Here is a 114,779-nt window from a genome sequence, read left to right as displayed (position 1 = left end):
AATGGCATCGTGATCTGCAAAGCCGACAAGGAGCAGGACAACCCGGTGATCTATGCCAACCGGGCTTTCACCGATATGACAGGATACTCCCATAATGAGGTGATGGGGCTGAGCCCGCGTTTCCTGCTGGCAGCCGACCGGAATCAACCGGAGCTGGACCGGCTGCGGCACTGTATGCGCTCCGGCGGATCGGGCAGAGTTATCCTGAGAAACTATCGCAAGGATGGCAGCATGTTCTGGAACGAGGTGGCGGTGGCGGCAGTTCATGATGAACAAGGAAAAATTGCTCACTTCATAAGCGTATTCAACGATGTAACCGACAGAAAGCGGTATGAAGCGGCGCTCGAGCATCAGGCAAACCACGATTCGCTGACAGGGCTGCCCAACCGGAATCTTTTACAGGACCGGTTAAGCCACGCCATTCACCAGGCCCACCGGGAGGGGGATAAACTTGCCGTGCTAATGCTGGACCTGGACCAGTTCAAGCGCGTGAACGATGGCCTAGGTCATAACGTCGGGGATATTCTGATTCAGAAAGTCGCCGCCCGCATGAGGGACTGTGTCCGGGAGAGCGACACTGTTGCCAGGCTGGGTGGAGATGAATTCATGATCCTCACCGCCGGAGTGAAGGACGAACGGTCCGTAGCCAGTCTGGCGCAAAAAATACTGAAACAGTTCGAGCGAAAAATTGACATAAACGGCCATGAGATCATTGCTTCCGCCAGTGTCGGCATAGCAATTTATCCCAGGGACGGCGAGAACGGCGATGAACTGTTCCGTAACGCCGATACCGCCATGTACCGTGCCAAGGAACTCGGTCGAAACGGTTTCCAGTTCTACTCATCGGAGATGAACAACCGTGTGCGGGAACGGCTCAATATCGAGCAATCACTCCGTGAGGCCCTCCCCCGCGGCGAACTGAGCTTATGGTACCAACCCAAGCTGGACCTCGCCTCCGGGCAGGTCCGGAGTGCCGAGGCGCTGATCCGCTGGCAGCACCCCCACAACGGGATGATCTCCCCGGGAGACTTCATTCCAGTCGCGGAAGAAACGGGCCTGATACTGCCGATAGGGGCCTGGGTCATCGAGGAAGCCACGCGGCAGATAGGCCAGTGGCGAGGTCAGGAACAACGGGAGGTGCGTATTGCCATCAATATTTCTGCCCACCAGTTCAGTCACGGCAAGCTTGCCGAACAGATAACCCAGACCCTCGACAGCCTTTCTCTGAGACCTGAATTGCTAACCATTGAAGTCACGGAAACCGCCATTATGACCCAAATGGAGGTCACAGTACGTCAGTTACAGGCACTCCGGGACAAGGGCGTTCTCGTGGCTCTGGATGACTTTGGTACCGGCTACTCAAGCCTGACCTACCTGAAGCACTTTCCGATCGACATACTGAAGATCGACCGCAGCTTTGTCGTGGACATCACCAAGGATGCCCAAAGCGGTGCCATTGTGGAAACAATCATCAATCTCGCCCACAACCTCAACATGCGGGTCGTTGCGGAGGGCGTGGAAACTCAGGAGCAACTGGCGTTCCTGCAGGCCCATGGATGCGATGATATACAGGGTTACCTGTTCAGCAGGCCCCTGCCAGCGAAGGAATTCTTAACATTCCTCCGTCAGCATTGAACTCGGGCCGGAAGCCCCTCAGGGCCCCGGCATTGTCTCAGTGCAGGGCGCGCATTTGCCTCGGGTAGAGGGCCGCGCTCACTTCCGGCTCTTCCAGCAGGTCGGCCAGCTCGCGGTCCACCTCAGTCTCTTCACCCTCATCCGGCAACGGTTCGAACAGAGTGCTCAACCAGGCTGTCACGGACGGCGCTTCATCCCGCTTGTAGTCCGTAGACAGGGCCTTGATACGGCGAAACCCGATGATGCGCTGATGTTTGGGATCACGGATTTGCTCAAACCCCCGCCAGTAGACGTGGTCCCGGGTGTGTAGCTGCACGAACAGCGTATCGATGGGGTCTGACGGCTCGGCCTCCTCACCGTTATCTTCCGTCATTGCCTCGGCCGCGTCCGCAGTCTCGTTCTCAGGCTTTTTGTGGCGAATGGTGGTCCAGGCGGGATAGAGCACCGCCACGGCATCCGCTTCCACATGCTCGCGGGCAGCGCGGAGGATTAACCCCCAGCGGGCCTTGTCGGCATCGGTTTCAAGGGAATTGATGGGCAAGTCGTAGCTTTGTTCGCTGGACAGAACGATGGCCATCATCGGGGCGTCTAACTCCCCCATGGCCTCGGCCTGTGCTACAGATACCAGTTCGTCGATTGCCATCGGTTGGTTCATAATACGCTCGCCTCCTCGATGCCATCAGGGTCTGTCAGGAAGACTGAGGCCTTCCTGACATACAGCATAGCCTGTTCCGGCTATAAAGATAAACGTGGAGTTGGCTATGTCGGATCACAAAGCGGAATTTCAACCCTGCCCGGCAACGCCGGGGTTCAGTTGACCCCTTCTTCCAGGCGCTCGTATTGGGAGAACCAGGGATTGGCTTCCTCCAGCTGCGCAGCCAGTTGCAGCAGCAAACCTTCACTGCCATGGGCTCCTCCGAACTGCACGCCGACCGGCAGGCCCGCCGACGTCCAGTGCAGGGGCACGGACATTGCCGGGGTTCCTGTCAGATTAGCCAGTTGGGTGAACGGCGTGCGTGCGAGGCTTTCCAGGGCCATCTGATCAACCTGGCCACTCTTGTGCACCAGTTTGCCAGCCTTCAACGCCAGCATCAGTTTCGCCGCCAGTTGCAGATGAGACGGTGTATCCAGTTCTCCGATTTTTGCCGGTAGCTGGCCGGTGGTCGGGCACAGGTACAGATCAAACCGGCCAAAATACGCTCCCAGCGCGCGGGAAAAATCGTTCCATTGCTGGCGGCGGCTGACGTATTCCGGCAACGGCAACGTACGCCCCAGCATGCCGATCAAACGAGTATCCAGCTCAAAATCATCATCGCTGGCACCGAATTCAGTTTTAGCCTTGTTCATCAGCACCGACACTTCGCCGAAATAAAGACCCAGGTAACAACGCGCCAGCGCCATGCCATCGAACTCCGGACGAGCATACTCCACCTGGTGGCCGAGGTTTTCCAGCAAACGCGCGGTTTCCTCAACCGCGGCCACACATTCAGGCGCCACCTCGGTCTGGTAGGGTGACGACGTGAACACCCCAATGCGGAGTTTTTCCGGCGTCCGGTGCATCAGATCCGCATAGGGTTCGGGAGGCGGTGGAATCACGAACGGATCACCAGCCGCCGGTCCAGCCAGGACATCCAGCATCGCCGCACTGTCCCGGACCGTACGGGTGACCACGTGGTCTGTGGACGCGCCGGTCCAGGCTTCTCCCACGAAAGGCCCCGAAGAAATACGACCACGGGAAGGTTTGAGCCCGAACAACCCGTTGTAGGCCGCCGGGATGCGAATGGAACCGCCGCCGTCATTGGCACCGGCCATGGGCACAATGCCGGCCGCAGCCGCCGCTCCGGAACCGCCACTGGAGCCACCTGGCGTCAGCCGGGTATCCCAGGGATTACGGGAAGGCCCCCAGAGCCTGGATTCGGTCACCCCTTTCAGGCCAAACTCCGGGGTGGCGGTACGTCCCAGGAACACCAGCCCCCCTTCCCGGGCGCGGCGAACGAACTCCGAATCCCTGGGAGCAATGTTATTCTTCAACCCGCGGCTGCCATAGGTACACGGCTGCCCCTCCTGTTCCTGAGCCAGATCCTTCAGCAACAGGGGAACGCCCGCGAAAGTGCCTGTCCCGTCATGGGACTGATCCAGGGCGTCGGAAAACTGGGGATGGCAGATGGCATTCAGACTGCCATTGACCTGTGTCGCACGCTCTATTGCGGCCTCGCAGACTTCCCGGGGGGACACTTCCCCGTGCCGGATCAGGTCGGCAAGGGCGACGGCATCGTATCGGAGGTATTCGGATTGCTTCATTGTCACGTCCATTTGTTATTCTGATAGCTTGGGAATCACGGGTATAACGTTTATGAAGACAAGACTCAATAGTCTGTATCGGGTTGTCCCGGTTATCCCGCTGCTGTTTCTGGCGATCATGGCCAAAGGCGCAGAACCGGTTGACGACTGGACGGACGTTGTTCGCAGCTCGCCCTACTGGGTCAGTCAGGGAGTCTACGAAAACATCATCACCATCCGGCGCTGGGTATTGAAGGAGTCCGGCTACTGCTCCGAGAGCGAACGTCATATCCTTTACGATATGCGTGGCCAGTTCCTTGGCTACATCAACGACGGTGACAGCCGTAAGGAGACCCAGAAGCAACTCAACGCTACCCGTGCACGGCTGGCTTCCAGTGGTCGCGCCGATGCCTGGGCTAAAGGCAGCAAAGGCACCACGGGCTATCCTTTTGCACTGGCCTGCGACCAGCCGCACGTTGACCTGGATGAAGCCAGGGCCCGTTATCTCGGCACCATACCCGCCAATCTGGTCTGGGGCGCCTGGGATGACCTGAGCTTTGCCTCGGCCGAATCCCCTCAGTCCCTCCACAACGCGCTGCTGTACGTGTACAACGAGCGTCTGCAACAGCAGCGACTTAATCTGCCACCGGAGCTGATTCGCTACCTTGGGGGCCAGGTGCTCATCGAAAGTGGTGGCCGGCAACGGGCCCACTCCACCGCCAACGCCCGGGGCATCCTGCAGCTGTCGCCGGCAGCCCTTGAGGATTGCCGAATCAAACCAACCCACTACTGGCACCGACTGGCCCAGATTGATTGCGCCCTGCGTCTGATGGACCAGAACGCCCAGAACCTGAAGCCCGCCTTTCACGAACGTTTTGGCCACCTGCCCCCGGCCAAGCAGAACCGGCTCTTCACGCTGCTGCTGGTGCAGGCCTACCATGGTGGCGCCGCGCGGGTGAAGACTTTGCTCGAGGACGAGGACCTGTCGAAACCTGCCGCCTACTTTGCCAGTCACCATGAGACCTACACGGCGGGAGACATCGCCTTTGGCATGATTTTCCACAATCTGGGAAGAGATCGGTTTGGTCTGGCCTCGCTTTACTATGTCGCTGATGTGCAACTGGCCACCGAGGCTCTGTGCAACAGCCCGAAACTCAAGGACACCGACTTTTGCGACTGACTGCCAGGCACAACACGTGGAACTGACCCTGATTCCGGAGACCCTGCCACCTTACATCGCGGTGTTTCTGTTATTGGCCTCAGCCATCACATCCATGATCACTGCCAGTCTGGGGGCCGGCGGAGGCGTGTTGTTACTGGTACTGATGGCCATGTGGGTGCCTCCGGCGGCGATCATCCCGGTCCATGGCATGATCCAGCTCGGCTCCAACGGCGGGCGGGCGGTTCTCGCCCGTCGCCACACCGACTGGAAAACCATCGCCGCGTTCGCACCCGGCGTATTTGTCGGGGCGGGTCTCGGCGCCTGGCTTCTGGTGGACCTGCCCGCCCACCTCTGGCAACTGACCATCGCACTGTTCGTGCTGTATCTGTGCTGGGGCCCGGATCTACCCAAGGGCGCCTTTGGGCCTTTCGGTGTGTTCCTGGCCTCCGCGGTGACCAGCTTTGTCAGCCTGTTCGTGGGGGCCACCGGACCTCTGGTCGCGGCATTCATCAAGCAAATGCATACCGACCGGTTCACCACCGTTGCCACCTTTGCCACGGCGATGTGTCTGCAACATGCCCCCAAGGCCCTGGTGTTTGGCGTCGCCGGTTTCATTTTCAGGGAATGGCTGATGTTTATTCTGGGCATGATCGCTTTCGGCTTCGCCGGCACCTGGATAGGTCTGCACATGCTCAGAACCATGAGCAACCGGCTGTTCAGCCTGGCTTTCAATATTCTACTGACGGTACTGGCCCTCAGGCTGCTGTGGCAGGCTGCCAGTGCCATGATGGTTTAGATCCGCGGAAGTTCAGGATTCAGGAACCGGCACCACCACAACCTTGTTACGCCCCTGGGCCTTGGCGATGTAACACCCCTCATCGGCACGGGCCACCACTTCTCGCGGCCCGGCGTCCCTGGGTGACAGTCCGGTCAGGCCGATACAGGTGGTGACCCCGAATGAGCGTCCGTCCTGTTCGATACGCAGGGCCTCGACACCGGCCCGGATTTTCTCTGCCAACACCTCGGCACGCTCCAGTCCACAGGCCGGCAGGATAATCCCGAACTCATCGCCACCCAGACGCGCCACCGTATCCGACTGGCGCACGGAGTCCTTGAGCAGGTCGGCCAGGCGTTTCAGCAGGTCATCCCCAAGCAGATGCCCGCCTTCGTCATTGACCGGCTTGAAGTGGTCCAGATCAATCAGCATCAACACACTGGCCGAGGCCTGCTCATCAACCTGACTCAGGCATTTCACCAGTGAGGCGTTGAACGCCCGCCGATTCAGCAACTGGGTCAGGCTATCGTGGGTGGCTTCCCAGGACAGCCGCTCTTCCTGGCGCCGGCGTTCGCTGTCATCCCGCAGAACAAACACCAGCCGTTCATTCTCGTGCCCCTTGCGCAGGTGCAACATCGTGAGATCGATATCAAAGAGCTGCCCCCTGGCATTACGGAGGGTGACGTACAGACTCTCAAAGGCTTCGCCCGTGAGAAAGTCCGAGGCTTGCCACTGACGCGTCTCATCCTCGATCACCACGCGCTCGAAGAAGTTATGGCTCTCGCAGTTTTCCCCGTTTCCCATAAAGCCACAGGCGGCCCTGTTGGCGTAGCGGATAAGACCACCGGTATCAACCATCAGAACCCCTTCCTGCAGCACGGCAAGAATACTGTCGGCCCGCTGCTGCTCTTCTCGCAACGCCTCTTCCACCTCCAGTTCCCGGGTGATATCCCTCACCACTGTAATGGTACCCAGGGACTTCTCGGGCGTGTCTATCGAGGCGGTCATCACATCCGCCCACACCGACTCTCCGGAGGAAGTATGTTTCAGGCGGAAGCGGCCACGAAACACTTCGTGGTTAAGCAAAGCCGAATACCATTCGCGCAGCGCCTCTTCCCGGTCGTCCTCATGGACAGCCGCGATCAGGTATTTGTGGAGCAGGCCGTTGTCCACACTCCCGGTGATCTTTTCAAACGTCGGGTTCACGAACTCAATTCGCCCAAGAACATCGGTCTGGACGATGCCGATCGGGGCGCTCTGGGTCAGCGAACGGAAAAACGCTTCCCGCTCGGCCAGTGATGACAGCACCTCGTCCCGCTCTTCCATTACCGTATTGAACGTTTCCGCCACCTGCCGGATTTCTCGCACCCCGGACACATCCACCGGCGTAGTGCGAACCCCCAAGTGTCTTTCGGTAATCTGGTACCCCAGCACTTTCATCGGTGCCATCAACCGGCGGAACACCACAAAGGCAAACGGCGCAAGGATCACGATCACCGTTATCAGCACCCACAGCAGGTTATCCACCAGGCGCCCGGCAGCGGCATAGGCTTCCTTGGCCGGCCAGACCGCCGCCACAAACCACGGCACTTCGGTCATCTGGCGCACTGCCATAATGGTCTGGTCACCCGCGCCATTGTTCGACTCCAGCACGCCTTCCACGCCAGACATTGCCTGCTGGACAGCCTGGTTATCGGCCGGTACCGGCTCCATCACCGCCCCGGTCCGACCGTGGGCAAGGGTAATGCCTCCTCGTGTGGCGACAGCAATATAACCGGACTTGCCAATACGCACCTGGCTGACATCCCCCATGAAGTTGTCCGCTTCCAGCAGAATGGCACCACCGATCATGCCGATAAACCGGCCGTTGTGATCAAAGATCGGAGCGGTAATCATCACCGCCGGGGCATTCTGATAAAAGGAGCGGTAGGGATGACTGATCACCGGCGTCAGCTGTTCGAATGTTCTTCTGAAATACTCCCGGCCACTGACATCCAGGCCCTTTTGGGCATAGGACTCCGGATATTCCGCGAGAACCTTCCCACCAGCATCAATGAGGTAGAACGCATCGAACAGGTGACGTAAGGCGATTTCCCTGCGAATCAGGATGCTCGCCCGAACTTCAAGGACATCCCCGCTCATGGTCATATCCCCCGCGATTTCCGCCAGGATTTCGCGGCGGTTGGACAGCTTGTCATCCAGATCCTGTGCCACCAGGTCGGCAAATGTGACTACCTCGGCCTTGGCCTGTGCTTCCAGCTCGTCACGGCTCATCAGGGTGCCGGCAATGGTGACCACGATCGCCGATAACAGGATCACCAGAATTACGAAGGCAACGGCACGATTTACCAGACTGCCAAACCAACGTTTGATCAACACAGCAGCGTGACTCCGGACATACAGAAACAAGACAGCCTGATCTGAAATAGGCAGTTAGGCACAGGTTAGTACAAGAATGTTTAGGTCAACGATATAACCACCGAATTTTAGCAGACCCCACGCCGCATCTCAGGTTACGGAACTTGAAATTTTAGTGATAATCGTTATTATTTAGATCTAATTTTTAGTACTGAGGCAAAACCATGTCTGAACTTCCACTCGCCAACGCCCCCGATACCCTGGCAACGCCGCTCAGTCAGCTGATCGACATGGGTGGGCCGGTGATGATGGTTTTGCTTGCGCTGGCCGTTGCCGGGGTCGTCACTTTCGTCTATCTGATGCTATTCGGTACTTTTTATACCCCCCGGCTGACCGGGAAACTTAAAAATGCGATTACCATTTGGCAACAAAATCCGTCTGATCGGGCCCCGGCACGGCTTCGTGAACAGTCCACCCTGTGGTCACGACTGAACCCCCTGCACCACCTGCTGGCCAATACCATGGAAAGTCAGCTGGCCGGCGCCAATCCCCAGCAGATCCGGGAAACCACGGCCAGGGACGCCCAACAGGCTCTGGAACCTTTTGAAGCCCCGCTGAAAGTCATTGAAGTCATTGCGGCACTCGCACCGTTGCTGGGCCTTCTGGGTACAGTCCTTGGCATGATGGAGGCCTTCAGCGCCATGGCCGCCACCGAAGGCCGCGCCAACGCCAGTCAACTCAGCGGCGGCATCTACGAAGCACTGACCACCACCGCTGCCGGCCTGGTAGTCGCCATCCCCTTCGCCGCCCTGGCAGCCTGGATCGAGTTCCGCCTGCGTCGGATCCACAAAACGGTCAACGGCGCCCTGGTCAGCGTGCTGGCTGTCGATCTGGAAAGCCAGCAGGACGCCATGCTTTCTCCCGTGAAGCCGGCGCCGGAATCCGCGGCTCACAAACCTGCACAATCCGCCCGCGAAGTCACCACCGAGTCCCAGAGCCATCTTGCCCATGCAACTGGTTGATCCGAGGCCAAGCCGCCCCCTCCCGATCCGGATTACCCCGCTGATCGATGTGGTGTTCATCCTGCTGGTGTTTTTCATGCTCACCAGCAGGCTGTTGCCTGTGGACTACCTGGAATTGTCCAACCAGACCGGCAATACCAGCCCGACCACCGGCGATCCGATCCCGGAAGTACACGTGCTGGCCGATGGGCGCCTGGAGTGGAAAGAACAAACCCTGCCGCTATCAGAGCTGTTACCCGAACTGACATCCGGGGGTATCGGAGAGGTGAATGTCAGTACTGCGCCTGACACCGGACTGAGGCACTTCACCCAGACCCTGAGCAGCCTTGAGAATCAGGGCATTACTGCGCACTGGAAACGGACCCCGGCGTCCGGGAGTCGTCCGTGACCCATCTGGTTCCACCGCCGTCAACTTCCGGCAAATCCCTTATGGAGCGTGTGGAAGACGCCCTGCTGCCGCTGATCAACCTGGTGTTCCTGCTGCTGATGTTCTTTATCGTGGCCGGGCAACTGGCGGACACCCCCTTGCCAGACTTGCCAGCAACAGCTCAGGCGCAAGGTCAACAGCCACCTCACGCAGATCTTATGGTCTCGACAGACAAAGGCTGGCACATCGATGGCGAGCCCCTCTCCAGGGAAACTTTGCCCGGCAGACTGCCCGCACCGGACGAGTCCAGCCCGCTGAAAATTGCGGCCGGTGAAAATGTTTCCATGTCGGATCTCGAAGAACTGTTCCAGTTGCTGGAAGACAACGGCTATACCGACGTTATCCTGCTGACGGAGCCCGCATCGTAATGATCGCAAGCAGCAAGATAAGGGCGCTGTTTCTGGTCATGGCGGTCCTGATCACGGTCATCGCGGTGGTTATTGCCGCGCCCCGGAACGTGCCCACCCTGAAGCCTCTCGGGGAATCCGCCGTCAATACGGCTCCGGCCATGAAAATCAGCCTCGCCGGTGCGCCCCGCAACGAAGCCCCCGAGGTAGAGCCGGTGGAACAGCCAGCCGAACCTGAACCAGAGCCAGAGCCAGAGCCAGAGCCAGAGCCAGAGCCAGAGCCAGAGCCAGAAATCGTGCCGGAACCTGAACCGGAGCCGCAACCCGAACCGGAGCCCGAGCCCGCGAAAAAGCCGGTCACAGAGAAAGTGGAGGAGGTTGACCTCCCCGAAGCGGAAGAACGCTCCGAAGAGACCACAGAAGAAACCGCCAGTGACACCAGCGATGCCCAGCAGGTTGAACTCAGCGCCGGTGATTCCTCCGACGTGGACGACTACCTGACAAAGCTGAGCCGGCACCTGAGCCGATACTATGACTATCCGCGCAGGGCCCGCCGCCTGGGGCAGGAGGGCTCCCCCGTAGTGGTGTTCGAGTTCAGCCGCGATGGCACACTGGTACGGCATTCCCTGAGCAAGTCTTCAGACCACTCCCTGCTGGACGACGCCGCTCTGGATATGCTCAAGGATGCCGAACCATTGCCGAAGGTACCGGATTCCATGAAAGGCAAGAGCTTTACCTATGCCTTGCCGGTGCGGTTCAGCCTGCGCTAACGGCTTCCCCGCGCAGGCTCTGCTTGAGGCTCTGTTCGCACTGTAACAGCCGCTCCTCAGCTTCAGCCCGTTTCTGGCGCCCCTCTTCGGCAATATCAATGCTCTCCTGAATGACATCAATTAAAGTCTGGTTCGAACGCTCAATTGAATCAATATCGAAGACACCGCGCTCCATCTCATTGCGTATGGCAGCGTTAGACTCCTGAAGGTTTTTGGCGTTAGCTTCCAGAAGCTGGTTGTTCATGTCGGATACGTCTTTCTGGAAATCCGCCGAATTTTTGGCATTGGTCAGGGCAATGGACTGTGCCATCTGAACACGCCACAGGTTCAGGGTATTCACCAAAGAGCTGTTCATCTTGTTGATCAGCGCCTTGTCGTTTTCCTGGGTGATTCGCATCGTCGGGAGAAACTGCATCACCGTCTGGCGCGTGAGCTTGAGGTCGTGAACCTTTCGCTCCAGATCGTCACGTGCTGCCTTGAGATCCCGCAATTGCTGAGCCTCGAGTAGGTCCCCGGACTTGTCGGCCGCAGTCTGGGCTGCAGGGATGTCTTCGCTGTCCAGTTTGGCGAGCTTCATGTCACCGGCGACAATGTAATATTCCAGCTCCCGATAAAATTCCAGAGTGGAATTATAGAGTTTATCGAGCATTTCCACGTCGCGACTGAGCTTGAGGATGTGAGTTTCGAGCTCCCGCTCGACAACCTGCACCTGGGACTCCACAGATTCGTACTGCTGCACAAAGCGAGCAATCGGCTCTACAGCACCCAGCAATCTGGAGAAAAAGCCCGGCTTCTTTCCGTTCCTGACCGTACTGGTATCCAGCTTCCGGATGTTGACCATCATATTATTCAACAGGCTTCCGGCTTCACCCGAATCCTTATTCTTGACGCCGCCCATCATGGTCTGGGAAATTTTGCCCATCTCTGCCTGGGCGGACGAACCAAAGTGGATGATGGATTGGGAATCCGTTACATCCACGGATTCCATCAGCTTGAGTACCTTTTCACAGGTATCCTCGTCCATTTCCTCAGTTGCCGTCGCGGGTTCGTCCCCGGCCAGTATGCCGGCGCCCATCTCTGCCTCTAACTCGTTAAGCTGTACGTTTTGCTGTTTCATAAACAATCCCTTGCCGTCATCGTGTCATTTGAAGTCCGCTTCTCTTGATGGACTGCTCCAGCACATCAAGATCCACGTCCAGCTCAAGAAAATCATCCTCAAGGTTCTGCTCGAACTGCTTTTCAAAGCCGCTGATCATTGCCCTGAGAACCTGCTCGAACTTGGCTTCTATATCCTGCATCGCTTCGAGTTGAGCGCCCTGTTTTCGAGCTTGCAATGCATGTACTTTTTCCACAACTTCCGTGGAAGCCTGCAGATGCACCTCGAACTTTGTCATGCCGGAGAGGTCATCCGGGTCTTCAATGACCTCTCCGATAATCCGGTCAATCCATTCTACGGCTTGCTCCAATAATGCCTGGTACGGCTCGCCCATGTTCCGGGCCATGTCTCTGAGCTGTTGCTGTCTGGCGCGATTCTGCTGAACAAAGCGCGCCAGCCGCTGAGACTGGACATTACTCAGGCCATTGTTCTCACGAAGCCGCTCCCGGAGACTTTTACGCTGTGGGAGGATCATCACGGTGCCTGCATAGGTGCCGAACGCCAGCATCAGGGAGTACAGCAACCCGGGCGCCGGCATGGTCAGCGCCTGCTCGCTGACCACCAGCACGACAGAGCCGCAGACACCACCCACCAGCGAGCGCGAGCCCACACCGAGGCCGGACTTGTCCGCGAACATCGTCACCGCTTTACTGCCCACTGATCCAGTAATTCACACGTTCAGGATTCTTCTTGATCCACTGATAAATCGCCTCCCGATGCGAGGTGTCTTCGGCCGCTGCCATCAGGGCTTCAACTTCGGCCACCTCAAGATCCATGCGCTTGAAAAAGGCCGCCAACTCCGGCTTCCTGTCAACGAAGCTCTGGTTGACGACGGCATGAACTGACTCTTCAGCACCAAACACACCTTTCGGGTCGTCCAGGTATCTGAGATCGAACTTCGCAAACTTCCAGTGCGGTCGCCAACCGGTCGCAACAATCCAGCGATCATTCCGGAAAGCCTTACCAACTTCCATTGCCATCTTCGGACCAGTGCCCGGCAGCAAATCGTAATCCACGCCGTAGTGCTTCATGGCCTTGCGGGCCATACCAGTAATGCCGGCATTTTCATCGATGCCCTGAATTTGCCCGCCAAACTTTTCACGCACCGACGGCTTGGCCAGATCCGCAATGCTGGCGACTTCCGATTCCGGCACATAGGCCGGGACCGCCAGCCCGAGGTTAGCTCCCTTGTAGATGGCTCCAAGATCCACCAGATCATCGCCATACTTTTGCATGTACGCTTTGTGGGTCAGGGGCTGCCATGACATCAGCATGGCATCAAGGTTGCCTTCAGCCACGCCACGGTACTGCACTGAAATGTCTGCCAGTGTCAGCTCAACGTCCTGACTCATACCCCGCCGGAGAATCACAGCAGCAAGCTTGGTAACCACCTCTGCGTCTTCCCAGGTCGTCCATCCGATAATGACATCTGGCCTCTGGGCCTTTACAGGCGACGAATACACGGTCGCGGTGAAGGTGGCGACTGCCACTGCCATGGAAAAAAAACACGCCTTGAACAATTTCATGCGAACAACGTCCCTATTGGTATCAGCCGTCAAAATCTTCAATGTTTTCAAAACTGGCGGATTCTGCCAGTACACGATTCAGCCCGTCCCTGAGTTCTTCGGGATTTTCTGCGCTCTGATACACGGTCAGCCCAGGCTGGTTCAGTGCCGAATCATCAATGCAAAAACCAACGGTGTGGACCTGGGTCGGATCCGACGGGTTACTGAATATGCGGTTCAGCGGGACTGCGGGGTCTTCCCCGTTGGAGTGCTCGCCGTCGGTAATGACCATGATACGGTAGTCGCCATAGCCCTGCTGATGGGCGGAGCGATACTCAAGCTGCTCCAGCGCAAGCTCAATGGCCGACCGCAGAGGAGTTCCGCCAATGGGTCTGGATTGGTTGATCTTATCGATAAAGTGCTCCCGGTTGTGTTGCCCCAGCGGGGTACGCACGGTGACACCATCGGCGTCAAAGACCACTAGTCCCAGGTTGGCTTCTGGATCCACCTCATTGACCCAATCACCAAGAACCGCTCTGGCGGCCTCTGCCTTGTTTCTATAGGTTCCGGAACACGTCTTTGAAGCCATGGAACCACTCATGTCCAGCACCACCATGATGTTCTCCCGGGTGGGAACGGAATCGAGCTGGTCCACTGGCTCCGCATTGGCGGGCCAGCTTGAGCCCAGAGCATCTGCAACCGTGTGCCGATACCTGTCTGCCGGTTGTTCGCTGCCCGCGCTGCCATCATGGGCCTGTGTGCCGTGACTGTTGTCGCCACAGCCTGCCAGCCCAGCGACCAACAGCAGTACAGCCGTTACCGCTACTTTTGAGTTTACAGCTCCCATTGCGGTCTCCTTACCACGAATTCACAGGCGTGAACGTGCTTGCCTCGGCTTCAACATTCACAAGTTTGAACGTTACCCGCATGTTGGATTTCCACTCGGCCTCAGTCTGCGGTGGGCAGGGGTCACCTTCGCACAGCCCCGTCTTGGGCTCGGTAATGCCATGCCCCAGGGTGACAAACTGACTCTCATCCATGGTCCTGCGGTTATCCTCGGCAAACTCGATAACGCTGTCCCGTACCTCGATCGCGCGGTTCATGGACAGGTTTTTTGCCGCCTGGCGAATGGAGCGCAGCTGGTGATTACTTTCCCCATTGTGCTTTTTACGGAGGTAATTCATCGGATCGGAGTGGCCTTCAACAGTAATAACAGCACCGCCATAGGTTTCAGCGAGCTCAGCCACCCGGTCGAATTCATCACGATACTCAGCCTGGCTGAAGGTTCTCTGATTCGGCTGGAAGTGTATCTCGAACTCCATCAGCGAGTTCTCTTCGAGTTCGCCGGATTCCTTCATATTCTTGACGGCAGAGGCCGTGGCATTGCTGTCAAAGCTGGGCAACTCAGCCCGGCGCTTGTCGAAAACATCACCGGAAACGTCGCTGTAATCCCAGTCTGCAACCGTCAGATCGTATGCGCTGGACAGCAGTCCACTTGCGACCATGACACTCTGGATGCGATTGTTCATGGTTTTCCATGAGCGGGAACCGTCTGCCTGCGACCAACGGTCGTTACCGTCCACGCCAACGGTTTCAACGTTGCGCCACAAGTCTTTTGCCTCGGAATCGGCTCCAGGGTCCCCCAGCAAGAGCTCACCGGCGGCATTCCAGTCTACAACCTGCTTAACCACATCCTCCCGAAACACTTCCTCCGCAGAAAACATGGCCCGGACAAAATTCCGGACCTGCTCACGGTTCTTCTCCAGATAATCCGCTCGCACTACGTACACCTCTGAAATAATGCGGTTAGCGGACCGGGTAGACAGCATGATGGTGGCGCCCTTTACCGACCCCTCGGCGCCGGTACCGGTGTTGCCTCCGCTAGTCAGGGTCTGGGCGTCGGCGGAAGTAACCAACACTGCGTCGTTCTCCGGGTCATCCAGAAATGCCGCGCCAGGTGTATCTCCCTGAAACCCCATCAACGAACTGGTATAGCGAATGGTAGGCGATTCCCAGGTGCCGCCGTTTCGCTCTACGGCGCTCTGGCCATCAGCCAGGATGCGGGAGAGGTAGGCAAGGTGTGGGCCGTATGCCTGAGTAACGATCGTTGCACCAGAAAGATCCGCCGCACTGCTGAGCTCACCTCTCGCAACAATCGCATCCGCACCATTGGAATATCCGTGCTGATAGATGGCCACCTGTTTGGTGCGAGGATCGTTTTCGGTCAGATCAGCAACTGCATTCAGCATGCCCTGAGTGCCTCGCATAATAGGCGACTCGCAACTCAGGTACTTTTTTACCTGCTCGGTGATGTCGTTTTCCAGGAACAGGGACACTGTTATGTCGTTGTCACTGAAAATACTGTCGGCGCTGCTTTCTGTCTGATATCCGTTGGCAAACAGGGGAATGATATCAACCCCCGACGTACGCATGGGCACACTGAGGGAATCAGTTCCGGCGCGACAGCTTTTTACGGTTGCAGACAGGGTGTCAGCAAGGGGCGCCTGATCGGAGTACTCGATCGCCTGTCCGCCTGTGGCGAATATCGAGGCACCTAACAACATCAGAGCCTGTAAGTGTTTCATGCGAATTCCTTTTACGTTTTCATATTCAGGGATTGGTAATGACAACGTCGACACGAGGCAGACGCCGCTGGTAACTCCTGTCAGATTCACCTTCCTGGCGCTGCAATGGCTCAGTGCCACCAACGCCGACGGCCAGAATGGCGTCTTTTGACACCCCCTCTTCGACGAGCATTTCCGCGATCAGCTCCGCCCTCTCTTCCGATAACCGCAGATTGGCCTCGTCATCGCCCCGGGTTCCCGTATGCCCGGTGACAACCAGCCGTGCATCGCCACGCAAGTGTTCATCACTGAGTATTCTGGGAAGAAGGGTGTCGAAAGATGTGTCCGGCGTCAGCCCGTGGGTAAACGGAACGCTATGGATGGCCGGCTGTTCCAACTGGCCTTTATGGTTCAGAAAGGCCATAAAGACGGCCGTTATCCCTATCAGGACAAGGCCGGAGAGTCGCTTCAATGTGTCGTTTCTGACCATGGATCACCCAGTTATTGAACAAACCAACCTGAACGAAAAGATGGATGCACAAAACCTGGCCGAAACGACGCAAAACCGCATGCCCCCTGCTTGAGAGGCGATGGATTCGGGGATAGCAGTGTTCGGGGCGCCCGAGATTAGCTCCTTGCTGTTCGGGGGTGCAATTCCTTTGCTCAAGAGGATAAGACTACTTTTTTGATAGTACCTGAGTTTCCACGGCTCCGGCAACCAGCCGCCAATTCACCACCAGCCAGGCAAGTTTTTGCTTTGCCAGCAAGTTCTTGCCCCGAATCCAGCAAAAGACTGCCCGCCAGGCCCGAACTAGCACGTTAGATAATCATTATTCGTTGTTTTATATTGGTTTTTCTATTCTGGCACGGCCTTTGTTTATGACTAAGCGTCCAGGGAAGACCCCGGGGACATTTATTCATTCACACGTCATGGAGCAGACTATGCCAACTCCTTGTTATATCAGCATCGAAGGCCAGACTCAGGGCAACATCACCGCCGGCGCATTCACTTCCGACTCCGTAGGCAACATCTACGTTGAAGGTCACGAAGACGAAGTGCTGGTTCAGGAATTCAGCCACGTTGTAACCGTTCCGACTGATCCCCAGTCCGGTCAGCCTTCCGGTCAGCGCGTTCACAAGCCGTTCAAGTTCACCTCCGCTCTGAACAAGGCCACCCCGCTGATGTACAACGCCCTGGCTTCCGGCGAAATGCTGCCAAAGGTAGAGCTGAAGTGGTACCGCACCTCCGTTGAGGGCAAACAGGAGCACTTCTTCTCCACCATCCTGGAAGATGCCACCATCATCGACATCGATTGCAACATGCCTCACTGCCAGGATGCCGACAACGCTGACTTCACCCAGCTTGTTCAGGTATCCCTGTCCTACCGCAAGGTAACCTGGGAGCACGCCGTTGCAGGCACTTCCGGTGCGGACGACTGGCGTTCGCCGATCGAAGGCTGATCCTCCGATCAGAATCCGCACAGTAGCGATGAGGGCGCACGGCACAATGCCGTGCGCCCTTTTTATCAAGCGCCGCTAATATGACAGCGGTGAACCCCGGCTTTCCTTGCTCTTCATGGTAAACTTCTACATCAACTATGTAGAGTATAATGAACAATTACCACTCTAAACATTGAGATTAAAACGGGAGCTATATTGTGGAAAGGAAGCCATACATACATCGACTCTATGCAGTAATTTCTATCTTAGCTCTATTATCTTCCTCTCTCGTTTCCGCTGCTGAAGATAAGGCGCTCGAAAGCAAAGTATTGGTTGAATACAATAAAACCACTGAGCAGAATGACGCATTAAAATTCGGGACTGGTGGTGTTCACGAGTTGAGAATATCTGCAGACCGGCTCTCAGGCGCAAGGATTATTTCTGCAGGATCCTTGATATTCATGCTACCGGGCGACTCGTATTTCTCAATGGAAACCGTTTCAGAGAGTGACTACGACTTTAAAGACATTGACATGTCATCTTATCCGGAATTAATTCTCGGACTGCAAGGCCTTACTGACGAAGCATCTGACTTTCACAAGGAACTAAGGAAGTCCTATGTGCACGTCATAAAACCTGACGTGTCACCAAAAGAGATACGGATATTCAATACAGCCAACGGAAAGGGTTACTGGGCAGTAGGTAATAAAAAATCAATAATCATACTATCCTCGAAAGAGGTAGATAATCAATTTTCCTACTTCTATATACGCAACCTTTCAGAATCTGACATAGAAGAAATAATAATAAATGGACTTTTATAACTAACAACCAATCAAGCTTTAGGAGAGGGAACCCATGAAGCTTTCAAAACGGGAACAAGATGACCTTTTGGCGATAATACAGGTATTACTGGGAACAGATGCCTCTATTGCCATAAGAAAGCGAAGATTCTCGCAGAGGACAGCGGAAAAAGTTGAAGAGCTCATCAAGATACTAATGGATTGTAACGAATCAATGGAAGCTCTGATCTTTGGCCTCGCTGGCGGAGGTAGTGCAGTCACCAAAGGATGGCTAAAAAAGATACTCAGCCGTCTCGCCTCAGAACTAAAAGCGCAAAGGATTGAATTTGATGGTATCGGTTGTAGGGTTACAGCAACCCGAAACTGGAAAACAGATATTATCTACTCAACCTATAATAATTAGAATGAATAATACTCTATCTGGCTTGGACTTTCTCTGGAGCAATTCAAACCCGCAGTCCAAAACTGCTATCAACGAGGTGAAACAGGGATTTGTAGGGGCACAAAGAGGGGGCCGGTATTAGCCACCTCAGGCGACCCACTTCCGGCCACTGGCAGCAAACTCTACAACCAATTCGAACACATTGTCGCACTTCTCTTTGAACGCGACCCGCGTCGTAACTTTCCGGAAGGTCTTTATCCAGGACCTCCCCAATCGCAGCCTTGACTGCCCGCTGAGTCTGGCCATCCTTCCACCAATCCTGCACCAACACTTTGGGATGACCTTCCAATAGGCGGATATGACGCTCGGATTCCTCCCGAAGATTGCCAACGTATTGGACAAGATCCTCGTAGTAGGCATCGGCGGATGAACTGCCAGAGTTGTACTTGTCGATGATCTCCTGAAGCCGCTGGGCAAAATCAGTGCGGGTATGATTCTGCTCCACAAGCGCGTCCAGCACACCACGCAAGTACTGAATAGCCGCAATGCGCTGATTATCGTGCTGTTGGAAAATCTCCGGTTTGCAGGCTTCGTAGAGAGCAGTCACCGTGTTCTCGTAGACGTTGAACTGCTTCCGCCATTCTTCGTTGCTCAGCAACGTATCCGCAGCCTGATTGAAGAAGCCGATGTTCTTGAAGCGGGCCTTTTCGCAAAGGCCATCGGCGGCATGCTCAAGGCTGGTAGCTTGTTCCGTAATTTCCTTGCGGTTTATCGCCTCTTTCTCACTCTCCTCCCGAAACCAGTTGAAGAAATGCTCCCAGCCTGCAGTGAAGCTGCCCACCCTTGTTTCCAGGGCGTTGGACAACACACAGAAGGCGTTACAGTGGAACAATTGGGGAATCTCGTGCCGGTAACTGCGCAGGTTATCCTCGAATGCATTTCGCAGCCGCACATTGGAGTTCTTTAGCTCGATAAAGACCAGGGGCAGCCCGTTAACATACAGAATGACATCCGGGCGACGGTAGGCGGCAATCGGGGACATAGCCGCTTGTCGGCACGGTGAGAGCCATCGTTGAGATCTTCCAGCTTTGCGGTATAGCAATCCAGCACGTTGAAACCGTGAATGTGCTGGAGGCGCTGCAGCAGCGCCTGCTCGATATTGTCTTCCGAAATAAAACTAGCCATCGGCCTGCCGACTCCATGGACCGGGTGGGTGCCAGATTTCCTCCGGGGTTTCGGCGACCTTGCCCACCATCACGGGACCGAGGAATTCAACCACCGCCGTTACAACTTCCGGGAACGCCTCTGGCACATGATCTTGGCCAAGGCGTTTACGGAAAGCCTGCCACTGTGGCTGCTTGCTGTCCACAAAAGCGGCAGAAAAGGGATTGGTTTCAGGGATTTCCGTACCGCGCTTTCGGAAGGTGCCCTCAATTGCACCTTTGAGATTGTCCAGCCGGAATTCATGCTGGCGCGACATCAACCAGATATCATGGAAGTCTTTCATCCGGCTATTCAGTTCACCAAGGTTCACCATCGCCTGGAACTTCTCGGCAATGGAGGATTCCGGGGTGTAGCACTGGATTCGAGCAGCGGGAAAATCCAGCAAGGTCGGAAACTCCAACCAGGAAGGGAACGGAAATACGGGATCGCCAAATCCGATATCCAATTGCATTTGAACTCGGGCATTGCCCAGAAAACTGGTGAAAGTCACTCTAAGTCCCTGGTAGTCCGCATCTTCAGTAATCGTCTCAGCATTCAGGGTATCCGGATCAAAACGCAAGCCATCATCCGTCACATCAGTCTCAACAATGTCACGCACCTGGGCCAGAATCGCGTCCGGTTCATTGCTGGTCTGGCCCAGCATATCGATATCCCGTGTCGGTCGGCTGTTCGGCCCCTGCATGGCCCAGAGCATCAGTGCGCCCTTGAGGGTAAAGCAGTCGCTGTGGGGCGATTGGCTGAGCCGATATAGAAAACGCTCCATGGCGTAATACTGCAGCAGCTCCTGAAAGGGACTCTTCTATTTCCGGGACTTATTTAGCAGTTTCTGGCGAACAGACGCGGCGGTGTTTTTGGCCATCGTGATCTCCTTTCACTTTGGTTGTTCTGGTGATTGACGGATTCCATTCACAGCTTGGCTTCCACATAGGGTGCCATGACATTGGCGACCCGGCAGATTCTGGCGTATTCCATCAGTTTGCCCGGCAGAAAGGTTTTGCGGGTGCGGTATAGCTCCAGGGCTTCCAGCACTACATCCATGCCGATGCGGTTGCGGAACTTGAAACAGTCCGCCAGGGTTTTCTCCGGGTTGTAGACATTCAGGGTGATTCCATCCACGTCCACCTGCTCAATACCTGCGCTGAACGCCCGCCCGGATAACCGGTACCCGGCCACCGGCGGATAATCCAGAACCGGCAGGCGGGCACCCCGTTCCACCGCCAGATGCACCTGATGGGGAATTTGCGTGGTGATGCCATGCCAGTCCAGCGCGGAAATCAGGCAAAGCACGGCATTGGGAAAACGGCTGGCGGCGGTCACCAGATCCGGGTTTTCAATGGGCGGCAGATCCGCCAGACGATACAGACCGCGACTGACCGGTTCTATCACCCCCTCGTCCCGGAGCTGATAGAACTGGTACCGACTATAGCCCCGGGCCAGCGCTTCGCTCAGGCGAAGCTGGCCGCCGTGCTGGCAGAACAGGGTTTGAAGTTGTGCCCGGGAAGATCGGGCCGAGCCGCAATCAGACAAACTGTCACCACTTATTTATATCTGGTGACAGTTTGTCTGATTACAGCTACTGGTTCAAGCGGCGGGCTTGGTCGGAGTTTCCGCTTTGTCGCTCTGCCGAAATATTAGCTTAACCACATTATCAAAATCTCTCTGAGTGGCCTCGCTAACACAGAGACCCCAATCGACATTGGGAGCATAGGTCATAGCAATCCGAATAATCGGGCGGTAACCTTAATACCCCCCATCGAAGGAAAATGATTATTCAGGTTTGCTCACGATGACCATCTCCAGAAATAACGCTATTGGCCTGGGCAAACTGATGTGTTCGGTCACCGAAGAATTGCTGTGGCAACCAGCCGCCAGCTGGATCAGGGGGCGTAGCTCTGGAGTTTCGCTGCAGTGTCGGGTCGGCTCCGGCCAGGCCACCTACCACCGGTACGATTCCCGCACCCGGCAACATCAGATTACCTATGGTGTTCGGATGATCATGGCCAAACAGCAGGCCGAGACCGCCATGGGGTGGCTCTCAACCCGGGAAATCCAGCGGCGAGGGTACTTTGGTGGCGAGCTGACCACCCTCAACCTGCTGGCCCACACCTGTTGCCATGAGTTTGCCCACCTGCTGCAACACAGCGCCGGCAAGCGTTTTCACGGCTCGGTACACAACCATCACTTCTATGACATTCTCGACCAGCTTCATGCCAGTGGTGGCGCCGGGGCCGCGCGGAGTTACCTGGCGGATCAGGCCCGGAGGCAGGGGCTTGAATTGCCTCACGATCCATTCGACATCCTCCCGCCGCAACAACTGACGGCCAGTTGGCAGGTAGGCGATGCGGTCCACTTCGGCAGCGGCCGCCATCAGCACCAGGGCGAAATCATCCGGGTCAACCGGAAGACCTGTACCGTGGCAGGGACGGGCCCCTCACGCGGGCTTCGTTACCGGGTGCCAGTATCGTTACTGAGTAGACCGGGCCGTTAACCGGCGTGCTCCCCGACCCAGGTTCTGGGCGAGCCGGCACTGTGTTTGTCGACCAATCCCCTTAACTCCGGCAGGCAAGAGCCACAACCGGTACCGCATTGCAGCTCTTCGCCCAATCGCTCAACACTGGTGGCGCCAGCCTCAATGGCCCGGCAGATCTGCTTCTCCCCGACCTGGTAACAACTGCAAACCAGTGCGCCAATATCCTCGGTGTCGACGGCTCGGGCTGCGAGCAGGCAGCGACGAGTTGCTTCGTCCAGTTCCGGCCGGGTAAAACAGTCGGCAAGCCAGTCCACCGGGGGCAGAAGCGTTGGGTCCCGCTCCACCATCAGCACCGCCTCCAGCTTACCCTGCGACAGTCGGGCGGCCCTGAAACGGCCCTGACGCTCGTCCTGCATCACCAATTGTGGCGCCCCTCCAAGCCATTCCTGCACCATGGCTGGCCAGTCCACGTTCGTGCGCCCGGCAAGCCACCAACTCGAGCAGGCCTCCAGCGGCTGCATGGCCCAATAATCGGCCTGCCAGCGCCGGGGCCGGTTCTTGCGCACCAATAACCGGCCGTGCCACCGTGCCGGCCAACGCGTCAGCCTGGCACGACCATGCTTGGCTTCCGGTTGACCGGAAACCGGGTCAACAATGCTGCTAGTCAGGGCGGTGGCCAGCCCATCCCCGGTGAACTGCCGGTTCCAGTGAATCGGCAGGAAAACCTCACCCTGCCGTTGCCCCGGATTGATATGAACCCGGCCGACAAAACGTCCATGGTCACCCTCCAGGGTGGCCAATCCATTCTCTTCAACACCCAGCGCCCTGGCATCCTTCGGGTGAACATCCATGAAGGGCTCGGAGCGATGGGCAAGCAGCCGGGAGGCCAACGCGGTCCGGGTCATGGTGTGCCACTGGTCACGAATCCGCCCGGTATTGATGATCATCGGGAACTCGGCATCAGGCGACTGCTCCGGCAATCGCGTTTCCACCGGCACCAGCCTGGCGCGGCCGTCGGCAGTCGCGAACTGACCGTCGGTGAACAGCCTGCTGGTGCCGGCGTCGGCGTGGCTGGTCACCGGCCACTGGGTCGGCACCAGGGCGTCATAGGCTTCATCATTCAGGTCCGCCAGCCCGGAAATATCAAAGGCCCGTTCTCCCCGGTTCTCAAATCCGGAAAGCGCTGCATGTTCGCGGAAGATATCCGCCGGGCCGTCGTAATCGAAGAATTCCCGATAACCCAGGCGGCCCGCCACCGCAGAAAGAATCCACCAGTCAGGCTTTGCCTCTCCCGCTGGCGGCAGGAATCGGCGCTGGCGGGAAATGCGCCGTTCCGAGTTGGTCACCGTACCGTCTTTTTCACCCCAGCCCACGGCGGGCAGCAGAATATTGGCGTATTCCGTGGTGTCGGTGTATTGCGTGCAGTCAGACACGATCACCGTGGGGCATTGGGCCAGCGCACGGCGAATCCGCCCGGATTCCGGAAGGCTCACCGCCGGGTTGGTGGCCAGCACCCATAAGACTTTAATGTCTCCCCGCTCCACCGCATCAAACAGGTCAACGGCCTTGAGACCCGGCCCATCAGCCACGGAATCACAGCGCCAGAAGCGGGCCACACGGTCCTTTGCGCCCGGGGTGTCATAATCCATGTGGGCGGCGAGGGTGTTCGCCAGACCGCCCACTTCCCGACCGCCCATGGCGTTGGGCTGACCGGTCAGGGAGAAGGGGCAGGCCCCGGGTTTGCCAATGCGGCCGGTCGCCAGGTGGCAGTTGATGATGGCGTTGCACTTGTCGGTACCGGCAACGGACTGGTTGATCCCCTGGGAGAATGCCGTCACCGTCCGCTGCTCTTCGGCAAACCAGCGATAGAAGGTCTCCACATCCTCCTGGGGCAGGTCACAGGCCTCGGCCACCGCCGCCGGTGTGGGTGCGGCCGCCCGGGCGGCGGCCAGCGTCTGTTGGAATCCGTGGCAATGATCGGCAACAAAGGCCTCATCAATCGCCCCGGCTGCCGCCAGCCATACCAGCAGCCCGTTGAACAGGATGGTGTCGGTTCCGGGTTTCAGGGCCAGGTGAAGGTCCGCCAGCTCACTGGTGGCGGTCTGCCGGGGATCGATCACCACCACCTTCCGGCCCGCCCGGGCGGAGGCTTTCATGCGCTGGTACAGCACCGGATGTGCCCAGGCCGCGTTACTGCCGGCAAGGACCAGCAGATCCGCCAGTTCAATATCCTCGTAACAGCCGGGCACCAGATCGCCACCAAAGGCCCGTTTGTGGGCCGCCACCGCCGATGACATGCAAAGCCGGGAATTGGTGTCCACGTTCGGGGTACCGATAAACCCTTTGGCCAGTTTGTTGGCCACGTAATAGTCCTCGGTCAACAGCTGGCCAGAGAGGTAGAAGGCAACCGAGGCGGGCCCGTGTGTCTCTACGGATGTCCTGATCGCGTCCGCCACCGTATCAATCGCCTCCGGCCAGGCCACGGTGGCGCCATCCACTTTGGGCGCCAGCAGGCGGCCGTCGTCGCCCAGGGTTTCTCCCAGGCTGGCACCCTTGACGCACAGGCGCCCGCCATTCGCCGGGTGACTGTCATCGCCGGTAATTTCCGGCTCTCCGGCACCCGAAGCCACTACGCCGCAACCCACCCCGCAATAAGGGCAGGTCGTTTTTGTTCCGTTTTCGTGATCACTCAGAGGCACCAACATGTCTGCTCCACCGGAGAAAGCGCAACAAAAAAGCCCGGCAGGGTTCCGGCCGTGATGGTCTCGAAATCCTGGCGGGCTTCATTGCCTGGGTCTGTTCAAATCTTTCAGTCTGGAAAGAACCTTTGACAAACCTGTAGCAAATCGGGGGCCAGCCTCGCAAAGTGCCTGATAACCAACGAATCGGGAGATGGAGTTGCGGCCCACGGCCACGGAGCCGGCCACATTCTGGTGCACAATGGGCGTTCTATGCACAGGCGCGAGGCAATATCCGCGCATCTCAGGACGGTGACAGATGCCCCTGCTGCTGCCTAACTGACTGTTTTTCCCATCACTGGCCATCCATGGCAGATAAATTGCTCCACTCTGGTCACAAACGTCCGGAAGCGGACCCCAGACCTGCGCAATACCGCGGTATCCATGTTATTCCGCGCAACGAACATTGAGGAAACGTCATGCAGTCATCAGAGTCTTTGCGAATTCTACTGATCGACAATAATCCGGAGCGGGCCAGCAAGGTGTGTGCGGCCCTGACTCACAGCGGCCACGAAGTAATCCGACAGCGTCCCGACGCCACCGGGCTGACAGCCGCCGTCGCCCGTGACCAGCCGGACATGGTCATCATAGACATGGATTCACCGGATCGGGACACCCTGGAGAACATGAGCACGCTGAACGATCACGCGCCCCGCCCCATCGTCTTTTCCGCGGACGAACCCGGAGACCGCGCCACCATTCAGGCCGCAGTCCGCGCTGGCGTCAGCGCCTACGTGGTGGACGGCATCAAGCCCCAGAGCGTGCGCTCGATCATTGATTCCGCCATCGCCCAGTTCGAATCCTTTCAGGCACTGCGGACGGAGCTGGCGGAAACCCGCGGGGCACTGGAGGACAGAAAATTCATTGAGAAGGCCAAGGGCCTGATCATGAAACACGAAAACTGCGATGAAGACACCGCGTTCCAGATGCTACGTTCAGCAGCCATGGACCACAGCGAGCGACTGCCGGACATGGCCCGGCGAATCATCACCCTGCTGGAACGGCAAACGACCAGGCCCGCGGTCAGGCAGGCGTCCTGACCCAACACGGGGGAGTTGATCCCATGGCCATGCCCACGCCCATCCGCGGTCGTACGGTTTTTCACCTCAGGCTCGGATTTGTTCCGCTGCTCGATAGCGCGCCCCTGATCATGGCCCAGGAAATGGGCCTGTTCGAGGCCGAGGGCCTGAGGGTCGAACTCATTCGTGAGAGTTCCTGGGCCTCGCTCCGGGACAAGGTCAGTTTTGGCCTTCTGGAAGGCGGGCATATGCTCGCCCCCATGCCCCTGAGCATGTCCCTGGCCACAGACCGCCCCAGGGTACCGGTGACAACCAGTATGGTGCTGAGCCGCAACGGCAACGGCATAACCCTGGGCAACGATCTGTTTGAGAACATTGCCCTGTCCGGCGTTGATCTCGGGCAGCCTATCGAAACCGCCCGTGCATTAACGCAGCTGGCGAGAAAACGCCAGAAGCCCATCCGGCTGGCCTCGGTTGCCCCGTGGTCGAGCCATGACCTGCAACTCCGTGACTGGCTCGATTCCGCCGGCGCCGTCAACGGCGAGGATTTCCATATTATCCCGGTGTCACCGGTCCAGATGATGGACGCCCTGCAGAGCGGCGCCATTGAAGGCTGCTGTGTCGGTGAACCCTGGAACAGCGTGCTTGAGAGCCGGGAACTGGGTCGCATTCTGCACTCCGGGCACCAGATCTGGCAGAACGCTCCCGAGAAGGTCATGGGACTCCGGGCCGACTGGGCCGAACAGCACCAGGAAATGCACCGCCACCTGATACGGGCGCTCCTGGCTTCCTGTCGCTGGCTGGACAGCCCGAACAATCACGCCATGCTGGCACGGATCCTCGCCCGCCCGGAGTACCTCGGTGAGTATTTCGATCGCAACATTGGCGAACAGTTTCCCGTGCACGCGGAAGGTGACAACAGCCCGTTTCACCCCCAACTGCACCAGCATTTTTTCCGCAACTCGGCAAACTTCCCCTGGCTTTCCCAGGCCCACTGGCTGGCCACACGCCTGATCGCCCATCAACAACAGCTGTCACGGATCGACACGGCCTCGATACAGCGCATCTTCCGCCCCGATGTGTTCCGCGACGCTGCAGGATCCCTGGGTATTGATACCCCGGTAATCGACAGTAAAACCGAGGGCAGGCATCCGAGGCCGTTCACCATGAACGGTCAGTTCGGTCCAGTGGATGTCTCCAGCGATTCCCTGCTTGGAGAACAGATTCACGACTGGCAGTCCGCTCCGACCGTGCCCGCAAACGAAGCCTGACGCACCAAAACCGCTCCCATCAACCGCTCCAGCCGCTCTCGCCAATCTAAAGAAACGAACAAAAATCCTTTAAATTCAATTCAATAAAAACCTGGCACACCCCCTGCAAACACATCTACAGATAACATTTTCCGATAACCAACCAGGTTTCCCGGGCATCGACGCCTGTTTCCCATCAGTGGGGAGCGGGCGTTTTTTGTTTGGGGAAAGGAAACTACGGGAGAGCGCTATGAAGCTGAAGACACTGGCATTCACAATTCTGATAATGGGCGGGACCGGCACGGTTCAGGCCGACATCGGACCGGCGGAGAAGCCGGATCTGAAACTGGGCTTTATCAAGCTCACCGACATGGCGCCGCTGGCCGTCGCCTGGGAACAGGGCTTCTTTATGGACGAAGGCCTGTTTGTGGAACTCGAAGCCCAGGCCAACTGGAAAGTCCTGCTCGACGGCGTCGTCACCGGTTCACTGGACGGCGCCCATATGCTGGCCGGCCAGCCACTGGGAGCCACCATCGGCTACGGCACCCAGGCCGACATCATCACCGCCTTCAGCATGGACCTGAACGGCAACGGCATAACCGTCTCCAACGATGTCTGGGAACAGATGCGCCCGCATATCGGCAATAACGACGACGGTCAGCCCGCGCATCCGATCAGTGCATCCGCCCTCAAACCGGTCATTGAACAGTACCGCAACGAAGGCGAGCGCTTTCGTATGGGCATGGTGTTTCCGGTGTCCACCCACAACTATGAACTGCGTTACTGGCTGGCCGCCGGTGGCCTGAACCCCGGCTACTACGCGCCCCAACGTGGTGATACCAGCGGCACACTGGAAGCAGACGTTCACCTGTCAGTAACGCCGCCACCGCAGATGCCCGCCACCATGGAAGCCGGCACCATCCAGGGCTACTGCGTCGGCGAACCCTGGAATCAGCAAGCGGTGTTCAAGGGTATCGGCGTGCCGGTGATTACCGATTACGAGATCTGGCCCAACAACCCGGAAAAAGTGTTCGGGGTAACCGAAACCTGGGCCGAACAATACCCCAACACCCACCTGCGCCTGCTGCGTGCGTTGATTCGCGCCGCCCACTGGCTGGATGACAATGACAACGCCAACCGGGAACAGGCGGTGAAGATTCTCGCCCGTTCAAATTACGTCGGCGCCGATGAGGAAGTCATCGCCAACTCCATGACCGGCACCTTCGAGTACGAGAAAGGCGACGTGCGTGAGGTGCCTGACTTCAACGTGTTCTTCCGTCACTACGCCACTTACCCATACCCCTCGGATGCCATCTGGTACCTGAGCCAGATGCGTCGCTGGGGACAGATTCCGGAACCCAAGTCCGACGACTGGTACATGGAAACCGCCGCCAGGGTGTACCGCGCGGACATCTATAAGGAAGCCGCCCGCTCACTGATCGAGGATGGCACCCTCAGCGCCGAAGACTTCCCGGACCTGGACGCCGAAAACTTTGCCCGCCCCTACCAGGGTGAGCTGATTGACGGCGTCGCCTTCACCCCGCGGGAGCCGAACGCCTACATCGACAGTTTCGACATCGGCCTGAAAGGGTCGCAAACCCCTTAACCACGTGACTGTCAGGAGAGATCCCATGACCACACTCAGCCAGACCGATCAGACACCGGAGACCCCTCGCTGGCTCCGGGCGCTGACCGACACACTGTCCCCACGCAACCTGGCCGAAGCCGGTCGCCAGTTGCTGCTTCCGGTTCTCGGCATCCTGCTGTTCCTGGGCTTCTGGCACCTCGCCGCGCCTCAGGTGCAGACCTCCCTGGGTGCCTTTCCGGGCCCTGCGGCGGTATTGGAGCAGTCCGGCCAGTTGTGGCAGGAACACAGCAACCAGCGGGAACGCGCAGCACAGTTCGTAACCATGCAGGAGCAGCGCAACGAACGCATTCTGGCCGAAAATCCGGAGGCGGAAGTCAGGATTCGCTCGTATCCCGGCGCTCCCACGTTCTTTGATCAGATCGCCACCAGTCTCGGCACCGTGCTTGCCGGCTTCCTGTTGGCAACGTTGATCGCCGTGCCCATGGGCATTGTGATCGGGCTTAATCGTCACTTTTCGGCGGCGATGAACCCATTGATCCAGATCTTCAAACCGGTGTCCCCGCTGGCCTGGCTGCCTCTAGTGACCATGGTGGTTTCAGCCACTTATGTCAGTGACGATCCGATGTTCGAGAAATCGTTTCTGACGTCGATGATCACCGTGACTCTGTGCAGCCTGTGGCCGACCCTGATCAACACCAGTGTCGGCGTGGCAGCGGTCAATCCCGACCTGCTGAATGTATCGAAGGTCCTGAGGCTGTCGTTCTGGACCCATGTCCGCAAGGTGGTGCTGCCGTCTTCGGTACCGATGATCTTCACCGGCCTGCGGGTTTCCCTGGGCATTGCCTGGATGGTGCTGATCGCCGCCGAGATGCTGGCCCAAAGCCCGGGGCTGGGGAAGTTTGTCTGGGATGAGTTCCAGAATGGCAGCAGTCAGTCGTTGAGCCGGATCATGGTGGCGGTGCTCGCCATCGGCTTCATCGGATTCCTGCTGGATCGGATCATGTTACTTATTCAAAGAAAGGTTGCCTGGAATGAATAACAAACCACATCTTGAATTAACCAATGTTCAAATGGCCTTCGATACACCTACGGGTCCGTTTGTCGCCCTGGAAAACGTGGACCTGAAAATCCGTAAAGGGGAGTTCGTCTCGCTGATCGGTCACTCCGGCTGCGGCAAATCCACGGTGTTGAATATCGTCGCCGGACTGCTGCAGGCCACCCGCGGCGGTTGTGTGCTGGACGGGCATGAGGTGGATACGCCGGGGCCGGAACGGGCGGTGGTGTTCCAGAATCATTCGCTGATGCCGTGGCTGACGGTGTATGAAAACGTCGAGCTGGCGGTTCAGCAGGTGTTCCGCAAGACCATGAGCAAGGCCGAGCGACGTGACTGGATTCTGCACAATCTGAACCTGGTGAACATGGGGCACACCCTCGACAAACGCCCCGGCGAGATTTCCGGGGGCATGGCCCAGCGGGTGGGGATTGCCCGGGCGCTGGCGATGAAACCCAGTGTGTTGTTGATGGACGAGCCGTTTGGCGCGCTGGATGCGCTGACCCGGGCACACCTGCAGGATTCGTTGATGCAGATCCAGCAGGATCTGAACAGCACCGTGATCATGATCACCCATGATGTGGATGAGGCGGTGCTGCTGTCCGACCGCATCGTGATGATGACCAACGGCCCCGCCGCCTCCGTGGGGGAAGAACTCCACATTGAGCTGCCAAGGCCACGTAACCGGGTCACCCTGGCGGACAATCCGGAGTATGTGCATTACCGGCAGGCGGTGTTGTCGTTCCTGTATGAGAAGCAGAGCTTTCCGGGCAAAGCAAACGCTCCACGGGACGAATCCGACGCCGAATCAAACGCAGATGAACAGGAGCAGCGATCGGGCACCTTCACGGTGCACGCCGCCCCGTCCGAGCGCACGCCAGAAGTGCAGCCTGCGGAAGAAAACGCCTAAGCCATTGTTTACATTGACTTCATAAAACTGGCACGGAGTTAGCAGTGGATAGAGGGTAGAACAGGGAAGAACGTCCCGGCCATGGATTGGCCGGACCATCAGATCATTGTTGTTGGCATTGGCGCCGGACCATCCAGTCCCTTCGGGGAGGAGATGCTCCGGCTTTTTTTGTTGGGCTGAAAATCGATTGAAAAAGGGATGGCAGACATGACTACCGGGGCAGGGCAAACCCTCGTTATCTGCGGCCATGGCATGGTGGCACAACGACTGCTGGAAAAACTGGTTGCGCAACCGCACCAGCCATTCAGCCGGATTGTTGTGTTCAATGGCGAAGCAAGCCCGGCCTATAACCGCATCCAACTGTCGGCGCTGCTGGCCGGGGATGCCAGCGAGGACAGCCTGAAGCTGCAGCAGCCCGACTGGTATCAGCGGCACCACATCGAGGTGCATCAGGGGGATCCCGTCACCGCCATCACCCGCGAGGCAAAAACGGTCACCACTACCAGCGGTATGGTGCAGGAATACTCCCGCCTGGTGATTGCCACCGGCTCGCGGTCAGCCAGTCTCGGCATTGCCGGCGAAGAGATGGCCGGCGTGGTCGGATTCCGCGATCTGCGGGACACACGTAAGCTGATCGAGATCAGCCAGCGCCACCGGCGGGCTGTGGTCATCGGCGGTGGTTTCCTGGGCCTGGAGGCCGCCGAAGGTCTGCGCAGCCGGGGTATGTCCGTCACCGTGCTGCATCGCAGCAGCCACCTGCTCAACCGCCAGTTGGACCCGACCGGAGGTGCCCTGCTGGAAGATGCCCTGACAGAGCGGGGCCTCGCTATCCGCACCCATACTTCCCCGGTTGCCCTGTTGGGCAGAGACACCATCCGTGCGGTTCAGCTGGACGATGAAACCCTGATCAGCACCGACCTGGTGGTCATCGCCGCCGGCATTTCACCCAACGCCCAACTGGCCCGGGATGCTGGTCTGGACTGTGATCGCGCCATCCAGGTTGATACCCGGCTGCGCACCAGCGATCCGAATATCTATGCCGTTGGCGAATGCTGCCAGATCAGCGATCAGACCTTTGGACTGGTGGAGCCCGGTTACCAGCAGGCTGAAGTGCTTGCCCAGGTGCTCTGCGATGCCAACAGCGATGCCGCTTTTGAACCGTCGGTCATTCCCACGCGACTGAAGATCAGCGGCATTCCGATTTTTTCCTGTGGCCAGACACAGCCGGACGGCGATACCGAGTCGGTGGTCTGGCAAGACTATGAAACCAATCGCTATTGCCGCCTGCTGATCCGCAACCAGCGCCTGACCGGCGCGGTCCTGTTCGGTGAAACCACGGACGGCCCCTGGTACAGCGAACGCATTCAACAGGCCGATGACATCAGCCCTGTCCGGGCCCACCTGGCCTTTGGCAAACATTACTGCGACGCCGCGTGATGCCGTCAGTGAAAGAGAGAGGAAATACCATGAGCAAACAAACCCTGATCGTGATCGGTAACGGCATGGTGGGTCACCATTTTCTTGAGCAGTTGACCGGTTCAGCTGCCGCTGACCGCTTCGATATCAAGGTGTTCGGCGAAGAAAAACTGCTGGCCTATGACCGCGTCCACCTGTCCGAGTATTTTGGCGGCTCTACCCATGCCGACCTGGCCATGGGCACCGCCGACTGGTATGCAGAGAACAACATCGACCTGCATCTGGACGAACAGGTCGCCGCCATTGACCGGGACCAGAAGACCGTGACCACCCCCGAGGGTACCTACGGTTATGACGAACTGGTGCTGGCCACCGGTTCCTACCCGTTCGTGCCACCGATCAAGGGCAACGAGCACCCCCATTGTCTGGTGTACCGCACCCTGGAGGACCTCGACAGCATCCGCGCCAGCGCCAAGGGCGTCAAAACCGGTGTTGTGGTCGGCGGCGGTCTGCTGGGCCTGGAAGCGGCCAATGCCCTCAAGAGTCTGGGTCTGGACGCCCACGTAGTGGAGTTTGCCCCGCGCCTGATGCCGGTGCAGCTCGACACCGACGGTGGTGCCCTGCTCAGGCACAAGATTGAGGAACTGGGCGTTCAGGTCCACACCGAAAAGGCCACCACCGAGATTGTCGAAGGTGAGGACTGCCGCCTGCGGATGAACTTCAGCGACGACAGCCATCTGGAAACCGACCTGATCGTGTTCTCCGCCGGCATCCGCCCCCAGGACACCTTGGCCCGCGCCTGCGGCCTGGACATTGGCGAGCGTGGCGGCATCGTCATCGACGATCAGTGCACCACCTCTGATCCGCACATTCACGCCATTGGCGAATGTGCCCTGTGGGGCGGCAAAATCTTCGGTCTGGTGGCCCCTGGCTACACCATGGCACGCACCCTGGCGTCCGCCCTTAATGATGATCGTGAAGCCGCCTTTACCGGTGCCGACATGAGCACCAAGCTCAAGTTGCTGGGCGTGGACGTGGGCTCCATTGGCGATGCCCATGGCCAGACTCCGGGCGCCCGCAACATCCGCTTCAACGACGAGCAGGCCGGTCACTACCGCCGCATGGTGGTCAGCGAGGACGGCAAGACCCTGCTCGGTGCCATTCTGGTGGGTGACAACGGCCCTTACGACACCCTGCTGCAGTATGCCCTCAACGGCATCACCCTGCCGGATAACCCGGAAACCCTGATCCTGCCGGAGAGCGAGGGCGGTGCGCCAGCCCTGGGCCCCGATGCCCTGCCGGAAACCGCATCCATCTGTTCCTGCCACAACGTCACCAAGGGCGATATCTGCGGCGCGATTGACGCCGGTTGCAGCGACCTGGGTAGCGTCAAAGGCGAAACCAAGGCCAGTACCGGCTGCGGTGGCTGCGCGGCGCTGCTGAAAAACGTGGTGGACAGCGAACTGGAAAAACGCGGCGTGGAAGTGAGCAAGGACATCTGTGAACACTTCCCATACAGCCGCCAGGAGCTGTTCCACCTGGTGAAGGTCAACGGTATCCGTACCTTCCAGACGCTGATCCGGGAACATGGCAAAGGTCATGGCTGCGACATCTGTAAACCTGCCGTCGCGTCAATCCTGGCGACCTGCTGGAATGAGCACATCCTGGCCACCGACCACGTGCCGCTGCAGGACACCAACGACACTTTCATGGCCAACATGCAGAAGAACGGCACCTATTCCATCGTGCCCCGTGTACCCGGCGGTGAAATCACTCCGGACAAGCTGATTGTGCTGGGTGAGGTGGCCAAGGAGTACAACCTTTACACCAAGATCACCGGCGGTCAGCGGGTGGATCTGTTCGGTGCCACTCTGAGTGAGTTGCCGGAGATCTGGGAGAAACTCATTGCCGCCGGTTTTGAAACCGGTCACGCCTACGGCAAATCCCTGCGCACGGTGAAATCCTGCGTCGGCAGCACCTGGTGCCGCTACGGTGTGCAGGACAGCGTGGGCATGGCGATCTTCCTGGAGGATCGCTACAAGGGCCTGCGTTCGCCTCACAAGATCAAGATGGCGGTGTCCGGCTGTACCCGTGAGTGTGCCGAAGCCCAGAGCAAGGATATCGGGGTGATCGCCACCGAGAATGGCTGGAACCTGTATGTCTGCGGTAACGGCGGCATGCGCCCACGCCACGCCGACCTGTTTGCCACTGACCTTTCCGACGAGGAGCTGGTCCGCACCATTGACCGGGTGCTGATGTTCTATGTGCGCACGGCCGATCGCCTGCAGCGCACCAGTGTGTGGATGGAGAACCTGGAAGGTGGTCTGGACTACCTGAAAGAGGTAGTGCTGGAAGACAGTCTGGGTCTTGGCAAGGAACTGGAAGAGCACATGGAAAGCATTGTTGGAACCTACCAGTGCGAATGGAAAACGGCGGTGGAAGATCCGGAGAAGCGCAAGCGCTTCCGCGAGTTCGTCAATGCGCCGGAGAAGAAGGATCCGGTGCAGCAGTGGACTACTGAGCGGGATCAGCGGCGGCCTGTTTTGGAGGCTGAGGTTGCTTCGTAGCTTGCTGGCTTGGGGGTGGAGCGAGGGGGTACGGGGTACTTTTCTTCTGGGAAAAATAACTCGCTTCGCTCAGACATCTTTTTCCCTGACAGAAAAGCACCCCATACCCCCTCACTCACTTGACCACACAGATATATCGAAAGATTGCTTGGGAGACTGTTATGAAAGCTCGTACTCGTTGGGATTCGGTTTGTAAGGTTGACGATCTGGTGCCGGAATCCGGTGTTGCGGTCTGGACCGAAGATGGCCCTGTGGCGGTGTTCTACCTTCCGCATCGTCTGCCGGCTTTGTTTGCCGTCAGCCACACCGATCCGTTCAGTGGCTCGAACGTGCTGGCCCGGGGCATCACCGGTGACATCAAGGGTGAACCGGTGGTGGCTTCCCCACTGTACAAACAACACTTCAGCCTGATCACCGGTCAGTGCCTGGAGGATGAAAGCGTGAGTATCAAAACCTACCCGGTATTGCTGGATGGAGATCAGATCAGGCTGGAAGTACCGGTGAGTCAATCGGAAACCGTCGCAGCCTGATCGCAACGTCGGCGGGAGCTGGTTGCCATTTTTCCCCGCAGGGGGTTACCAGTGGTCAATTCCCTGCCATCACGGCTAGGGTAAGATCACGGAAAATCCAACAACAAGGATGGCCCCGTGAAGCCACTCAGCCCTACAGATCAGATGTTTCTCTGGCTGGAAAAGCGCCAGCAGCCCATGCATGTCGGGGGGCTCCAGCTGTTTTCCTTTCCGGAGGATGCGCCGGATGACTACGTGGCACGGCTTGCGGACCAGCTCCGTGACCACTCCACGGTGACATCGCCGTTTGACCGTCGTCTGGACAGCCGGTTCGCGCAACCGGTGTGGGTGAAGGATGAACACCTGGACCTGGAACATCACTTCCGCTTTGAGGCACTACCGACACCGGGCCGTGTTCGGGAGTTGCTGTCGTTTGTTTCGGCGGAGCATTCTCACCTGATGGATCGCGAGCGGCCACTGTGGGAATTTCACCTGATTGAGGGCCTGAGGGATCGCCAGTTTGCGGTGTACACCAAGATTCACCACTCCCTGGTGGATGGCGTTTCCGCCATGCGTATGGCCCAACGCATGTTGTCCTCTGATCCCGAACAGCGTGATATGCCCCCGATCTGGGCATTGCCCCCGAGGACCCGGCGTTCAGCGGAAGGGGGAGGGATGTCCTTGTGGCGAAGCATCGGACAATTGATCGGGGAATCCGGCAAACAGCTGGGCACGGTGCCCACGGTGGCCCGGGAACTACTGAAAACGGTCAACCAGGCCCGCAAGGATCCGGCGTACGATTCCGTCTTTCACGCCCCCCGCAGCATTCTCAACCGGAAGATCACCGGCTCCCGCCGCTTTGCGGCCCAGTCCTACTGTCTGAAACGTATTCGCGCGGTAGGTCAGGCCTACGGGGTGACGGTGAACGATGTGGTCATGGCCATGTGCGCCAGTGCCCTGCGCACCTACCTGATGAATCAGGATGCCCTGCCGGAGCAACCGCTGATCGCCATGGTGCCCGTATCCCTGCGCCGTGATGACAGTGACGAAGGCAACCAGGTCGGGATCATCCTCGCTTCTCTGGGCACCCATCTCAGCGACCCTGCCGACCGGCTGATGCACATCCATCAGGATGTCAAACTGGCCAAGGATCGCTACTCGACCATGTCCTCCGAGGAGATCCTGAACTACACCGCACTGACGCTCGCGCCGGCGGCGTTCAATCTGCTCACGGGTATGGCCCCGAAATGGCAGACCTTCAATGTGGTGATTTCCAACGTGCCGGGGCCTTCCGAAGACTGCTACTGGAACGGCGCCCGAATGGAAGGCATGTACCCGGTCTCCATCGCCATGGACAGACTGGCCCTGAACATGACCCTGACCAGCTACCGCGACCAGATCGAATTCGGCCTCATCGGCTGCCGCCGCACGCTACCGAGCCTGCAGCGGATGTTGGATTATCTGGAAGAAGGGCTAAGGGAACTGGAAGTGGCGACGGGGAACTGATCAGCCGAATTTAACTTCGCGGTTCCGCTCGGAAATCTGGTCGTTAAGCGTCCAGAAATCGTAGAGCACGCCGATCAGGAACAGCCCGCCCGTCAGCAGATACAGGATTGCTGTAATCCACTTGCCCATATACATCCGGTGCAGGCCGAACACGCCGGTAAAGGTCAGCAGCAGCCAGCCAATGTTGTAGCTGACCTCGCCGTCCCGGAATTTCAGGTCCGCCTCGCGGTCCATGGCCGGAATCAGGAACAGATCGATGATCCAGCCGATAAACAGCAAGCCCAGGGTGAAGAACCAGATGGTGCCGGTTATCGGTTTGCCGTAGTAAAAGCGATGGGATCCGAGGAAGCCGAAGATCCAGAGGAGGTAACCGAAGAGTTTGCTGTGGGTGTCTTTTTCGAGTGACATGGTGTTTCCTGGATTAGCGGGTGGCTGGGGTTGTCGGGTTACGCTTCGCTAACCCGACCTACGGAGGCTACTCCTGATTTCCGCGAGGGTATGGGGTGGTATCTTTTTTCAATGGAACAAAGGTGTCTGAGCGTAGCGAGTTCTTTTTCCATTGAAAAAAGATACCACCCCATGCCCATCCCCCCAATTCAGGGCCCCAGCTCAGGCGCCGGATCGGGCCCATCCTCGCGGAATTCGCTGGCCGACTTCCCGGTCCATTTGCGGAATGCCCGGCTGAAATTGGACAGATCGGCATAACCCAGCTCGTAGGCAATCTCACTCACCGACTGATTGGTATACCGCAGCAACTGAATCGCCCGGTCCTTTAACACCGACTCCAGAATCTCGCGATAGGTCGTGTCCTTCTCCGCCAGGCGGCGCTTGAGCGTCCGCGACGACACACAAAAACGCTCCGACATAGCCTCCAGGGAAGGCAGCGGGCCAGGCGTCATCCGCAGCATATTGCGAATCGCCAGGGTAATATCGCCCTGATCCTTCAACGCCTTCTGCAACTCGAACTCACACTGCTCGCGGGCCATGCGGGACGCATCTGCATCCGCCAACCGCATGCGCACATTCAGCAGATCCTTCGGAAACACCAGCATTTCCTCGGGCTTGCCGTACTCGAAGCGCACCGGCAGCTGATTCGCAAAGCGGGGGTAATAATCCGGCTCGGGTTTGCTCATATGTACAGTGACCCCCGGCAATTTGCCGTCGGTCAGTGCAAACCCGCGCTTTTCGGCATCTTCGCGGTCCAGCAACTGCTCCGTCAGCAATATCAGGGTGGCGCTCACGGTTTCTGCCAGGAACGGGTACAGGCCCGGTGCATCAAATTCGGTGCGCAGCTGGACCAGCACGTTATCACCAGCCTCGGACTGACTCATGCTCAGAAACGGCGCGCGAAGCTGCAGGTAGCGGCGTACCGAATCCAGAGCATCGGCAAACGTCGGGCTGGTCAGCGCAGCAAAACCCAGGGTGCCATGGATGGTCAACCGCAGTTCCCGCGCCAACAGGAAGCTCAAGCCATCCTTGCCCGCGAGGTCCAACGCACGCTGGGTCATCATAATGGCGTCGGTCACGAACACCCGGCTGTCATTCGCTTTCAGGTCTTCCGCTGAAAAACTCAGGCCCTCGTACAACGACCGGTCATTGTAGCCAAGCTGCCGCACGGTTTCGGCCATGACTCGCATATACACGCCAGGCACCAGGAAAAACCCCAGCATTTGCCGTTCTTTGTCCGGGCTGGTGTTCGCCATAGGTTGTCCTTATGGGTGTTTGGGAAAGTTATCCTGATGCTAACAGAAGCCAGCGACGGCAGCACTGGGGCTGGAAGCACCTGTGATACTGTCATCATAGTCAATTTAAACCACCGCCACTGTCCCAACCTGAACGGTGGCCGTCCCTTTCACGCATTCAAAGATATCGTTGACTCGCCCACACTGCAGCCATGACATCAGCCAAAGCGTTCAGTCGCAGAGGAGTATGAACATGCTGAGAACAAAAACCGCAGAGTCCAGGGCGCCGGCTTCCAACACGCCGGATAACGTTTCCATCAAACCCCAGCGTATGGGTTTTGAGTTCGGCGAACAGGTGCCCCGTTACTGGCTGGATAACAGCTACATCCTGAGTCACACCATGAACGCTCTGTCAGTGCTGTTCCCCCAGGGTGAGCAGTTCTTCGTGGATTCCGTGCGCTATTACCGGGACCAGATCGAAGACCCCAAGCTCAAGGCGGAAATGCGCGGCTTCATCGGTCAGGAAGCGATGCACTCCCTGGAACACGACGCCATGAACCAGCACGTGCGGGATCGCGGCATGCCCGTGGAAGAGCTGGAAAAGCACCTGGAAGTGGTTCTCGGCATTGCCAAGAAGCTGCCCAAGCGGCACCAGCTGGCCATCACCTGCGGCCTTGAGCACCTCACTGCCATGATGGCCGACATGTTGCTGGAACGCAGTGACGTGCGTGAAGATATGCACGAAAGCATGCGCCCACTGTGGATGTGGCACGCCATTGAAGAAACCGAGCACAAGGCCGTAACCTACGATGTGTTCCAGGAAGTCGGCGGCACCTATGCGGAACGCGCATTTTACCTGACCTTCAGTACAGCCATGCTGGGCGTGATGGCAAGCTACTTCACCACCCGGATGATGCTGAACGATCCCAAGCACTTTTCACTGAAGGACAGCGCCAAGGGGCTGTGGCGTATGTGGGGCAAGAACGGCACCTTCTCCAGCCTGATCCCGACGTGGCTGGAATACTTCAAGCCGGGCTTCCACCCCTGGGACCACGATAACAGCGAACTGATCGCCAGCTTCAAGGAGCAGATCAGCGCGCACATCGCGCCCCAGTACCAGAACGGGAACCGCCGTACCCTTCAGTGATCACGCAGTGATCACGGCAGTCAGTAATCACCGCAGTCGGTCATGCGGCTTCAGGGTCGGGTTATGCCAGCGCGTAACCCGACCGAATAACTTCCCCTCTTTGCCACAACCGCCATTCACCAGGCTGGTAAATGTCCCATTGCTCATCCGTCGTCAGCGGTTCGGTCACGATGACGCTGACGATATCATCAGGCGTGGTTTCAGATTCAAAATCCACCGTGACATCGGCATCCTTCAATCGCGCCGGACCAAACGGCGCACGACGGGTAATGCTGGCCATTTTGGTCGTGCAATAGGTAAACAGCCAGTCGCCATTGCTCAACAACAGGTTGAATACGCCCTCACTGGCATAGTTCCGGGATAACGTCACAAGATGATTCAGCACCTCATCAACCGGGGTCTCACGGTCACAGTGCTTGCGGAGATCGTTGAGGATATCGCAGAACATGGCCTCGCTGTCTGTTGTGCCCACCGGCTCGTAGAACCCCTGGGGCGCGTGGAACGAGGACAACTGGCCATTATGGGCAAACACCCAGTAGCGTCCCCACAACTCCCGGATAAATGGATGGGTATTGGCAAGGCAGATCTCACCAACGTTGGCCTGGCGGATGTGGCAGATTGCCACCTCGCTTTTTATGGGATGTGTCTGGACCACTTCGGCGATGCGGGAACTGGCGCTGGCCCCGGATTCATGAAAGGCCCTCACACCCTTGCCCTCATAGAACGCCACGCCCCAGCCATCCTTGTGGGGACCGGTCTCACCGCCCCGACGGGTCAGGCCGGTAAAGCTGAAACACAGGTCCGTCGGGGTATTGGCGCTCATAGCCAGTAATTCACACACTGCTTTACCCCTCAGCCAGCCAGTATTTCACCTCTCGGTGTTGTCGGGTCAGCGCGCGCCACACGATTGCGGCCAGCGCGCTTACCACTGTACAGGCAACGGTCCGCCACACGAAACAGGGTCTCCGCCTGACGGCCGTGATCGGGCCACTGGGCAAGTCCGAAAGAGGCGGTGACGCGGATCCGGTTATCGCCATAGACCAGCTCACTGTCGGCAATACGCTGGCGCAGCTCATCCATCAACTCAAACGCATCCGCTGGCTTGACGTCCCGCAGGATCAGGCCAAACTCCTCGCCACCGAGGCGACCAACGGAGTCCGTCCCCCGCAGGCGTTCCTGCAGACACCGACCAATATTCCGCAACACATGATCCCCGGCCTCATGTCCCATACTGTCGTTCACCACTTTGAAATGATCTATGTCCATGATCACCAGGGCGAAGCCGGTGCCGCTGCGTTCACACTCGGCAATGGTCCGATTCAACGTGCATTGAAAACTGTTGCGATTTGACAGGCCGGTCAGGGCATCCGTCTGCGCCATGGTGACCAACCGCTGCTCCGCCTCTTCCCGGCGAATCTCATACATATGCACGAATGTGAGCATCAGGGCCCCACAAAAGACCATATTGAGCAGGTCGATCATCACATGGGCACTGCCAATACCCCCCAGGTGAATGAAATAGATGACACATCCCACGATCATGAAGGGCACACTCAGAATCAGGCCCTCATGTTTTCCAAGCAGCAGGTACGCCAGCACTGGCATCATCAGCACCCAGACAAACGCCGACACCGACGCTTCCGGAAGCACCATGATCGCCAGGAAGAAGGAAAACAGGGTCACCAGATACCCATAAATCCATTGCTGCAGGTGGGGTGACGTACGAAGGCGGGCCATGCCAAAAAACAGCAGGGCACTGGCGGCCAGCTCGATGGTTGCGACCCACCAGAACCCGTTCAGTAACTGCAGGCAGGCAAAAATGACCAGTGACGAACCAGTCACCAGAAACAACAGCCGCATTAACGAACGGCGATGATTGTCGCGAAGACCCGAGCGGCTAAGTTCCAGCGTAGCCCCCAGATCGGAGTGATGAGGCGTATTCATGCTGACTCTTTCCCTAGATGAACAGCAAGTATAGAAGGAAAACCCTGTATGTAAAATGTACAGCAGATTGCGGTCCAGTCGCAACCTGCTACAGGTTAAATTATACCTCAGACATACAGGTTTTTGCGGGAAAATCTTGCTACCAGCGGCTGGTATGCAGATCCCAGCAGGCGGTTGATGGCATCAATGCCCCAGGCATCCGGCCCCACCAGAATCCGGGACTCGTCCTTCAGGATACCCTTCACAATGATTTCGGCTGCCTTGTCCGGAGTGGTCATCGCCAGCTTGTCAAAGCCCTTGCGCTGGGCGTCGGCATTCTCCGACTTGCCCATACGGGCAGCGTTGGCAATGTTGGTGCGAATGCCACCGGGGTGTACACAGCTGACAGCCACCGGCTGATTTTCCAGCTGCATTTCCTGACGCAGGGCTTCAGTGAAGCCACGTACGGCAAACTTGGCGGCGTTGTAGGCGCTTTGCTTGGGCACACCAATCAGGCCGAACACGCTGGACACGTTGACCACATGGCCGTCACCGGACGCAATCAGATGAGGCAGGAACGCACGGGTACCGTGGGCGACACCCCAGAAATCGATATCCATCACCCATTTGAAATCATCATCGGTCATTTCACGGACGGTGGCGGACAGGGCAACACCGGCGTTGTTAATCACCAGGTTTACCTGGCCAAAATCCTTGGCGACTTCCTCGGCATGAGCATAAATGGCATCACGGCTGGACACATCCAGCTTGTAGGTTTTCACGTCCGCGCCATCCAGTTCCTTCACGGTTTCCGCCAGACCGGTTTCATTAACATCTGACAGTGCCAGGCGGCAGCCACGGGCTGCCAGTGACTTGGCGAGAGAACGACCAATGCCGGAACCCGCACCGGTAACAACCGCAACTTTGTTCTTCAGATCTTTCATGGCCGGGGCCTCTTCTTTGTTTTAAAGTAATTACTCTAACAGGTGTCCGGTTCCTGACCATGGCATTAGAGGTCGCCGGTTCCGGGCACTCAGGCCAACCCTGAGAGCCATGCTACAATCCGGCGCAACGTTGCAAACCAACCACTGACGGATATTACCTGTATGGAATGGAGTCTCACACATGTCTGGCTGATCCTGGCGCTGGTCCTGAGCCTGGCGGAACTTGCCTCCGGCGTTCTTGTGCTTCTGGCGCTGGGGGCCGCAGCGGCATTGACCGCAGTGCTGGCGTTTCTGGGTGCATCCTTTGAATGGCAATTGGTCGGTATGGGGGTGTTTTCAGGCATTCTCGTCCCTGTTGCCATTCTCTGGATTCGCCCCCGGTTTTCACCCAAAGGCGTTGCCTATGGCACCACCGGCACAGGCGTTGAACATGGTCGTCGCTATCATTGTGAGCGACGGGATTTCGACGGTGCCATCGGCATCAAGGTCAACGGCGATTTCTACCGGATCCGTACCAGCGACACCGGGTTAGCGGCATTGCCGGAAGGCACGGAAGTCATTTTTGAACGATTCGACGGCACCACCGCCGTTGTCCATAGCGTCAATCACACGGAGTAACAAGTATGGAAGCATTTATGTCACCCGGGCTGATCATCAGTCTGGTTCTGGTTGTTATCGGCATCGCGATCATCGCCAAGGGCCTGGTGATCGTACGCCAGTCCGAGGTCATGGTTATTGAGCGTCTGGGCTCCTTCAACCGGGTACTGGAAAGCGGCGTCAACATCATCATCCCGTTTATCGAACGTCCCCGACCGATCACCATGATTCGTTACGTACGCATGGGCGATGACTACCACCCGGTCACCACGGATGAGACTCGCATCGATCGCCGTGAAACCGTGATGGACTTCCCCGGCCAGCCCGTGGTCACCACCGATAACGTGACGGTCAAGATCAATGGTGCGCTGTACTACCAGATCATTGATCCCCGCCGTGCGGTGTATGAAGTGGCGAACATGAGTCAGGCCGTGGAAGTACTGGCGAAAACCACCCTGCGCTCGGTTGTCGGCAAAATGGAACTGGACAAACTGTTCGAGTCCCGTGGCGAGGTCAACAGCGCCATCCAGTCGGAAATGGAGGAGGCAGCGTCCAAGTGGGGGGTCAAACTGACGCGGGTAGAAGTTCAGGACATCAGCATGCCCGAAGAAGTGGAAGAAGCCATGCGCCTGCAGATGGCGGCAGAACGTAAGCGCCGCGCCACCGTGACCGAAGCGGAAGGTGAGAAGTCAGCAGCCATTGCCATGGCCCAGGGTCAGCGCGAGTCCGCCATTCTCAACGCCCAGGGCGACAAGGAATCCGCCATTCTGCGGGCCCAGGGCGAGCAGGAATCCATTCGCCTGGTATTGAGCGCCATGGGCGAATCGGAAGAGAACAAACAGACCGTTATCGGCTACCTTCTGGGGCAGAGCTACATCAAGGTGCTGCCGAACATGGCCAAGGAAGGCGAGCGGGTGTTCGTACCGTATGAATCGTCCGCCCTGCTGGGCTCCATGGGCATGTTCCGCGATCTGGCGGGCAGCCCGGAAGACCTGGTGCGCCAGTCGGTCCAGCGCGATGGCCTGCGCGGCGGCATGGTTGCCTCCTCCGGCGCGGCTTCCTGAACGGGCGCTACCCCAGCAGGTTATCCAGGGGTTGCTGGTAACCGGGGGCAAACACCTCCATAAAGTAGGCAACCTCGGGTAACCCATCCTGTTCCAGCCGTCGTGCGATCTGCTCGGCGGCTGGTTCAAACTCCTTGTTACCGGTGCGAATCTCCGCCTGACACTTCAGCCAGGCCGACAGCCGGTCCGCGGCCTTGATCAACTCCTGCTCCTCTGACGACCACTGGGACTCCCTCAGATAGGGCGCGAAGTCCTCCCTCAGATCCTCCGGCAACAATGCCAGCAGTTCCGCCTCTGCCTTGTGTTCGATGTCTCCGAACGCTTCCCGCATGACTCGCGAGTGATACTTGACCGGTGTCGGCATATCGCCGGTAATGACCTCGGTCGCATCGTGATAGAGCGCCGCCGCTGCAATCCGGTCGGCGTTCACCGAACCGCCATAATACCGGTTGCGGATCAGCGCGAGGGCGTGGGCAAGGCTCGCCACTTCCCAGGAATGGGTGGCTACGTTTTCCTCAATGGCATTACGCATCAGCCCCCAGCGCTTTATCCAGCGCAGGCGGGAGACGTAGGCAAAAAAATGGCTCAGGGGGCGGCTCACAATAACTGCTTCCTTTTGTTCATGTGTCTATACTTGACCCTTTATGACCAGACTACCGTAACGGTAGCCTGGGGACGCTCATACCTATACTCCGGGATCGAGATTGTGTCATCAGCCCAACTATTCAAAAACACAGTTCTAGTGACGACTCTTTTCGCCGTCGGGCTGACTCTCTCCACAGTCAGGGCCGAGACAGAGATCCGGGTGGGTGTGTATAACTTCCCCCCCATTGCGAGTATCAACGAGGACAATCAGGTCGCGGGCTTGCTCGCCGGGACCCTGGAACGTGTCGCAGATGCCCATCAGGATATCCGGTTCAAGATCATTCACACTTCGCCCCAGCGGCGCCACCTGGATTTTGAAGCTGGTCTGTACGATGTCATTTTCTTCGAGAGTCCGAACTGGGGCTGGGAGGGTCACGATTTCAACGCCACGATCCCCATCCTGACCGATGAAGATATCTACCTGGCCTTAAAGAAGCCCGGCCGTGACCTGAGTTTCTTTGATGACGTAAGCAAACGGCGGATCGTCGCCATTTCCGGCTACCACTACGGTTTCGCCGATCTGGAAACCGACAATTCGGAACTGGAGAAGCGATTCAGTATCGAGTTTTCCGACAGCCACCAGCGCAACATCAATCTGATCAAGGCAGACAGGCCTTCGGTTGCGGAAGTCGCAATTGTCAGCCGCGCCTACCTTCAGAACCATCTGAAGCGCCACCCGGAAGACTGGAATACCTTTCTGGTATCCGAGGTTACTGACCAGTCCTACCGCCTGTCGATCATTACCCACCCCGACGCACCCGTGGATGCCGAAAGCATGATTCGGCTGTTTGAACCACTGATGGAAAGCGGACAGTACCGACTTCTCGTTGAGCAGTGGGGATTACAGTTACCGCCGGGTTTCCTGACCGGGTTTCCCTACCGGAAGCCCTGAAGCCGACTAACGCGCATCCAGTGCAAACTCGACAGCAACCTGCCCCTGATCATCAGCTATGGCATCCCGTACCGGGTCCAGTAAAAACAGCTGTTCGGGCGCAACGTCATACTCTTCCAGCATTTGCCGCCGCAGCCAGACGCCTCGGGCGGATGCCAGGTTACCCAAGGCCTCCGGGGGTAACGATCGATTTCCGGCCTGGTATTCCTGGCGCGCCTGCTCCCAGGCCTCATCACTCAGGCTGCCACCGTTCTGCTCCTCCAGTCGCTGTTTCATCAGTGCCAGTCCATCAGCGTCCGGTGCGACCACACCCCGGATATTGAGCAACAATGCAGGTCGTTCCGACAGCGCATCGGCGAGGGCATCCAGTTTCGCCTGCTCACCCTCGGCCAGTGCAACCTCACCCGCGAGGAAGTTAACCTGACTCAGTTCCTCTCCCGACAAACCCGCCAATTCGGCAACCGAACCCAGAACGCTGAAAGGTGACGCCGCAGCCTTGGCCAGGATATTCACAAAGGCCCGCATCACCACCTTTCCAACGCTGAAATCGGGATCATCCAGGTTGCCACTGATCGGCAAGTCAATTTCGATCACACCCTGGCGATCCCGCAACAGCGCAAGCCCCAGCTTGACCGGGGCACCCACCGCCTCATCGCTTGCCACCGGCTGCCCCAGCTCCAGTCGGTCCATCACGATCATGTTGGTGGCGTCGATGCGGCTCCCGGCGATTTCATAATCCATTTCAACTTTCAGTTTGCCACTGTCCACGCCGTAACCAAGGTAGCGCCCGAAATAGGGCGAAAGGTTGGGCAGGGAACCGTTTTTCATTGCCAGGCTCAACCGGCTGACATCATCGGTACCCAATGTACCCAGGGTACCCTCGAAGTTCAGCTCGGAAACCTTATCCACCCGGCCACGCACCGACACCTTGCCCTGCTGGGGCGCAACGTTGCTGATGCCGGCGACCGTCCCGTTCAGTTCGTCGAACGTCGTGGTGAATGACGGCTCCAGGGTTCGATCGGTGTAGGAGACCGCACCGTCTTCCAGCAGCAGCTGTTCGATACGAAAAATAAAGTCGGGCTCTCCGCCATTACCCTCCGAGGGCTCGTCAGCATCATCAGACGCGGCCCCGGAGTCACGTATAATCCGTTCAAGATTGTGGAGCCCATCGCCACCACGTACGACGTTAGCGGCTGGCTCGCTCAGGGTAATAGTGCCGATTTCCAGACGAGCCGGATAAACGTTGTACTCCAGTGGTGCCAGACGGAGGGTTTGCCAGGCCAGCAGAGGCTCGTCCGAATCCGGCAACGTCAGGTTCAGACCGGCAACCTCGGCCGTGCCACTGAAGGTACCGGTCAGCGGCTCCTGCTGACCGTCCAGATCCAGGTTGCCATCCACCGTCAGTTGACCGCTGCGAACGTCTAGGTTCGCCATTTCACGGATATAGGGTTCAAAACCCGCCAGTTGCACGCCGGAGCCTGTCACGCCGGCCTCCAGGGTGAAAGGCTGTAGGGTCGCCTGTCCATCCAGCCCAAGCGATCCGCCCTCTGCAAGGGTGCCCTGCAGTTGATAGCGAACGGGCTCCCCCAGTTCATGGGAAATACGCCCCAGAGTCAGCGCCAGCTGCTCTACCGCTATCTCTGCGGATGTCTCCGGCTGGCGATCGCGCCATTGTACGCGGCTGTCAGCCAGCTCCAGCCCGGCCATGGACCACTGGAAACCGGGCCCGGATGAATCCCCGGCATCTTCATCGCTCTCACTGCCGGGCTCCTGCTGGAGAGGGGCGAGCAGATCGATCGCACCATCAGGGCCACGTTCCATTGCCAGATCCAGGGCATCCACCGTGATCATGCCAATCTCGGCGGTCCGCCCGGTGAGGCCAAAACGAACCTTCTCAACAGCCAGCCGCCCGGTTTTCAGGGCAACATCCTCCCGATTCTGGTCCAGCGCGACTGCCAGCTCCTCCAGTTCCAGTTCACCTTCCGATGTTGTCAGGTACAGCTGGTCCATCAGTTGCAATTCATAGTCGGTGCTGACAGAGACGTTCCCACCCCGGAGATCATAGGGCAGATAGGGCTTCAGGAAATGTTTCAGGGTCTCATGATCAATATTCGCTACCCGGATAAAGCCCTTTGAATACAACGGATTGATACTAAGATCACCTTCCCACTCGATGGTCTGGTTTCCCAGTGCGGCCAACAGGTAATAGTTACTCTGGGTGTCGTCCCGCTGCCAGGTGGCCAGGTCGTTCAGGGTCAGGTCCAGGGGTGAAATCCGGAAGTTGGCGGATTCCTCCTTGCTGAAATCCCGGAACAACAACTCACCGCCATTGATAGTGATTTGCTGGAAGTACAGCTTTGGTGGCGTGGACGTGTCTTCCTCCGACGACTCCGGCTCAGTCGCGGCCGGGTTGGCCTCGTTCCAGTCCCTCGCGAAGTTCACGCTGTAATCGTCCAGCAGATCGAGCCGGATAAAGGGCTCCTCAATCGCAATGGCCTGCAGCCCCACAACACCGGTGAACAGCTTCCAGAACCCCAGATCTACAAACAACCGGTCGAACCCGATGACTTGCTCGCCGTCCGCGTCATCCGCCGTCAGGGTGCGGATATCCAGGCTCATGCTGAACGGATTGGTTTTGATCTCCTCGACCTGTGCTTGCCAACCCATCCGCTGTTCCAGCTGTTCAGGGACAAACCGCTGCAGCCACCAGGGCAGCAGAAAAAAGCCGGCCAACGTATACGCCACCAGCAGCAACACCAACCAGAACCATACTTTCCTGTACACAGGCTTTTGCGTTTGCGCCTTGGCCACACCAGAACTCCCCGATTGTTGCCCGTCAGTTTCCATCACTCGCCAATCCTGAAAGAATAGACCACCGTATCTGTATAGTACTGAAGACTCACTATTTACGACAGGATCCATCCGATGGATATCAGTGACATGCGACGTGAATTCGAGAGCGAGGGCCTGCACCGGAGCACGCTGGATGAGAACCCGATAGGACAGTTCCATACCTGGTTTGATGACGCACGAGCCGCGGGCATTCTGGAGCCCAACGCCATGTCCCTGGCCACCTCTGGCAGCGATTCAATGCCGGACCTGCGAACTGTGCTGCTGAAGTATTATGATGACCGTGGCTTTGTATTCTATACCAACTACGGCAGCCGCAAGGCCCAGGAGTTGGAACAAAACCCGAAAGCGGCCCTTTTGTTTCCGTGGATCGGGCTGAACCGCCAGGTGAAAATCCAGGGCGCCGTGGAAAAGGTGAGCAAGGCGGAATCCCTGCGTTATTTTTCCTCCCGCCCAAGGGGCAGCCAGATTGGCGCCTGGGTATCGGAGCAAAGTAAGGCCATTACGTCCCGCGGCCTGCTTGAGCAGAAAGTGGCTGAAATCAAACGTAAGTTCAGTGAAGGGGAAATCCCCCTGCCCAGTTTCTGGGGAGGATACCGGGTGATCCCGGAGCGCATTGAATTCTGGCAGGGCCGGCCCAGCCGCCTGCACGATCGCTTTGAATACGTGAGGCAAGGTGATGGCTGGCACATCCAGCGACTGCAACCCTGAGACGGCACCCACAGTCTGGCTGTGCCGGGAGCCCGAAGCCGATGTGCTGTCGTGTCCGGACTGGCTGACCGACTACGAGCAGGCCACGGTGGCCAAATTTTCCGGGCCCAGGCAGCGCGAGTACCTGAGCAGCCGCTGGCTGATTCGACAGGCCATCGGGCACGGCTCCCAGTGTCCGGCCGGACATTGTGAACCGGTCAGCGGCCGCCCCGTAGCCTCGGCTCGCCCCGAGGGCTGGCACCTGTCGTTGAGCCACAGCGGCGGTCTGTCAGGATGTGCGGTCAGCGGGCAGCCGGGTATCGGTCTGGATCTGGAGCCACTCGACCGGCATCCCCACTGGCAAAAAGTAGTGCGCCGCTGGTTTACTCCGGATGAGCAGGCATGGTTACTGGCCAACAACAGCCACGAAGATTTCCTGCGGGTGTGGACGCTCAAAGAGGCCTGGCTGAAAGCCACAGGGCGGGGCATAGCCGGCAACCTGCAAACACTGGAAGTACGGTCGGACTTCAGCCTGTACGGTGACCGCCACGACGCCGGATGGCAGGCCGCCAGCGGCGAGCTGGCAGGCTTCCTGGTGACTCTGGTTTACCGGCATGATCATCTATTGCTGCCTTCAGGAGGCCTGTTAGCCGGGCCAACAGCCGACCTGGACCTCGACAGACCGGTCCCACCGGACAGCCCCTTGGTCTTCAGCCGGCACCGGCCCATCACACCAGCACCTGAACTGAAGAGGAACCCTTATGGATGAGAACAACCGCTGCCCCTGGTGTGGAACCGACCCACTCTATACCGACTACCATGACACCGTGTGGGGCCGCCCCGAATTCGATGAGCTCGCGCTGTTTGAAAAGCTTTGTCTGGACGGCCAGCAGGCCGGTCTGAGCTGGATTACCATTCTGCGCAAACAGGACAGTTACCGGGCGGCATACGACCAGTTCAACCCGGAACGGATTGCCCGCTACAACGACGACAAAGTGGAAGCGTTACTCGGCAACCCCGGGATTATCCGCAACCGACTGAAAGTAAAGTCGATTATCCGAAACGCCCGCAGCTTCCTCGAGTTGAAAGAGCAGGGCATCGATTTCAGCGAATTTCTGTGGTCCTTCGTGGATGGCAGGCCGATTCAGAATCACTGGCAAACCCTGTCTGAAGTTCCGGTGACCACTGGCGAGGCCGAAGCCATGTCCCGCGCACTCAAAAAAGCCGGCTTCAACTTCGTCGGACCGACCATTGTGTACGCCTTCATGCAGGCCACAGGTATGGTCAATGATCATCTGGTGAGCTGCCCGCAACATAGGGAGTGCCAGGCACTGGGCAATTGATCTTATTGCCACCGGGATTCGTAAGTACTGGCGTAACACGTCATCCCGGAGCACCACGGTGAAAATAGCATTCAACCAACGCGGTAACAGCCGCGACAACACCCTCGGGAATCGACTCTCTGGTCGTTACTGGCTGAGGCAAGCATCGTGATTGCCGTAGCCCGCCTTGCGATTCTCGTTGGCCTTCTCGGCCTATTGCCCTTCGTTGCAGCCATTCTTTCGCTGTTTCTCATACCGGCACACAGCGTGGCTATCATCGGCTGGTTTTATCTGTACAGCGCGGGAATTCTGGCCTTCATGGGCGGCGTTTACTGGCCCATTGCCATGCAGTTGGAAAACCGGTGCTACCCGCTTTCACCCCTGGTGACCATGCTACTCAGCCAGGTGTTCTTTCTTTCCGCCGGTCTCGGTCTGTTACTCACGACAACCTGGCAGGTTGCGCTGTATACCACCGCGTATCTGGCTCTCTACTTCGTCGATGCCCGGTGGATGAAAGCCTTTTGGCCGGCTTGGTACCTGAGACTGCGACTGGTGCTTACGGCCGTTGTCGTCCTCTGTCAGGTAACTGTCGGCGCATGGCTCTTCACGACCTACTGAGGGCCTCTACCCCGAGTTGTGACTGCAACTTCCGGATGGCTCCCTTCTCAATCTGCCGCACTCGCTCGCGACTGATACCCAAATCATCTGAAATTACCTGGAGGGTGTCCGGTTCTGGCATCCCCAGTCCGAACCGACGGGACAACACCGCCCGCTCCCGCTCCGTCAACTGGCCCAGGATCTCGGCCAGAGCCTTCTTCCGGTCCCGCTGCGCCATGGAGTGCTCCGGCGCCAACTGGTCATTGGCACTCAAACTGTCACCCAGAGTGATGCCGTCAGAACCAGAGACCGGTGCATCGACGGACAGCTCCCGGCTCGCCAATGCGCGGAGTTCACCAATGCGAGAAGGTGAAGCCTCCATTTCCCGCGCCAGTTCACTCTGAAGCGGCGCCCTCCCCAGGACCTGGTGCAATCGCATGGACACCTTGCGCAGCTGCCGAATCTCATCGACCACATTTTCCGGCGTATGCACCAGTCGGGTGCCACGCTGGAGACAACGCTTCACCTCTTCGCTGATCCACCAGTAGGCGTACGTAGAAAAACGAAAGCCCCTGGTCGGGTCAAAACGTTCCACCGCCTTGATCAGACCAATGTTCGCATCCTGGATCAGGTCAGCCATCGGAATACCGTATTGACCGTATCGGCGGGCAATGTGAACCGCCAGGCGCAGGTTGCTCTCAACCAGCCTGCTGCGGCATGCGCGGGCAAGATGATAGGCGCGGCGACTTCGGGTTGAAAAAGCACAGGCATCGCCGAGACTGCCCACTATATCGCGGTAGGTCTGTGGGGTTTCCTCAGGCAAAGCCAACTCCCGGCCAATCACCTGATAACAGTGCGTGAGTCGACGAACCAGACGTTGTTCGCCCTTGTCTCCCAGAAGTTCATACCGGGACGCATCCCTGAAGTACAGCCCCACCAGAGAGTCCGTTTCACTATTTGGGGTTATGGTCGGGGACGGTCCCAGCCATACAGACCGGGTCATGGCTTTGGTACCGTTCAAAAAATGTACTGAAGAATACGACTGAGGGCGGGGTGTGGATTTCCCCGGAGAGGCGGGACAAACAACGCAGCCCCGGACGGAATATTCCCTTCCGGCCGGGGCTGATTCAGGCCAGGTATCAGGCCGCGACGATGGCGTACTCGTGGTTGTGCGGTTCGATAAGAACACCGTGAAGGGCAACGATGGCCTTCTCGTAGTTGTCCTCGTCCACCACAAACTGAATGTCCACCTGACGCATGCACTGGTGCAGGGCAAGAACACTGATGTCCTCGTCCGCCAGCGCCTTCACTGAACGGGCCAGAATGCCAGGCACTTTCATGTCACTGCCAATGGCGGAAACCACAGCCACCTTGCGGGTATTGATCTCCGCATTCGGGAACTCTTCCTTCAGCGCCTTGACCACCCGCTTGACGTGCTTGAGCGTGCTGCCGACATAGTGGGTGATGGTGTTGGCGTTGGTGTCCTTGGACATGAAACGCACCTTGAAGCGGCTCAGCACATCGAGGATGCGGCGATCGGAGCCCGGCTCACCCTGCATGTCCTGGTCGAACACCTCAATGGCAAACACGCCCTTGGCGCCGGCGACGATTTCCACCTGAGGCTTCTCACTGACGTAATCGCCGGTGATCAGGGTACCGGTGTGCTCCGGCTCAAAGGTGTTCATCACCCGCAGCGGGATTTCATTCTGGCGCATGCCCTTGCCGGCACGGGGGTGGATGGCTTCCATACCCAGGTTGGCCAGTTGATCGGCGACGTCGTAGTTGGTCCGGCCCAGGGGGACCACCTTGTCGGCACCAACGATATTGGGGTCGGCGGAGCTTAGGTGGTATTCCTTGTGGATAATCGCTTCACGGGCCTCGGTGATCACCGCCACCCGGCTGAAGGTCATCTCGCTGTAGCCGCGATCAAAGGTCCGCATCAGACCTTCCTTGCACTGGGCATACCCGGTCACGATGGGCAGTTCACGGGTCAGGTCGACCGCGTCGAACGCCTGCTTCAGCTTCTCGTCCAGGGGCAGCAACTCATTGTCGCGCCAGCCGGTGAGATCCACAAAGCGGGCGTTGATGCCTTCCTGCTGGAGCTTCAGTGCGGTGTTGAAAGCACTGTGCGCTTCGCCGATACCGGCCAGCATTTCACGCACAGTCAGCAGATGCTCTTCCAGCTGGAACTGGCCATAAGAACACAGACGCTGCAGGTCGATCAGACAACCGCGGACACCCTCAATACGGTCGGTGATGAACTGGTCTGCCTGCTGTTTGAGCATGGGATCCTCAAACAGTTCACCGTTGATATCGGTCAGGAACTTCACCAGTTTGGTGAGGTCGTCACCCCAGGCCCAGTCGGATTCAGCGTCGGCAAACAGGGCATACACGCCCGGCTCACCGGTTTTCTTGTGCTCCAGCAGTTCGTTGGTGACGCCACCGTAGGCGGAAACCACAAAAATGCGCTGGTACAGACCTTCTTTGCTGCGATCACCGATGATGATGTTGTCACGGACGGCCTCGTAGTTGGTCATCGAGGTGCCGCCGATCTTTTCTACGGTATGTAGTTGGGTAGTCATAGTGTCGTCTTCGCTATCCTGCAGAATGAATGTTCGGATGAGAAAGGCGCCTTACGACGCCTCGCTGATCCCTTCCTGCATGATTTCGTCCACACTTTTCGCCAGCAGCTCGGCACCTTTCTTCAGGTCTTCCTCGCTGGTGGTCAACGGCATCAGGCACTTGATGACTTCGTCGTTGGGACCACTGGTTTCGATAATCAGGCCATGCTCGAAGGCACGCTTGGTAATCGGCCCCGTCACATCGGCATGTGTGGCTTCAATACCACGCATCAAACCGCGCCCCTTCATTTTGAACTCACCCGGGTACTTGTCGCAAATCGCCTGCAGGGCGTCGCCCAGCACCTTGGTCTTGGCCTTCACTTCGTTGGCGAAAGCGTCGTCTTTCCAGTAGGTCTCTACCGCCGCACGGGCAGTTACAAAGGCCATGTTGTTGCCGCGGAAGGTACCGTTGTGCTCGCCGGACGTCCAGATATCCAGCTCCGGCTTGAACAGCACCAGGGCCATCGGCAGGCCGTAGCCACTGAGAGACTTCGACACAGTCACAATGTCCGGCTTGATGCCGGCGAATTCAAAGCTGAAGAACTCACCGGTACGACCGTTACCTGCCTGGATATCGTCCAGAATCAGCAGGATATCGTGCTTCTTGCACAGCTCGGACAGGCCTTTCAGCCATTCGGCACGGGCCACGTTCAGGCCGCCTTCGCCCTGTACCGCCTCAACGATTACGGCTGCCGGCAGCTCAACACCGGAGGAGCTGTCAGACAGTACCTTGTCCATGATCTCCAGGGTGTCCACGTCATCACCCAGGTAACCGTCGTAGAACATGAAATCGACGTTGCCCAGCGGCGTACCGACACCGCCCCGGTGGTGCTTGTTACCGGTCGCAGCAACGGCACCCATGGTCACACCGTGGAAACCGTTGGTGAACGAGATAATACCGTTACGGCCTTTGACCTTGCGCGCCAGCTTCATGGCCGCTTCCACACAGTTGGTACCGGTGGGGCCGGTAAACTGCATTTTGTAATCCAGGCCACGGGGATCAAGGATGTGCTTCTTATAGGACTCGATGAAGTCGTGCTTGGCGGTAGTGAACAGGTCCAGGCCCTGGCTCACACCGTCGGCTTCAACGTATTCCAGCAGCGCTTTCTTGAGGATATCGTTGTTATGCCCGTAGTTCAGGGAACCGGCACCGGCGAGAAAATCCAGGTACTCTTTGCCATCTTCGGTGTACAGGTGCGCGTTCTTGGCGCGGTTAAAAATCACCGGAAAGGCGCGGGAATAAACGCGTACTTCAGATTCGGTCGACTTGAAAAGTTCCATTGTCTTGCCTCTTAGCATGTCAGGTTCGAGGTAGATGTGGGGCAGCCCGTCGGGTTACGTCGCGATCAGCCAGCCACACATTGGTTAAAGCCTTCTGGCAGACCTACCTCAGTAGTCTGCCGGCCACTCCAAATAGCGGTTATTAACGCCTGCGTCAGTAACAGACTCTCAGACTGGCTTTGTGAAAGGCCCGATGCGCAGCAGGAATTCAGAATCATGCTTGCCGCCAAAGTGAGTCTCTTTCTCAAAGTGCTCGTGGTAAGTGAGCTCGGCTCCCAGATCACGGGCAAATGAGCGGAACAACGCCCAGGATGCTTCGTTGTCCTCGGTGATGGTGGTTTCCAGGTGCGTCACGTTCTTGCACGCGTCCCGGGCCACAATCTCTTTCAGCATCCGCTTGGCCAGACCCTGTCCACGACCTTTCTCGTGAACGGCCACTTGCCAGACAAACACGGTTTCGGGCTGTTGGGGAGGGATGTATCCGGAGATAAAGCCGACCAGATCGCCGTCCTTCTCCGCGGCCACGCCGGTCTCGGCAAAGTGGCTGCACTGCAACAGGTTGCAGTAAATCGAGTTGGGGTCCAGCGGAGGGCATTCTGCCACCAGCTGGTGGAGCCTGTAGCCATCATCCTTAACGGGTGTGCGAAGGGTGATGGCGGTGGTATTCGAGCCTTCTGATGTCATAGCGTGATCAATTCGTGTCAAAAAATTAGGGTTAAATTATATAGACCACAAAATATATTTCAAGTTGGGCCTGAGCGGCCCACGCCGAACAGGCTACGCTTGCCCTATTAGAATAGACCGGATTGAAGCAACCGCCAGTGACAAATTGATTACGAATTGGAAGGGAAAATAATGTGTTCCGGGCTCAGGGACGTGCCTGAGATCATTCGGTAACGGTAGGATACCGCCGCCGGTGAATCAGCGGGCCAGAGCCGGTCAAACTGTAACAACCAGGCACCGAGATCGTAGGCGACCGGCATAAGGGATACATTCAGGCCACGATGTTCAATGCCCGCCACTGGCTCAGCGAGGGGGCTTGTAAAACCAATACGAGTGATCAGTCCACGGGTATCCGAACGCAGGTTACCCATGCCCGCAGAGCCGTTATTCGCCACCACACGGAGCCGGTCATTGACCACGCCTGACCAGAGTGCGGGAAGGCAGGTATGAGTGGAGGCAATCACGTCCGCGCCCGACGCCCTGAACCATTCCGCCAATACCGAATCGTTGCCGGCGACAAAAGATTCATGGGCCAGCCCCCAGCCTGCCAGTGACTCAGGGTCCCCGTGCAGCACCAGAATCTTTAGGCCTCCAAATATCAAGCAGCGAAACCTGGGCAATCCGGACAGCCGTTTTTGTATATCCGGATGTTCATCGGCCAACGCTTGAAGCCGTTCCATCATTCGATTGGAACGATCAACCACGCCCTGATCCACAAAATCGGGATAAGCGCAGCCGCAACCTGCTCCGACGCTGGGTGCAGCCAGCTCGAAGTCTACATTGCCAAGGGTAACCGTATGATCCAGCACTCGGTTATTGATCTGCCGGAACAGCGCGTCACTGGCATTGAACCAGTTGAAGTCGCCATTGAAGACCAGTTTTACCCGATGCCCCTGCCGCTCCTCCGCCAGCGCCATCTGCTCAATTTCATCCAGTGCGAATGGATTGCCGTAAAGCCCGCCAATGATATACAGCACATCCTCGGACACCTGACTGGCTTCCTGGCAAAGTGAAGCCGGATGGTAGCGGTACGCCAACGGACAACTGCGACCCTCGGAGCTGGCCATGCCTATACCCCACTGGTGGCCAGTGACTTGCCTGCAAGTCGCCTTAACACCAGCGGCAGGAAGAATCCGGCGGTGCAGATCAAGAAGCCGTAGGCGTTGACCCCAAGCAGCATGGCGTACTTGCCATCACCGATCGCCCAACTTGACGGGATCAGCCCGGTGGCCAGCAGCACGCCCAGCCCCAGCCCGGTCCAGAAACTCAGATGAAAGCTCCAGGGTGACCAGCGGGTGAACCCGTAGAACAGGAACACCGGTGCCAGCCCCATCACCATGGTGCCGGAGATGGTGGTGGCCTTGAGGATGTCGGTGCCGGCAAACATCGGCAGGTTGCCCAGAAACGCAAACACGACCATCACCACCGCACCGACCCGCATGCTCGGCAGCCTGTCCGATGCGCGCTGCGCCAACCGTGGCAGATCCACCGCCAGGGATTTCGCCAACGAGGTAAAGGTGGAATCCAGTGTAGAACCTGCCGAAGTCATCATCACCACGCTCATAAAGAACAACGCCGCCAGCCCCAATGACTGTCCCACAGCCGCAGGCGCATTACCCATGGCGTCAATGCCGTTCAGGCGAGCGTGAACGCCCACCAGACTGAAGATAAACACCGCCACAAAGCCCAACAACCCGGCGACCACGAAACTGCGAAGCATGGTCTTTTCCTTGTTCACAAAGCCCCGGTCGGTCAGCACCGGATCGTGGAACGGATAGCTGAACAGCTGCAACAAGGCCACCAGAAGCAGATCAAAGCCGGCGTTAAGTCTGAATTCGCCATTACTCAGCAGGGCACGGGTATCGTTGGCCGGAATGATCAGGAACAACACCGCGCCCACAAAGAAGACAAACACAAACGCTTGAATCACATCGGTAAAGATCGACGACCGCAACCCGCCTTTAAGGCTGTAGGCCAGCGTAAATACAGTGAACAACATCGCTGCCGCATAGTATTCCCACTCACCCGGCAACCCGAAGTAACCGCCCACCACAGCAGTGTTACTCCAGACTTCGTTATACAACCGAATCAGAATCGCCGCCGCAAACGCCAGACTGGCCAGCCGCCCAAAGCGGGAGGTCAGAAAGTCCTGCAGGCTACGGGCGCCGGTCTGAGTACGAATCAGATAAATCACATACCCTGCCACCGGAATCGATAGCCAGTAACTGGCATACGCCAAACCACCGACCACACCATAGGCCGCACCCAGGTTGGCAGCATTGGTCACCGACTTGGCAAAAATCCAGCTGATAAAAATACTGGCCGTCAGTGACCACTGACCCACCGGGTTACCGTGATCATCAGCACCTTTATAGAACGAATTCGCGTTCTTGCTCTTCGGCGACAGCACATACATAACCACGCCGTAAACCAACAGGAATCCCCAGAACAGGGAGGCTTCAGTAACGTTCATTGTTCATTTCCGGTTCTTTGTCTTTGGGAGTAGGCCGGTCAGGGGTGGATTTGGGTGTCCAAAACTGAGAAGCGTGGCTTCTTTTAATTTTTTTGGACACCCAAACCCACCCCTGACCGGCCACCATCTTTGGCAATGGCCGTCGGATATATCACGCAAGTCAGATCAAGGCCTTCGGGGTTGGGGAGACCCTTCAAAACAGTCAGAGAAGCCACGGTTCTCGTTTTGGAGGGTCTCCCCAACCCCGAAGGCCGCAACTCAAAGCCCGCAGGCTATAGAACACAACCCCGGAACCCGAATCAGCCAGGCTCCGAACAACTGGCACCAAACCGATAGCAGGCAAAACACCGGTGATGCCGCAACATGATGCGCTCATCCATGCTCTCGGCCAGTGTGCCGCCGAGGTCGTACTGGGGATCATCGTCCACCAGCGTGCAGGCATAGACCCGAACCTGATCGCCCTTTTTCACCAGCATCCGCGTATAGGTGCACATGAAATGGGCCCGGCTTTCCTTGGTCGGGTACTTCTCCATGCAGGTTTCGGTGATCTCCGGACTGCCATCTTCAGAACCCGGCGTGCCCAGATCCGGGAAGGCGGTGAACGCCAGGTTCTCGGGAATACGCCATTCGCGGAAAATCTCGCAAAATGCCGCTTCAACATCAGCGGGGATCTCATCGGGATCAGTCTGGCGTGCAATGGACACTTTGAAGCCCTGGTCGATCAGCCAGCGGATGCCCTCCAGTGCCTGTTCGAAACTGCCTTCGCCGCGATCCTTGTCATGGCGGGCACGGTCCGGGAAATCCAGGCTGACCCGGAAGTGGATCTCGTAGGGGTTATCCAGCAACGGCAACACCTGGTGGCGGCGCTTCAGCAGTGGCTCGGTGGCGTTGGTCAGAACGAAACAGGGCCGATGCTGGCTGGCGTAATTCAGAATGTTGACGAAATCCCGGATCACGAAGGGCTCGCCGCCGGTGAAGGAAAACTGCTCCACGCCCATGTCGATGGCTTCGTGAATAAACGGTTTTACATCGCTCAGCTTCATGCCCGGAATCCGACCGTCACCGGGGTGAGAGCCCTCGAGACAGAACGGGCACGCCAGGTTGCAAGCGGTGCCGGTGTGGATCCACAGCTCCTTCAGCTTATCCGCGTCGATGTAGCCGCGCGGGTCACCGTTGCGGGTGTGGGTCCAGCTGTCGAACGCCCTGGGTTCGAGGACTTCCACGGCCGGGATTCGTTTACTGCGGGCCGGTCGGGTTTCGGTCAGGGGCATAGGTGCTCCTCGGAGTTTTCGTGTTTTTTCCACGGCGCCAGCCGTGCAGCTTTTCCAGCAGGTTCAGGACGCCCTGGGGTGCGTGGGCACGCTTCCATTCGCCGGCGGCGTATTTGGCCGATTCGTTCCAGGTCGGGTAGGGGTGGATCGTTCCCAGGATCTTGTTCAGGCCGAGGCCGTGCTTCATCGCCAGGGTGAATTCCGCGAGTATTTCCCCGGCGTGGGAACCGACTACTACTGCCCCCAGGATTTTGTCCTTGCCCGTCGGCGTCAGCACCTTGATAAAGCCATAGTCCTCGCTTTCGGTAATGGCACGGTCCAGATCGTCCAACTCATAACGGGTGACCTCGTAGGCTATCCCTTGCTCCTTTGCCTCGGCTTCGCTGAGACCTACCCGGGCCACTTCCGGTGAGGTGAAGGTCACCCAGGGCATGACACGGTAATCCACCCTGAAACGCTTGAACTGGCCAAACAGGCCGTTCACCGCCGCGTACCAGGCCTGATGGGCTGCCGCATGGGTAAACTGGTAGGGGCCCGCCACATCACCACAGGCAAATACGTTGGGGAAGCGCAGGCTCATGTCTTCCTCTACCGGCACGGTGCCATTGGGCAGGGTCTCGACGCCGATGTTACTGAGGCCCAGGCCTTCAGTGTTCGCCGCGCGGCCGACGGCCACCAGTACCTCATCAAAGGCAATCCGGACGCGTTCGCCCCGATGCTCGCAGTACACCACTTTCTCCCCGTCCTCAATCGCGAACTCTTTGGCAGCGTGGTTCAGCCTCAGGTCGATGCCATCACGCTCGAACTGTTTCCGGATCAGTTCGGAGACCTCAACGTCTTCTTTCACCAGCAGGCGCTCCCCCATCTCCACCTGGGTGACCTTGCTACCCAGACGACCAAAGGCATGGGCCAGCTCAGAACCAATAGGCCCGCCGCCCAGCACCAGCAAGCGCTCCGGCTGCTCCTGCAATTGCCACAGATTGTCTGAGTTCAACGGGTTCATATCATCAAGCCCCGGTATCGGTGGCATGGCCGGCTTGCCACCGGTGGCGACCACAATACTTCTCGCTGTCAGCCGCTCGGTACGACCGTCGTTGTGCTTTACTTCCAGTTCCCAGGGAGATACGAACGTTGCCTCGCCAAAGATGCATTCCACCCCCAGTTTCCGATAGCGCTCGGGGGAGTCATGGGGTTCTACCTTGGCGATTACCTCCTGCACCCGGTTCATGATGTTCCTGAACGAGCCTTTCACCGGTACCGATTCCAGACCATAGCGATTGGCATGGCGCAGGGTATCCGCCGCCTTGGCACTGCGAATCAATGCCTTGGAGGGTACGCACCCGGTGTTCAGGCAGTCACCGCCCATCTTGTGTTTTTCGATCAGGGCCACCTTCGCTTTCACGGCGGCGGCAATATAGGCCGAGACCAGACCGGCGGAACCGCCGCCGATCACCAGCAGGTTGTAGTCGAATGATTCAGGCTTTTGCCAGCCCGCGTAGACCCGACGACGACGGATGAAGCCCACCACGAATTTTGCAATCAGGGGAAACGTTGCCAACAGTCCGAATGACACCAGGATTTCTACTGAGAAAATATCGCCCAATGACTGAACACTCCCCAACTCAGTGCCAGCAAGTACAAAGACAAACGTGGCTGGCAACATGGTGATCCAACTTACCAGGGTGTAGGTCTTCAGCTTAATGGCAGTAAGCCCCATGGCGATATTAATCAAAAAGAACGGGAACTGGGGTATCAGCCGCATGGTCGCCAGATAAAACGCGCCGTCTTTCTCAACCCCACGATCCATTCGGGCTATGATGTCGGCATATTTGCGGCGGAGGGGCTCCCTGAGCACAAACCTCGCGACGAGAAAGGCAAGTGTGGCCCCAAGTGTTGAAGCAAGTGACGCCACCGCAACACCAATGGAGAGACCAAAGAAAGCTCCACCCGCCAGGGTCATAATCGCCGCACCAGGCAGTGACAGCGCTGTAACAAGCACATAGATCAGGAAAAATCCCAACACCGCAACCACCAGGTTCCGGTCAATCCAGTCTTCCAGAAGCTGCTGGTTTTCCTTGAGGTTCTCTAACGTCAGCAGTTCATCACCACCGCTGACAATAAACCCGATGACCACTGCCGCGATCAATGCGACCAGCATCCATTTTTTCGATGTCATGAATTAATCCTTGTTGCCTGTACTTGTTATCGGTCACTCGATGCCGCTATGACACACGATTGGCGAAAGTGTTACAGAAAAATTGAAATCAATGTCGCAGCGCCCTGCTGTCATATCCCGTTGTACGTGATCCCGGCACAACATGTGTCAACCTGGGCTCATAATTCTTTAACAAATTGATCACGACGTTGGTTGATGTTCACCAGGAACTTTTGCGGTATCGGAAGACATTGTTCGGAACTGCCGGGTAACGGTGTTCCCGATTGTTTGTCTATGTTATCAAGAACCACATAGACGCTACCGGGGTAATGCATGCTTCTGAACTGGCTTTCCAGACGACTGGCCGCCTACCTTTCCAAACAGATCACCCGGCATTCCATCAGGACATCAACCTGGGAAGCACTGATCGATGCCATTCAGCCGGGAGACGTTCTGCTGGTGGATGGGAACACGCGGGTCAGTGTCGCGATCAAGTACCTGACCCAGTCCACCTGGTCTCACGCAGCCCTGTATCTCGGACCGGAGGCCGGCTTGGGAATTGCAGACAGCGGGGAGCCTAACGTCCTTATTGAGGCTGACCTTGAAGAAGGCATTCGCCCGCTACCACTGTCTTTTTACCGTCATGCTCACACCCGCATCTGTCGACCGGTCGGCCTCAGTGCCAGTGACATTCAGCAGTTGACGGAATACGCCATCCTCCGCCAGGGCCAGCAATACGACATGAAAAACGTGTTTGATCTGGCACGGTATCTGTTTCCAACACCCCCGGTGCCAGCACGTCACAGACACAAACTGCTGGCATTCGGGAGCGGTGATCCCACCCGGGCCATCTGTTCAACCTTTATTGCCGAAGGGTTCCAGCAGCTGCGCTATCCGATCCTGCCAGTGGTTAAAACACTTCCGGCGGATGACCCGGACTGCGAGGACTGCGAGATTGAGCGGTTCCGTATCCAGCACCACTCCCTGTTCACGCCGAGGGACTTTGATGCCTCACCCTATTTCCGGATTATCAAACCCACCATTGAGGGCGATTTCGACTACCGGGCCATCGAGTGGGAGGATCAGTGAGCCTACGGCGGTGGCCGGCGCTCAGCAACAGCCCCCGCCCGGGTTATTGTCACTGTCGGCCTGATCGCTGTCGAATGGCAGGCCGACACCACAACCTTCGAAGATGCCGTAGTGGGTCTTGCCCTCTCCAATAAACTCGAAGTGTTCACGGAAGCGGGTGTCATGGAGCATACGGTAGGTGTTACCGCACACCGGGAACACCTTGTCGGCGGCGATGTCGTGGTGCTTGTCCAGTACGAAACGATGTTCGTGGTTTGCAATGGAACCCTTGTAGATAACCGCCTGGCCATAATCCTCACAAGCCGGCTCCAAGCCCTCCAGCTTGAACAGCCGGTAGGTGGCCGAGAAAAAGCGGATCGGGCCGGTTTTTTCCTTTTGCGCGGCACTGTTGATGGTGATGGGACTGTCTTTCACCAGGCGCGGGTCGGCAAAACCGGCGGCTTTTGCCATATTCTCAAAATCATTCCAGTACAGTGCGCCACTGAGGCATTCGCCGTACAACACCGGATCATTAACCAGAGACTCGGGAATTCTCCGATCGGAATAGACGTCCGAAAAGTACATTTCGCCACCCGGTTTCAGCAGACGATAGGCTTCCTTCAATACCGCTGGTTTGTCCGGAGAGAGGTTGATCACGCAGTTGGAGACGATGATGTCAAAGCTGCCGGGCTCGAGATCCAGCTCGTCCAGTTTCTCGATATAGCCCTTGAGGAAACGGACATTGGGCTTGGCAAAACCAAAGGCATCGGCATGGTAATCCACGTGCCGGCGCGCCACCTCCAGCTGTTCATCAGTCATATCGACGCCGACCACTTCCCCTGACTCCCCGACCAGGGCAGCCAGTGCATAAACGTCCCGGCCAGAACCGCTGCCAAGATCAAGAATCCGCATGCCTTCCAACTGTTCCGGTGCTACCAGGCCACAACCGTAATACTTCATAAGCACTTCATCGTGGATCTTGCCAATAATCGGCTTCAGATGACCGGGCATGGCTTCATCGGTGCAACAGGCATTGGTCTGCAGGTCATCGGATTTTTGCAACACTTTCCCGTAATAGTCCTTTACCTGATCATGGACCATGGTATTCCTCGCTTTGTCGTCAAATTAAAAACACGTGTTCAGCAGACCTCGGCATAACTCCTTAGTGTCATTGCCCAATTTTAACCCCAGTCTATGCTTCAGGTACGATACCCGCCGAAAGGAGGCTTTATGAAAACACTATTGGTCACTACGTTAATGATAATCTCCCTGTTGGCAAGCGCACCTTTGCTTGCGCAGGATAACCCGTTAAGAGTCGGGATGTCCGGCCAGTATTTCCCGTTTACGTTTGTTGAGCAGGATGAACTCAAAGGCTTTGACGTCGATATCATGAACGCCCTGGCCAAAGAGATGGGGCGGGACATCAAGTACCAAACCGCCAACTTTTCCGGCCTGTTTGGCATGCTGGAATCGGGGCGCATCGATACTGTCGCCAACCAGATCACCATCACCGAAGAACGCCAGAAAGCGTATATTTTCAGCGATCCCTACGTCTATGACGGCGCCCAGGTGGTGGTCAAGGAAGGCAACACCGAGATTCAGGGTGTGGAAGACCTGAAGGGCAAAACCGTCGCAGTGAACCTGGGCTCGAATTTCGAAGACCTGCTACGGGAGCTGCCCTACGCCGATGAAATCAACATCAAGACCTATGACAGCAACCTGGAACGGGACACAGCTCTTGGCCGTGTTGATGCCTTCGTGATGGACAGGGTCAGCGCCAGTCAGATCATCAAGGAGAAGCCCCTGCCGCTCGCACTTGCCGGCCCAACGTTCTCCCAGATCACCAACGCCTACCCGTTCCAGGATACTGAGGCCGGGCGAGCCCTGCGGGACGAGGTCAACAAAGCCCTGGCGACCCTACGTGACAACGGAACCCTGGCGTCCATTTCAGAGAAGTGGTTCGGCACGGACATCACCCAGCCCTGAGGGGCACACCGAGGTCTGATTTCCTATGGACGTTTTGAACGTCGACTACATGCTTGGGCTGGTACCTGTTCTGCTCAGGTACCTGCCCCTCACTCTGCAGTTAGCGGGTATCGGGATGGTCCTGGCGCTGATTCTCGCCTGCCTGTTTGCCGTCGTCCGGGTGCTGCGCATTCCGGTGCTCAACCAGCTGACCATCGTATTCATTTCTTTCTTCAGGGGCACACCGCTGCTGGTGCAGCTGTTCCTGTTCTACTACGGTTTGCCACAACTGGTCAGTGCATTAACCGTAATAGACGGCATTACCGCAACCATCATGGGCCTGACCATGCACTTCTCCGCCTACATGGCCGAATCGATCCGTGCCGCCATCGTTGGTGTCGACCGCAGCCAGACTGAAGCGGCGCTGTCGATCGGCATGACCAACGGCCAGATGATGCGGCGGATCGTCCTGCCCCAGGCCACCCGGGTCGCGCTGCCCACGCTGATGAACTATTTCATCGACATGATCAAGGCGACCTCTCTCGCATTCACATTGGGGGTCACGGAACTGATGGGCGCCACCCAGAAAGAGGCGTCAGGCAGCTTCCTGTACTTCGAGGCGTTCATTGTGGCTGCCATCATTTACTGGATCGTGGTTGAACTGCTTTCAAAGCTTCAGCACTACCTGGAGATCCGCCTGAACAAGGCCTATAGCCGATGATCAAACTGGAATCACTGAGCAAACATTTTGGCAAGACGGTGGTCCTCGACGGCATCGACCTCACGATTGAGAAAGGCGAAATCGTCGTGATCATTGGTCCCTCGGGAACCGGCAAATCCACCCTGCTGCGCTGCATCAATTTCCTGGAACAACCCACCGCCGGTACCATGACCGTGGGCGATCTTACCGTGGATGTAAAGCAGGCCAGTCGAGCGGATATTCTCTCCATGCGGCGGCGAACCGCATTCGTATTCCAGAACTACGCGCTGTTTGCCAACAAAACCGCCCTGCAGAACATCGCTGAACGTCTGCTGGTGGTGGATAAATGGCCCAAAGAAAAGGCTTATCGAAGAGCGCGCGAGATCCTTGATCAAATCGGCTTGGGCGAAAAAGCAGATGCCTATCCGGCGTCCATGTCCGGGGGCCAGCAACAACGGGTCGGTATTGGCCGCGCGATGGCCGCCGGCGCCGAAGTCATCCTCTTTGATGAACCGACGTCGTCCCTGGACCCCGAGTGGGTGGAGGAAGTGTTGGGGCTGATGAAACAGCTGGCCTCAGAGCGCCAGACCATGATGGTGGTCACCCATGAAATGTCATTCGCCCGGGACGTGGCCGACCGGGTGATCTTTATCGATGGTGGCCGCATTGTGGAGCAGGGACCACCCAGCGAAATCTTCTACAATCCGAAGGATCCCCGTACCAAGGATTTCCTGAAAAAGATCCTGGCTACCAATCCAGTGTGAAGTTGGTCAGTCATGGGTTGAAGGTCAGGGGGGACATCAGGCCGCTACAGCGGCCTGATGTCGTTTACCTTCCAGCAAAGTGAAGGCGTAGGGCCTTCATCAAGGTCGGCACAGGTATCCACCCGCATCACCTCGGTGGTTCCGCACTCGACAATCAGCGCCCCCGAAGCATCAGCCGCCATCCAGTCCACCCGTACGGTCTCTTCCTCTCCCTTGCCAGAATCTGAATCGGTCCCGACCGTCAGACTCGCGCTAATCCTGCGCTCCGCCAACCACTCCAATGCCGCAATCTCGGCGCACTGTTGGGGTTGGCTCAGCCGGGATTGCCCGCGATAGCAGGGCAAGTAGGGAATACCTTCAGCTTCATGCTCAAGCAGAGGCAAGACATGTTCCGGTGCCACCCGACCGTATTTGCGCATGGCGGGAAACACCATCACGCTGGCCGACAGCCGGCAACCACCCAGATGGGAGCTCTCCCAGACTTCAAAGGGCAAATCCCGGTCGTTTACCGTGGCCGCAAGCTCACGATAGGCAGCGTAGCCGAACTTGGCGCAACATTTGTCTTTCTTGCCGTGGGTACAGCAAAGCACCAATGATTCTGTCATCGGCTTACCAGCCCAGCTGGCCAGATCACTGCCGGATTCCACCGCTGCCAGGAAATCAGCAAGATCGCTACGGTCCACATCGAAATACCGGCCTTCCGGCAGTTGATAGATCCGATGGCGGCGGGCCGACCAGCCACGTCGGTCGATCAGGTTCACCCGCCGGCCGCTGGCGGCAAGCTGCTCTACCTGCTGTGTCAGGTCTTCGTCCATATCGATGGCCAGGCGGAGGCTGCGGGACCATTTTGGACGGGGCCAACTAATGAGCAGGTTGCTGGCGACATGGGTTCCGGTCCCGGCAAGGGGGTCACCGGCCCGAAGACTTTCAACGGAGCAGAACTGATGGTCGGAGGCACTCATACGGTTGCTGCCAATGGCTCAACGGCCCCGGGGGTCGCCAACGAACGTTTCACGGGCACACAGACCGGGCGACCACTGATAGGCTCATGTATAACCTGCGCATCCAGATCAAACACCTCTTTCAGGTTTTCGGTGGTAAATACATCCTTTGGCGCACCATTGTGCAGTATCTTGCCCGCTTTCATCATCACCAGCCGGTCAGCGTAAGCCGCCGCCAGGTTCAGGTCGTGCAGGACCACCAACAGCGTCCGGTCTCGATGGTGTGCCAGAGATACCAGCAATTCTAACAGGTCTACCTGAACTTTCAGGTCAAGAAAGGTGGTGGGCTCATCCAGCAGCAACAGATCCGTGTCCTGGGCGAGCACCATGGCAATCCAGCAACGTTGACGCTGCCCGCCACTGAGGGCATCCACCGGACGATCGGCAAACTGGGTCACATCGGCAACCGCCATGGCTTCTTCCACCGCAGCTTCGTCACGCCGGGACCACTGGCGCATCAGGCTCTGGTAGGGAAAGCGCCCCAGTCCGACCAGTTCCCGCACCGTCAATCCGTCCGGTGCGGACGGGCTCTGCGGCAGGATGCCAAGGCGTTGTGCCACCAACCGGGTGGACTGCCGGTGGATATCCCCGCCGTCCAGCAGAACCTTTCCCGCATTGGGCGCAAGCGTTCTCGCCAGGGTTTTCAGCAAAGTTGACTTGCCACTGCCGTTGGGGCCTAGCAATACGGTGACGCTGCCGTCCTGAAGAGTGAAATCCACATCCGTCAGTACCTCGCTGCCGTTGTAACCAACGGACAACGCCTCACCACATAAGCGGTGCGAATCAGCAGGGGATGAACTGGAAGAATGTCGATCAAAGGGCATATTGGCGTCGCTTTCCGGGATACGCAAATGATATTATCTCCTATTCTCATTATCAAATCGGTCAACCATCGCTGACCTTTAACCAACCGGATTTATCATGCTCCGTTACGCCGGCCTGCTCCTGATCGCTACGGGATGGCTATGGCCAGTCCCGGCAAGCGCTACGGGCCCTGTCACCATCGTGGAACACGCACTCGGCAAGACAACCATTGAGGGCAAGCCCGGGCGCATTGTTTCCCTTTACCAGGGCGCTACCGATACCGCCGTCGCACTAGGTATTGAGCCAGTGGGGGTGGTGGAATCCTGGACCGAAAAACCCATGTATCACTATCTACGGGAAGACCTGCCAGACGTCCGCTTCCTCGGGCTCGAAACCCAGCCGGATCTGGAGCGTATTGCCTGGCTGTCACCGGACCTTATCATCGGTGCCCGCAACCGGCACCGGACCATTTACCCATTGCTGACCCGCATTGCCCCTACCGTCGTTCCCCAAGAACTCTACAACTTCAAAGCGTTGTTAAAACTGATGGCGGACGCCACCGGGCGGACCACGCGCGGGCAGCAATTGCTGGCTCAATGGCAGGATCGCGTAGAGGACTTCCAGGCCCGGATCCGTCGCAAGCTCGGTGACCGTTGGCCCCAGGAAGTGGCGATCCTCAGCTTCCGCGCCGATCACGCGCGCATCTACTATGGCGGCTTCGCCCGCACGGTTCTTGATGAATTGGGATTCGTCGCGCCGCCGGATCACCGCAAGGAGAGCTGGGGCATAAAACTCACCAGTCAGGAAAGCATTCCGGCCATGGATGCCGAGGCGGTGTTTATCTTCATGGACGACGATCCCTCCGTGCAACGCACCTACGAAGCCTGGACCAGCCACCCGCTGTGGCAGAACCTGCGCGCGGCCCAGCGCGGCGAGGTCTACCGGGTTGATCCCGTCACCTGGAACATGGGCGCCGGCATTATCGCGGCCAACCGGATGCTGGACGAACTGTACGAACACTATGATCTTGGACAGCCAGAGGACAGGGAGTGTGCCCAATGCTGACGTCCCTGATCGCAAGGGCTTCCGGCACGCTGGCCTGCCTGGTCCTGTTGTTGCTGGCCGCCATATCGAGCCTGCTGTTCGGGCACATTCAGGTGTCCTTCGACATGCTACTGGGGAGCTTTCTGGATTATGACCCTGGCTCACTGGAGCACCTGGTCATTCGGACCGAGCGCTTCTCACGCACCGTAACAGCACTGATCGTCGGCGCCGGCCTGGCCATCGCCGGCGCCCTGATACAGACGCTCACCCGCAACCCGTTGGCGTCACCCGGTATTCTTGGCATTAATGCGGGGGCCATGTTTTTCGTGGTGGTCGGCGCTACGCTGTTCTCGCTGGTGTCCCCGTCCGAACTGGTCTGGGCGGCCTTTGTCGGCGCCGCCATCGCCGCTCTGCTGGTGTATTTCCTGGGCCAGGAAGCGCGCAGTGGCATTTCCCCGGTGCGGACGGTTCTGGCCGGTGTCGCCGTCACGGCCCTGTTTGTGTCCTTCGCCCAGGGCCTGCTGATTCTCAACCAGGACCGTTTTGAGAGCATCCTGTTCTGGTTGGCCGGATCGGTGTCCGGGCGCGAGCTGGACGCAGTGCTGCCCTTGCTGCCGGTGTTTGGTATTGCACTGATTGTTGCGCTGCTGCTGTCCCCTCAACTGAACCTGCTGGGGCTGGACGATGAGGTCATCCGCGGCCTGGGCCTGAGAGTGGGCCAGGTGCGGTTGCTGACCGGTCTGGTGGTGATTGTGCTGGCAGGAACCTCGGTGGCCATGGCCGGGCTGATCGGGTTTGTTGGCCTGATTGTGCCCCACATGGCACGAGGGCTTTTCGGAACCGATCACCGCTGGGTACTACCGACGTCGGCGTTGCTCGGAGCCGCACTGTTGCTAGCTGCGGATACCGTTGCGCGACTGGTCATTCCGCCGCAGGAAATTCCGGTGGGGGTCATGACCGCCCTGCTGGGCACGCCATTGTTCCTCCACCTTGCGCGACAGGTGAGAAAGTCATCATGACCCGTTCCGTTGTTCTCCGCAGCCCCGGTGACCGCTGGTCGATAAAACTGAACGTCCGGGTACTGGGCGTCACCCTGGCTTTGGCGGCGCTGCTCGCCGTCAGCAGTCTCCTCGCGCTGAGTTCGGGCAGCCACCCCGCATCCCTGGCCGATGTTCTGGAGGCACTGGTATCCCCCGGCACCTCCGACCTCGGGCTGATCGTTCTGGAGATCCGCTTACCCCGGATTGTCATGGCCATTCTGGTGGGGGGCGCCCTGGGATCCGCCGGGCTGATTCTCCAGGGCCTGGTGAGAAACCCGCTCGCCTCCCCGGACGTCATCGGTATTACCAGTGGCGCTTCGGCGGCCGCCGTCCTGTTTCTCTGGCTCGGTGGTGTAACCGGCACCTCACTGCTGCTGGCGCCCGTCGCCATGGGCGGGGCATTCGCGGTGGCCCTGTGCATCACCCTACTGGCCTGGCAAAAAGGCGTCAGCCCCTCGCGGCTGGTTCTGGTCGGTGTCGGCCTTGCGGCAGCCCTGACCGCCGTCACCACCCTGTTATTGGTGCTCAGCCCCGACTCAACCGCCATGGACGCCTACATTTGGCTGACCGGCAGCCTCTATGCCTCGCAATGGCATGACGTCACGGCGCTGGCGCCCTGGCTGGTGCTGTGCTGGCCGCTGGCACTGCTCCGGCTGAGGCACCTGGATGCCCAATCCATGGGGGACGATATGGCCCAGGGTCTGGGCAGCGCCTTGCAGGGTCATCGGTTGATGTTCCTGGTGCTGGCAGTCGCCATGGCGGGTTCAGCAGTGGCCTATGCCGGCGCCGTCGGTTTTATCGGTCTGATCGCACCCCATATGGCACGTCGCCTGATCACCAGTGGGTATACGGGGCTGTTACCGGTTGCGGCGCTGATCGGGGCACTGATTCTTCTCTATGCGGACTGGATCGGGCGGGTTGCCTTTATACCAAGGGACCTGCCCGCTGGTATTTTTGTCGCCGGTATCGGCGCGCCGTTTTTCGTTTATCTGCTCTACCGACTCAGGCGCGATGGGACTTGAAGACAATGCAGGGGAGGTAAAACGAACCCCGGGACAAGATACCCCCGGGGCTGCGCTTGAGAGTGGTAGGTCTTCAGAAATCCAGCTGGTAACCCAGCGTGATGGTTCGGCCACGACCCTGAAAGTAATACTCGTCACTGACCCGGGCGGCTTGGGAATAGTAGGTGAAGTAGTCTTTATCCAGCAGGTTCTCAATGCCCAGGGACACTTTCCCCGCCCCGGTTCTATAGGCCACGGTGCCGTCCAGCAGTCCATAGCCGTCGAAGTCCAGCTCGTCACCTTCCACATTGCGATCCAGGAACTGGCTGAACTGCAGGTGGCTGGAAAGTGCCTGGGTCCAGGCCGCTGACCAGCTCAGACGCAGGGTTTCCGGCGCGATACTGATACCGCTCAACTTGGTATCGACGTTGCCATCACCATCGGTGTCGGACTTGCCGGATGCATAAGTGTAGGAAAACGCCAGATTGTGCGCGGCGGTCAGGTCCGCGTCGGCGGTGACTTCCACACCCTTGATCTCGGTTTTTTCCCGGTTGCCGACCCAAACGCCGTTTTTCTCGGTCAGTCGCTCACCGAAGTCCGAGTCCGACTCGTAGTAGCTCACTTCCAGGTGATAGCGATCCCAGTCGAATCGGGTCCCGATCTCGCGGTTGTCGGTCACAATAGGCTGAAGCTGCAATAGGTTGTCGACGTCCTGGCCCGGGTCACTGATCCCCCTGAGCACCCGTCCCACGTCCGGCATGCCAAAGCCTTCGGAGTAATTGGCAAACACCTGGGCCCAGTCGGTCAACTGATAGACCACACCGGCATTGAACAGGGTTTCATCAAAGTCCGGGTTACCCCCCTGAACCGTGACATTGTCCTGGGTAACATTGCTGCGATCGATGGTGTTGTAGGTATCTACCTTGAGTTCGGCCTGTTCATGACGAACACCACTGTGCAGGGTCAGATCCTCGGTAACTGCAAGGTCACCCTGCAGGAATACAGCGTAATTACGGAACCGGGATTCCGGCACATAGGTGCGACCAGTATGCACCAGATCCTGCTGGGTTTCGTCCTGGAGAACATCCAGCCCCGCAGTCAGGCTCAGGCGGTTATCCAGCAAACCACGCCGGGTGAGGGTGAACTTGCCGCCAAGCTTGTCGGACTCGTTACGGGTCTGGTCAAACCGGGCATTGCCATCCGCATCCTGATAAGGGAAGAACGGAGTCGTGGCAAACTGTGCCCGGAACGTCTGGCTGTACAGCTGAGCGTCAACCTCATTGCCCAGCCAGTTGCCGTGGGAGTATGAGAGACGAGCCGTGGTTACCTCGTTATAACCGGGATCTCCATCGGGATTGCCCTTGCGGGCTGTGGTGGGCACGCCGTTGGCACGGTCGCCGGGCACCGGCTCATAGTCGCCATTACCTTCCAGCTCAAATCGGTTGATGAAAAACTCGATGTTCTGGTCATCATCCAGCCAGTAACCCAGCTTGGCGAGTACGTCATAACTTTCGGAGTTCTGGATTTCCCCCGGGTAGGCCACGCCCACGGGACGATCCTTGCCGTCGTAGAACACGCCGCGTTCCTGGAAGCTACCACCTACAAGATAGTCCCAACGGTCCTGCTGACCGCTGACACGATAACCGACCTTGTAGCCCTGGCCATCGGATTTCACATCGTCGTCCGTGGTCACACTGGCGGAAACCGATTGGTTGATCTCGCCACTCTCTGGCTTTTTGGTCACGAAGTTGATGATACCGCCGGTGGCGCCAAGGCCATGCTCTGCACTTGCCCCGTGAATCACTTCGATGCGTTCCACCAGCTCCAGGTCGATGGTGTAGCTGTCGCGGGCGCTGTCCCGCAGCGGATTGCTCTGGGGCACGCCGTCTACCAGGAACAGTGGCGATCTGCCCCGGAAGGTTTCGCCGGCGTTGGAGAGTTTTTGCCGGCCCGGTGAATAGGAAGGGATCAGGTTGCCAAGTACCTCTCCGGGATCATTGGAAATCGCCAGCTGCTGTTCAATCTGTTCCCGGGTAATGATGGTGGTTTTCTGGGGCGTTTCCCCAACGGTGCTTTTATTGCGGGTCGCGTTGATGACCAGATCAGGCAGCCTGTCCGCCTTGTCATCCGCGGAGTTATCGGCCTTCGATTGCGCCAGCCCCGTCCCGGGAACTGCCATCGTCAGGGCCAGAAGCAGGACTCGTGACTCCGGAGTTTTCATAAGCATTGTTACCTCGTATTAATGAGGCGCAAATGCTAACGATTCGCATTACTGAATGCAATGAGCGAATCAGTTCATCACCCGGTTCACCTGCTCCACAAACGCCGCCGGCAGCACATCAATCACCGGGCGCTGGTCACCGCTCATTTCCGGCGCCGGGGTGTCCGGTTCCGTCGCAATAATGGACGGGTTCTCTGACCAGTGCAGCAGTTGCAGCTGACCATCGGCCTGCTCCACCAACGCGGTACAGTGCTCTACCCAGTCCCCATCGTTGCAATAGAGGCCTTCGGTGCTTCTGAGGAAACCAGCAGAGTGAATGTGGCCACAGATGAAGCCGTCATAGTGACCCCGCTCGGCTGCGGTCAGCGCGGCCAGTTCGAAACGACGAATGAAGGTGCGTGCCTTGCCAATACGGCTTTTGACCCAGGCCGCCAGCGACCAGTAGGGCTTGCCGTTGAGCCGGCGCCAGGCGTTGAACCAGCGATTGAGTCGCAGCAGGAGTCCGTGGGCACGATCCCCCACCAGCAACATCAGCGGGCTGCAGCGCACCACCTGATCAAACTGGTCACCGTGGCAGACCAGGAATCGCCGGCCATCGGTTGTGGTGTGGACCGCCTTGTAGCGGATCTCGATACCGGAAATGGTCTGGCCACAGAAGCGACGGACAAATTCATCGTGATTGCCCGGCACATACACCACCCGGGTACCGGTTGCGGCCAGCTCCAGGAGTTTGTGGATAACCGCCTGATGGGACTGGGGGAAATGCACACGCCGCTGCATGGCGATCAGGTCAACGATATCCCCCACCAGGTAGAGGGTCTCGCAACGGACGTTGTTGAGGAAATCCAGCAGATAGTCCGCCTGACAATCCGCCGTCCCCAGGTGCACATCGGAAATGAACACGCTCCGGTAGTTCCACATTTCGTCTCCCACCCTTCAGCCATGCTGGATAGGGCCACTGTCACAAAGGTGGGTGACAGGAACATGACAGCGAGACGACGTTTTCAAGACGCCGGAGGACAGCGCGCCCACAATCCGGAGCACGCCGCCAGCCGGGTCAGATTAACGCAGGTCCGGATTCAGGGTGTAGGTCCCGGTCACCCTGGCGCTGGCCAGCACATGGCCGGCCATGGCTTCACGCACATCGTTGCCATCGAATTCACCCTCCAGGCCCAGGCTCTCGACATCCAGTGCATGGACTTCGTAGTGGTAATGATGAAGGATCTCATCGTTCCAGGGTGGGCAGGGGCCATCATAGCCGGCGTAGGTGCCAGCCATATCGGGGTTTCCAGCCAGGAACTGGGTATAGTTGTTCACCCCCCGGATACCGATCGGGCCCGGGCCGGGTTCCTTGCCCTTGGGAATAACGCCATCGCTGTCCTCACCCTCGGGAATCCGGTTTGTGGCGGCAGGGACGTCCACCAGCAACCAGTGGAAAAAGTCCACCCGCGGGATGTCCTTTGAAACCGTCTTGCCCTCCTGGTTCACATCGTCCGCCACGCTCGGCACGTCAGGATCAAACATCATGACCACGAAGCTCCGGGTGCCTTCCGGTGCGCCTTCCCAAGTGATTTCCGGATTCCGGTTGGGGCCGAAACTCATGTGGTCTTCCTGGCTGTAGACGCCAAACGCGAATTTTTCAGGAATTGGCTGACCTTCCTCTATGCCTCGAACCTCTAGTTTCACGGTGTTGCCTCCTGTTGATGGTTGGCCTTTATCTCAGTGACTGTGTCCCGAAAACGTCCGTACTGTGATAAAAAGGTTTTAACAGTGGTGTTGTACGTCTGTCCAGATTAACAGACCTCACCAGCACGAACACAGAACCGGACTCCGGCCCGGTTACACCAGCCCGAGCGACAGTCATACTGCATGTTCCACCAAGGCGACATCATTCATCATACCCGGGATGCCCTGGGCGGCATCCTGGTAATCGACTACCGCAAACACCGGGTCCTGACCTTTGATTCGGTGTTTGAGCAAAGCAAGATTGATCGCCGCCGGCCCCACCTCCCGGTACACGAATACAACCGCGCCATGATGCTGCCGGCGGCGTTTGCCAGGCCCCGGCATGTCACGGTGCTGGGGCTCGGTGGCGGCGTCATGGTGAATGCGTTCCATCACCTGTACCCGGACTGCCGGATTCACGCCGTCGAGCTGAGACCGGCGGTTGTGGACGTGGCACGGGAGTTTTTCAGTTTACCGGACAGCGACCGCCTGGCCGTCACTATCGCCGATGCACGCAATGCCCTGGGCGCCCTGCCGGACGCCAGCACCGACATGATCCTGGCGGACCTCTACAACGCCGACCGCATGAGCCCGGCCCAGGCCCAGCGTCATTTTGTGGATGAATGCAGCCGGGCCCTGACCGACGGCGGCTGGCTGGCACTGAATTACCACCGCACCCCGGATCCGGAAGGGCCCTATTTTCGCCAGTTAAAAAAACACTTTGCGGTGTTGCTGATGTTCCGGAGCAAGAGCAACAACACGGTCATCTACGCCAGCAAGCGCCCCTTCGATGCCCTGCATTCAAAAGACCCGCTGCTGGCAGAGCTGGAAAAGCGCTTGCCGATCGCCTGGCGCAAGCTGATGACCCGGGTCAGCCGGCTGTAGCCAAAACATGCTCAGGTCCACTTTTCCCTTGGCGGTTGATAATGCTTCATCTGGTCAAGCAGGGCGGCCGGATCATCTGCGGTAATGAGCATGTCGATGTATTCCTGTTTCAGGAACCCCGCCCGTTCCATGGCAGAGGCCATGGACAGCAACGGGTCATAGAAACCATTGACGTTATAGAGCGCACAAGGCTTGTGGTGAAACCCCAATTGCCCCCAGGTCCAGGCCTCGAATATTTCCTCCAGAGTGCCGATACCGCCGGGCAGGGCGACAAAACCATCCGCCAGTTCCGCCATCTTCGCCTTGCGCTCGTGCATGTCTTTGACCACATGCAGTTCGGTTAATCCGCTGTGGGCCAATTCCCGGTCACGCAAGTGCTCCGGAATCACGCCACAGACCCTGCCGCCAGATTCCAGCGCCGAGTCCGCGACTATCCCCATCAGCCCGACGTGGCCGCCACCAAAAATCACATCGGCGCCATTGCGCCCGAAGAAGGTGCCCAGCTCCCGCGCCTTGTTGGCGAATACAGGGTCATTTCCGGTCCTGGACCCGCAATAAACCGCAATTTTCATCCAATCTCCTCACAAAGTAGCAGTCAGGTGGCTCCGAGGTCGCATTGAGCCAACCGTCGAAAACTCTAGCATGGAAGTTTAAACAACAAGAACTGCAGGAGTACCCCATGACCGGGCGCATCGTGCTCCTTCTTGTCTGCCTGTCCTGGATAGCCACGACCCACGCAGAGCTTTCAGGGGAACGGCAGGCACTGATCCAGGAGCTGTTCCCTTCAGCAACCGTCATCCGGGACCAGTTGCCGGATTTTCCCGTGTATCCGGTGTACCAGCTCCAGGAACTGCTGGGCTATGCCTATGAGTCCACCGACTTTACCCGCTTGCAGGGTTTTGCCGGCAAGCCGATCAGACTGTTGATCGGGTTGGACACCCGGGGCCGGTTCACCGGTGTCCGGGTATTGCATCACCATGAACCGGTGTTTCTCCACGGTCTGGGGGAAGAACCGCTGTTCGAATTTACCGAGCAATACAAGGGCCGTTCACTGCGGGAGCAGATCATCGTCAGCACCTCCAATTCCCGCCGCTCGGGTCGGGATGCCGGAGGCAACGTGGTGCACTTTGACGGGGTCAGCAAGGCTACGGTGTCTGTGCTGATTCTCAACGACACCGTGCTGTCTTCGGCATTGCAGGTCGCACGCAAGAAACTGGAGGGTTTCGCCCAGGCGACTCCGACACGGGCAAATCCGGACTTCTATGAGCCGCTGTCCTGGCATCAACTGATTGACCGGGGCTACATCGGCCATTGGCGAGTGAATGCAGCCACCATTGAAAACCAGATCGGCCGCCCCCTGTCGGACTATCCCGGGGATCTGGAGCCACCAGAGGGGGCGCCCTTCAGCGAGCTGTATTTTGGTTACATCAACGCGCCCATTGTCGGTCGCAATCTGCTGGGCGACGACGGCTACAGGCAATTGATGGCCAGGTTTGAAGACGGCGCCCAGATTCTCGCCATCCTGTCGCGGGGGGAGTTCCTGCACGTTGCGGAAGACTTTGTACCCGGAAGCACACCGGACCGCCTGGGCCTGATCCAGAATAACCTCGCCGTAGAAATCCGCGACCTCGACCTTCTGGACAGGAATCTGGAGTTTCAGGCCGCCGGAATGCCGTCCTTCGATGCCAGCAACCTGTTCCGGGTAGGTGGCAGCACAGGTTTCAATCCGGGTGCGGAAGCCGAACTGAAACTCAATGTCGAACTGGCACGCAATCATTTGGTGATCGATCGCACGACCCTGGACATTCCCGTCCGGTTCAACGGAGACATGTTCGAGACTGTAGACGTTGCCGCGTCTCCGGAAGACTCACGGGAACCGGTATGGATCGGTCTGTGGAAGGAACGCTGGTGGCAGATCTCACTTCTGGTGGCCGGTCTTGCTGTGCTCACCGTGTTTTTCGCCAGACAGAAATCCCTCAGCCGCCACCCACGGCTGGTGCATCGGTTCCGCTGGGGCTTCTTGTTATTTACCCTGTTTTTTATCGGCTTTTACGCCCAGGGCCAGCTCTCGGTGGTGAATATCTACACACTGTTCCTGGCAATCTGGGACGGTTTCTCACTGGACGTGTTCCTGCTGGACCCGGTGATTTTTATCCTCTGGACCTACACCTTCATCACCCTGTTTATCTGGGGCCGGGGCCTGTTCTGCGGCTGGCTGTGTCCGTTCGGAGCTCTACAGGAAATGGCCGCCTGGCTGGGCGGGAAACTGAAATTCAGACAGGTCCGGGTGCCGGAACACTGGCACCGCAGACTGATCCTGATCAAGTATCCGATTCTTCTGGGGCTGGTTGGCACAGCCTTCTATTCACTGACCCTGGCGGAACAACTGGCGGAAGTGGAACCCTTCAAGACCAGCATCACCCTGTTCTTTGTCCGCTACTGGCCGTTTGTTGCGTATGCGGTGGGGCTGCTGGTGATCGGCATGTTCATCCACAAGTTCTATTGTCGCTACCTGTGCCCGCTGGGGGCCGGTCTGGCGGTGCTGGGCCGGTTCCGGCTGTTCAGCTGGCTGGATCGGGTCGAGCTGTGCGGCAATCCCTGCCAGCACTGCAAGAACGAGTGCGGCATCAACGCCATCCGCAAGGATGGTCGGGTGGATTACGATGAATGTATCCAGTGCCTGGAATGCGTGGTTATCCTGCGGGATGCGGAGCAATGCGTGGACAAGCGGGTACAGAACAAGAAGCGCGAAAGGCAGGCCAATATACTGGCCACGGATGCGGGCTGAACCTGTCAGTTTGTTACTGAATCACCAATCCGGTTATCATTGAATGACTATTCAAGTACAGATGCCCGCGGATTGCAGCTATGGCCAGACATGCACGCTATGACCGAAAAACCGCCCTGGAAAAGGCCGTCGGCCTGTTCTGGGAGAAGGGCTATCACGGCAGCTCCATGAAACAGATTGAGCACGCCCTGGATATGCGCCCCGGCAGCATTTACGCCACCTTCGGCAGCAAGGACGGACTGTTTTCGGAAGCGCTGGCCTCCTACGCAGAACAGGGCGGCCGGGAAATGGCAGCGCACCTTGAACCGTACGACTCCATCGTGGACGGCCTGCAGGATTACCTGCGCACCATTGCCGCCAAGTGCGGCCCCGATACAGAGGCGCCATCACGAGCCTGCATGATCGTAAAAACCCTGCTGGAATCCAGCAACACCCACAGTGCGCTGGCAGCCCTGGCCAACCGCATTCTTTCTGCCATTGAATGCGCTCTGAAAGCCGCCCTGGAACAGGCGAAAGCCCGGGGAGAACTGGCCTCAACAGCGGATTGCAGTCGCCTGGCCAGGTTGCTCCAGGCCCAGATCATGGCACTGCGTGCGATGGCTGAAAGGGACCTGACGGAGGAACAGTTACAGGCCCTGGGGGACGACATGGCCGCCATCCTTGATGGATACCGTACTCACCACTGAGCACCTCCCTGAGAGGTGACTTAAGGGAATGGGGGACATAGGTCCAATTGTACCTGTTGTCCTCTCCGCGTTAGTATTAATCCGGCTGCGTTAGCACCCTACCTATCACAGGATCCCAGTGAGGACAGCCAAGCGTTTTTGTCCCGAGAGCGCTTGGCTCTCTTCACTTAAAGGTCTGACTGTTATGGATAATCTTCATCACATTGTCGTGGTCGGCGGTGGCGCCGGCGGTCTTGAGCTCGTCACCAGCCTGGGTAACAAGCTTGGAAAAAAACGCAGGGCGCGCATTACCCTGGTGGATGCTGGCCTGACCCATGTCTGGAAACCCCTGCTCCATGAGGTGGCCTCCGGGTCACTCGATGCCAGTGCCAACGAGATCAACTACCGCGCCCACGCTCAAAAGCACCATTACGAGTTCCAGCTTGGCTGCATGAGCGGACTGGATCGTGACGCCAAACAGCTGGTGATCGCGCCGTTTAATGATGAAGAAGGCGTGGAAGTGGTTCCCGAGCGTCGCATCAGCTATGACACCCTGGTGATGGCTGTCGGCAGTACTGCCAATGATTTCGGCACTCCCGGCGCCCAGGAGCACTGCCTGTTCCTGGACAGCCTGACACAGGCACGCCGTTTCCATAACCTGTTGCTCAATGCTTTCCTGCGCAAGAATCACGACGCCAATCAGGGCCAGACTCACGAACTGCCGATCACCATCATCGGCGCCGGAGCCACCGGCGTGGAACTGGCGGCGGAGCTGCGCCTGGCCTCGCGGGAGTTACCGGTATTTGGCATGAACCACCTGCAGGCATCGGATGTATCGATTTCTGTCATCGAAGCGGCGGACCGTATCCTGCCGGCATTGCCCGAACGCCTGTCCGCCGCCGCAACCCGCGAACTGGGGCGGCAAAGCGTCAAGGTCATGACCGGACAACCGGTGAGCGAAGTGCGTAAGCAGAGCATTGTGATGAAGGACGGCACCGAGCTGCCTTCGGAAATGACCATCTGGGCGGCCGGCATTAAGGCGCCCGGCTTCCTCGCGGAGCTCGACGGGCTCGAAGTGAACCGGGGTAACCAGCTGGTGGTGGAGCAGACCCTGCAAACCACCCGTGACAGCAGTATTTTTGCCCTGGGCGACTGTGCCGCCTGTCCCCAGCCGGATTCCGACAGGCCGGTCCCCCCCAGGGCCCAGGCCGCCCACCAGCAAGCGGATGTGCTGTTCAAGACGCTCTGTAACCGCCTTGAAAGCAAAGAGGCCATACCCTTTGTCTACAATGACCACGGTTCGCTGATCAATTTCAGCCACTACACCACCGTTGGCAACCTGATGGGTAACCTGTCCGGTCGTGGCATGTACATCGAAGGTAAGGTCGCCCGCCTGTTTTACGTCTCCCTGTATCGCATGCATCAGGTCGCCCTGCACGGATTCCTGAGGACCGGCGTTATCTGGCTGATGGACAAGATCAGCCGCGCCATGCAGCCGAGACTGAAACTGCACTAAAGCGGAATGGAGCGGGTGAAGGGAATCGAACCCTCGTATGCAGCTTGGGAAGCTGCCGTTCTACCATTGAACTACACCCGCAATACGCCTCTCGTTACGGCAATATAAGCGGACTTGCCACGGCTCGGCAAGCCCCGGGGCTGGCAATTTTCCTTCGCCGCCCCCGGAGCGCTCCTGCTATGCTCACACAGTAACTGACGGAGATTCGATGGACCCCACGTTCACCCTGATTGGCGCCCTGATGCTGGTCATCAGCATTGTACTGAGCCCGCTTTCCAGCCGGGTCGGTATGCCTGTACTGCTGATTTTCCTGATTGTCGGGATGATGATGGGAGAAGACGGCCCGGGTGGCATCGATTTCGACAATTTCGAGCTTGCCTTCGTGATCGCCAACCTGGCGCTCGGGGTGATCCTGCTGGACGGTGGCATGCGCACCCGGGCAGAGACTTTCCGGGTTGGTCTTCGGCCGGCACTGATGCTGGCCACATTCGGTGTGTTCCTGACCGCCGCAGGTTCCGGCCTGGTGGCGTGGTGGGTGTTCGATCTCCACTGGATGACCGCTCTGCTGATCGGCGCCATCATCTCGTCCACCGACGCGGCAGCGGTGTTTTCACTGCTTCAGGGCCGCGGCCTGCACCTCAATGAACGGGTCAGCGCCACGCTGGAGATCGAGTCCGGCAGCAACGATCCGATGGCCATTTTCCTGACCCTGATGCTGGTCACCATGATCGCGGAGAACAGTCAGGGCGCCAACTGGGGCGGTTTGCTGATGCTGGTCAAGCAGTTCGGGATCGGCGGCATTGCCGGTATTCTTGGCGGCCATGTAGTGGTTCAACTGGCCAACCGCATCCGCCTGACACCGTCGCTGTATCCGTTGCTGGTGGCTGCGGCCGGCATTGCCGTATTTTCCGGCACCAACGCCCTTGGCGGCAGCGGTTTCCTTGCCATCTACCTCACTGGGGTGGTGATCGGCAACCGCCCGGTACGCATGATGCCCATGATCCTGCAGGTCCATGACGGTCTCGCCTGGCTGTCGCAGATCAGCCTGTTCCTGATCCTCGGGTTGCTGGTGACCCCGTCCGACCTGTGGAGCCTGGCCGGCGCCGGCCTGATCCTGGCGCTGTCGCTTATTTTCCTGATTCGTCCGCTGACCGTGCTGATCACCCTCTGGCCGTTTGGTTTCAATCGCCGGGAGCTTGGCTTTATCAGCTGGGTCGGCCTGCGCGGGGCGGTGCCGATTGTACTGGCGCTGTTTCCGATTATTGCCGACCTGCCCGATGCCCAACTGCTGTTTCACGCTGCCTTCTTCATCGTTCTGGTGTCGCTGATCGTGCAGGGCACCACCATGGCGCCCCTGGCCCGCAAACTCGGCCTGGAAATTCCGGCCGGCGACGACCCATACCGGCGTCTGCCCCTGGATGTACCCGCGACCGGTGACCATGAACTGATGCTGTTCCCGTTGAGGGGTGACAACTGGAAAACGCCCCGTCCCCTTGGCCAACTGCGCTTGCCATCCAACACCGCCATTGCCGGTGTGTTTCGCAAACGCATCTGTCACCAGCCCAGCCCCGAAATGGAAGTCTCCAGCGGTGATGTCATCGCCATGTTTGCCACGCCGTCCGACCTGTCCGAGCTGGGCAAGGCACTCAGTGGTCGACAGGCGCCGAAACATCTCGCCGAACGCGCATTCTTCGGTGACTTTGTCCTCAATGGCGACGCGTTGTTGGGGGATGTGGAACAGGTGTACGGTATCGAGTTTGACGAACTGCCTCCCGAGCTGTCTCTGGCAGAATGCTTCGCGCGCCGTACCAAGGGCCACCCGGTAGTCGGTGACAAGGTGATTCTCGGACCGGTCACCCTGGTAGCCCGGGCGACCGAAGCCGATCGCGTCACCAAGGTCGGCCTGAAGATGGACAGCTCACAAAACAGGCGGTCCGGTTAATAGATAACCAAAAAAGTTAACAAAACCCATTAACAATCTTGCGGTCGGCTATGCTATAAACTGTGCCAGACCAATATTAATCATTAGTAACTTATGGCCATGACTGTCCGGATGCCTCTATTTTTGTTCATGTTTGTCGCCAGCCTACTGGCGCCGCTATCGTCTGCCTCAGCAACCGAGTTGCTGGCCCGCGCGGAATCCCGGATACCCGAGGAAAAACCATCTCTCGACCATCCCCGGGGCATCGACAAGGTACTGGTGCGCAAAAGTGAACGCAGGTTATACCTGATGGATGACGAGGAAGTGGTCCGCAGTTATCGGATTTCCCTGGGCGAGAGTCCCGAGGGCCACAAGCTGTACGAGGGGGACGAACGCACTCCCGAAGGGGACTATCAGCTGGACTGGCGCAATGCCAACAGCGATTTCTACAAGTCGATTCATATCTCCTACCCCAATGAGCGGGACCAGGAACTCGCGCAGGCCTGGGGCCTGGATCCCGGCGGCAGCATCATGATCCACGGTCTGCCAAACGAAGCCGGAGATATGGCATTTGCCTACACCGGCCTGGACTGGACCAACGGCTGCATCGCGGTGACCAACGAGGAAATGGACGAAATCTGGAACCTGGTGGCTGACGGCACGCCCATCCGCATTCTGCCCTGAAACCTCCAAAGTGCCTGGTATGACGGCAACCAGCTTTCTTTTTTATTAAGTTGTTGTCATAAGGCCAAAACTTTTACGTATCCTTAGTTAACATTTTCCCGCAGAGTGTTTTACACTGTTTAACGACTCCGGTAGTCAAAGCCTATCGGGCCTGGTTTGACAGGACGTCATCTGACTGGCTTCTGGATCACAGGAAATAAAACGACCAATAAGGGGAAAAGATATGCGTAAACTGACGATCGCAGGGTTTGCATTGGCCACCGCACTGACTGCAGGTTGTGCCACCACTGACCAGGGAGCTATCGACGAAGCAAATGCTAACGCAAGCTCCGCTGAGCAGACTGCTGAAAATGCCCTGAACACTGCCAACAGCGCTTCCAGCGCTGCACGCTCTGCCCAGCAGACTGCAGACGAAGCACTGGCTGCTGCGAAAGCTGCCCAGCGTGCTGCTGACGAAGCAAACGAGCGTGCCAAGCGTATGCTCGAGCGTGCCAGCCAGAAGTAAGGCTGATGCGTCATGAAAAAGGCCGGACTCATCCGGCCTTTTTCATGTCTGACATCTGGTGATTATTCCCCGGAATCCGAATCCTTCGGTTTGTTGTTAAGCCCCTGCTTCTGTTTCTCCATGAAGGACTTCAGCATATCCATGGGCAGCGGGAACACGATAGTGGACGAATTGTTGTTGCTCATATCCGCCAGAGTCTGCAAATAACGAAGCTGCATGGCGCCTGAATTGGTGGACATCACTTCGGCCGCTTCCACCAGTTTCTTTGATGCCTGCAATTCGCCTTCGGCATGAATCACCTTGGCTCGCCGTTCACGCTCCGCTTCTGCCTGACGCGCAATAGCGCGGATCATGTTCTCATTCAGATCCACATGCTTGATTTCCACGTTCGCCACCTTGATACCCCACTCCTCGGTCTGGGCATCAATGATCTCCTGAATATCAATGTTGAGCTTGTCACGCTCTGACAGCATCTCGTCCAGATCATGCTTACCCAGCACCGAACGCAAGGTGGTTTGCGCCAGCTGGCTGGTTGCCGCCGCGTAATCCTCGACCCGGATGATCGAGCGCTCAGGATCCACCACGCGGAAATACAGGACGGCGTTTACCCGCACGGTGACGTTGTCCTTGGAAATAACATCCTGACTCGGTACGTCCAGGGTGATCACACGCAGGTCCACCCTCACAATTTGTTGGATACCGGGAATCACAATGATCAGACCCGGCCCCTTCACGCCCTGGAAGCGGCCGAGGAAAAAGACCACACCACGCTCGTACTCAGGCAGGATCTTGATCGCCGACCCAAGAATCAGAAGCAGCACCACCGTGGGTGCAAGATAGGGAATCAGATCACCAAACATCATAACGTCTCCTTCGTTGGGTTTGTCGTCGCGTCTCCCGGCTCCACAACCACCGTCAGCCCTTCTATTGCCGTCACATTCAGCTCATCACCGGTCTTGACCGGTGAGCTGCTGGTGGCATTCCAGCGTTCACCACTCATACGCACATGCCCATGGTAGCTGCCATCCCTGGGCTCGAAATCATCCAGGGCCCGGGCCTGTTCATGGGAAATCTGTTCCGGACCGCTCACCGGATGCCGCTTGCGCAAACCGATGAACCGCGTCGCTGTCCACAGGATGAAGCCTGCGGCAACCGCTGCGGTTCCACCCACCATCGGCAGCGAAATATCCCGGTGACTGCCATCCATAAGAATCACCGAGCCGGTTATAAACGCGACAATCCCGCCTATACCCAATATGCCAAAGCTGGGCATGAAGGCCTCCCCGACGATGAACGCCAGACCCAGCAGGATCAACGCCAGGCCGGCGTAGTTCACCGACAGCACCTGGAAGGCAAACAGGGCCAGAATCAGACAAATGGCCCCGATAACACCCGGGAAAATAGCGCCCGGGTTGGAGAGTTCGAAAATGATGCCGTAGAACCCGATGATCATCAGGAAATACGCGACATTGGGATTGGTGAGTACTGACAGTAAACGGGTACGCCAGTCCGGTGCCGAGTGCACCAGTTCGAGGTTGGCCGTTGCCAGAGTGACCTCTCCGCCTGCCGTCCTTACAGTGCGGCCGTCTATCTGCCTCAGCAGGTCGGGCAGGGTACTGGCGACCACGTCCACCACGTTCTTTTCCAGGGCTTCTGTGGCGCCCAGGTTAACCGCTTCGCGGACGGCCTCTTCCGCCCAGTCGGCATTACGACCGTGACGTTCCGCCAGACCACGGATATAACTGACAGCGTCTTCCAGCACCTTGCGTTCCATCGCCGTTCCGCCACGGCGTTTACTGTCGCTTTCACTGGCTTCTTCTTCGGAACCACTATCCGTTTCGGCGTCCTTACCCTCCTCGGCCTGCTCGTCAGGTTCTTCCGCCGGTGGATCATCCATGCCCGGAACTCCACCCATCTGCACCGGGGTTGCGGAGCCCAGGTTGGTGGCCGGCGCCATGGCGGCAATGTGACTGCCATAAAGAATGTAGGTGCCGGCACTGGCCGCGCGAGCCCCCTCGGGGGAGACGTAGGTGGCAACCGGCACGGATGAGGCGAGAATGTCCTTGATGATTCCGCGCATGGACTCCATCAAGCCCCCCGGAGTGTCCATCCGGATGACGACCAGCCCGGCGCCCTCCGATTCCGCACGCTGTATGCCACGCACCACGTAATCCATGGTCGCCGGGCCAATGGCGCCCTCGACAGTCAGTACCAGCGCGGTATCAGAAGCCTTTTCCTGCGCATAGACAGAATAGGCCAGGGAACCCAGCGCCAGCACGGTTCCAAGCAGAAATACAAACAGGGACCAGGTGAATCCCCTGGAGGACAGTGATCTCATGGGACGGCTCGTCTTCATTAACTCCTCCCCGGATCAGAGCGATGGGTCAGAACATTCGGGCCAACACCGACACTGGCAGCCGCTTCATCAGGAAACCCAGAGGTGTCCATGGCCATCCAGGCACGAAACACTCGGGTTTCTCCGACTCGATCGCTTTGACCATGGCCTTGCAGCCGGTTTCAGCGTCCACGATGAAGGGCGTGTTTTTCACTTTCTCATTAATCTCAGTACGAATATAGCCCGGATACAAGGTTGTGACCCGAATTGGAGACTTTTGTTTCACCAGCTCCACCCGCAAGCCTTCCATCAGGGCCGCCAGACCGGCCTTGGTGGCCGCATAGGTAGTGACATTCTTTGGCATCCCGCGCACTGCCGTCACCGACGATACGGCAACCAGGTGGCCCCGGTTCTGCTCGCGGAATATCTCCATGGCGGCCTCGATCTGGGCCAGGGCCGACACGAAGTTGGTTTCGGCGGTTTGCTTGTTGGCTTGGAAGCGCCCGGTCCCCAGGGGTTGGCCCTTACCAATACCGGCGTTGACGATGATGCGGTCCAGAGTGCCAAACTCCGACTGGAAACCCCGGAATACCTCGAATACCTGTTCGTGATCGTTCACATCCAGTGCCTGGAGGCTGATACGAATAGCCGGGTACTGTCGCCGCAGCTCGTCCCGTAATGCTTCAAGCCGTTCCGTGCGACGGGCACACAGCGCCAGATTGTCTCCACGAGCGGCAAATTCCCTGGCCATGCCTTCGCCAAGGCCGGAGCTGGCGCCGGTGATCAGAATCGTACGCGTCATGGGGTGTCCTTGTTATTCTTGAATGGATAGAGGGACCGGCCTCAGAACCAGAGCTGTGGCCCCTTTTCGTTGCGGTCGACATCAGCCGGTTTTTCCGCGTTACTGTCGTCCGATGCCAGCTGGCGGACCCGGACCCGTTCTCCCACCATGGTGGGAAGGCCATCCGCCTGATCGACGGCGAGCTCTATGGCGCGACGCTGGATTTCAACGCCGGGTTTGCGCTGAAGGAAGCTGTCCAGCGCTTCCGTCACCTCCTGCCACAACCACTCCCGGTCCTGGTCGCTGTATTCCTCATGGGGACGATGCACTTCCAGCCAGACTTCCCCGCCAGACAGACCAATCTTTACCGGCTGCTTGATCACCCGTACCGGCGTGCCCTTGCTGACCTGGTAAACAAAGCGTGAAATGTCCTCGTTGTACATGCGGAAACAACCGTGACTGACCTGCATGCCGACCCCGAACTGCTTGTTGGTGCCGTGGATCAGGTAGCCCTCCTCACTGAGCATCAGGGCATGACTGCCCAGCGGATTACCGGGGCCGGGGGGGATCATTCTTGGCAGGTAGTCACCAGAGGCCTCGTATTCGGCGCGAATGCTGGCCGGCGGGTACCAGGCAGGCGACTCCAGCGGCATGGTGACTTCGGCATCCGTCAGCGGCGACGGATTGTCATCGGTGCCCACGCCGACCGGGTATACCTGGACACCTTTGTCGGTAAAGTAATACAGACGATACTCCGCCAGATTGATGACAATGCCCTTGCGCTCAACATCGGGCAGGACATACTGACGGGGCAGGGTGATGCGTGTGCCATCCCCCGGCAGCCAGGGGTCAACACCGGGGTTGGCTTTCACCAGTTCCAGGTAGCCCAGACTCAGCTCGTTACCAATGGCCGCGAAGGTATCCTCATACTTTGTAGTAAACACGGACAGTGAACCGGCGAGATCCCCATCGATGGCAAACGCCGGCACCCGCGGTTTGCGATCCGGCGCTTCAGCAGCATCGATGACCCGGGTCTTGTCCTGTTCCGCCCCATAGGCGCCAGTCCAGGACAGAACAAAGCCGACCGTCATCAACGCCAGAATTCGTTTACACCACATAGCTTTTCCACACCACAAAGAAAACCCGTTGAGCGGACACTCAGGCCGTAGCCAGGGCCGCCCAGACCGTTGCAATCGCCAGGACAACGAAAAGAACACTGGCACCAATACGGGCCGTTGCCAACGGCAAACGGTCCATTAACCACTTCCCCGCCATAATAACCGGAATGTTGGCCAACAGCATCCCGACGGTTGTACCGATAATAACCCAGACGGTCTCTGTGTATCGTGCTGCCAACACTACGGTTGCCACCTGGGTCTTGTCGCCGATCTCGGCGATAAAGAACATCACGGTCGTCGCCATGAACGCGCCCATGCCCAGAAACTTCGAATCGTCGCTGTCATCCTTGTCAGGAATCAGCAACCACAGTGCGATGGCGACAAAGCTCACGGCCAGGATCCAGGGCAGCCAGGTTTCCGGTATCCATTTGGCAACCCAGGCCCCCAGCATGGCCGAAAGCGCATGATTCAGAACCGTGGCGACAAAAATACCAAGAATAATGGGCCAGCGCTGGGCGTAACGCGCTACCAGGAACAGTGAAAGCAGCTGGGTCTTGTCACCTATTTCAGCAATGGCAACGGCGAGGGTAGAAGAGAGAAAAGCGTCCATGAAATGCCCCAGGGCGGAATTTCAGACATGAGACAGCCACCTTCCGCCCTTTGGAGGTGTCTGCCTCAGGTCTTGCCAATCTCGCCGCTATTCCACTATCTGGTTAGGGCGGGACACGATAGCCATGGGGATTGGGCCCCAAGTATGTTGACTACCATCCGGCCCGCTGAACTCACCGCGGGCGGAGGCTACTCCCCTGAAGGAAGCTGCATACTACCCGATGCCAATTTCCAGTTCAATTACGCTCGCATCCGCCATACCGGTATAGCCGCCACCGCCACGAACAGCGCCACCAGCCACCATGCCGAATGGAAGGCGCCGATGGTAGGAATACCCCCGGCGTGATCCCCGAACTCGATGGTCAGGGCGACAATGTTGACGCCGTAGGCGCCGCCGAGCTGCCGGGTAAAGTTAATGGTGCTGGAGCCCGCCCCCAGATCATGGGGCTCAAGCGGATTCAGGGCGCCGGTCGACAATGCGGGCAACATGAACCCCAGGCCAACCCGGCCGAGGATGGTCCACAACGCCAGCCAGCCAAACGCGAGCTCCAGATCGGACATCGCGAACAACGCCGCAGATGCTGCAAACAGCACCATGCCGAAAACGACCAGGGCGCGGGAGCTGTGCTTGTCCGCCAGCCGCCCCGCCAGGGGAAAGGTCATGCCCAGGGCGATACCCGCAGGCAGCATCAACAGCCCCGCCTCGGTGGCAGAGAAGTTCAGGGCGGTTTGGACAAACAGGGGCACCAGATACGTGGAGCCAAACAACGCCAAGCCAAGTGCGAGGGCACCAAGATTGGCATAGAGGAATACCGGCTGTCGCAACAGTCGGAGATTCAGCAATGGGTGGCTGGTTCTGCGCTCCCGCCATACGAAAAGTAACAGGGTAGTCACCGCGACCAGACCTTCCAACACCAGCCAGTAGCGACTGTCGGCAGCATTTTGCAGCCGATTCAGAGCGTCCAGAGACACCGCGATGGTAGACCCCAGCAATAACAGGCCGGGCAGGTCAAAGCGATAGGGCGCTGGCCGCGACACCGGCAGCGGCAGAAAACGCCAGGCCATGAACACACCCAGCAAGGTGACCGGCGCAGGTGCAAACATCACATAGCGCCAGTCCAGTTGATCGACCAGAAAGCCGCCCAGAACCGGTCCCAGCGCAGGCGCCAGAATGACGCCCATGCCGTAGATCCCCATCGCCTGGCCACGACGCTCCCGGGGAAAAATCCGGAACACCAGGTACATACCCATGGGTTGCATCAATCCGGCCATGGCACCCTGACCGATACGGGCGGCGATCAATTGTTCCGGGGATGACGCAAACCCACCCGCCAAAGAAATCAGGCTGAACAGGGCCATGGCTGTTGCCAGGGTCTTGCGGAGACCGAAATGGTCCAGCAGCCAACTGGAGGTCAGCATGGTGGTGGTCATGGCGGCGATAAAACCGGTCGCCAGCCAGTGAACCTGACCCTGACGAATCCCGAATTCCAGCATGATATCGTGCAGCGCCACGTTGACCACCGTGGCACTCAGCACCGTTGCCATGGTACCCAGCATCACTGTGAAAACAGCCAGCCAGCGCCAGCGTTCACCGTATCGGGCCTTCAGCCCCTCCACCGTATTATCACTCAGAGCGAATGCTCCTCCAGGCCGGGTTCGTGCGTTTTATTTCTGCTTTTCGGCGTTTTCCAGAATTTTGTGAAAAACTTTGATGGCACAGTCGATTTCCTTGTCGGAAATCCCGTCCAGCATTTCCTCCCGCAGCTTGGAGGCACGCTCGGTCAGATCCTCCATAAAGGCACGACCGTTATCCGTCAGGTGCAGACGTCGGGCGCGGCGGTCATTGGGGCACGGGCGGCGCTCAATGAGGCCCTGCTGCTCCAGACTGTCCAGCAGACGGACAAGGGTGGGATTTTCAATGGCCATCAGGCTGGCGAGTTCTCGCTGGGTCAGGCCTTCGCCCCCTTCCCTGAGATAGACCATGGTGGTCCAGCGTGCCTGCGTCACACCCAGATCCTTCAGGCGCTCATCCAACAGTTTGCGCCAGCGGCGGGTGACCCGGGCAACGGCAAAGGGAAACTGATCTCTCATGGTCGGGAACTCCGATTAGGGACTGAATAATCACATAAAGCTAACAATAGTAAGCTAACCATTGAAATGAAAACAGATATTAATACAGAAACAATATTGGGGAAAACCGAAAGGCGGGCGAAAAAAGCCCGCCTGGACAGGCTATTGCAGGTTCATCCGGTCTGGCGGAGCTGATCTTCTTCCTGCATTTCCATGATTTCCGAGGATTCGTGGAAGTCCTCGTTGCGGGGATCTATTTCCGTCAGGACCGCAGAGGTTTCCGGCATGGCCGGTACGAAATGTTCCTGGTCCACCACCGCCACATCATCGGTATGGGTAATACGGTAGCTGGTCACCACCGCCAGCAACACCAGGAAGCCGGCATTCCCAAGGAACAATCCCCTCGGTCCCAACACACTGATCAGCTCCGCCATAACGATCGGCCCGATCACACTACCGATGCCATAGCTGAGCAACAGCGTCGCACTGGCGGCCACAATGCGATGACTGTCCATCCGGTCATTGGTGATCGCAACCGCAATCGGGTAAACCATGGCCGACAATCCAGTAAACAGGCCTACCAGTATCGTCAGTATCCATATTGTGCCCGCACCCAGCACAGCAACCAGACCCGCTGCTGTGGCCGCAGTCAACGCCACCCAGCACATCACCCGCCGCCGGTCAAAGCGGTCACACACACGACCAAGAGGCCACGCCAGCAGCATCGCCGCAATGATCGCGCTGGCCATGAAGGTGGATGTCCGGGCGACATCCAGCCCCACCATGGTGGCGTATACCGGACCGAGGGCGTAGAACGAGCCGATCAACACACCGCAGATCAGGGCTCCGGCAACACCACTGAAAGATTCCCGCCCAAGCTTGAAAAACGACATTCGCTCGGCCTGCTCAATGACCGGAGCCTCCATTGTCGTCAGGGACAGGGGAACCAGTGCCAACACGAGCAACATCGCCGCCAGCGAGAACGGCATGAAGTTCGCCGGATCACCGATGTTCACCACCAACTGGCCACCGGCGGCAGACAGGTAGAAAACAAACTGGTAAACCGCAAACAGGGCCCCCCGGTTGGCATTGGTGGCACGGCTGCTGAACCAGCTCTCGATCACCACCAGTACGCCCGCCATGCTGAACCCCGACAATACCCGCAGGACCGCCCAGAAAATCATGGAAATGGCCATGGGATACATCAGCGATGTCACGGCAGCCACCGCAGCGAATACCGCAAAGGCCCGAATATGGCCGACACGGGCAATGACCTTCTGGACATAGAGGGTGCCCAGGACAAACCCGATGGAATAACACACCAGCACCCAACCGATAATATTCGGTGCGACGGATTCAATGCTCAGGCGGATGCCCAGCAACGTCATCAGAAACGCGTTGCCGCTGACCAGCAGAATGATGCTGAGAATCAGGGCAGAAAGAGAAGTGACCATTCGGGTCATCTGACAGGCTCCGGACGTTGCAGGCTTGCGCTGGTGGATTGTGACAAAACATAGCAGCAAGGGCCGGTTTTTGCCGGGGGCGAATTAGAGCAGGCGCAGCCCGGCGTGACTACTACGCACTTCCCGAAGCCCGCCTCAAACCCCGAAACACCGACAACCAACTCGCTGGGGCCCCCGGCATGCCTGACTTTAACAATGTTTTACATTAAGGTGACGTAACAGAACTGCCAGCAAGGAGCGGGTACCATTATTCAGGAGTTATTCCGAGGCTCCCTAGCTATTCACTAAACCCGTGAGCGCCTGTTATGAAAAAAACGGACTGGCCCATCCGGTGGGATCTGCTGCTTCGCTACCGCCTGATTGAGATTATTGCCCTGTGGGAAGGACGGCTGACGACCAACCACATCTGCCACAGCTTTGGCATCGGACGGCAGCAGGCCTCCAAGGATATCAATACCTATCTGCGGGAACTGGCACCCGACAACCTGGTGTACGATCGGCACCTGAAGGGCTATGTGCCCGCGACCGACTTCCGCCCGGTGGTCACCCGTGGTCAGGCCAGTGAATATCTGGACCTGCTGGCCCGCCAGGAGCATCTCAGTGACACCTTTGAAACCCTGAACATCAGCCTTCCGGACAGCACCGTTGTGCACGGCCCCCACCGGGTGGTGCAACCGGACGTCATGCGTGCGGTGGTAACCGCCACCCGTCACGGGCGCCAGCTGAAAGCCGGTTACGCCTCACTCGCTCAACCGGCCATCACCCAGCGTCTCCTGGAGCCCCATACCCTGGTCTGCGTCGGCCACAACTGGCACCTCCGGGCCTGGTGTGAAACCACCGGGGCGTTCAGCGATTTCGCCCTGAGTCGTTTCCGGGGCGAGCCGGAAGCCTCTCGGGTGAAATCACGCCACACCGCCCACCAGGACGATGAATGGAATCGCGAGCTGACACTGGTACTCACCCCCGACAGCCGGCTGAGCAAGGAGCGCAGGGACATTATCGCCGCTGACTACGGCATGACCAACCATCGCCTGGAGCTGGACACCCGCGCGGCACTGGCTCCTTATGTGCTGTCCCGCCTCGGCGTGGCGGTGGACACCCCGCATCCGGACCCACTGGTACAGCAACTGGAACTTGCCAACCCCGAGCAGGTAAACCCGGGAAGCACCCACCAGCAAAAAGCCGTGAAAGCGGTGGCGGGGCTTTGCTAGAATCGACCGGTGACATCACACGCCACCAATCGCCTTATTACAGCATTCACAGCCCTGGTGCTCTGGCTTCCTGCCGGAGCCGTCGCCGCTGGCTGTGGCTCTCCCGCAACCGCTATCTCTCAGGTCCAGGGCCATCAGGCCCGCTCCCCGCTGGCAGGCGAAGAGGTCACTGTCGAGGGGGTCATCACCCTTGATTCCCGCCACCAGGGCGGTTTTCGCGGCTTTTACCTGCAACAGGCCGACGGGGAAACAGATAACAACCCGGCCACTTCCGAAGGCCTGTTTGTCTACACCAACCGCACAACCGCCAAAGCGGGCGACCGCGTGCGGGTGAGTGGCAGGGTCAAGGAATTCCATGGATTGACGGAGCTTGCCGATATCCGGCAGCTGCTGGATTGTGGCAAAGCCAGGTTACCGGAGCCGGTCACCGTCCGGCTGCCCTGGCCCGGCAATCACCCGCCGGAACACCTGGAAAACATGCGGGTGGCCGTGGCCGGCTCCCTCACCGTCATCGATAACTACCAACTGGCCCGCTACGGCGAACTGACCCTGGCAAGTGCGCCCCAAAGCATACCGACCGACATTCTCGATCCCGGCCCGGAGGCGATCCAGCTACGGCAGCATCAGCAAAAGCACCGGCTGTTGCTGGACGACAATCAAGGTGAACGTAACCCCGATCCAACACCTTGGCCGACCCCGGCGCTATCAGCCAACAACACCGTGCGCGCAGGCGATACCGTGAGCGCTCTGGATGGCGTGCTCGATTTCCGCTTTGACGCCTGGCGCCTCCAACCCATCACCGCCCCCCGCTTTCACAAGGACAATCGCCGTCCGGAAGCCCCTGAACGAGCGCCGCAAACCAGCTTGCGCCTGGTAACTCTTAACCTGGAGAACTACTTCAACGGTGACGGTCAGGGCAACGGCTTCCCAACACCACGCGGTGCGGAGACATCCGCTCAGTTTGCAGAACAGACTCGCAGACTGGTCACCGCCCTGACTCTGCCCGACCCCGACATAATCGCTGTTACAGAGCTGGAGAATGATGGCTACGGGGATCACAGCGCCCTGGTGACTCTGGCAAAGGCATTGGGCACCCACTGGCGTTACGTCATATCGGATGAAGACGCCGGTAACGATGCCATTCAGACCGGCTTACTGTACCGGGCCGATCGCGTGAAACCGGTGGGGACCGCGAAACGACTGACCGCCGGCCCCTTCAAGCGACTGGGACGGCGCCCCCTGACCCAGGTCTTCCAGCCACTGAAACAAGGCGGCAGCGTCCGCATTATCGTCCCGCACCTGAAATCCAAAGCCTGTCGCGGCGCCAGCAACAGCGACCGGGATCAGGGCGATGGCCAGGGTTGTTACAACCACCGCCGCACCGCAGCCGCCAATGCCCTGGTGCGCTGGGCAAGCGAACTGCCACAACCCGGGGGCCTGGCAGGCACCCTGATCACCGGCGACCTGAACAGCTACACCCGGGAAGAACCACTGCAGGTATTCTACCAGGCTGGCTACACCAGCATGGTTCACCACTTCCACCCCTGTGCGGCCACGGACTGTCCCCACCACACCTATCGTTACCGGGGGCGTCATGGCAGCCTGGATTACGCACTGGCATCACCGGCGCTGGCACCGAGAGTGACCGGAGCCTGGAGCTGGGCTGTCAACGCCGACGAGCCGAGAGCCCTAAGCTACCGGAATGCCGATCAAACCCCGGAGGACTCTCCCTGGCGATCCTCCGATCATAACCCGGTCATCACCGATCTCGCTCTCTGAACACCCGTTCCGCAATTGCTCGGCTGCCGCCACTCACGGGCGGCAAGGCCATCGCCCATCCTTACCATAACGGTACACTGGTTCCATACCCTGGCATCGGAACAACACAATGAAAGTACCTACCCCGAATCTTTGGCCCCTGGCCCGCACCGGCCAGCGCTGGATGCTTCAGGCCAAACGCAGGGAAGCCATGGTTGACGGACACCGCATGGTGTATCTCGAGCGCGGAACCCCCTCGGCCGACAAGCCCACGGTGTTGCTGATCCACGGTTTCGCGGCAATGAAGGAGAACTGGGCATTCTGGCTGCAGAAGCTGCCCCGGGACTGGCACATCCTGGCCCCAGACCTTCCCGGGCTCGGCGAAAGCGATTACCGCGATGATGCCAGTTACCGTTACGAGGCCCAGGCCCTGAGGCTGAGGGACTGGCTGGCCACCTTCCCCACCAGCAACATTCATATTGCCGGCAGCTCCATGGGCGGGGCGATTGCCGCCGTGCTGGCGCACCGCATGGAGCCGGCGCCCCGCTCAGTGACACTGCTGAACAGCGCCGGTATTCCGGAACACGCCGATGTCGATATCGACGCGCCGTTCGAATCCAACCGGGACGAAATCCTGATACCCAGGGACTGGACCGGCGTCTATCGCATGTTCAACACTGTCGGCAATGGCAAACCCACGGTGATGGGCATTGCCATGACCGGTCTGCTGGGCCCGGACCTGCTGCAGCGGGGCGATGCCCTGCGGCATATTTTCAACGACATGCTGGCGGACGCCCTGGCGCCGGCCCGCTACCTGGGCAAAACCACGCCACCACTGCAGGTTCAGTGGGGGGACCGCGACGTCATTACCCCGACCTGCTGCGTGGACTGGTTCCGCACCGCGACGCCGGAAGCCGACATTCATGTCTTTCCCGGTGTTGGCCACCTTCCCATGCTGGAAAACCCCGGACGTTCGGCTGCGACCCTGGCCAGATTCATTGATCGCCACCAGCAATGATTGGCCTGCATGGCCTCTTGACCCGTCAGCGAAGTCATGGGGCTAGACCGAGGTAACGGTCATAATCATGTCTGAATGTCATTCCCTTACATAACAAAAACAGCATAAAACGAGGAAAAACCATGCGCGCCTCAGTATCGACCGTTCAGGATCTGGGCATGCCGGCCATATACCTGCACCTGCTAGCGGAGCTGTTGAACACCATTGGTGTTGACGAGCGGGCCCTGCTGCTACGTGTCGGTCTCGACCCGGCCCGTCTGAAATCAACGGACCTGCGTGTCAGCCAGTCCCAGGCCAGTGAATTTGTGACCCGCGCCATCATCGAAAGTGGCGAACCCGGCCTTGGCATCATGCTCGCCCGGGAGCTCAAGCTGCCGCTCCATGGCGCCCTGGGTACCGCCGTCATGAGCAGCCGCTCACTGGACGAAGCCCTGGAACTGATGACCCGCTACCTGACCCTGAGAGCCCCCCATCTGAAGGTGTCCCGTCGCCAGGAGGGCAACAACGTACTGTTCAACGTGTCCTGTGGCGTTGATCTGGGCCCTCTGCACGGATTTATCATGGACGCCATGCTGTTCGGTTGCGTGTCCATGGGCGCTCAGCTGACCGGCACTGCCGTTCCCGGCTCCGCCATCCTTCGCCGGGGCGCGGAGCCCGGCTACTTTCAGCGCTTCCGCCAGCATATTGCGGTGCCGGTACGCTACGAATCCCGGGAAGATGCCCTGGTCATTCCCCGCACACAGCTGAGCATGCCGGTGCGTTTCAGTGACGCCCAGCTCGCGGCTTCCTCGCGGGCACAATGTGAAGAAGCCCTGAAACAGCTAACCGAGGACGCTGGATTTGCCTGCCGGGTGCGGCGAGTTATTGAAACCAGCCACCCGTTTCCTCCCAAGCTGGCAAGGGTGGCGGCCACCCTGTTCGTATCCGAGCGCACTCTGAAACGGCGCCTGCAGGAAGAGAACGCCAGCTTCCAGAATCTGGTGGACCATGTCCGCCTGGAACGAGCAGGGGAGTTGCTGAAGAATACCGGCATGAATCTGAGCCAGATTGCGGACGTGCTGGGGTATGCCGATGCCGCCAATTTCACCCGGGCATTCAAACGCTGGACCGGCACCAGCCCGAGCCACTATCGCAGCCAGGCATTGCAGCCGGTCAAGACTCAGGCATCGTCGTCCATGCGGGCGACAGCCTGATGCGGATAGCCTGACCGGGGTCAGTCGATGCCGATGATCTTGTGCATTTGCAGTGTCAGCCGCCACTGCGGGTGAGCCAGGCAATACTCGGTGGCCTTGCGGGTATTGCTCTGCTTTAGCGAATCAGCCCCGCCCTCCGGCGCCGACGGGGAAGCCATCGGCGACAGGAAATAATGGCTCGCCAGGATGTGCAGAAATCTTTCAGGCATGGCCTTGGGCTGGGGGTAAACCAGCTTCAGCTCGTCACAGCGTTCAATCACCACCGGGGCATCCGCCTTTGGACTGACACACAGCCAGTCAATACCCTCCGGCGCCGGCAGGGTGCCATTGGTTTCCACGCCAATCTCAAAGCCCGAACGATGAAAGGCTGCAATCAGATCCCGGTCCAGCTGCAACAGAGGCTCCCCACCGGTACACACCACGTAGGGGCGGCCAGGGGCGTCGGGCCACAACTTGCGAATATGGGCGGCCAGGTCATCGGCGGTATCAAAACGACCGCCATTCTGGCCATCGGTCCCCACAAAGTCCGTGTCGCAAAAGTCACACACCGCAGTTGCTCTGTCCTTTTCACGGCCAGTCCACAGGTTGCACTTGCTGAACCGACAAAATACTGCGGCACGACCAGCCTGGGCACCCTCCCCCTGAAGGGTGTAGAAGGCTTCCTTGACCCGGTACATCAGACCCCATCCTCATACGGCAACGGATCAACCAGGCCATGGGCAGCAAAGGCTTCAAGACGCTCAACACAGGAACCGCAACGGCCACAGGCCTTGTCGCGACCGTTGTAGCAAGTCCAGCTCTGGCTGTAGTCCAGCCCCAGTTTCAGCCCTTCCGCAAGAATCTCTGATTTGTCCATGGCCATGAACGGCGCCTCGATTCCCACCGACTCGTAATTCGCCACGCGGCAGACGGCATCCATCTTTTCGACAAATGCCGGGCGGCAATCCGGGTAAATCGCGTGGTCCCCGCCATGAGCGCCATACCAGACCGAACTGGCCCCGGCGGTCACGGCATAACCGGTCGCCAGGGACAGCAGGATCATGTTGCGGTTGGGCACGACGGTCGCCTTCATGGAGCCTTCCTCGTAGTGACCTTCGGGCACGTCAACGTCGGAGGTCAGGGCCGAGCCGGCCATGACCGCCCCGAGCGCACGGATATCAATAATTTTGTGGGGGATACCGGCATCATCACAGACCTTGCCCGCACACTCCAGCTCACGGACATGGCGCTGACCATAGTCAAAGGACAGGGCATGGACCTGATAGCCGCGAGCGCGGGCCAGGTGCAACAGCGTGAAGGAATCCATTCCCCCGGAATAAATAACAACAACAGTTTCAGACATCAGAGAATCCCGTTAGTACCCATAACAACCTCTTGGCTGTCATTGGGGTTTTACATTCGATGGGCATATTGTAACAGTGGAATGACACGATGGGTTCGCGTCTGAACAATGGGGCGGGTAAACTCGAATCACGGCACTTCAATAAAAAATCAGAGAGAATGAACTCCGAGACCAGGCCAGCATTTATCGATTTCGAGGCATCCAGCCTCGACCTTATTGCCAGTTACCCGATCGAGGTAGGAATCTGCCTGCCCGACGGACAACTACACAGCTGGCTGATTCGCCCCCATGTGCTTTGGCAGGACTGGTCGGAAAGCGCCGAGCGGATTCACGGCATCGACCGCTCCACGCTGGAAAACGAAGGCACCCCGGTTACGGAGGTGGCGCACAGTCTCAACGAACTGCTTCCCGACCAGGTGTTCTGTGACGCCTGGACCTTTGACAGCTTCTGGCTGCATCGCCTGTATCGGGTTGCCGGCGTACAACCAGCATTTCAGCTGGAATCCATATCCATGCTGCTGAATTCGGTTCAGGTCAGGCACTGGTCCGCCATCCGCCAGGATGTCATCAACCAGCTGGGCTTACCGGTCCACCGCGCCGCCAATGACGCACTGATCCTGCACAAAACCTGGGAGCAGATTGATCTGGATGCCGGCGGCGTGCAAACCGTCCCGGGTCAGAGCCACCAGGCCTGACCCACTCCCGTCAACGGACGTCAGTGTTTCAGCCGACCGGCGCGAACGGCAATAACTTCCAGACCATCACGAAGGGTATTCAGGGTCCAGTACGTGACCAGCACCATCAGACCTGCTCCTACCATGGTAAACGTGAGGTCATCCCCCACAACCTGCCCCCTGGCCATCAGCAGGTACGCGGCCAGTGCGGCGACCAGAAACATTTCGATAACAACGTGTGAACGGAACTTTTGTCTGGCAGATCCTGATTCGTCAGGCATTTTCTTAGGTTTCAACCTCTGGATATCTGTTGAGATGAATGATTGGTTAGCAAGCATATTATCGACAGAACAGAGGGGAAATTCTGTACGAACTAGTGGCTACGAATTAACCACTATCCAAAAAAAAACGCAGCCCAGAAGGCTGCGTCGAAAGGAGAGATCCAAATGGTGCCCCACGTCTGGGTGGCTGACACCAAGGATTGCACAACGTAAAACACGTGACAGGACGAATTATGATCAGTTCTCACCACGCCGTCTGTAGGGGTTTGCCGAAGCGTCTTGCCTCTTGCAAACCCGCCGGCAGGCTATACACTGATCACTGTACCGAAACCGATAATTGCTGACAGACCGGCGCCTCTAGCACCGCCGGAACAGAGTCCGAAACCATGCAATACGTTATCCGACATTCCATGACCTACACAGGCGCAGGCTGCCACGCCGGCCAGTGTGTACTCGCTATGGTGAAAGACAACTAACGGCTTTCGGTCAGTCCCGGGAGCCTTTCGAGCAACCGGGCCAGCTTCTCCGCGAGACCCCGGTTGCCAAGGCACCGGGGTTTTTGTTTTTGCAGCCGCAAAACGACGAGGAGAACATCATGAAAAGACATCCAACAACACGTGCAGCAAACCAGCCGGCCGGCAACCAACTGGGCGCGATCAAGCGTCCTGACAAGCTGCCGCTGCTGGATGCCATCTGCAAGAAACTGAATCAGCGCGTTAACCTGGACGACGAACAGCGGGTGCTGGGTCTGTACGAGCGGGGCTGGATCTTCAATGGTGTCCTTGGCAACCTTGGCGGCGCGGAAGCCCGGTATGTAAGGGCACTGGCAACCCGCTACAACTCATGGATTGCCCGTCAGGTGGCGTAACCCGCCATTCCGGGGCCCGGGCCGGTCAATGCTGACGGCCCAGGCCCTGCATCATCGCCAGGTCACCACCGTGAACCATGGCGTAGTTGTTCAGCACATCGCGTATCTTATCCTGGGAGTAGGGCTTCACCACGTAGCCATTGGCACCGGCACTGATCGCCTTCTGGATACTGTCGATGGAATCATCGGCCGTCACCAGCACCACATGCTGACTCTCCTTCACTCCCTTGAACTCCGCCATCAAGTCGTGGCCGTTGCCATCCGGCAATCCAAGGTCCAGCAGGATGATCTGGAACTCCGCAGCATCAAACGCCGCACGGGCACCCGCCGCATCCGGGGCGGATTCAACGCCGGTAGCACCGGCCTTGAGCAGCATCTGCACCAGACGCTCACACATGACAGGCTCGTCTTCCACCACCAGCACTCTGAGTTCATTCATCGGTTTTCTCCTTAACATCCCTGATCACGATTCAAATCGTGTCACTGTCTGTGCGGCTCGGGATGGCCAATGGTTCGTGGCCAGCGGCCGGCGCTGCCGGACCGTGCAGCCCCCCGGATGGGCCGGTTTCCGGGTCTCCAGGACCTTCCCGGGTCAGGATATTGCTGATGCTGACCGCCGTGGTGTAAAGGGAGATCGCGATAATCAACAGGACGGGCTGCACGAACGCGACGAATCCCGGTACGTTGCCGCTACCCACAATACTGAGCATCAGAATAATCGCGGGACCCAGCACCACAAACAGGGTCAGCGCGATAAAGAACACAATCCGCTCCTTGAAGCGGCCCAGATCGCGATTACTGACCAGACCCAGAACGAACTTGCCAATCGCCAGTCCCGCCAGGATGGCAGCGGCAATGCTCAGGTCAGGTCGCATCAGGATGTCCGCCAGGTTACCGTCCCACAGCCGCTGCATGGTGATCACCAGGAACGGGAACAGCACAAACAGGATATCCGCGTAGGTGCCGTACATCATACTCAGGGAATGCTGCTCCTGCCGTTGTTGACTGTCACTCATTATCCGGTTCCCGTTATTGATTCTTGCCAATGGGTCATCAGGTCCGCGCTTGCTGTGCCTTCAGGGCCTGATCAATCATCTCATTGAGCCGGAACAGCTCGCTGCGAACACCATCCCAGTCCGGTTCCCCGTCCCTCAGAATGGCCTCAAGTGCGCCGGCCTGACGGGTCATCGACGGGTAACCCATGGCTCCCGCCGTACCTTTGATCTGGTGGGCTTCCTGCCTCAGGGTTCCGGCATCCGCCTGTGCCAGGGCTTCGTCCATTCGTTGCTGGCGGGCCTCCAGACCGGACAGGAACTGCAACACCAGACCATGGATATCACTATCTTCGCCGGTTTCAGGGAAACTTTCATCTGCTTCCCGCGCGGGCGTCAATGTCCTGTCCAGCAACGCCAGTAAATGCCCAATGTCTATGGGCTTGTGCAGCACGCCATCACAGCCGGCCGCCCCGAGCGCCTCGATTTCCTGCTGGTCACCCGCGGTAAAGGCGATAATCGGTCGCCGGAACCCGGCTTCCCGCAACAGCCGGGTCGCTTCCACCCCATCCATCCCCGGCATGTGTCGATCCATCAACACCAGCTGAACAGAGGCCGACAGGGCGGTGCGCACCGCCTCGTCGCCACTGGTGACCGGGATAACCTCCACACCCTGGCGACGCAGCATGCGCTCAACCAGCTGGCGGTTGTCGTCGTTGTCCTCCGCCACCAGCACCGTACCCTGATACCGGCGGGACGCACCATGGCTCGACGCGGGCAAAACCGTCAGGTAACGCGCCAGCACTTCGTAAAAACGCTGCCTGTCGATAGGCTTGGCGAGATGTTCATTACAGCCGGCAGCGCGGTAATCGGCGATATCTTCGGCCATCACATTGGCTGTGAGCGAAACAATCGGCGTGTTTATCCCCGCCTCCCGCAAGGCGGCGGTTGCGTCACGGCCATTCATGACCGGCATCTGGATGTCCATGAGAATAACATCGAAGGATTCCCGGGTGCCGGCTTCCAGTGCTTCCGCGCCGTTGCAGACATGCACGATGTCCGCTCCGGTACGATCAACCAGCATGGAAACCAGCCGGCGGTTCACCTCATTGTCTTCGGCACACAGAATACGACCGCTTAACCGGGGCGCCTGCGCCATGGGTATGGTCCGCCGGCGCTGGCCGAGCTCCGAGGCATCACGCAGGAAATGGACGCCATCCAGCGCTCCGGTGGCGATAGACACTTCAAACTCGCTACCTTCGCCGTAGGTGCTGGACACCCTGATTTCACCGCCAAGCAGTTGCGCCAGCCGGCGCGAGATACTCAGCCCCAGCCCCGTGCCTCCGTACTGACGCGCAATGGCGGCGCTGCCCTGGGCAAAGGGATCAAACAATCGCTCCAGCTGCTCCGGCTTCATGCCGATCCCCGAATCCAACACCCGGACCAGCAGCTGCTCCTGCTGCTGATCGCAGCGCACTTCCATGGATATCCGACCATTTTCGGTGAACTTCAGAGCATTCCCACACAGATTGATGATGATCTGCCGGAAACGGGTGGGGTCGGTACGAATGGTTTCCGGCAATGGAAAGGCGCAGTTAATCTGGAAATCCAGGCCCTTTTCCCGGGCCCGGGGCGCAAAGAAAGCACGCACTTCCTCCAGCAGCTCCGGGAGGTCGACGGACACAATGTCCACATCCAGCTTATTGGCATCGATCTTCGAGTGATCGAGAATGTCGTTCACCAGATCCAGCAAGTGGCGGCCGCTACGCACCACCGTTTCTGCGCTGCTGTGCTTTTCGCGCTCACTCAGTCCCGGATCGAGAAGGGTTTCACCGTATCCGATGATCGCCGCCAGGGGCGTGCGGATCTCATGGCTCATGTTAGCGAGGAACTGACTCTTGGCCTCTGCGGAGTTGCGGGCCAGCTCTTTTTCCAGCCGTTCCTGCTCCCGCTCCCGTTCAATACGCTGGCGCTGATGCCGCTCGGTGGCATCGATGCAGGTGCCTTCCAGGTGGGCCGGCAGACCGGCAGCGTCGTATACCGCATGCAGAGAGATCGTAGCCCAGCGTTCGGTGCCGGAACGGGTATAATAGCGGGCCTCTATCCCCTTCACGGTTCCCCGGGTCTCCAGCTGCTCCACCACCCGCCGCCGCACCCGCTCATCGGCAAAACAGGTGGTCAGCACGTCGGGGTTGTCGTCCAGCAGTTCGCGACTGCTGTGATAACCCATCAGCCTTGCCATCGCTGGATTCGCGGTTACAAAACGCCGGTCCAGGGACATCTGGAAAACCCCCTCAATGGCGTTGTCGAACAGCGACTGGTACCGGCGCAGGTTGGACAGGGCACGTTCGCTCCAGCCCAGCGCTTCTCCCTGAACCTGCTTGATTCGATCCGCCAGGGCAAAGGAGAACAGGATGATCTGCGCCGTCAGGCCAAACTGGGGCGAGTAGGATGTGAACATGTTCACCGGCAGGTACCCCATGACTGTCAGCGCATAGATGCCAAACCCGACCAGGGCCAGCGTCCAGGCAAAGAAATAGGAGCGGGCAGCCGGGTTGTAATAGCGCCAGGACAGGAAACTCACCAGAATCATCAGAATGCTGAGCAGGATGGAGCCCAGCACGATCCACTCCATGGCCAGGTGGTAGGGCAGGAAGAACGACAACACAAACGTTACCACCACCGAATAAAGGCACAGTCGGATAACCTGGTCCAGGCCCGCCGACCGTTCCCGGGTTTCCAGCAACGACCGGGCCATCAGCAGGCCCCAGAACCAGGTCATCATGATCTGGAAATGCAGGTATTCCTTGTCGAGGAAGGCCGGTCGCTCGGCAAACAGCTGGGTACCATGCACCTGCTCGGTGGCGATGAACACCGTGGCCGACACCAGGTAGAGCACATAATAGATATTACTGCGTTCCCGTACCGATACCGCAACAAACAGGTTGTAGGCCAGGATGGCCAGAATACTGCCAAGCAGGATGCCGCGTACGGCCTCGTCCACCGATACTTTTTCAATGTAGCTGTCCGGGTGCCAGAGCGAGATGGGCAAGCGAAAGGTGTTGGTGTTGGTAATCCGGAGGTAAATACGGGCGGGCTGACCCGCTGCCAGCGAGAGCCGGAACGTCGGATTGGGTACCGCCAGATCACGGGAGGACCAGCCTCCCTCATAACCGGCCCGGCGTTGCTCGACCAGCTCACCATCCTGCACCACATAGAGCACCACCTCGTCCACCAACGGCAACGCCAGTTCCAGAATCCAGTCCGAGAGCGCGGCACCCGCACCGACCCGAACATCAAACCTGGCCCAGTAGGCCGACTCGGTATAGCCGAAGTTCAGCACGCCACCTTCATGGCGGGTAAAGGCGGGGGCGTTTTCAGACACAATGTCGTTGAAGCCCAGGGAATGGTCGGGATCCTCCAGGAACCAGACGCAGTTCCCCAGGTCCCGCACACTCGTCGTCGCACTGTTAAGCACAATGTTGCCGTCCTGGCACTGATCACTGGCGACTGTAACGGTAGACAGGCAAAGCGCCAGCAGGGCAAGGATCGGTCCCATCAATCGATGGATAGGCAGTGGCCGTTGCCGCAAAATGTGATCTCCGCGAGGGTAGCTACCTGTTTTATGGTTTATTGTCAGCAGTCGGACCGGGGCAAGGTGTTCGCGCTCCGCAGACCGTCACTTTAGCGTTTAAACACCCTTTTCGCACCTCGGGACCACCTGAAATGAGACATGCCTGCGTTATTGCCGTGACAACCATCATGACCTCGGGTTTGGTGGGGTGTGGCCCCGACAGCTCAGGAGGCGACGGCTACCTCAACCCGGCCACGGACGTGGACCTGCCCGTGGCGACCTTCCGGCTCCAGAATACCGAAGGCCTGGCGCCGGTTCTGCAATACACTATATTCCGGGATTTTTACCGTGGCATCCAGCCCGCCAATGAAGGCGATGACGAAGGCACCGCCCGGGCACTGCGGGAACACCTGGATCCGTTCCTCGGCGCCACCCCCAACGGGGAGGGTACTGACTACACCAGTGTGAGGAACCCGCTGGACCTGATCAACGAAGTTATTCGCCTGGGGACGGTCGACAATTTCAATGAAGGCCGGCAACTGATGCGGGACAGCGTCAGTGAAGGTGAAGCCTCCACCTACAACACACCCGCAAACGATGCACTGATCCGCTTCAGCGAAACAAACGGAGATGCCAGCGCGCCAACGGCCGACCGTACCTGGATCTACCCCATGCTGGACTGGACCAATACACCGAACCTCGGCAAGGTTTTCCGGGCAACCCAGTATGTCGCGAGACAACCGGGGGACGATGATGAAACCGTAGCAGAGGTCGCCAGCGCATCATGGAGCGGCCGCTACGATGCCAGCACGTTTGGCACCTCCGGATTCAACCAACCCGAGTTTGCGGCCACCAGTTTTACCGGCCGAACCCTGGGCAACGTGGAGCTTCTTCAGGAATTCGTTGGCAACCAGCGGGATACACTGACGCTGACCAGCGCCAGCGGTATCAGCATCAACGGTGAAAATCCTGACTGCATCCGCGCCGTGCTCGACTATAACGACCAGCAGGTTCGGGTGTTTACCTCCAGCGATGAGCCACCAACGATAGCAGAGAATGGGGAGGTGACCGCCAATCCGAACCATTGCGGCAACCAGCAGAATGGCGAGGAGACCCGCCGCTATGACACCATTGCCATCGGGCGCCGTCAGTAACTACCGCCATCCCGTAGCCCCCAGTTCCGCAGAAAACCTTTCTTGCGGTTCAGCATTCGCTCATAAGCGGAAATCATGATGGCTGCATGGGGGGCACTGACAAGGCGAAGGGTTTCAATCCGCCGCTCCAGGCGTTCCACCTCGGAACTGACCTGCGCCCGGACGTGGGAACGCACGCTATCGTGGTGATCCAGCTTGACCAGGCGAGCATCGTCCTGCCCGGTGGGAATGTGAAGGTTGTCTTCCATCACGCGTCTCTTCCATTGAGTAGTGGGTATCCGTACCGCACTTTGAATTTTGCACAACTGTCAGACAGAACTCAACAATGATGAATTTAGTTTCATATATTTTGTGCGGCAAGGGCACTGCGCCCTGAAAACAGGCCCACATTCTCCTGCTATAGTTTGGAGTTATACGAACAAACACACCAACCAGACGAGCGCCACCCATGAGCCAGACATCCGTTGCCGATACCCTGAGGGAATATCTCTCACTGCTAGAGCTACTGGACGACGCGTACTGGGAAGCCAGCTGCATCCGGCACAAGGACATGCTGTACGACATCATCAGCATCTTCAGTCAGGAAGTGTCTGAGATAAACAAGCTCAGCGTGATGGATCACCATTACCCCTACGAAGTCATCACCGAGGGCATACGCCGGGTGGTTCCGAAACTTGAGAGGCTGGATGAGTATCGGGAGGACGTGATCCAGCGCACCCAGACACTGACGGATTTCCGCGACATCCTGTCGTCAGTGCTGGGCATACTGGAAGACCAGTTGCAGACGCTCTGAACCGGTTCAGGCCGCGATCAGGGGCCGCTGGTCCTCGGGAATCAGCGGAAAGCGGTCACACACGGTATAGACGAACTTCGCCAGTGCCGGCAGATGGTGGCCGACGATGGGAATGCCGGTATTCAGCAGGCTGACGGAAATATCCCTGCCCGCATCGGCCCAGCACAGCTTATTGATCAGACCGATGTGTCCGAAGGCATAGCGACTCTGCTGCCCCCACAATCCGAACGGATTGCCCCCGAGCATCATACCCGCGCTGAAACGCATGGGAATCATCATGGTGCGGTCAATCTGGAGCGAACCGAACTGTTGAATGGAACGACGAATGGTCATCTCGCTGCAGATGCGTTTGCCGTTCCAGACGCCACCATTCAGCATCATCTGGAAGAAGCGCCCCATTTCCTCCGCGGTACCACAAAGATTCCCTGCCGGAATCACCGCCTCCTGGAACCGGGGATCGTTGATCACCTGCTCAACGGTGTGAATGTCCCCACCCAGTGCCCGGTTCACAATCCAGGACACCGGAAAACGCGGTGTCGGACCGGTTGCGTAGTTCGTGGCCAGATCGTTGACCTTGTCCGCTGCAATTCCGTAGGTGAACCAGCGCATGCCCATGGGCTGGCGCAGGTGGCGGTCCAGGAAATTCTCGATGGTGTCGCCGGTCACTTTTTCCAATACCCGCTGCAACACGAACCCGCCGGTAATGGCGTGATAGGCCACCTTGGAGCCATCAACTTCCACCGGTTTGGCATCGCACAGAATTTTCCAGATTTCGTCCCGGTTCCACAGCACATCAATGGGGGTTTCCCTGGGGATGGCCGGTATCCCGCCGCGATGGGAGAGGATCTGATGCACCGTAATGGTGCGCTTGCCATTGGCGGCAAACTCCGGGCAATAATAGGATACCGGATCCATCAGGTTGACCAGCCCCTGCTCCGACAACATATGCATCAATAACGCCGTCACGGCTTTCGACGCAGAGAAATAGCAAATGGGCGTATCCGTGGTCATCGGCACCTGAACAGCGTTTGTCGGCTCGTGGGGGCCGTTTCCGGAGGCGTGGCCGAGGGCACGGTGGAGTATCTGCTCACCCCGGTGGCGGACGGACAACTGGATACCGGGATGGACGCCGGTACGGTAGAGCCTCTCCACACTGTGCCAGATGTCTTCCACCACCTGGGGGGCGACGCCGGCGGCCTGCGGATTCTCTCCGTTGGTGTCACGAAAGGTGATGGCGGACAGGTCCTTGGGGACCGGGCAGGTGTGCAGTGCTCGACGGGCAATTCGATTCATCGCTAAGCCTTGGTTCAGGTTGCTGTTGCTGTTTCTATTTCATGATCAACGCTGGCCAGAGCCGGAACATTGGCCGGAGGGCGGTTGCGGGAATGTCAGTCTTTCCAACCGCGACTGTCAGGGATTATGGGCTTCTTCCGCAAACGACACCATAACCTTCGGTCTTCCAATGCATTCCCAACGAAACTCACCTAAAGTGGTTAAAAACAAAAACCCGATTCTTAATCCGGAATCCTGTCCGGACTTTTGACCGGAAATGAGGTAAGCCTTGGCTCTGACCCTGCCCGCGACACTGTCCGTTTTCGCTTTATCCATCGCTGTGATGGCAGCGGCGTTATGGTGGTACAACCGCCAGGAAAAACATCGTCTCAGCCAGTTGATTCAGGATCAGTACTCAGCCATTGAAGCGATTACCCGGCAAGCAGCGCTGGAGGACAAGCTCAATGAGGTCTGTTACCTGATCGAGCATCAGGTGAGCGGTGCCATGTGCACCGTGATGCTGGCCAACGAGCAGAGAACCGCCCTGTCCGTATGGGCCGCCCCGAGTTTTCCCGCTGAATTCCGCACTGCCCTGGAGGCGATGCCGATTGAGGACAATGCCGGCGCCTGTGGCACGGCGGCTTTCCGCCACCAGCCAGTGATGATTGCAGACATGCGACAGGACGAACGCTTTGTGCCTTACACGGAGCTGCTGAATCAGTACAACCTGGTGGCCTGCTGGTCCTTTCCCATTATCGCCGACAACGACGATCTGCTGGGCACCTTTGCCGTCTACTTTCACCAGCGGAGAAGCCCTAACAAGCGGCAGACCCGCCTGATTGAGCGCACCCGCCACATGGTCAGCCTGATGCTGGAACATCACAACCAGCGCATTCAGAGGGAGCATAACGAGCAGCATTTCCGGTCCCTGTTCACCCACAATCCTGACGCCGTGTTTACTCTGGACCTGGACGGGAAGTTCATCCAGTTCAATCAGGCCGGCAGCGACCTGATCCACTATTCCGAGGCGGAAATTCTCGGGCAGAATTACGAAGCACTGGTTCCTCCCGAGGACATCGAGCGCACGCGCGAGCATTTTGAACGCGCCAAAGAAGGGGTGCCGCAACGTTATGAGATCAAGGTATTCCAACGCTCGGGGGGTATGCTCGATATCGATATCACCAACATGCCCATTATCGTCAATGGCAAGGTCACGGGGATTCATGGCGTTGCCAAGGACCGAACGGAACAGAGGCGGACGGAAGCCCGCCTGAGATTGCTGGAGCGTGGGGTGGAAGCTTCGGCCAACGGTGTCACCATCGCCGATGCCAGGCAGCCGGGTTATCCCCTGATCTACGCGAACCCGGCCTTCGAAACCATAACCGGATACACACGTGAGGAAATTCTGGGTCGCAGCTGTAGCCTGCTGCAGGGCCCCGCCACTGGAGAATCGGCAAAAAACCGTATTCGGCAAAGGCTTTCCGAATTCCGCGAAGTGCATACCTCCATCCTCAACTACCGCAAGGACGGCACGACGTTCTGGAACGATCTGTACATCGCTCCGGTGCGCGACAATCGCCAGGAAGTCACCCACTTCGTCGGGGTGCAAAACGATATCAGTGCCCGGGTAAAGCAGGAGGAAACCCTGGCGTTTCAGGCCAGCCATGACGCCCTGACCGGTTTGCCCAACCGGATCTACCTCGAAGCGCACCTTGCCGAGATTTGCCAGCAAACTCTCGACAAGGGGCAATCCATCTATGTCATGTTTATCGATCTGGACGGATTCAAACCGGTCAATGACAGCCTCGGCCATCACTTTGGCGACCAGATCCTGGAGCAAACCGCCCGCCGGCTGGCGGATGCATCGCCAACCGGGGCCACGCTGATTCGCTTTGGCGGTGACGAATTCATCGCCCTGGTGTCGGCGACGGACGACAGCGTTCACCTCAATCAGGTGGCAGAAAATATCCTTGCCCAGTTCGCCCAGCCCTTCCAGTACGACAGCGTCGAGGTCACCCTGTCCGCTGCCATCGGCATCGCCGTCGGTAAAGAGGCCCTGCCGCATGCCATGTTACTTGTCCAACAGGCGGATATGGCCATGTACCAGGCCAAGAAACTGGGCGGCAACACCTGGCAGTGGTTCAACGACGGCCTGAACAAGCACGCCCAACACGAGGTAACGCTGCGCCAGCAACTGCAGGAAGCACTAACCCTCAATCAATTCCAGCTGTTCTACCAGCCGCTGTTCGGCAACGATCTCGAGATCATTGGCGTGGAGGCGCTGATACGATGGAAACATCCTACCCGCGGCTTCATTTCTCCCGCCGAGTACATTCCCCTGTCGGAACGTACAGGTCAGATTATTCCCATCAGCGAGTGGGTCATGGCGGAGGCTGCCGGAATGATTTCACGGCTTGCGGAGCTGGGAGTACCCAACATCGCCATCAACCTGTCACCGCTGCAGTTCCAGCGCCATCGACTGGTGGAACGAATAGCGCAACTGATTGATCTACATGGAATCGAAAAGGGACGGCTGTCTGTGGAGATCACCGAAAATGTTTTCCTCGACGACCCCCAGGGAGCCATCAAACAGCTGCGGGAATTACAGAACCTCGGCGTGGTGGTCGCCATCGATGATTTCGGAACGGGTTTTTCCAGTTTGAGCTACATGCGGGATATGCCGGTCGACAAGATCAAGATCGATCGCACTTTCATCAACGGCATAACCTCCAGTCACCGGGATGCGGCGATTACCCGGGGCACCCTGTCCATGGCTCATGAGCTGGGCATGGACGTTGTCGCCGAGGGGGTGGAAACCGAAGAACAGTTCAACACGCTCAAATCCTTCGGCTGCACCAGCTACCAGGGATTCTGGTATTCGCGCCCACTGTCATGGGAAGATTTGCAGGACTTCACCCGTTCACGGACTAGCGGAGCCCCAATCCAATCATGACACCAGGCATCAACGCTGCAAAAAAGGCGAAAGTCAGCCACCGGATTCACGAATACCAGCATGACCCCGCCAGCGAATCGTTCGGTACCGAAGCTGCGGAGAAGATGGGAGTAGACCCGGCAAGAGTATTTAAAACTCTCGTAGTCGCCATTGATGGCAAGGACCTGGCCGTTGGCGTGGTGCCGGTCACCGCCATGCTGAGTATGAAGCTGGTTGCCAAAGCGGCTGGAGGCAAGAAAGCCACCATGGCCGACAAACAGGATGTCCAGCGCAGCACCGGTTACGTTCTCGGCGGCGTCAGCCCCCTGGGCCAGAAAAAACGGCTCAGGACTTTTATTGATGACTCTGCCCAGCGTTTCGACACCATCTACATCAGCGCCGGCCGCCGCGGCCTGGAAATCGAACTATCTCCGGAAGACCTGGCCAAACTGACCACAGCACAGTTCGCGCCCTTGCAGGCCTGAGGTCAGCCAACCCGAACCAATGGCTATAACCGAACTGTAAAACGGGAGCGGGGTGGGGTGCCTTTTCTGAAGGGACAAAGGTGTCTGAGCGAAGCGAGTTCTTTTCCCGTAAGAAAAGGCATCCCACCCCGGGACCAAGCACCCATCAGCAGGCTACGGAACCTCAACTCCCAGCCATAAAAAAACCGGGCAGCCTCACAGCCACCCGGTTTTTCTTCAAGCCCGGCCGTTACTTCACAGAGTCGCGAGCTTCCGCCAGGATCCTGTTCAGGGTTTCACTCGGCTGCATCACCGCGCAAACCTTGTCCGCCGGCGGGTGGTAGTAGCCACCGATATCCGCAGGGTGACCCTGGATCACGCTCATCTCTTCCAGGATCGTGTCCTTGTTCTCTTCCAGCTGTTTGGACAACTTGCCGAAGAACTCCTTCAGCTCCTTGTCGCTGTCCTGTTTGGAAAGCTCTTCCGCCCAGTAACGGGCCAGATGGAAGTGAGAACCACGGTTGTCCAGCTCACCGGTCACGCGGGACGGAGACTGGTTGTTCTCCAGCAGGCGCTCGGTGGCCTTGTCCAGGGTCTGGCCCAGCAGGCGCGCACGCTCGTTGCTGTGCTTCTCCCCCAGTTCATCCAGGGAAACCGCGATCGCCAGGAATTCACCCAGTGAATCCCAGCGCAGGTGGTTCTCCTCCAGCAACTGCTGCACGTGTTTGGGCGCGGAACCGCCGGCGCCGGTTTCGTACAGGCCACCGCCGTTCAACAGCGGGACAATGGACAGCATCTTGGCGCTGGTGCCCAGCTCCAGGATCGGGAACAGGTCAGTGAGGTAGTCACGCAGCACGTTACCGGTGACGGAAATGGTATCCAGGCCGCGAATCAGGCGCTCCATGGTCCAGCGGATGGCGCGAACCGGAGACATGATATGGATATCCAGACCCTCGGTGTCGTGGTCTTTCAGGTAGGCCTGAACCTTCTTGATCAGTTCAGCATCGTGGGCACGCTCGTCGTCCAGCCAGAACACCGCCGGCATACCGGTGGCACGGGCACGGTTAACGGCCAGCTTGACCCAGTCACGGATCGGCAGGTCCTTGGTCTGGCAGGCGCGCCAGATATCGCCTTTCTCGACCTTGTGTTCGGTCAGCACGGTGCCATCTTCGGCAACCACGCGCACCACACCGTCATCCTTCATTTCGAAGGTCTTGTCGTGGGAGCCGTATTCTTCCGCCTTCTGGGCCATCAGACCCACGTTCGGCACGGTACCCATGGTAGTGGGATCAAACGCGCCGTGGGTCTTACAGAAGTTGATCACTTCCTGGTAAATGGTCGCGTAGGTGGACTCAGGCATGACCGCCTTGGTGTCCTTGAGCTTGTTGTCCCGGGCCCACATCTTGCCAGAATTACGGATCATCGCCGGCATGGAGGCGTCAACGATAACGTCGCTCGGTACGTGCAGGTTGGTGATGCCTTTAACGGAATCCACCATAGCGATTTCCGGACGGTGCTCGTAGCACGCGTGCAGGTCTTCCTGGATCTGCTCCTGCTTGGATTCCGGCAGTTGCTTGATCTTCTCAACCACGCTGGAAAGGCCGTTGTTCGGGTTGACGCCAATCTCGTCGAACAGTTCACCGTACTTGTCGAACAGATCCCTGTAGAAAACCTTCACCGCGTGACCGAAGACGATCGGGTGGGAGATTTTCATCATGGTGGCTTTTACGTGCAGGGAGAACATGACGCCGGTCTTTTCACAGTCTGCAATGGCATCCTCGAAGAACTTGATCAGCGCCTTCTTGCTCATGAACATGCCGTCCAGCACTTCGCCTTCCTGCAGCGGCAAGTCGGCCTTCAGAACGGTCTGTTCGCCTTTGCTGCTCTCGAATACGATGCGGGCATTGGTGGCCTTGTCCAGGGTGACGGACTGCTCGTTGGAGTAGAAATCACCACCGCGCATATGAGCCACATGGGTGCGGGAAGCCGGGCTCCACTCACCCATGGAATGGGGGTGTTTACGGGCAAAGGCCTTGACCGCGGTCGGTGCACGACGGTCTGAGTTGCCTTCCCGAAGCACCGGGTTGACGGCGCTGCCGAGTACTTTGGCGTAACGGGACTGAGCTTCTTTCTCTTCGTCTGTCTCAGGGTGTTCCTTGTACTCGGGAACCTTGTAACCCTGTTCGTTCAGTTCCCTGATGGCTGCACGCAACTGCGGGATGGAGGCAGAAATGTTGGGCAGCTTGATGATGTTGGCATCAGGATCGTTGGTGTACTCACCCAGCTCCGCCAGGGCATCGGGAACTCGCTGGTCTTCTTCAAGGTAATCCGGAAATGCCGCCAGAATACGCGCCGCCAGGGAGATGTCGCTGGTTCCGAATTCGATGCCGGCCGGCTTGGCGTAGGTTTCAAGGATGGGAAGAAGTGAGCGTGTGGCGAGAGCTGGCGCCTCGTCAGTCAGGGTGTAGATAATCTTGGCTTTGGATGTTGTCATTTTCGTCCTCAGGCTAGAGTGTGAGTTCAGGACGGTCATGGCGGGGTCAGGTGTCTTGTGAACGCCCAACCTGAGCAATGACTGATACGGGAACTTTTGATAGGGCTACTAAGATACCATTTTTTCGCGGATTTTGGGTACGATCTTAGTATAACAACGGACTAAAAATGCGCTAAAACCTGTTACAGGGCGATGAAAAGTCTGGAATTTACGAAACTTTCGGACATCAGGGTTGGGGATTTGGGGGCTCGGAGGATGGTCGGGGAAGTTTCCCAAAAACGGAAAGCAGGGATTTCCTGAGCGCTGTGGGGCGCGGAGTATGGCCGGGGGAAGTC

105 protein-coding genes and 1 tRNA gene (1 of these 106 running past the window's edge) are annotated in these 114,779 nt (G+C 58.3%); 52 read left to right on the top strand and 54 right to left on the bottom strand.

Translation table 11 applies throughout. From position 1 onward, the window contains the following. A protein-coding gene (locus ACJO3M_RS13275) for an EAL domain-containing protein (RefSeq protein WP_407001850.1) crosses the window boundary here: on the top strand, positions 1-1,635 show its 3' portion. 1,035 nt of this gene lie to the left of the window's left edge; the window shows 1,635 of its 2,670 coding nt (coding positions 1,036-2,670); its start codon lies beyond the left edge, outside the window; the stop codon is at positions 1,633-1,635. A 37-nt stretch (positions 1,636-1,672) separates the two neighbouring features. On the opposite strand, the gene ACJO3M_RS13270 is transcribed toward ACJO3M_RS13275, so the two are convergent. Together ACJO3M_RS13270 and ACJO3M_RS13265 are read right to left on the bottom strand one after the other, a co-directional pair. Next, positions 1,673-2,290 (bottom strand): hypothetical protein, encoded by a 618-nt coding sequence (locus ACJO3M_RS13270; protein ID WP_407001849.1) that lies wholly within the window; start codon positions 2,288-2,290, stop codon positions 1,673-1,675. Positions 2,291-2,445: 155 nt separating this feature from the next. After that, the gene (locus ACJO3M_RS13265) at positions 2,446-3,936 is read right to left on the bottom strand and encodes an amidase (protein ID WP_407001848.1); all 1,491 of its coding nucleotides are present in this window, start codon (positions 3,934-3,936) and stop codon (positions 2,446-2,448) included. 52 nt (positions 3,937-3,988) lie between these two features. Between ACJO3M_RS13265 and ACJO3M_RS13260 the strand changes: the two genes are divergently transcribed. Together ACJO3M_RS13260 and ACJO3M_RS13255 are read left to right on the top strand one after the other, a co-directional pair. After that, entirely contained in the window at positions 3,989-5,095 is a 1,107-nt protein-coding gene (locus ACJO3M_RS13260; protein ID WP_407001847.1) for a hypothetical protein, read from the top strand. Between the two features lie 16 nt (positions 5,096-5,111). Further along, entirely contained in the window at positions 5,112-5,873 is a 762-nt protein-coding gene (locus ACJO3M_RS13255) for a sulfite exporter TauE/SafE family protein (protein ID WP_407001845.1), read from the top strand. A gap of 12 nt (positions 5,874-5,885) precedes the next feature. Here the strand turns inward: ACJO3M_RS13255 and ACJO3M_RS13250 are convergent, their stop codons facing one another. After that, on the bottom strand, positions 5,886-8,231 hold the full coding sequence (locus ACJO3M_RS13250) for a sensor domain-containing diguanylate cyclase (protein ID WP_407001844.1): 2,346 nt from the start codon (positions 8,229-8,231) through the stop codon (positions 5,886-5,888). Positions 8,232-8,434: 203 nt separating this feature from the next. On the opposite strand from ACJO3M_RS13250, the gene ACJO3M_RS13245 reads away from it, so the two are divergent. The 4 genes from ACJO3M_RS13245 to ACJO3M_RS13230 are packed head-to-tail and all read left to right on the top strand — an operon-like array spanning position 8,435 to position 10,776. Then, complete coding sequence (locus ACJO3M_RS13245; protein WP_407001843.1) at positions 8,435-9,232, top strand: MotA/TolQ/ExbB proton channel family protein; 798 nt, start codon at positions 8,435-8,437, stop codon at positions 9,230-9,232. After that, positions 9,219-9,620 (top strand): ExbD/TolR family protein, encoded by a 402-nt coding sequence (locus tag ACJO3M_RS13240; protein ID WP_407001842.1) that lies wholly within the window; start codon positions 9,219-9,221, stop codon positions 9,618-9,620. The genes ACJO3M_RS13245 and ACJO3M_RS13240 overlap by 14 nt, the downstream gene beginning before the upstream one ends. Next, entirely contained in the window at positions 9,617-10,027 is a 411-nt protein-coding gene (locus tag ACJO3M_RS13235; protein WP_407001841.1) for an ExbD/TolR family protein, read from the top strand. Before ACJO3M_RS13240 ends, ACJO3M_RS13235 begins: the two co-directional genes overlap by 4 nt. After that, positions 10,027-10,776 (top strand): energy transducer TonB, encoded by a 750-nt coding sequence (locus ACJO3M_RS13230; protein ID WP_407001839.1) that lies wholly within the window; start codon positions 10,027-10,029, stop codon positions 10,774-10,776. Before ACJO3M_RS13235 ends, ACJO3M_RS13230 begins: the two co-directional genes overlap by 1 nt. Here ACJO3M_RS13230 and ACJO3M_RS13225 read toward each other — a convergent pair. Genes ACJO3M_RS13225 through ACJO3M_RS13200 form a run of 6 tightly spaced genes read right to left on the bottom strand, consistent with a single transcriptional unit; the run spans position 10,763 to position 16,425 of the window. Then, complete coding sequence (locus ACJO3M_RS13225; RefSeq protein ID WP_407001838.1) at positions 10,763-11,893, bottom strand: toxic anion resistance protein; 1,131 nt, start codon at positions 11,891-11,893, stop codon at positions 10,763-10,765. The genes ACJO3M_RS13230 and ACJO3M_RS13225 overlap by 14 nt on opposite strands. A 16-nt stretch (positions 11,894-11,909) precedes the next feature. After that, positions 11,910-12,569 (bottom strand): 5-bromo-4-chloroindolyl phosphate hydrolysis family protein, encoded by a 660-nt coding sequence (locus tag ACJO3M_RS13220; protein ID WP_407001837.1) that lies wholly within the window; start codon positions 12,567-12,569, stop codon positions 11,910-11,912. Between the two features lie 10 nt (positions 12,570-12,579). Further along, a complete protein-coding gene (locus ACJO3M_RS13215) occupies positions 12,580-13,458 on the bottom strand; it encodes a glycine betaine ABC transporter substrate-binding protein (protein WP_407001836.1) in 879 nt (292 codons plus the stop codon). A gap of 22 nt (positions 13,459-13,480) precedes the next feature. Further along, on the bottom strand, positions 13,481-14,284 hold the full coding sequence (locus ACJO3M_RS13210) for a vWA domain-containing protein (protein ID WP_407001835.1): 804 nt from the start codon (positions 14,282-14,284) through the stop codon (positions 13,481-13,483). A 10-nt stretch (positions 14,285-14,294) separates the two neighbouring features. Then, a complete protein-coding gene (locus ACJO3M_RS13205; RefSeq protein WP_407001834.1) occupies positions 14,295-16,022 on the bottom strand; it encodes a hypothetical protein in 1,728 nt (575 codons plus the stop codon). 25 nt (positions 16,023-16,047) lie between these two features. Continuing rightward, on the bottom strand, positions 16,048-16,425 hold the full coding sequence (locus ACJO3M_RS13200) for an OmpA family protein (RefSeq protein ID WP_407001833.1): 378 nt from the start codon (positions 16,423-16,425) through the stop codon (positions 16,048-16,050). Positions 16,426-16,943: 518 nt separating this feature from the next. Between ACJO3M_RS13200 and ACJO3M_RS13195 the strand changes: the two genes are divergently transcribed. From ACJO3M_RS13195 to ACJO3M_RS13185, 3 genes are all read left to right on the top strand, one after another. Next, on the top strand, positions 16,944-17,462 hold the full coding sequence (locus tag ACJO3M_RS13195) for an Hcp family type VI secretion system effector (protein WP_406986594.1): 519 nt from the start codon (positions 16,944-16,946) through the stop codon (positions 17,460-17,462). Positions 17,463-17,659: 197 nt separating this feature from the next. Then, positions 17,660-18,265 (top strand): hypothetical protein, encoded by a 606-nt coding sequence (locus ACJO3M_RS13190; RefSeq protein WP_407001832.1) that lies wholly within the window; start codon positions 17,660-17,662, stop codon positions 18,263-18,265. Positions 18,266-18,299: 34 nt separating this feature from the next. Beyond that, complete coding sequence (locus tag ACJO3M_RS13185; protein WP_407001831.1) at positions 18,300-18,647, top strand: hypothetical protein; 348 nt, start codon at positions 18,300-18,302, stop codon at positions 18,645-18,647. Positions 18,648-18,690: 43 nt separating this feature from the next. On the opposite strand, the gene ACJO3M_RS13180 is transcribed toward ACJO3M_RS13185, so the two are convergent. The 4 genes from ACJO3M_RS13180 to ACJO3M_RS13165 form a co-directional block, all read right to left on the bottom strand. After that, on the bottom strand, positions 18,691-19,668 hold the full coding sequence (locus ACJO3M_RS13180) for a type I restriction endonuclease (protein WP_407001830.1): 978 nt from the start codon (positions 19,666-19,668) through the stop codon (positions 18,691-18,693). Beyond that, positions 19,590-19,811: a hypothetical protein gene (locus tag ACJO3M_RS13175; protein WP_407001829.1), complete on the bottom strand. Its 222-nt coding sequence runs from the start codon at positions 19,809-19,811 to the stop codon at positions 19,590-19,592. Before ACJO3M_RS13175 ends, ACJO3M_RS13180 begins: the two co-directional genes overlap by 79 nt. Then, positions 19,804-20,613, bottom strand: a complete 810-nt coding sequence (locus ACJO3M_RS13170; protein ID WP_407001827.1) for a nucleotidyl transferase AbiEii/AbiGii toxin family protein — start codon at positions 20,611-20,613, stop codon at positions 19,804-19,806. Before ACJO3M_RS13170 ends, ACJO3M_RS13175 begins: the two co-directional genes overlap by 8 nt. A gap of 143 nt (positions 20,614-20,756) precedes the next feature. After that, positions 20,757-21,377, bottom strand: coding sequence for a type IV toxin-antitoxin system AbiEi family antitoxin domain-containing protein (locus ACJO3M_RS13165; protein WP_407001825.1), 621 nt, complete (start codon positions 21,375-21,377; stop codon positions 20,757-20,759). 259 nt (positions 21,378-21,636) lie between these two features. Here ACJO3M_RS13165 and ACJO3M_RS13160 point away from each other — a divergent pair, with 259 nt between their 5' ends. Further along, positions 21,637-22,338: a hypothetical protein gene (locus ACJO3M_RS13160; RefSeq protein WP_407001823.1), complete on the top strand. Its 702-nt coding sequence runs from the start codon at positions 21,637-21,639 to the stop codon at positions 22,336-22,338. Here ACJO3M_RS13160 and ACJO3M_RS13155 read toward each other — a convergent pair. Beyond that, the gene (locus ACJO3M_RS13155) at positions 22,335-25,025 is read right to left on the bottom strand and encodes a nitrate reductase (RefSeq protein WP_407001821.1); all 2,691 of its coding nucleotides are present in this window, start codon (positions 25,023-25,025) and stop codon (positions 22,335-22,337) included. The genes ACJO3M_RS13160 and ACJO3M_RS13155 overlap by 4 nt on opposite strands. Positions 25,026-25,477: 452 nt before the next feature. Here ACJO3M_RS13155 and ACJO3M_RS13150 point away from each other — a divergent pair, with 452 nt between their 5' ends. From ACJO3M_RS13150 to ACJO3M_RS13110, 9 genes are all read left to right on the top strand, one after another. Then, positions 25,478-26,098 carry an ANTAR domain-containing response regulator gene (locus tag ACJO3M_RS13150; RefSeq protein ID WP_407001819.1) on the top strand — a complete coding sequence of 207 codons (621 nt, stop codon included), beginning with the start codon at positions 25,478-25,480 and terminating at the stop codon, positions 26,096-26,098. Between the two features lie 23 nt (positions 26,099-26,121). Beyond that, entirely contained in the window at positions 26,122-27,348 is a 1,227-nt protein-coding gene (locus ACJO3M_RS13145) for a CmpA/NrtA family ABC transporter substrate-binding protein (protein ID WP_407001817.1), read from the top strand. 229 nt (positions 27,349-27,577) lie between these two features. Then, on the top strand, positions 27,578-28,933 hold the full coding sequence (locus ACJO3M_RS13140) for a CmpA/NrtA family ABC transporter substrate-binding protein (protein ID WP_407001815.1): 1,356 nt from the start codon (positions 27,578-27,580) through the stop codon (positions 28,931-28,933). Positions 28,934-28,958: 25 nt separating this feature from the next. Continuing rightward, positions 28,959-29,954, top strand: coding sequence for an ABC transporter permease (locus ACJO3M_RS13135; protein WP_407001813.1), 996 nt, complete (start codon positions 28,959-28,961; stop codon positions 29,952-29,954). 31 nt (positions 29,955-29,985) lie between these two features. Continuing rightward, positions 29,986-30,876: an ABC transporter ATP-binding protein gene (locus ACJO3M_RS13130; protein WP_407001955.1), complete on the top strand. Its 891-nt coding sequence runs from the start codon at positions 29,986-29,988 to the stop codon at positions 30,874-30,876. A 207-nt stretch (positions 30,877-31,083) separates the two neighbouring features. Further along, on the top strand, positions 31,084-32,313 hold the full coding sequence (locus ACJO3M_RS13125) for an NAD(P)/FAD-dependent oxidoreductase (protein ID WP_407001811.1): 1,230 nt from the start codon (positions 31,084-31,086) through the stop codon (positions 32,311-32,313). Between the two features lie 29 nt (positions 32,314-32,342). Continuing rightward, positions 32,343-34,859 carry a nitrite reductase large subunit NirB gene (nirB, locus tag ACJO3M_RS13120; RefSeq protein WP_407001809.1) on the top strand — a complete coding sequence of 839 codons (2,517 nt, stop codon included), beginning with the start codon at positions 32,343-32,345 and terminating at the stop codon, positions 34,857-34,859. Between the two features lie 161 nt (positions 34,860-35,020). Further along, a complete protein-coding gene (gene nirD, locus ACJO3M_RS13115; RefSeq protein ID WP_407001807.1) occupies positions 35,021-35,389 on the top strand; it encodes a nitrite reductase small subunit NirD in 369 nt (122 codons plus the stop codon). Between the two features lie 117 nt (positions 35,390-35,506). Next, complete coding sequence (locus ACJO3M_RS13110; RefSeq protein WP_407001805.1) at positions 35,507-36,874, top strand: WS/DGAT/MGAT family O-acyltransferase; 1,368 nt, start codon at positions 35,507-35,509, stop codon at positions 36,872-36,874. Here the strand turns inward: ACJO3M_RS13110 and ACJO3M_RS13105 are convergent, their stop codons facing one another. Then, positions 36,875-37,282 (bottom strand): NINE protein, encoded by a 408-nt coding sequence (locus ACJO3M_RS13105; RefSeq protein ID WP_407001803.1) that lies wholly within the window; start codon positions 37,280-37,282, stop codon positions 36,875-36,877. A gap of 188 nt (positions 37,283-37,470) precedes the next feature. Next, a complete protein-coding gene (locus ACJO3M_RS13100; RefSeq protein ID WP_407001801.1) occupies positions 37,471-38,577 on the bottom strand; it encodes a helix-turn-helix domain-containing protein in 1,107 nt (368 codons plus the stop codon). Between the two features lie 232 nt (positions 38,578-38,809). On the opposite strand from ACJO3M_RS13100, the gene ACJO3M_RS13095 reads away from it, so the two are divergent. Further along, a complete protein-coding gene (locus ACJO3M_RS13095) occupies positions 38,810-39,703 on the top strand; it encodes a metal-dependent hydrolase (RefSeq protein WP_407001800.1) in 894 nt (297 codons plus the stop codon). Between the two features lie 61 nt (positions 39,704-39,764). Here the strand turns inward: ACJO3M_RS13095 and ACJO3M_RS13090 are convergent, their stop codons facing one another. The 3 genes from ACJO3M_RS13090 to ACJO3M_RS13080 form a co-directional block, all read right to left on the bottom strand. Continuing rightward, on the bottom strand, positions 39,765-40,544 hold the full coding sequence (locus tag ACJO3M_RS13090) for a class II glutamine amidotransferase (protein ID WP_407001799.1): 780 nt from the start codon (positions 40,542-40,544) through the stop codon (positions 39,765-39,767). A gap of 11 nt (positions 40,545-40,555) precedes the next feature. Further along, entirely contained in the window at positions 40,556-41,647 is a 1,092-nt protein-coding gene (locus ACJO3M_RS13085) for a GGDEF domain-containing protein (protein ID WP_407001797.1), read from the bottom strand. A 107-nt stretch (positions 41,648-41,754) separates the two neighbouring features. Then, entirely contained in the window at positions 41,755-42,570 is an 816-nt protein-coding gene (locus tag ACJO3M_RS13080; protein ID WP_407001796.1) for an SDR family NAD(P)-dependent oxidoreductase, read from the bottom strand. A gap of 162 nt (positions 42,571-42,732) precedes the next feature. Here ACJO3M_RS13080 and ACJO3M_RS13075 point away from each other — a divergent pair, with 162 nt between their 5' ends. Beyond that, positions 42,733-43,188, top strand: a complete 456-nt coding sequence (locus tag ACJO3M_RS13075) for an NfeD family protein (RefSeq protein WP_407001795.1) — start codon at positions 42,733-42,735, stop codon at positions 43,186-43,188. Between the two features lie 5 nt (positions 43,189-43,193). Then, positions 43,194-44,231 carry an SPFH domain-containing protein gene (locus ACJO3M_RS13070; RefSeq protein ID WP_407001794.1) on the top strand — a complete coding sequence of 346 codons (1,038 nt, stop codon included), beginning with the start codon at positions 43,194-43,196 and terminating at the stop codon, positions 44,229-44,231. 7 nt (positions 44,232-44,238) lie between these two features. On the opposite strand, the gene yfbR is transcribed toward ACJO3M_RS13070, so the two are convergent. Beyond that, the gene (gene yfbR, locus ACJO3M_RS13065) at positions 44,239-44,832 is read right to left on the bottom strand and encodes a 5'-deoxynucleotidase (protein ID WP_407001793.1); all 594 of its coding nucleotides are present in this window, start codon (positions 44,830-44,832) and stop codon (positions 44,239-44,241) included. Between the two features lie 141 nt (positions 44,833-44,973). Between yfbR and ACJO3M_RS13060 the strand changes: the two genes are divergently transcribed. Next, the gene (locus ACJO3M_RS13060) at positions 44,974-45,768 is read left to right on the top strand and encodes a transporter substrate-binding domain-containing protein (RefSeq protein ID WP_407001792.1); all 795 of its coding nucleotides are present in this window, start codon (positions 44,974-44,976) and stop codon (positions 45,766-45,768) included. Positions 45,769-45,774: 6 nt separating this feature from the next. Here ACJO3M_RS13060 and ACJO3M_RS13055 read toward each other — a convergent pair whose 3' ends face one another. Continuing rightward, the gene (locus ACJO3M_RS13055) at positions 45,775-48,615 is read right to left on the bottom strand and encodes a DUF748 domain-containing protein (protein ID WP_407001954.1); all 2,841 of its coding nucleotides are present in this window, start codon (positions 48,613-48,615) and stop codon (positions 45,775-45,777) included. A gap of 78 nt (positions 48,616-48,693) precedes the next feature. On the opposite strand from ACJO3M_RS13055, the gene pdxH reads away from it, so the two are divergent. From pdxH to ACJO3M_RS13035, 4 genes are all read left to right on the top strand, one after another. Beyond that, on the top strand, positions 48,694-49,329 hold the full coding sequence (pdxH, locus tag ACJO3M_RS13050) for a pyridoxamine 5'-phosphate oxidase (protein WP_407001791.1): 636 nt from the start codon (positions 48,694-48,696) through the stop codon (positions 49,327-49,329). Next, positions 49,298-50,077, top strand: coding sequence for a 4'-phosphopantetheinyl transferase family protein (locus ACJO3M_RS13045; protein ID WP_407001790.1), 780 nt, complete (start codon positions 49,298-49,300; stop codon positions 50,075-50,077). The genes pdxH and ACJO3M_RS13045 overlap by 32 nt, the downstream gene beginning before the upstream one ends. After that, positions 50,070-50,651, top strand: coding sequence for a DNA-3-methyladenine glycosylase I (locus tag ACJO3M_RS13040; protein ID WP_407001789.1), 582 nt, complete (start codon positions 50,070-50,072; stop codon positions 50,649-50,651). Before ACJO3M_RS13045 ends, ACJO3M_RS13040 begins: the two co-directional genes overlap by 8 nt. Positions 50,652-50,798: 147 nt before the next feature. Then, complete coding sequence (locus tag ACJO3M_RS13035; protein ID WP_407001788.1) at positions 50,799-51,248, top strand: DUF3429 domain-containing protein; 450 nt, start codon at positions 50,799-50,801, stop codon at positions 51,246-51,248. On the opposite strand, the gene ACJO3M_RS13030 is transcribed toward ACJO3M_RS13035, so the two are convergent. The 8 genes from ACJO3M_RS13030 to ACJO3M_RS12995 all read right to left on the bottom strand — a co-directional run bounded on the left by ACJO3M_RS13030 (position 51,235) and on the right by ACJO3M_RS12995 (position 61,772). Continuing rightward, positions 51,235-52,230, bottom strand: a complete 996-nt coding sequence (locus tag ACJO3M_RS13030; protein WP_407001787.1) for a sigma-70 family RNA polymerase sigma factor — start codon at positions 52,228-52,230, stop codon at positions 51,235-51,237. The genes ACJO3M_RS13035 and ACJO3M_RS13030 overlap by 14 nt on opposite strands. A gap of 136 nt (positions 52,231-52,366) precedes the next feature. After that, on the bottom strand, positions 52,367-53,809 hold the full coding sequence (locus ACJO3M_RS13025; protein WP_407001786.1) for an aspartate kinase: 1,443 nt from the start codon (positions 53,807-53,809) through the stop codon (positions 52,367-52,369). 51 nt (positions 53,810-53,860) lie between these two features. Continuing rightward, the gene (gene ectB, locus ACJO3M_RS13020; protein WP_407001785.1) at positions 53,861-55,129 is read right to left on the bottom strand and encodes a diaminobutyrate--2-oxoglutarate transaminase; all 1,269 of its coding nucleotides are present in this window, start codon (positions 55,127-55,129) and stop codon (positions 53,861-53,863) included. 168 nt (positions 55,130-55,297) lie between these two features. Next, positions 55,298-55,813 carry a diaminobutyrate acetyltransferase gene (gene ectA, locus ACJO3M_RS13015; protein WP_407001784.1) on the bottom strand — a complete coding sequence of 172 codons (516 nt, stop codon included), beginning with the start codon at positions 55,811-55,813 and terminating at the stop codon, positions 55,298-55,300. 149 nt (positions 55,814-55,962) lie between these two features. Further along, positions 55,963-56,919 (bottom strand): hypothetical protein, encoded by a 957-nt coding sequence (locus tag ACJO3M_RS13010; protein ID WP_407001783.1) that lies wholly within the window; start codon positions 56,917-56,919, stop codon positions 55,963-55,965. Between the two features lie 2 nt (positions 56,920-56,921). Continuing rightward, positions 56,922-58,325: a sodium:solute symporter family transporter gene (locus ACJO3M_RS13005; RefSeq protein WP_407001782.1), complete on the bottom strand. Its 1,404-nt coding sequence runs from the start codon at positions 58,323-58,325 to the stop codon at positions 56,922-56,924. 299 nt (positions 58,326-58,624) lie between these two features. Next, positions 58,625-59,596, bottom strand: a complete 972-nt coding sequence (locus tag ACJO3M_RS13000) for a radical SAM protein (protein WP_407001781.1) — start codon at positions 59,594-59,596, stop codon at positions 58,625-58,627. Further along, on the bottom strand, positions 59,562-61,772 hold the full coding sequence (locus tag ACJO3M_RS12995; protein ID WP_407001780.1) for a dihydrolipoyl dehydrogenase family protein: 2,211 nt from the start codon (positions 61,770-61,772) through the stop codon (positions 59,562-59,564). The genes ACJO3M_RS13000 and ACJO3M_RS12995 overlap by 35 nt, the downstream gene beginning before the upstream one ends. 312 nt (positions 61,773-62,084) lie before the next feature. On the opposite strand from ACJO3M_RS12995, the gene ACJO3M_RS12990 reads away from it, so the two are divergent. Continuing rightward, positions 62,085-62,840: a YiiX/YebB-like N1pC/P60 family cysteine hydrolase gene (locus ACJO3M_RS12990; RefSeq protein WP_407001779.1), complete on the top strand. Its 756-nt coding sequence runs from the start codon at positions 62,085-62,087 to the stop codon at positions 62,838-62,840. Between the two features lie 21 nt (positions 62,841-62,861). Here the strand turns inward: ACJO3M_RS12990 and ACJO3M_RS12985 are convergent, their stop codons facing one another. Further along, complete coding sequence (locus tag ACJO3M_RS12985) at positions 62,862-63,920, bottom strand: methyltransferase domain-containing protein (RefSeq protein WP_407001778.1); 1,059 nt, start codon at positions 63,918-63,920, stop codon at positions 62,862-62,864. 129 nt (positions 63,921-64,049) lie between these two features. Between ACJO3M_RS12985 and ACJO3M_RS12980 the strand changes: the two genes are divergently transcribed. Genes ACJO3M_RS12980 through ACJO3M_RS12970 form a run of 3 tightly spaced genes read left to right on the top strand, consistent with a single transcriptional unit; the run spans position 64,050 to position 66,248 of the window. Then, positions 64,050-64,805 (top strand): amino acid ABC transporter substrate-binding protein, encoded by a 756-nt coding sequence (locus ACJO3M_RS12980; RefSeq protein ID WP_407001777.1) that lies wholly within the window; start codon positions 64,050-64,052, stop codon positions 64,803-64,805. A gap of 25 nt (positions 64,806-64,830) precedes the next feature. Beyond that, the gene (locus ACJO3M_RS12975) at positions 64,831-65,505 is read left to right on the top strand and encodes an amino acid ABC transporter permease (RefSeq protein ID WP_407001776.1); all 675 of its coding nucleotides are present in this window, start codon (positions 64,831-64,833) and stop codon (positions 65,503-65,505) included. After that, the gene (locus ACJO3M_RS12970; protein ID WP_407001775.1) at positions 65,502-66,248 is read left to right on the top strand and encodes an amino acid ABC transporter ATP-binding protein; all 747 of its coding nucleotides are present in this window, start codon (positions 65,502-65,504) and stop codon (positions 66,246-66,248) included. Before ACJO3M_RS12975 ends, ACJO3M_RS12970 begins: the two co-directional genes overlap by 4 nt. Before the next feature lie 44 nt (positions 66,249-66,292). Here the strand turns inward: ACJO3M_RS12970 and ACJO3M_RS12965 are convergent, their stop codons facing one another. Together ACJO3M_RS12965 and ACJO3M_RS12960 are read right to left on the bottom strand one after the other, a co-directional pair. Further along, on the bottom strand, positions 66,293-67,210 hold the full coding sequence (locus ACJO3M_RS12965) for a ferredoxin family protein (protein ID WP_407001774.1): 918 nt from the start codon (positions 67,208-67,210) through the stop codon (positions 66,293-66,295). Beyond that, positions 67,207-68,073, bottom strand: coding sequence for an ABC transporter ATP-binding protein (locus tag ACJO3M_RS12960; protein WP_407001952.1), 867 nt, complete (start codon positions 68,071-68,073; stop codon positions 67,207-67,209). The genes ACJO3M_RS12965 and ACJO3M_RS12960 overlap by 4 nt, the downstream gene beginning before the upstream one ends. Positions 68,074-68,170: 97 nt before the next feature. On the opposite strand from ACJO3M_RS12960, the gene ACJO3M_RS12955 reads away from it, so the two are divergent. From ACJO3M_RS12955 to ACJO3M_RS12945, 3 genes are read left to right on the top strand one after another with little or no spacing between them, the layout of a single operon-like run. Next, positions 68,171-69,118, top strand: a complete 948-nt coding sequence (locus ACJO3M_RS12955) for an ABC transporter substrate-binding protein (RefSeq protein ID WP_407001773.1) — start codon at positions 68,171-68,173, stop codon at positions 69,116-69,118. Then, positions 69,112-70,116, top strand: coding sequence for a FecCD family ABC transporter permease (locus ACJO3M_RS12950; RefSeq protein WP_407001771.1), 1,005 nt, complete (start codon positions 69,112-69,114; stop codon positions 70,114-70,116). Before ACJO3M_RS12955 ends, ACJO3M_RS12950 begins: the two co-directional genes overlap by 7 nt. Next, positions 70,113-71,159, top strand: coding sequence for a FecCD family ABC transporter permease (locus ACJO3M_RS12945; protein ID WP_407001770.1), 1,047 nt, complete (start codon positions 70,113-70,115; stop codon positions 71,157-71,159). The genes ACJO3M_RS12950 and ACJO3M_RS12945 overlap by 4 nt, the downstream gene beginning before the upstream one ends. A gap of 73 nt (positions 71,160-71,232) precedes the next feature. Here ACJO3M_RS12945 and ACJO3M_RS12940 read toward each other — a convergent pair whose 3' ends face one another. The 3 genes from ACJO3M_RS12940 to ACJO3M_RS12930 all read right to left on the bottom strand — a co-directional run bounded on the left by ACJO3M_RS12940 (position 71,233) and on the right by ACJO3M_RS12930 (position 75,045). Continuing rightward, positions 71,233-73,365 carry a TonB-dependent receptor gene (locus ACJO3M_RS12940; RefSeq protein ID WP_407001769.1) on the bottom strand — a complete coding sequence of 711 codons (2,133 nt, stop codon included), beginning with the start codon at positions 73,363-73,365 and terminating at the stop codon, positions 71,233-71,235. Between the two features lie 63 nt (positions 73,366-73,428). Then, positions 73,429-74,280, bottom strand: a complete 852-nt coding sequence (locus ACJO3M_RS12935; protein WP_407001768.1) for a UDP-2,3-diacylglucosamine diphosphatase — start codon at positions 74,278-74,280, stop codon at positions 73,429-73,431. Positions 74,281-74,421: 141 nt separating this feature from the next. Beyond that, positions 74,422-75,045, bottom strand: coding sequence for a YbhB/YbcL family Raf kinase inhibitor-like protein (locus tag ACJO3M_RS12930; protein ID WP_407001767.1), 624 nt, complete (start codon positions 75,043-75,045; stop codon positions 74,422-74,424). 183 nt (positions 75,046-75,228) lie between these two features. On the opposite strand from ACJO3M_RS12930, the gene ACJO3M_RS12925 reads away from it, so the two are divergent. Further along, positions 75,229-75,969 (top strand): spermidine synthase, encoded by a 741-nt coding sequence (locus tag ACJO3M_RS12925; RefSeq protein ID WP_407001766.1) that lies wholly within the window; start codon positions 75,229-75,231, stop codon positions 75,967-75,969. Positions 75,970-75,980: 11 nt separating this feature from the next. On the opposite strand, the gene ACJO3M_RS12920 is transcribed toward ACJO3M_RS12925, so the two are convergent. Next, positions 75,981-76,541 carry an LOG family protein gene (locus tag ACJO3M_RS12920; RefSeq protein WP_407001764.1) on the bottom strand — a complete coding sequence of 187 codons (561 nt, stop codon included), beginning with the start codon at positions 76,539-76,541 and terminating at the stop codon, positions 75,981-75,983. A gap of 107 nt (positions 76,542-76,648) precedes the next feature. Here ACJO3M_RS12920 and ACJO3M_RS12915 point away from each other — a divergent pair, with 107 nt between their 5' ends. The 3 genes from ACJO3M_RS12915 to ACJO3M_RS12905 all read left to right on the top strand — a co-directional run bounded on the left by ACJO3M_RS12915 (position 76,649) and on the right by ACJO3M_RS12905 (position 80,938). After that, positions 76,649-78,757, top strand: a complete 2,109-nt coding sequence (locus ACJO3M_RS12915) for a 4Fe-4S binding protein (protein WP_407001763.1) — start codon at positions 76,649-76,651, stop codon at positions 78,755-78,757. Positions 78,758-78,837: 80 nt separating this feature from the next. Next, positions 78,838-79,443, top strand: a complete 606-nt coding sequence (locus ACJO3M_RS12910; RefSeq protein WP_407001762.1) for a TetR/AcrR family transcriptional regulator — start codon at positions 78,838-78,840, stop codon at positions 79,441-79,443. Between the two features lie 184 nt (positions 79,444-79,627). Further along, positions 79,628-80,938, top strand: coding sequence for an NAD(P)/FAD-dependent oxidoreductase (locus ACJO3M_RS12905; RefSeq protein ID WP_407001761.1), 1,311 nt, complete (start codon positions 79,628-79,630; stop codon positions 80,936-80,938). A gap of 7 nt (positions 80,939-80,945) precedes the next feature. Here the strand turns inward: ACJO3M_RS12905 and ACJO3M_RS12900 are convergent. Then, positions 80,946-81,019 (bottom strand) — tRNA-Gly (locus tag ACJO3M_RS12900). Between the two features lie 127 nt (positions 81,020-81,146). Between ACJO3M_RS12900 and ACJO3M_RS12895 the strand changes: the two genes are divergently transcribed. From ACJO3M_RS12895 to ACJO3M_RS12885, 3 genes are all read left to right on the top strand, one after another. Next, entirely contained in the window at positions 81,147-82,880 is a 1,734-nt protein-coding gene (locus ACJO3M_RS12895) for a potassium/proton antiporter (protein ID WP_407001760.1), read from the top strand. Positions 82,881-82,991: 111 nt separating this feature from the next. Further along, on the top strand, positions 82,992-83,543 hold the full coding sequence (locus tag ACJO3M_RS12890; RefSeq protein WP_407001759.1) for a L,D-transpeptidase family protein: 552 nt from the start codon (positions 82,992-82,994) through the stop codon (positions 83,541-83,543). 223 nt (positions 83,544-83,766) lie between these two features. Further along, on the top strand, positions 83,767-84,048 hold the full coding sequence (locus ACJO3M_RS12885; protein WP_407001758.1) for an Lpp/OprI family alanine-zipper lipoprotein: 282 nt from the start codon (positions 83,767-83,769) through the stop codon (positions 84,046-84,048). A gap of 62 nt (positions 84,049-84,110) precedes the next feature. On the opposite strand, the gene ACJO3M_RS12880 is transcribed toward ACJO3M_RS12885, so the two are convergent. The 8 genes from ACJO3M_RS12880 to ACJO3M_RS12845 form a co-directional block, all read right to left on the bottom strand. Beyond that, entirely contained in the window at positions 84,111-84,911 is an 801-nt protein-coding gene (locus ACJO3M_RS12880) for a slipin family protein (protein ID WP_407001757.1), read from the bottom strand. Beyond that, complete coding sequence (locus ACJO3M_RS12875) at positions 84,908-86,386, bottom strand: NfeD family protein (RefSeq protein WP_407001756.1); 1,479 nt, start codon at positions 86,384-86,386, stop codon at positions 84,908-84,910. Before ACJO3M_RS12875 ends, ACJO3M_RS12880 begins: the two co-directional genes overlap by 4 nt. 46 nt (positions 86,387-86,432) lie before the next feature. Next, positions 86,433-87,185, bottom strand: coding sequence for an SDR family oxidoreductase (locus ACJO3M_RS12870; RefSeq protein ID WP_407001755.1), 753 nt, complete (start codon positions 87,183-87,185; stop codon positions 86,433-86,435). 41 nt (positions 87,186-87,226) lie between these two features. Beyond that, positions 87,227-88,282, bottom strand: a complete 1,056-nt coding sequence (locus ACJO3M_RS12865; protein ID WP_407001754.1) for a L,D-transpeptidase family protein — start codon at positions 88,280-88,282, stop codon at positions 87,227-87,229. Positions 88,283-88,322: 40 nt separating this feature from the next. Beyond that, positions 88,323-88,892, bottom strand: a complete 570-nt coding sequence (locus ACJO3M_RS12860; protein WP_406989719.1) for a TMEM165/GDT1 family protein — start codon at positions 88,890-88,892, stop codon at positions 88,323-88,325. Positions 88,893-89,131: 239 nt separating this feature from the next. Continuing rightward, on the bottom strand, positions 89,132-90,523 hold the full coding sequence (locus ACJO3M_RS12855) for a DHA2 family efflux MFS transporter permease subunit (protein ID WP_407001950.1): 1,392 nt from the start codon (positions 90,521-90,523) through the stop codon (positions 89,132-89,134). A 33-nt stretch (positions 90,524-90,556) separates the two neighbouring features. Beyond that, entirely contained in the window at positions 90,557-90,982 is a 426-nt protein-coding gene (slyA, locus tag ACJO3M_RS12850) for a transcriptional regulator SlyA (RefSeq protein WP_406989721.1), read from the bottom strand. A gap of 152 nt (positions 90,983-91,134) precedes the next feature. Beyond that, a complete protein-coding gene (locus tag ACJO3M_RS12845; protein WP_407001753.1) occupies positions 91,135-92,424 on the bottom strand; it encodes an MFS transporter in 1,290 nt (429 codons plus the stop codon). Positions 92,425-92,729: 305 nt separating this feature from the next. Here ACJO3M_RS12845 and ACJO3M_RS12840 point away from each other — a divergent pair, with 305 nt between their 5' ends. From ACJO3M_RS12840 to ACJO3M_RS12825, 4 genes are all read left to right on the top strand, one after another. Beyond that, complete coding sequence (locus ACJO3M_RS12840; RefSeq protein ID WP_407001752.1) at positions 92,730-93,635, top strand: helix-turn-helix transcriptional regulator; 906 nt, start codon at positions 92,730-92,732, stop codon at positions 93,633-93,635. A 9-nt stretch (positions 93,636-93,644) separates the two neighbouring features. Continuing rightward, positions 93,645-95,414 carry an ExeM/NucH family extracellular endonuclease gene (locus ACJO3M_RS12835; protein ID WP_407001751.1) on the top strand — a complete coding sequence of 590 codons (1,770 nt, stop codon included), beginning with the start codon at positions 93,645-93,647 and terminating at the stop codon, positions 95,412-95,414. 109 nt (positions 95,415-95,523) lie between these two features. Further along, complete coding sequence (locus tag ACJO3M_RS12830; RefSeq protein ID WP_407001750.1) at positions 95,524-96,411, top strand: alpha/beta fold hydrolase; 888 nt, start codon at positions 95,524-95,526, stop codon at positions 96,409-96,411. Positions 96,412-96,533: 122 nt separating this feature from the next. Beyond that, the gene (locus tag ACJO3M_RS12825; RefSeq protein ID WP_407001749.1) at positions 96,534-97,604 is read left to right on the top strand and encodes an AraC family transcriptional regulator; all 1,071 of its coding nucleotides are present in this window, start codon (positions 96,534-96,536) and stop codon (positions 97,602-97,604) included. Positions 97,605-97,624: 20 nt separating this feature from the next. Here ACJO3M_RS12825 and queE read toward each other — a convergent pair whose 3' ends face one another. After that, positions 97,625-98,281, bottom strand: a complete 657-nt coding sequence (gene queE, locus ACJO3M_RS12820; protein ID WP_407001748.1) for a 7-carboxy-7-deazaguanine synthase — start codon at positions 98,279-98,281, stop codon at positions 97,625-97,627. Continuing rightward, positions 98,281-98,946 (bottom strand): 7-cyano-7-deazaguanine synthase QueC, encoded by a 666-nt coding sequence (gene queC, locus ACJO3M_RS12815; protein ID WP_407001747.1) that lies wholly within the window; start codon positions 98,944-98,946, stop codon positions 98,281-98,283. Before queC ends, queE begins: the two co-directional genes overlap by 1 nt. 158 nt (positions 98,947-99,104) lie before the next feature. Between queC and ACJO3M_RS12810 the strand changes: the two genes are divergently transcribed. After that, the gene (locus ACJO3M_RS12810; protein WP_407001746.1) at positions 99,105-99,641 is read left to right on the top strand and encodes a 3'-5' exonuclease; all 537 of its coding nucleotides are present in this window, start codon (positions 99,105-99,107) and stop codon (positions 99,639-99,641) included. A 20-nt stretch (positions 99,642-99,661) separates the two neighbouring features. On the opposite strand, the gene ACJO3M_RS12805 is transcribed toward ACJO3M_RS12810, so the two are convergent. Then, positions 99,662-99,901: a hypothetical protein gene (locus tag ACJO3M_RS12805; RefSeq protein WP_407001745.1), complete on the bottom strand. Its 240-nt coding sequence runs from the start codon at positions 99,899-99,901 to the stop codon at positions 99,662-99,664. Positions 99,902-100,496: 595 nt separating this feature from the next. On the opposite strand from ACJO3M_RS12805, the gene ACJO3M_RS12800 reads away from it, so the two are divergent. Then, positions 100,497-100,769 (top strand): hypothetical protein, encoded by a 273-nt coding sequence (locus ACJO3M_RS12800; RefSeq protein ID WP_407001744.1) that lies wholly within the window; start codon positions 100,497-100,499, stop codon positions 100,767-100,769. Between the two features lie 25 nt (positions 100,770-100,794). Here ACJO3M_RS12800 and ACJO3M_RS12795 read toward each other — a convergent pair whose 3' ends face one another. From ACJO3M_RS12795 to ACJO3M_RS12785, 3 genes are read right to left on the bottom strand one after another with little or no spacing between them, the layout of a single operon-like run. Next, positions 100,795-101,208: a response regulator gene (locus ACJO3M_RS12795; RefSeq protein ID WP_407001743.1), complete on the bottom strand. Its 414-nt coding sequence runs from the start codon at positions 101,206-101,208 to the stop codon at positions 100,795-100,797. A gap of 31 nt (positions 101,209-101,239) precedes the next feature. Beyond that, positions 101,240-101,785: a hypothetical protein gene (locus tag ACJO3M_RS12790; protein ID WP_407001742.1), complete on the bottom strand. Its 546-nt coding sequence runs from the start codon at positions 101,783-101,785 to the stop codon at positions 101,240-101,242. Between the two features lie 37 nt (positions 101,786-101,822). Next, a complete protein-coding gene (locus ACJO3M_RS12785; protein ID WP_407001949.1) occupies positions 101,823-105,320 on the bottom strand; it encodes a hybrid sensor histidine kinase/response regulator family protein in 3,498 nt (1,165 codons plus the stop codon). Between the two features lie 167 nt (positions 105,321-105,487). On the opposite strand from ACJO3M_RS12785, the gene ACJO3M_RS12780 reads away from it, so the two are divergent. Beyond that, complete coding sequence (locus ACJO3M_RS12780) at positions 105,488-106,489, top strand: hypothetical protein (RefSeq protein WP_407001741.1); 1,002 nt, start codon at positions 105,488-105,490, stop codon at positions 106,487-106,489. On the opposite strand, the gene ACJO3M_RS12775 is transcribed toward ACJO3M_RS12780, so the two are convergent. Then, entirely contained in the window at positions 106,483-106,737 is a 255-nt protein-coding gene (locus tag ACJO3M_RS12775) for a hypothetical protein (RefSeq protein WP_407001740.1), read from the bottom strand. The two genes, ACJO3M_RS12780 and ACJO3M_RS12775, sit on opposite strands and share 7 nt — an antisense overlap. 200 nt (positions 106,738-106,937) lie before the next feature. Here ACJO3M_RS12775 and ACJO3M_RS12770 point away from each other — a divergent pair, with 200 nt between their 5' ends. Further along, positions 106,938-107,282, top strand: a complete 345-nt coding sequence (locus ACJO3M_RS12770) for a hypothetical protein (RefSeq protein ID WP_407001739.1) — start codon at positions 106,938-106,940, stop codon at positions 107,280-107,282. Between the two features lie 6 nt (positions 107,283-107,288). Here ACJO3M_RS12770 and ACJO3M_RS12765 read toward each other — a convergent pair whose 3' ends face one another. Next, positions 107,289-108,575, bottom strand: a complete 1,287-nt coding sequence (locus ACJO3M_RS12765) for a serine hydrolase domain-containing protein (protein ID WP_407001738.1) — start codon at positions 108,573-108,575, stop codon at positions 107,289-107,291. 268 nt (positions 108,576-108,843) lie between these two features. On the opposite strand from ACJO3M_RS12765, the gene ACJO3M_RS12760 reads away from it, so the two are divergent. Next, on the top strand, positions 108,844-111,507 hold the full coding sequence (locus tag ACJO3M_RS12760) for an EAL domain-containing protein (RefSeq protein ID WP_407001737.1): 2,664 nt from the start codon (positions 108,844-108,846) through the stop codon (positions 111,505-111,507). After that, a complete protein-coding gene (ybaK, locus tag ACJO3M_RS12755; protein ID WP_406989750.1) occupies positions 111,504-111,971 on the top strand; it encodes a Cys-tRNA(Pro) deacylase in 468 nt (155 codons plus the stop codon). The genes ACJO3M_RS12760 and ybaK overlap by 4 nt, the downstream gene beginning before the upstream one ends. A 229-nt stretch (positions 111,972-112,200) precedes the next feature. Here ybaK and ACJO3M_RS12750 read toward each other — a convergent pair whose 3' ends face one another. After that, positions 112,201-114,444 carry an NADP-dependent isocitrate dehydrogenase gene (locus tag ACJO3M_RS12750; protein WP_407001736.1) on the bottom strand — a complete coding sequence of 748 codons (2,244 nt, stop codon included), beginning with the start codon at positions 114,442-114,444 and terminating at the stop codon, positions 112,201-112,203. Between the last annotated feature and the right edge of the window lie 335 nt (positions 114,445-114,779).

The organism is Marinobacter alkalisoli (genome assembly GCF_045449795.1).
In the GTDB taxonomy this organism is placed as follows: Bacteria; Pseudomonadota; Gammaproteobacteria; order Pseudomonadales; family Oleiphilaceae; genus Marinobacter.
The sequence above is the reverse complement of the archived record's forward strand: the minus strand, read 5'-3'. Positions and strand labels throughout refer to the sequence as shown.

Bases quoted from the DNA above. Each gene is read 5' to 3' on its own strand.
- ACJO3M_RS13270 (WP_407001849.1), bottom strand. From the start codon at position 2,290: ATGAACCAACCGATGGCAATCGACGAACTGGTATCTGTAGCACAGGCC.
- ACJO3M_RS13265 (WP_407001848.1), bottom strand. From the start codon at position 3,936: ATGAAGCAATCCGAATACCTCCGATACGATGCCGTCGCCCTTGCCGAC.
- ACJO3M_RS13260 (WP_407001847.1), top strand. From the start codon at position 3,989: ATGAAGACAAGACTCAATAGTCTGTATCGGGTTGTCCCGGTTATCCCG.
- ACJO3M_RS13245 (WP_407001843.1), top strand. From the start codon at position 8,435: ATGTCTGAACTTCCACTCGCCAACGCCCCCGATACCCTGGCAACGCCG.
- ACJO3M_RS13240 (WP_407001842.1), top strand. From the start codon at position 9,219: ATGCAACTGGTTGATCCGAGGCCAAGCCGCCCCCTCCCGATCCGGATT.
- ACJO3M_RS13230 (WP_407001839.1), top strand. From the start codon at position 10,027: ATGATCGCAAGCAGCAAGATAAGGGCGCTGTTTCTGGTCATGGCGGTC.
- ACJO3M_RS13225 (WP_407001838.1), bottom strand. From the start codon at position 11,893: ATGAAACAGCAAAACGTACAGCTTAACGAGTTAGAGGCAGAGATGGGC.
- ACJO3M_RS13220 (WP_407001837.1), bottom strand. From the start codon at position 12,569: ATGTTCGCGGACAAGTCCGGCCTCGGTGTGGGCTCGCGCTCGCTGGTG.
- ACJO3M_RS13215 (WP_407001836.1), bottom strand. From the start codon at position 13,458: ATGAAATTGTTCAAGGCGTGTTTTTTTTCCATGGCAGTGGCAGTCGCC.
- ACJO3M_RS13210 (WP_407001835.1), bottom strand. From the start codon at position 14,284: ATGGGAGCTGTAAACTCAAAAGTAGCGGTAACGGCTGTACTGCTGTTG.
- ACJO3M_RS13205 (WP_407001834.1), bottom strand. From the start codon at position 16,022: ATGAAACACTTACAGGCTCTGATGTTGTTAGGTGCCTCGATATTCGCC.
- ACJO3M_RS13200 (WP_407001833.1), bottom strand. From the start codon at position 16,425: ATGGCCTTTCTGAACCATAAAGGCCAGTTGGAACAGCCGGCCATCCAT.
- ACJO3M_RS13195 (WP_406986594.1), top strand. From the start codon at position 16,944: ATGCCAACTCCTTGTTATATCAGCATCGAAGGCCAGACTCAGGGCAAC.
- ACJO3M_RS13185 (WP_407001831.1), top strand. From the start codon at position 18,300: ATGAAGCTTTCAAAACGGGAACAAGATGACCTTTTGGCGATAATACAG.
- ACJO3M_RS13180 (WP_407001830.1), bottom strand. From the start codon at position 19,668: ATGTCCCCGATTGCCGCCTACCGTCGCCCGGATGTCATTCTGTATGTT.
- ACJO3M_RS13175 (WP_407001829.1), bottom strand. From the start codon at position 19,811: ATGGCTAGTTTTATTTCGGAAGACAATATCGAGCAGGCGCTGCTGCAG.
- ACJO3M_RS13170 (WP_407001827.1), bottom strand. From the start codon at position 20,613: ATGGAGCGTTTTCTATATCGGCTCAGCCAATCGCCCCACAGCGACTGC.
- ACJO3M_RS13160 (WP_407001823.1), top strand. From the start codon at position 21,637: ATGACCATCTCCAGAAATAACGCTATTGGCCTGGGCAAACTGATGTGT.
- ACJO3M_RS13155 (WP_407001821.1), bottom strand. From the start codon at position 25,025: ATGTTGGTGCCTCTGAGTGATCACGAAAACGGAACAAAAACGACCTGC.
- ACJO3M_RS13150 (WP_407001819.1), top strand. From the start codon at position 25,478: ATGCAGTCATCAGAGTCTTTGCGAATTCTACTGATCGACAATAATCCG.
- ACJO3M_RS13145 (WP_407001817.1), top strand. From the start codon at position 26,122: ATGGCCATGCCCACGCCCATCCGCGGTCGTACGGTTTTTCACCTCAGG.
- ACJO3M_RS13140 (WP_407001815.1), top strand. From the start codon at position 27,578: ATGAAGCTGAAGACACTGGCATTCACAATTCTGATAATGGGCGGGACC.
- ACJO3M_RS13135 (WP_407001813.1), top strand. From the start codon at position 28,959: ATGACCACACTCAGCCAGACCGATCAGACACCGGAGACCCCTCGCTGG.
- ACJO3M_RS13130 (WP_407001955.1), top strand. From the start codon at position 29,986: ATGGCCTTCGATACACCTACGGGTCCGTTTGTCGCCCTGGAAAACGTG.
- ACJO3M_RS13125 (WP_407001811.1), top strand. From the start codon at position 31,084: ATGACTACCGGGGCAGGGCAAACCCTCGTTATCTGCGGCCATGGCATG.
- nirB (WP_407001809.1), top strand. From the start codon at position 32,343: ATGAGCAAACAAACCCTGATCGTGATCGGTAACGGCATGGTGGGTCAC.
- nirD (WP_407001807.1), top strand. From the start codon at position 35,021: ATGAAAGCTCGTACTCGTTGGGATTCGGTTTGTAAGGTTGACGATCTG.
- ACJO3M_RS13105 (WP_407001803.1), bottom strand. From the start codon at position 37,282: ATGTCACTCGAAAAAGACACCCACAGCAAACTCTTCGGTTACCTCCTC.
- ACJO3M_RS13100 (WP_407001801.1), bottom strand. From the start codon at position 38,577: ATGGCGAACACCAGCCCGGACAAAGAACGGCAAATGCTGGGGTTTTTC.
- ACJO3M_RS13095 (WP_407001800.1), top strand. From the start codon at position 38,810: ATGCTGAGAACAAAAACCGCAGAGTCCAGGGCGCCGGCTTCCAACACG.
- ACJO3M_RS13085 (WP_407001797.1), bottom strand. From the start codon at position 41,647: ATGAATACGCCTCATCACTCCGATCTGGGGGCTACGCTGGAACTTAGC.
- ACJO3M_RS13080 (WP_407001796.1), bottom strand. From the start codon at position 42,570: ATGAAAGATCTGAAGAACAAAGTTGCGGTTGTTACCGGTGCGGGTTCC.
- ACJO3M_RS13075 (WP_407001795.1), top strand. From the start codon at position 42,733: ATGGAATGGAGTCTCACACATGTCTGGCTGATCCTGGCGCTGGTCCTG.
- ACJO3M_RS13070 (WP_407001794.1), top strand. From the start codon at position 43,194: ATGGAAGCATTTATGTCACCCGGGCTGATCATCAGTCTGGTTCTGGTT.
- ACJO3M_RS13055 (WP_407001954.1), bottom strand. From the start codon at position 48,615: ATGGAAACTGACGGGCAACAATCGGGGAGTTCTGGTGTGGCCAAGGCG.
- pdxH (WP_407001791.1), top strand. From the start codon at position 48,694: ATGGATATCAGTGACATGCGACGTGAATTCGAGAGCGAGGGCCTGCAC.
- ACJO3M_RS13045 (WP_407001790.1), top strand. From the start codon at position 49,298: ATGGCTGGCACATCCAGCGACTGCAACCCTGAGACGGCACCCACAGTC.
- ACJO3M_RS13040 (WP_407001789.1), top strand. From the start codon at position 50,070: ATGGATGAGAACAACCGCTGCCCCTGGTGTGGAACCGACCCACTCTAT.
- ACJO3M_RS13030 (WP_407001787.1), bottom strand. From the start codon at position 52,230: ATGACCCGGTCTGTATGGCTGGGACCGTCCCCGACCATAACCCCAAAT.
- ACJO3M_RS13025 (WP_407001786.1), bottom strand. From the start codon at position 53,809: ATGACTACCCAACTACATACCGTAGAAAAGATCGGCGGCACCTCGATG.
- ectB (WP_407001785.1), bottom strand. From the start codon at position 55,129: ATGGAACTTTTCAAGTCGACCGAATCTGAAGTACGCGTTTATTCCCGC.
- ectA (WP_407001784.1), bottom strand. From the start codon at position 55,813: ATGACATCAGAAGGCTCGAATACCACCGCCATCACCCTTCGCACACCC.
- ACJO3M_RS13010 (WP_407001783.1), bottom strand. From the start codon at position 56,919: ATGGCCAGCTCCGAGGGTCGCAGTTGTCCGTTGGCGTACCGCTACCAT.
- ACJO3M_RS13005 (WP_407001782.1), bottom strand. From the start codon at position 58,325: ATGAACGTTACTGAAGCCTCCCTGTTCTGGGGATTCCTGTTGGTTTAC.
- ACJO3M_RS13000 (WP_407001781.1), bottom strand. From the start codon at position 59,596: ATGCCCCTGACCGAAACCCGACCGGCCCGCAGTAAACGAATCCCGGCC.
- ACJO3M_RS12995 (WP_407001780.1), bottom strand. From the start codon at position 61,772: ATGACATCGAAAAAATGGATGCTGGTCGCATTGATCGCGGCAGTGGTC.
- ACJO3M_RS12990 (WP_407001779.1), top strand. From the start codon at position 62,085: ATGCTTCTGAACTGGCTTTCCAGACGACTGGCCGCCTACCTTTCCAAA.
- ACJO3M_RS12985 (WP_407001778.1), bottom strand. From the start codon at position 63,920: ATGGTCCATGATCAGGTAAAGGACTATTACGGGAAAGTGTTGCAAAAA.
- ACJO3M_RS12980 (WP_407001777.1), top strand. From the start codon at position 64,050: ATGAAAACACTATTGGTCACTACGTTAATGATAATCTCCCTGTTGGCA.
- ACJO3M_RS12975 (WP_407001776.1), top strand. From the start codon at position 64,831: ATGGACGTTTTGAACGTCGACTACATGCTTGGGCTGGTACCTGTTCTG.
- ACJO3M_RS12970 (WP_407001775.1), top strand. From the start codon at position 65,502: ATGATCAAACTGGAATCACTGAGCAAACATTTTGGCAAGACGGTGGTC.
- ACJO3M_RS12965 (WP_407001774.1), bottom strand. From the start codon at position 67,210: ATGAGTGCCTCCGACCATCAGTTCTGCTCCGTTGAAAGTCTTCGGGCC.
- ACJO3M_RS12960 (WP_407001952.1), bottom strand. From the start codon at position 68,073: ATGCCCTTTGATCGACATTCTTCCAGTTCATCCCCTGCTGATTCGCAC.
- ACJO3M_RS12955 (WP_407001773.1), top strand. From the start codon at position 68,171: ATGCTCCGTTACGCCGGCCTGCTCCTGATCGCTACGGGATGGCTATGG.
- ACJO3M_RS12950 (WP_407001771.1), top strand. From the start codon at position 69,112: ATGCTGACGTCCCTGATCGCAAGGGCTTCCGGCACGCTGGCCTGCCTG.
- ACJO3M_RS12945 (WP_407001770.1), top strand. From the start codon at position 70,113: ATGACCCGTTCCGTTGTTCTCCGCAGCCCCGGTGACCGCTGGTCGATA.
- ACJO3M_RS12940 (WP_407001769.1), bottom strand. From the start codon at position 73,365: ATGCTTATGAAAACTCCGGAGTCACGAGTCCTGCTTCTGGCCCTGACG.
- ACJO3M_RS12935 (WP_407001768.1), bottom strand. From the start codon at position 74,280: ATGTGGAACTACCGGAGCGTGTTCATTTCCGATGTGCACCTGGGGACG.
- ACJO3M_RS12925 (WP_407001766.1), top strand. From the start codon at position 75,229: ATGTTCCACCAAGGCGACATCATTCATCATACCCGGGATGCCCTGGGC.
- ACJO3M_RS12920 (WP_407001764.1), bottom strand. From the start codon at position 76,541: ATGAAAATTGCGGTTTATTGCGGGTCCAGGACCGGAAATGACCCTGTA.
- ACJO3M_RS12915 (WP_407001763.1), top strand. From the start codon at position 76,649: ATGACCGGGCGCATCGTGCTCCTTCTTGTCTGCCTGTCCTGGATAGCC.
- ACJO3M_RS12910 (WP_407001762.1), top strand. From the start codon at position 78,838: ATGGCCAGACATGCACGCTATGACCGAAAAACCGCCCTGGAAAAGGCC.
- ACJO3M_RS12905 (WP_407001761.1), top strand. From the start codon at position 79,628: ATGGATAATCTTCATCACATTGTCGTGGTCGGCGGTGGCGCCGGCGGT.
- ACJO3M_RS12895 (WP_407001760.1), top strand. From the start codon at position 81,147: ATGGACCCCACGTTCACCCTGATTGGCGCCCTGATGCTGGTCATCAGC.
- ACJO3M_RS12890 (WP_407001759.1), top strand. From the start codon at position 82,992: ATGCCTCTATTTTTGTTCATGTTTGTCGCCAGCCTACTGGCGCCGCTA.
- ACJO3M_RS12885 (WP_407001758.1), top strand. From the start codon at position 83,767: ATGCGTAAACTGACGATCGCAGGGTTTGCATTGGCCACCGCACTGACT.
- ACJO3M_RS12880 (WP_407001757.1), bottom strand. From the start codon at position 84,911: ATGATGTTTGGTGATCTGATTCCCTATCTTGCACCCACGGTGGTGCTG.
- ACJO3M_RS12875 (WP_407001756.1), bottom strand. From the start codon at position 86,386: ATGAGATCACTGTCCTCCAGGGGATTCACCTGGTCCCTGTTTGTATTT.
- ACJO3M_RS12870 (WP_407001755.1), bottom strand. From the start codon at position 87,185: ATGACGCGTACGATTCTGATCACCGGCGCCAGCTCCGGCCTTGGCGAA.
- ACJO3M_RS12865 (WP_407001754.1), bottom strand. From the start codon at position 88,282: ATGTGGTGTAAACGAATTCTGGCGTTGATGACGGTCGGCTTTGTTCTG.
- ACJO3M_RS12860 (WP_406989719.1), bottom strand. From the start codon at position 88,892: ATGGACGCTTTTCTCTCTTCTACCCTCGCCGTTGCCATTGCTGAAATA.
- slyA (WP_406989721.1), bottom strand. From the start codon at position 90,982: ATGAGAGATCAGTTTCCCTTTGCCGTTGCCCGGGTCACCCGCCGCTGG.
- ACJO3M_RS12845 (WP_407001753.1), bottom strand. From the start codon at position 92,424: ATGACCCGAATGGTCACTTCTCTTTCTGCCCTGATTCTCAGCATCATT.
- ACJO3M_RS12840 (WP_407001752.1), top strand. From the start codon at position 92,730: ATGAAAAAAACGGACTGGCCCATCCGGTGGGATCTGCTGCTTCGCTAC.
- ACJO3M_RS12830 (WP_407001750.1), top strand. From the start codon at position 95,524: ATGAAAGTACCTACCCCGAATCTTTGGCCCCTGGCCCGCACCGGCCAG.
- ACJO3M_RS12825 (WP_407001749.1), top strand. From the start codon at position 96,534: ATGCGCGCCTCAGTATCGACCGTTCAGGATCTGGGCATGCCGGCCATA.
- queE (WP_407001748.1), bottom strand. From the start codon at position 98,281: ATGTACCGGGTCAAGGAAGCCTTCTACACCCTTCAGGGGGAGGGTGCC.
- queC (WP_407001747.1), bottom strand. From the start codon at position 98,946: ATGTCTGAAACTGTTGTTGTTATTTATTCCGGGGGAATGGATTCCTTC.
- ACJO3M_RS12810 (WP_407001746.1), top strand. From the start codon at position 99,105: ATGAACTCCGAGACCAGGCCAGCATTTATCGATTTCGAGGCATCCAGC.
- ACJO3M_RS12805 (WP_407001745.1), bottom strand. From the start codon at position 99,901: ATGCCTGACGAATCAGGATCTGCCAGACAAAAGTTCCGTTCACACGTT.
- ACJO3M_RS12800 (WP_407001744.1), top strand. From the start codon at position 100,497: ATGAAAAGACATCCAACAACACGTGCAGCAAACCAGCCGGCCGGCAAC.
- ACJO3M_RS12795 (WP_407001743.1), bottom strand. From the start codon at position 101,208: ATGAATGAACTCAGAGTGCTGGTGGTGGAAGACGAGCCTGTCATGTGT.
- ACJO3M_RS12790 (WP_407001742.1), bottom strand. From the start codon at position 101,785: ATGAGTGACAGTCAACAACGGCAGGAGCAGCATTCCCTGAGTATGATG.
- ACJO3M_RS12785 (WP_407001949.1), bottom strand. From the start codon at position 105,320: ATGGGACCGATCCTTGCCCTGCTGGCGCTTTGCCTGTCTACCGTTACA.
- ACJO3M_RS12780 (WP_407001741.1), top strand. From the start codon at position 105,488: ATGAGACATGCCTGCGTTATTGCCGTGACAACCATCATGACCTCGGGT.
- ACJO3M_RS12775 (WP_407001740.1), bottom strand. From the start codon at position 106,737: ATGGAAGACAACCTTCACATTCCCACCGGGCAGGACGATGCTCGCCTG.
- ACJO3M_RS12770 (WP_407001739.1), top strand. From the start codon at position 106,938: ATGAGCCAGACATCCGTTGCCGATACCCTGAGGGAATATCTCTCACTG.
- ACJO3M_RS12765 (WP_407001738.1), bottom strand. From the start codon at position 108,575: ATGAATCGAATTGCCCGTCGAGCACTGCACACCTGCCCGGTCCCCAAG.
- ybaK (WP_406989750.1), top strand. From the start codon at position 111,504: ATGACACCAGGCATCAACGCTGCAAAAAAGGCGAAAGTCAGCCACCGG.
- ACJO3M_RS12750 (WP_407001736.1), bottom strand. From the start codon at position 114,444: ATGACAACATCCAAAGCCAAGATTATCTACACCCTGACTGACGAGGCG.